This window comes from Dyadobacter frigoris, assembly GCF_005280585.1.
Lineage (GTDB): Bacteria > Bacteroidota > Bacteroidia > Cytophagales > Spirosomataceae > Dyadobacter > Dyadobacter frigoris.
This window is the reverse complement of the sequence record NZ_SZVO01000013.1, coordinates 1-115,343: the sequence shown is the minus strand read 5'-3', so window position 1 is coordinate 115,343 and position 115,343 is coordinate 1. Positions and strand designations below refer to the sequence as shown.

The 115,343-nt window shown below is 40.5% G+C and carries 80 protein-coding genes and 1 pseudogene (1 of these 81 running past the window's edge); 55 read left to right on the top strand and 26 right to left on the bottom strand.

The window, feature by feature from the left end; genetic code table 11:
- From FDK13_RS24955 to FDK13_RS24855, 21 genes are all read left to right on the top strand, one after another.
- Positions 1–1,522: the 3' portion of an arylsulfatase gene (locus FDK13_RS24955; protein ID WP_220417420.1), read on the top strand. The gene continues 122 nt to the left of window position 1, outside the view; only the last 1,522 of its 1,644 coding nucleotides appear in the window; the start codon falls outside the window, past its left edge; it ends in the stop codon at positions 1,520–1,522.
- Positions 1,523–2,133: 611 nt separating this feature from the next.
- Complete coding sequence (locus FDK13_RS24950) at positions 2,134–5,193, top strand: SusC/RagA family TonB-linked outer membrane protein (protein WP_137342742.1); 3,060 nt, start codon at positions 2,134–2,136, stop codon at positions 5,191–5,193.
- Between the two features lie 25 nt (positions 5,194–5,218).
- The gene (locus tag FDK13_RS24945; RefSeq protein WP_137342741.1) at positions 5,219–6,784 is read left to right on the top strand and encodes a RagB/SusD family nutrient uptake outer membrane protein; all 1,566 of its coding nucleotides are present in this window, start codon (positions 5,219–5,221) and stop codon (positions 6,782–6,784) included.
- A 108-nt stretch (positions 6,785–6,892) separates the two neighbouring features.
- Positions 6,893–8,467 carry an arylsulfatase gene (locus FDK13_RS24940; RefSeq protein ID WP_229216205.1) on the top strand — a complete coding sequence of 525 codons (1,575 nt, stop codon included), beginning with the start codon at positions 6,893–6,895 and terminating at the stop codon, positions 8,465–8,467.
- A 46-nt stretch (positions 8,468–8,513) separates the two neighbouring features.
- Positions 8,514–10,820, top strand: a complete 2,307-nt coding sequence (locus FDK13_RS24935) for an arylsulfatase (protein ID WP_137342739.1) — start codon at positions 8,514–8,516, stop codon at positions 10,818–10,820.
- 33 nt (positions 10,821–10,853) lie between these two features.
- On the top strand, positions 10,854–11,321 hold the full coding sequence (locus FDK13_RS24930; RefSeq protein WP_137342738.1) for a DUF6841 family protein: 468 nt from the start codon (positions 10,854–10,856) through the stop codon (positions 11,319–11,321).
- A 31-nt stretch (positions 11,322–11,352) separates the two neighbouring features.
- Entirely contained in the window at positions 11,353–12,975 is a 1,623-nt protein-coding gene (locus tag FDK13_RS24925; RefSeq protein ID WP_137342737.1) for an arylsulfatase, read from the top strand.
- 291 nt (positions 12,976–13,266) lie between these two features.
- Complete coding sequence (locus tag FDK13_RS24920) at positions 13,267–15,084, top strand: sulfatase-like hydrolase/transferase (protein WP_137342736.1); 1,818 nt, start codon at positions 13,267–13,269, stop codon at positions 15,082–15,084.
- Positions 15,085–15,524: 440 nt separating this feature from the next.
- Entirely contained in the window at positions 15,525–16,247 is a 723-nt protein-coding gene (locus FDK13_RS24915; RefSeq protein ID WP_137342735.1) for a thioredoxin domain-containing protein, read from the top strand.
- Between the two features lie 227 nt (positions 16,248–16,474).
- Positions 16,475–17,701 (top strand): mandelate racemase/muconate lactonizing enzyme family protein, encoded by a 1,227-nt coding sequence (locus FDK13_RS24910; RefSeq protein ID WP_137342734.1) that lies wholly within the window; start codon positions 16,475–16,477, stop codon positions 17,699–17,701.
- Between the two features lie 89 nt (positions 17,702–17,790).
- The gene (locus FDK13_RS24905; RefSeq protein ID WP_137342733.1) at positions 17,791–19,557 is read left to right on the top strand and encodes a sulfatase-like hydrolase/transferase; all 1,767 of its coding nucleotides are present in this window, start codon (positions 17,791–17,793) and stop codon (positions 19,555–19,557) included.
- Between the two features lie 1,130 nt (positions 19,558–20,687).
- On the top strand, positions 20,688–21,620 hold the full coding sequence (locus FDK13_RS24900; RefSeq protein WP_137342732.1) for a type 2 periplasmic-binding domain-containing protein: 933 nt from the start codon (positions 20,688–20,690) through the stop codon (positions 21,618–21,620).
- Between the two features lie 177 nt (positions 21,621–21,797).
- A complete protein-coding gene (locus FDK13_RS24895) occupies positions 21,798–23,456 on the top strand; it encodes an arylsulfatase (protein WP_137342731.1) in 1,659 nt (552 codons plus the stop codon).
- A gap of 110 nt (positions 23,457–23,566) precedes the next feature.
- Positions 23,567–24,946: a sulfatase family protein gene (locus tag FDK13_RS24890; protein WP_137342730.1), complete on the top strand. Its 1,380-nt coding sequence runs from the start codon at positions 23,567–23,569 to the stop codon at positions 24,944–24,946.
- A gap of 23 nt (positions 24,947–24,969) precedes the next feature.
- A complete protein-coding gene (locus FDK13_RS24885; protein WP_137342729.1) occupies positions 24,970–26,733 on the top strand; it encodes an arylsulfatase in 1,764 nt (587 codons plus the stop codon).
- Positions 26,734–26,840: 107 nt separating this feature from the next.
- Positions 26,841–28,268, top strand: coding sequence for a sulfatase family protein (locus FDK13_RS24880; RefSeq protein ID WP_137342728.1), 1,428 nt, complete (start codon positions 26,841–26,843; stop codon positions 28,266–28,268).
- 24 nt (positions 28,269–28,292) lie between these two features.
- Positions 28,293–29,750, top strand: a complete 1,458-nt coding sequence (locus tag FDK13_RS24875) for a sulfatase family protein (protein ID WP_170982912.1) — start codon at positions 28,293–28,295, stop codon at positions 29,748–29,750.
- A 51-nt stretch (positions 29,751–29,801) separates the two neighbouring features.
- The gene (locus tag FDK13_RS24870) at positions 29,802–30,812 is read left to right on the top strand and encodes a glycoside hydrolase family protein (RefSeq protein WP_220417419.1); all 1,011 of its coding nucleotides are present in this window, start codon (positions 29,802–29,804) and stop codon (positions 30,810–30,812) included.
- A gap of 6 nt (positions 30,813–30,818) precedes the next feature.
- A complete protein-coding gene (locus tag FDK13_RS24865) occupies positions 30,819–32,315 on the top strand; it encodes a sulfatase (RefSeq protein ID WP_137342726.1) in 1,497 nt (498 codons plus the stop codon).
- A complete protein-coding gene (locus FDK13_RS24860; protein ID WP_137342725.1) occupies positions 32,315–33,718 on the top strand; it encodes a sulfatase in 1,404 nt (467 codons plus the stop codon). Before FDK13_RS24865 ends, FDK13_RS24860 begins: the two co-directional genes overlap by 1 nt.
- 49 nt (positions 33,719–33,767) lie before the next feature.
- A complete protein-coding gene (locus tag FDK13_RS24855; protein WP_137342724.1) occupies positions 33,768–35,279 on the top strand; it encodes a sulfatase family protein in 1,512 nt (503 codons plus the stop codon).
- Positions 35,280–35,361: 82 nt separating this feature from the next.
- Here FDK13_RS24855 and FDK13_RS24850 read toward each other — a convergent pair whose 3' ends face one another.
- Positions 35,362–36,165: a helix-turn-helix domain-containing protein gene (locus FDK13_RS24850; protein ID WP_137342723.1), complete on the bottom strand. Its 804-nt coding sequence runs from the start codon at positions 36,163–36,165 to the stop codon at positions 35,362–35,364.
- An 81-nt stretch (positions 36,166–36,246) separates the two neighbouring features.
- Entirely contained in the window at positions 36,247–37,053 is an 807-nt protein-coding gene (locus FDK13_RS24845; protein WP_137342722.1) for an SDR family oxidoreductase, read from the bottom strand.
- Between the two features lie 157 nt (positions 37,054–37,210).
- Here FDK13_RS24845 and FDK13_RS24840 point away from each other — a divergent pair, with 157 nt between their 5' ends.
- Positions 37,211–37,600 carry a DUF1398 domain-containing protein gene (locus FDK13_RS24840; protein WP_137342721.1) on the top strand — a complete coding sequence of 130 codons (390 nt, stop codon included), beginning with the start codon at positions 37,211–37,213 and terminating at the stop codon, positions 37,598–37,600.
- Between the two features lie 53 nt (positions 37,601–37,653).
- Here FDK13_RS24840 and FDK13_RS24835 read toward each other — a convergent pair whose 3' ends face one another.
- The 3 genes from FDK13_RS24835 to FDK13_RS24825 all read right to left on the bottom strand — a co-directional run bounded on the left by FDK13_RS24835 (position 37,654) and on the right by FDK13_RS24825 (position 41,275).
- On the bottom strand, positions 37,654–38,766 hold the full coding sequence (locus tag FDK13_RS24835) for a mannonate dehydratase (protein WP_137342720.1): 1,113 nt from the start codon (positions 38,764–38,766) through the stop codon (positions 37,654–37,656).
- Between the two features lie 99 nt (positions 38,767–38,865).
- Positions 38,866–40,053, bottom strand: coding sequence for a PQQ-dependent sugar dehydrogenase (locus FDK13_RS24830; RefSeq protein ID WP_137342719.1), 1,188 nt, complete (start codon positions 40,051–40,053; stop codon positions 38,866–38,868).
- Positions 40,054–40,252: 199 nt separating this feature from the next.
- Positions 40,253–41,275, bottom strand: coding sequence for a LacI family DNA-binding transcriptional regulator (locus FDK13_RS24825; RefSeq protein ID WP_220417418.1), 1,023 nt, complete (start codon positions 41,273–41,275; stop codon positions 40,253–40,255).
- 143 nt (positions 41,276–41,418) lie between these two features.
- Here FDK13_RS24825 and FDK13_RS24820 point away from each other — a divergent pair, with 143 nt between their 5' ends.
- The gene (locus FDK13_RS24820; RefSeq protein ID WP_229216204.1) at positions 41,419–42,807 is read left to right on the top strand and encodes a DUF4932 domain-containing protein; all 1,389 of its coding nucleotides are present in this window, start codon (positions 41,419–41,421) and stop codon (positions 42,805–42,807) included.
- 92 nt (positions 42,808–42,899) lie between these two features.
- On the opposite strand, the gene FDK13_RS24815 is transcribed toward FDK13_RS24820, so the two are convergent.
- The 4 genes from FDK13_RS24815 to FDK13_RS35745 all read right to left on the bottom strand — a co-directional run bounded on the left by FDK13_RS24815 (position 42,900) and on the right by FDK13_RS35745 (position 46,580).
- On the bottom strand, positions 42,900–44,486 hold the full coding sequence (locus tag FDK13_RS24815; RefSeq protein WP_137342718.1) for a DUF4394 domain-containing protein: 1,587 nt from the start codon (positions 44,484–44,486) through the stop codon (positions 42,900–42,902).
- Between the two features lie 150 nt (positions 44,487–44,636).
- On the bottom strand, positions 44,637–45,281 hold the full coding sequence (locus FDK13_RS24810) for an START domain-containing protein (RefSeq protein ID WP_137342717.1): 645 nt from the start codon (positions 45,279–45,281) through the stop codon (positions 44,637–44,639).
- A 701-nt stretch (positions 45,282–45,982) separates the two neighbouring features.
- The gene (locus tag FDK13_RS24805; protein WP_137342716.1) at positions 45,983–46,183 is read right to left on the bottom strand and encodes a hypothetical protein; all 201 of its coding nucleotides are present in this window, start codon (positions 46,181–46,183) and stop codon (positions 45,983–45,985) included.
- Positions 46,184–46,400: 217 nt separating this feature from the next.
- Positions 46,401–46,580 (bottom strand): response regulator, encoded by a 180-nt coding sequence (locus FDK13_RS35745; protein WP_181956153.1) that lies wholly within the window; start codon positions 46,578–46,580, stop codon positions 46,401–46,403.
- 249 nt (positions 46,581–46,829) lie between these two features.
- Between FDK13_RS35745 and FDK13_RS24795 the strand changes: the two genes are divergently transcribed.
- The 21 genes and pseudogenes from FDK13_RS24795 (at position 46,830) to FDK13_RS35560 (ending at position 77,970) form a co-directional block, all read left to right on the top strand.
- Positions 46,830–47,429: an RNA polymerase sigma factor gene (locus FDK13_RS24795; protein ID WP_137342715.1), complete on the top strand. Its 600-nt coding sequence runs from the start codon at positions 46,830–46,832 to the stop codon at positions 47,427–47,429.
- Between the two features lie 154 nt (positions 47,430–47,583).
- The gene (locus FDK13_RS24790; RefSeq protein ID WP_137342714.1) at positions 47,584–48,627 is read left to right on the top strand and encodes a FecR family protein; all 1,044 of its coding nucleotides are present in this window, start codon (positions 47,584–47,586) and stop codon (positions 48,625–48,627) included.
- A 189-nt stretch (positions 48,628–48,816) separates the two neighbouring features.
- The gene (locus FDK13_RS24785) at positions 48,817–52,188 is read left to right on the top strand and encodes a TonB-dependent receptor (protein WP_170982911.1); all 3,372 of its coding nucleotides are present in this window, start codon (positions 48,817–48,819) and stop codon (positions 52,186–52,188) included.
- Positions 52,189–52,200: 12 nt separating this feature from the next.
- Positions 52,201–53,757 carry a RagB/SusD family nutrient uptake outer membrane protein gene (locus FDK13_RS24780; RefSeq protein ID WP_137342712.1) on the top strand — a complete coding sequence of 519 codons (1,557 nt, stop codon included), beginning with the start codon at positions 52,201–52,203 and terminating at the stop codon, positions 53,755–53,757.
- A gap of 110 nt (positions 53,758–53,867) precedes the next feature.
- Positions 53,868–54,047 (top strand): hypothetical protein, encoded by a 180-nt coding sequence (locus FDK13_RS24775; protein WP_137342711.1) that lies wholly within the window; start codon positions 53,868–53,870, stop codon positions 54,045–54,047.
- Between the two features lie 83 nt (positions 54,048–54,130).
- Positions 54,131–54,334, top strand: coding sequence for a hypothetical protein (locus FDK13_RS24770; RefSeq protein WP_137342710.1), 204 nt, complete (start codon positions 54,131–54,133; stop codon positions 54,332–54,334).
- 358 nt (positions 54,335–54,692) lie between these two features.
- Positions 54,693–54,911: pseudogene (locus FDK13_RS36695) on the top strand (LytTR family transcriptional regulator DNA-binding domain-containing protein); the annotation flags it as partial.
- 58 nt (positions 54,912–54,969) lie between these two features.
- A complete protein-coding gene (locus FDK13_RS24760) occupies positions 54,970–56,052 on the top strand; it encodes a 3-oxoacyl-ACP synthase III family protein (RefSeq protein WP_137342709.1) in 1,083 nt (360 codons plus the stop codon).
- Between the two features lie 945 nt (positions 56,053–56,997).
- Entirely contained in the window at positions 56,998–60,279 is a 3,282-nt protein-coding gene (locus FDK13_RS24755) for a SusC/RagA family TonB-linked outer membrane protein (protein ID WP_137342708.1), read from the top strand.
- A gap of 18 nt (positions 60,280–60,297) precedes the next feature.
- Positions 60,298–61,743 (top strand): SusD/RagB family nutrient-binding outer membrane lipoprotein, encoded by a 1,446-nt coding sequence (locus FDK13_RS24750; protein WP_137342707.1) that lies wholly within the window; start codon positions 60,298–60,300, stop codon positions 61,741–61,743.
- Between the two features lie 16 nt (positions 61,744–61,759).
- A complete protein-coding gene (locus FDK13_RS24745; RefSeq protein ID WP_137342706.1) occupies positions 61,760–63,208 on the top strand; it encodes an amidohydrolase in 1,449 nt (482 codons plus the stop codon).
- Between the two features lie 15 nt (positions 63,209–63,223).
- A complete protein-coding gene (locus FDK13_RS24740) occupies positions 63,224–64,519 on the top strand; it encodes a M20/M25/M40 family metallo-hydrolase (protein WP_137342705.1) in 1,296 nt (431 codons plus the stop codon).
- 40 nt (positions 64,520–64,559) lie between these two features.
- The gene (locus tag FDK13_RS24735; protein ID WP_137342704.1) at positions 64,560–65,855 is read left to right on the top strand and encodes a M20/M25/M40 family metallo-hydrolase; all 1,296 of its coding nucleotides are present in this window, start codon (positions 64,560–64,562) and stop codon (positions 65,853–65,855) included.
- Positions 65,856–66,066: 211 nt separating this feature from the next.
- Positions 66,067–68,253 (top strand): penicillin acylase family protein, encoded by a 2,187-nt coding sequence (locus FDK13_RS24730; RefSeq protein ID WP_137342703.1) that lies wholly within the window; start codon positions 66,067–66,069, stop codon positions 68,251–68,253.
- Positions 68,254–68,515: 262 nt separating this feature from the next.
- The gene (locus tag FDK13_RS24725; protein WP_137342702.1) at positions 68,516–70,153 is read left to right on the top strand and encodes a TldD/PmbA family protein; all 1,638 of its coding nucleotides are present in this window, start codon (positions 68,516–68,518) and stop codon (positions 70,151–70,153) included.
- A 108-nt stretch (positions 70,154–70,261) separates the two neighbouring features.
- Positions 70,262–71,578: a TldD/PmbA family protein gene (locus FDK13_RS24720; RefSeq protein WP_137342701.1), complete on the top strand. Its 1,317-nt coding sequence runs from the start codon at positions 70,262–70,264 to the stop codon at positions 71,576–71,578.
- 89 nt (positions 71,579–71,667) lie between these two features.
- On the top strand, positions 71,668–74,439 hold the full coding sequence (locus tag FDK13_RS24715) for a M14 family metallopeptidase (protein ID WP_374756112.1): 2,772 nt from the start codon (positions 71,668–71,670) through the stop codon (positions 74,437–74,439).
- A 1-nt stretch (position 74,440) separates the two neighbouring features.
- Positions 74,441–75,532: an alpha/beta hydrolase family protein gene (locus FDK13_RS24710; protein ID WP_229216203.1), complete on the top strand. Its 1,092-nt coding sequence runs from the start codon at positions 74,441–74,443 to the stop codon at positions 75,530–75,532.
- 27 nt (positions 75,533–75,559) lie between these two features.
- On the top strand, positions 75,560–76,738 hold the full coding sequence (locus FDK13_RS24705; protein ID WP_137342699.1) for a serine hydrolase domain-containing protein: 1,179 nt from the start codon (positions 75,560–75,562) through the stop codon (positions 76,736–76,738).
- Between the two features lie 350 nt (positions 76,739–77,088).
- On the top strand, positions 77,089–77,706 hold the full coding sequence (locus tag FDK13_RS24700) for an RNA polymerase sigma factor (protein ID WP_137342698.1): 618 nt from the start codon (positions 77,089–77,091) through the stop codon (positions 77,704–77,706).
- 93 nt (positions 77,707–77,799) lie between these two features.
- Positions 77,800–77,970: a hypothetical protein gene (locus tag FDK13_RS35560; protein ID WP_170982910.1), complete on the top strand. Its 171-nt coding sequence runs from the start codon at positions 77,800–77,802 to the stop codon at positions 77,968–77,970.
- Between the two features lie 17 nt (positions 77,971–77,987).
- Here FDK13_RS35560 and FDK13_RS24695 read toward each other — a convergent pair whose 3' ends face one another.
- Positions 77,988–78,431 carry a GNAT family N-acetyltransferase gene (locus FDK13_RS24695; protein ID WP_137342697.1) on the bottom strand — a complete coding sequence of 148 codons (444 nt, stop codon included), beginning with the start codon at positions 78,429–78,431 and terminating at the stop codon, positions 77,988–77,990.
- Between the two features lie 1,250 nt (positions 78,432–79,681).
- Between FDK13_RS24695 and FDK13_RS24690 the strand changes: the two genes are divergently transcribed.
- Positions 79,682–81,919 carry a bifunctional alpha,alpha-trehalose-phosphate synthase (UDP-forming)/trehalose-phosphatase gene (locus FDK13_RS24690; protein ID WP_137342696.1) on the top strand — a complete coding sequence of 746 codons (2,238 nt, stop codon included), beginning with the start codon at positions 79,682–79,684 and terminating at the stop codon, positions 81,917–81,919.
- Positions 81,920–81,997: 78 nt separating this feature from the next.
- Here FDK13_RS24690 and FDK13_RS24685 read toward each other — a convergent pair whose 3' ends face one another.
- The 5 genes from FDK13_RS24685 to FDK13_RS24665 all read right to left on the bottom strand — a co-directional run bounded on the left by FDK13_RS24685 (position 81,998) and on the right by FDK13_RS24665 (position 86,788).
- Positions 81,998–82,240, bottom strand: a complete 243-nt coding sequence (locus FDK13_RS24685; RefSeq protein ID WP_137342695.1) for a hypothetical protein — start codon at positions 82,238–82,240, stop codon at positions 81,998–82,000.
- 338 nt (positions 82,241–82,578) lie between these two features.
- Positions 82,579–83,649: a dipeptidase gene (locus FDK13_RS24680; RefSeq protein WP_137342694.1), complete on the bottom strand. Its 1,071-nt coding sequence runs from the start codon at positions 83,647–83,649 to the stop codon at positions 82,579–82,581.
- 75 nt (positions 83,650–83,724) lie between these two features.
- Complete coding sequence (locus FDK13_RS24675; RefSeq protein ID WP_137342693.1) at positions 83,725–84,834, bottom strand: D-TA family PLP-dependent enzyme; 1,110 nt, start codon at positions 84,832–84,834, stop codon at positions 83,725–83,727.
- Between the two features lie 108 nt (positions 84,835–84,942).
- The gene (locus FDK13_RS24670; RefSeq protein ID WP_137342692.1) at positions 84,943–85,413 is read right to left on the bottom strand and encodes a RidA family protein; all 471 of its coding nucleotides are present in this window, start codon (positions 85,411–85,413) and stop codon (positions 84,943–84,945) included.
- Positions 85,414–85,483: 70 nt separating this feature from the next.
- Complete coding sequence (locus FDK13_RS24665; protein WP_137342691.1) at positions 85,484–86,788, bottom strand: gluconate:H+ symporter; 1,305 nt, start codon at positions 86,786–86,788, stop codon at positions 85,484–85,486.
- A 406-nt stretch (positions 86,789–87,194) separates the two neighbouring features.
- Here FDK13_RS24665 and gyrA point away from each other — a divergent pair, with 406 nt between their 5' ends.
- A complete protein-coding gene (gene gyrA, locus FDK13_RS24660; RefSeq protein WP_137342690.1) occupies positions 87,195–89,837 on the top strand; it encodes a DNA gyrase subunit A in 2,643 nt (880 codons plus the stop codon).
- 70 nt (positions 89,838–89,907) lie between these two features.
- A complete protein-coding gene (locus FDK13_RS24655) occupies positions 89,908–91,341 on the top strand; it encodes a tetratricopeptide repeat protein (protein ID WP_137342689.1) in 1,434 nt (477 codons plus the stop codon).
- A 294-nt stretch (positions 91,342–91,635) separates the two neighbouring features.
- On the opposite strand, the gene FDK13_RS24650 is transcribed toward FDK13_RS24655, so the two are convergent.
- On the bottom strand, positions 91,636–91,914 hold the full coding sequence (locus FDK13_RS24650; RefSeq protein WP_137342688.1) for a type II toxin-antitoxin system RelE family toxin: 279 nt from the start codon (positions 91,912–91,914) through the stop codon (positions 91,636–91,638).
- Positions 91,905–92,195, bottom strand: a complete 291-nt coding sequence (locus FDK13_RS24645) for a hypothetical protein (RefSeq protein WP_137342687.1) — start codon at positions 92,193–92,195, stop codon at positions 91,905–91,907. The genes FDK13_RS24650 and FDK13_RS24645 overlap by 10 nt, the downstream gene beginning before the upstream one ends.
- Positions 92,196–92,366: 171 nt before the next feature.
- On the opposite strand from FDK13_RS24645, the gene FDK13_RS24640 reads away from it, so the two are divergent.
- From FDK13_RS24640 to FDK13_RS24605, 8 genes are all read left to right on the top strand, one after another.
- Entirely contained in the window at positions 92,367–93,053 is a 687-nt protein-coding gene (locus FDK13_RS24640) for a response regulator transcription factor (RefSeq protein WP_137342686.1), read from the top strand.
- 20 nt (positions 93,054–93,073) lie between these two features.
- A complete protein-coding gene (locus FDK13_RS24635; RefSeq protein ID WP_137342685.1) occupies positions 93,074–93,820 on the top strand; it encodes a carbon-nitrogen hydrolase family protein in 747 nt (248 codons plus the stop codon).
- Positions 93,817–95,184, top strand: a complete 1,368-nt coding sequence (locus tag FDK13_RS24630) for a sensor histidine kinase (RefSeq protein ID WP_137342684.1) — start codon at positions 93,817–93,819, stop codon at positions 95,182–95,184. Before FDK13_RS24635 ends, FDK13_RS24630 begins: the two co-directional genes overlap by 4 nt.
- Before the next feature lie 155 nt (positions 95,185–95,339).
- The gene (locus FDK13_RS24625) at positions 95,340–96,599 is read left to right on the top strand and encodes a TolC family protein (RefSeq protein WP_137342683.1); all 1,260 of its coding nucleotides are present in this window, start codon (positions 95,340–95,342) and stop codon (positions 96,597–96,599) included.
- A gap of 4 nt (positions 96,600–96,603) precedes the next feature.
- Entirely contained in the window at positions 96,604–97,614 is a 1,011-nt protein-coding gene (locus FDK13_RS24620) for an efflux RND transporter periplasmic adaptor subunit (RefSeq protein ID WP_137342682.1), read from the top strand.
- Between the two features lie 12 nt (positions 97,615–97,626).
- On the top strand, positions 97,627–99,006 hold the full coding sequence (gene mgtE / locus FDK13_RS24615) for a magnesium transporter (RefSeq protein ID WP_137342681.1): 1,380 nt from the start codon (positions 97,627–97,629) through the stop codon (positions 99,004–99,006).
- 18 nt (positions 99,007–99,024) lie between these two features.
- Positions 99,025–99,327, top strand: a complete 303-nt coding sequence (locus tag FDK13_RS24610; protein ID WP_137342680.1) for a DUF190 domain-containing protein — start codon at positions 99,025–99,027, stop codon at positions 99,325–99,327.
- Positions 99,328–102,480: an efflux RND transporter permease subunit gene (locus FDK13_RS24605; protein ID WP_137342679.1), complete on the top strand. Its 3,153-nt coding sequence runs from the start codon at positions 99,328–99,330 to the stop codon at positions 102,478–102,480.
- A 98-nt stretch (positions 102,481–102,578) separates the two neighbouring features.
- On the opposite strand, the gene FDK13_RS24600 is transcribed toward FDK13_RS24605, so the two are convergent.
- The 9 genes from FDK13_RS24600 to FDK13_RS24560 all read right to left on the bottom strand — a co-directional run.
- Complete coding sequence (locus FDK13_RS24600; protein WP_137342678.1) at positions 102,579–103,421, bottom strand: hydroxypyruvate isomerase family protein; 843 nt, start codon at positions 103,419–103,421, stop codon at positions 102,579–102,581.
- A gap of 18 nt (positions 103,422–103,439) precedes the next feature.
- On the bottom strand, positions 103,440–104,336 hold the full coding sequence (locus tag FDK13_RS24595) for a hydroxypyruvate isomerase family protein (RefSeq protein WP_137342677.1): 897 nt from the start codon (positions 104,334–104,336) through the stop codon (positions 103,440–103,442).
- Positions 104,337–104,374: 38 nt separating this feature from the next.
- Positions 104,375–105,283, bottom strand: a complete 909-nt coding sequence (locus tag FDK13_RS24590; protein ID WP_137342676.1) for a ThuA domain-containing protein — start codon at positions 105,281–105,283, stop codon at positions 104,375–104,377.
- 136 nt (positions 105,284–105,419) lie between these two features.
- Positions 105,420–108,113 carry a PQQ-dependent sugar dehydrogenase gene (locus FDK13_RS24585; RefSeq protein WP_137342675.1) on the bottom strand — a complete coding sequence of 898 codons (2,694 nt, stop codon included), beginning with the start codon at positions 108,111–108,113 and terminating at the stop codon, positions 105,420–105,422.
- Between the two features lie 449 nt (positions 108,114–108,562).
- Positions 108,563–110,071 (bottom strand): RagB/SusD family nutrient uptake outer membrane protein, encoded by a 1,509-nt coding sequence (locus FDK13_RS24580; RefSeq protein ID WP_137342674.1) that lies wholly within the window; start codon positions 110,069–110,071, stop codon positions 108,563–108,565.
- Between the two features lie 40 nt (positions 110,072–110,111).
- On the bottom strand, positions 110,112–113,285 hold the full coding sequence (locus FDK13_RS24575; protein ID WP_137342673.1) for a SusC/RagA family TonB-linked outer membrane protein: 3,174 nt from the start codon (positions 113,283–113,285) through the stop codon (positions 110,112–110,114).
- Positions 113,286–113,509: 224 nt separating this feature from the next.
- Positions 113,510–113,860 carry a hypothetical protein gene (locus FDK13_RS24570; RefSeq protein ID WP_137342672.1) on the bottom strand — a complete coding sequence of 117 codons (351 nt, stop codon included), beginning with the start codon at positions 113,858–113,860 and terminating at the stop codon, positions 113,510–113,512.
- 153 nt (positions 113,861–114,013) lie between these two features.
- Positions 114,014–114,595 carry an RNA polymerase sigma factor gene (locus FDK13_RS24565; protein WP_137342671.1) on the bottom strand — a complete coding sequence of 194 codons (582 nt, stop codon included), beginning with the start codon at positions 114,593–114,595 and terminating at the stop codon, positions 114,014–114,016.
- A 471-nt stretch (positions 114,596–115,066) separates the two neighbouring features.
- Positions 115,067–115,343, bottom strand: a 277-nt coding sequence (locus FDK13_RS24560) for a transposase (protein WP_170982892.1), incomplete at its 5' end; no start/stop codon positions are given.

Sequence of the window (115,343 nt, the reverse complement as noted above, 5' to 3'; positions counted from 1 at the left end):
CATGGCAGACGATCTTGGGTTTTCTGATATTGGAAGCTATGGGTCTGAGATCCAGACACCTAATCTGGATAAACTCGCAGCCGAAGGAATTCGGTTCCGGCAATTTTATAATAACGCCATTTGTGCCCCTACGAGAGCTTCCTTGCTCAGCGGACAATATCAGCATACGGCCGGTATGGGTTATTTCAATATCAACTTGGGTACACCGGCTTACCAGGGATTTTTGAGCAAACAAACCGTTTCTTTGGCGGAGGTGTTGAAAGATGCGGGTTACAGTACTTTATTGTCAGGCAAATGGCATGTGGGCGATGATAGTACCAGTCAGTGGCCAAGAAAACGCGGTTTTGATCATTTTTACGGAAATATTGGCGGGGCAAGCGATTATTATGTGATCAAAAATCTTCCAAAAAAACAACGCAGCTTTTTCGTAAAAGATGATAAAGTCGTTGATCCCGAGGATGAAGACAACTTTTATTATACCGATGAAATAGCCAAAAATGCAATTGGATTTTTGACAGATCAGCGTCGGGAACAAAAACCTTTCTTCTTATACCTTGCTTTTACCTCGCCGCATTGGCCTTTACAAGCCTTGCCGAAGGATATTAAAAAGTATGAAGGCAAGTATGATATTGGTTGGGATTCGCTCAGAATTCTTCGTTTCAAGCGTCAGCAGGAATTAAATATTTTGGGTAAAGGGCAGAAGATCAGTGTGAAGAACAGCGATCTTCCAGCCTGGAACAGTCTTACTTATGATGAACAAAAGTTGTGGGCAAAGAAAATGGAAGTTTATGCGGCTCAGGTAGATAACCTCGATCAGAATATTGGAAAAGTGATTGAGCATTTAAAAGAATCCGGTCAGCTGGATAATACCATTATATTTTTCATTTCTGATAATGGTGCTGCTGGTGAAGATGTAGGCCATGGATTTAGCGGAAGAACAGTGAGAAACTGGGGGCCTGTCGGTACAGCTGGTTCGTATGATTCTTACACAAGAACCTGGGCCTATGCGTCAAATACGCCGCTAAAATCTTTCAAAGGTTTCCAATATGAAGGTGGAATAAGTAGTCCTTTTATTGCGCGTTTTCCTTCAAAAATTCCTGCGGGAGGTTTAATCGACGGGACAGCCCATTTGATCGATATCGCTCCAACGTTGTACGAAATTGCAGGTGCAAAATACCCGCAGACTTATAAGGGAAACACAATCCATCCTTTGGCGGGCGAGAGTATTTTGCCTGCTATTTATGGCAAAGAATGGAGCCGTTCCAAACCTATTTTCTGGGAAAGAGCCGGTAACAAAGCAGTCAGAAAGGGAAAATGGAAACTTGTTTCTGTACGAAGCGACCAATGGGAATTGTATGATATAGAAACAGATAGGGGAGAAACCAGCAACGTGATCAAGGATCATTCCGATATAGTTGCTGAGCTTAAAGGACTATATGAAACCTGGGCCAAAAGCGTGAAGGTAGAAGATTGGAATATCATTGGCAAAGGAAAAGGATTTGAGCCAAGTTTTAATCCCTGATTTTGGTGAAATGGAAAAAGAGATCAGTCAATTTCAAAAGCAATATCCTAATGTTGACTGATTTCTCTTCTAAAAGCTACTTCTTTATTACAAACTTCATTATTAATGTAATATTTCCGGGTAAAGTAAAAATATTGTCAAACTTCTAAAGAATATTAAACCATTCATTTGGTAAAGCCAAAAATATAAATTTACTTTGTCTATATAATTACTAGACTTATAGTTTTACTTTGATTACCACCAGTCAAATTAGGACAAAACAATTGTTTACTTATGAAAACATATTCTTTACTACGTCCGCAGTACGAGACTGCACCCCGGGTGGTTTCAACCATTTCCCAGTCCCCTATGCATTGTTGTGGTCAGCCAGGCTGTTGACAACTGATTCATTTTTGAAATAAACATTTTATTGCGTTCCAAATTTAGGATAGTATATAAAATTACAGCTTTCAGAAATCCCCTAACGATTCAAAAACCAGATCAAATTTCCTAATAAGAAATTGTACATGCGTATATACCTGTAAGTCAGTTGTTGATTCAGCTGTTTCTTTCAGGACTATACATATGTCAGTCAGTCTCTACATGTTATTTTACTATTATTTACCACAGCAATGATTAAGAAAAACTTTTACCTGATTTGGTTATTAGGTGCTTTAATTTTCAGCACAACTGCGTTAAAAGCGCAGGATGTGATAACAGGGGTCGTGAAAGACGACACTGGACAAGGCCTTCCCGGCGCAACAATTGTCGAAAAAGGGACATCAAAAAATGCAATTTCAGATATTGATGGAAAATTCAGTATTCCCGCTGCAAAACAATTTCCATTTACCTTACAGATAAGCGTTACAGGCTTTCAAACACAAGAAATCGAACTATACGAACTTACCACAGAACCCGTGGAAGTGATTTTGAAAACTGCCAATTTATTAAATGAAGTGGTGGTAATCGGATACGGTGAGCAGAAAAGAAAAGATATCACCGGTTCAATTTCTTCGGTTCCTCAGGAAATCAAATCTCAGCCCGTGGTTTCGGTTGAGAGGCTTTTACAAGGGTCGATCGCGGGGGCAACGGTAACGCAAACTTCCGGTCAGCCGGGTGGTGGTGTGAGTGTACAGATACGCGGTAGCAATTCCATCACGGCGGGTAGCGATCCGTTATATGTAATTGACGGTTTCCCGATCAACAATGACTATGGTTTAAATGATGCCGGTGTAACGGTGGGGTCAAAAATCAACCCGCTTTCGTCTTTAAATACGGCTGATATTGAATCAATTGACGTGTTAAAAGATGCTTCGGCCACCGCGATTTACGGTTCAAGAGGTGCCAATGGTGTTTTTATCATCACAACAAAAGGTGGCTCTAAAAAGAAATCTTCAATTACCTACGAATCCTATTTTGGAAAACAAGAGGTAATCAGGACTTTACCGCTTCTTAATGCAGGTGAATGGTGGCAACTTCGAAAAGATGCGGCAATTAACTCAGGAAAAACACCCACTTTACCAAGTGTAACGGGTTATAAACTGGACACTGTCGGTGCGGGTACAGACTGGCAGAAAGCCGCTTTCAGAAAAGCCACGCAGCAAAGTCATAGCATTTCGATTTTGTCGGGCGGAGATAAAACCAGACTTGGAATATCTGCCAATTATCTGAAACAGGATGGTGTTTTGAGAAACACAGATTTCGAAAGAATGTCGGCAAGGTTCAACATTGACCACGATTACAGCTCAAAATTAAGGATTACTTCCAGCATCACAGGAAGTCATACCAAAGCCAACGTAGCTCCGGGCGGTGTAGTTTCTGCCCTTGTATTAACTCCTTCGGCTTTGCCAATTTATCAGGACAACGGAACCTTCGTTAAGTTTAGTCCTTTTGAAACGGTTTATGCCAACCCGATCAATTCGCTTTACAATCAGCTAAATCAAACGATCACGAACCGTTTTCTGGGAAATCTTTCGGCAGAATACACCATCATTGAAGGTTTGAAAGCGAAAGTTTTATTTGGTGCTGATGTCGTTGACAACAAACAAAACCGATATTTGCCAATTTCGACTTATGAAGGAACAGCATTAAACGGTGATGCTTTGGTTGGTTCAATTTTTACGACCAACTGGCTGAATGAAAATACGTTAAGTTATGATAAAGAACTTAATGATAAAAACAGAATTAACGCGGTTGTTGGTTTCACGGCGCAGCAATCCCAATCAAAAGGTGCGATAGCAGAAGCAGCCGGTTTTTCTTCGGATGCATTTTCATACAACAATTTAGGAACGGGTATCACCAACCGTACGCCTGCTTCATCGTCATCAGAATTCTCACTTGCTTCTTATTTAGGTCGTATCAATTACGTTTTTGACGATCGTTACCTGGTTACTTTCACGGTTCGCGCGGATGGTTCATCAAAATTTGGAGCAGGTAACAAATGGGGTTATTTCCCGTCAGCAGCTTTGGGTTGGAATATTGCCAATGAAAAATTCTTCAAAAATGTAAGAAACGTAAGTTTGCTTAAATTGAGATTGAGCGCAGGTTCAACGGGTAACCAGAGTATTCCTCCTTATCAATCACTTGCACAGCTGACTTATTATCCATACAATTTTTCAGGAACTACCGTTTCTGGTTATGCACCAAGCTCAGTAGCAAACAAAAATCTTGGATGGGAAAAAACTTTCCAGGTGGATGCAGGTTTGGATATTGGTTTGTTAAAAGACCGTATCAATATCACAGCTGATTATTATTACAAAAAAACAACGGATCTTTTGTTGACAAGAACAGTGCCTGGAAGCTCCGGACTATCTGATTTCTATGGCAACCAGGGATCAACCACCTACCAAAATGTTGGTGCCGTTTCAAATCAGGGTATTGAACTTGCCGTTAATTCTCAAAACCTGACTGGTGCTTTTAAGTGGAATACGTTGTTTATTTTTGCAAGAAATACGAATAAGATTCTTGATCTTGGAGACGGTGTTACGCAATACATCCCATCAAGTTCAGCACCTTCTATCGCAAAAGTGGGCCATCCGCTGGGATCGTTCATCGTTTATAAAACGGATGGTGTAATCAAGGAAGGACAAACGCCATTGACACCACAAGCAAATAAAGGCGCAGGTGGACAACAATACAAAGATCTGGATGGCGACGGACTGATCACACAGGCTGGCGACAGAGCTGTGATCGATAACCAGATCAAGTTCACGGCTGGATTGACCAACACTTTCAGCTACAAAGGATTCGATTTAGCAGTTTTCTTCCAAACTTCTGTGGGTGGTAAATTGTATAATGTAAACCGCGCGAACCTGGAATTGGGAACTGGTTATACCAATGCATCACGTGTTCTTCTGAACCGTTACACGCCTACAAATACCAATACAGATGTGAAAGAAGCATATCAGGATCCTGCGATCTATATTTCGGACCGCTTCATTGAGGATGCAACTTATTACCGCTTGAAAAATATTTCTTTCGGTTACTCTATTCCAAAAGTTTTTCTTTCCAAAATCAAAATTCAGTCGCTGAGAGTTTATGTATCTGCTCAAAACGCCATTACCTGGACCAAATACACAGGTTTCGATCCTGAGGTAAGTTCTAATGGTCAAAGCCTGATCAACAAAGGTGTGGACGACAGTGTGTATCCGAATAATAAATCTTACCAGGTTGGTTTGTCTCTGACATTCTGATTTTAAATTATAACTGAGCATTACAATGAAAAAGTATCAATATATTTTACTGGCAGTGAGCTCTTTGTTTATTGCTTCCTGCAACGATTTTCTTACCGAGAAACCTGAATCGATCATTTCGGAAGAGCAGTATTACAAAACTGAAACAGACGCTATTACTGCGATCAATGCTGTTTACTTTTTTCTGAATTCGGGTAAAATCCAGACGCCGTATAATACGCTTTTCAACACTGGAATGAATATGGCCAGCGATGATGAAGATCCGGGACCGGGAGCAACAAATCCTGATGTTCGCTCGCTGGCAGTGCAATCACATTCTTCAAGTAATCTTAGGGTTTATGAACTATGGCAGCAGCATTATGCCGCAATACGAAAAGCTAATGTGGTTCTGAATAAAATCCCTGGCATCACTTTTTCAATTCCTGCCAACAAAGACAGAATTTTGGCAGAAGCTAAGTTTTTAAGAGCCTTGTTCTATTTCAACCTGGTTCGCCTGTATGGTGATGTGCCGTTGATTACTGAATATCAGAATTTCGTTTCCGCCGCCGATTATGCGATTGCTAAAAGTCCTTCGGCAGATGTTTATGCACAAATTGAAAAAGATCTTACAGAAGCCGCAGCGGTTTTGCCGGTTTCTTATAGTTCACCGGATGTAGGAAGAGCTACGGCAGGTGCGGCAAAATCTCTGTTGGCGAAAGTGTACCTGATCAAAGCTTCACTTCCATTGAAATTGACCGAAAATTATCAGAAAGCAATTTCCAAAGCCGAGGAAGCACTTTCAGCGGCTGATGGCGGAACAGGAACTTATGGTTATGACTTGATTACTGATTATTCCCGTGTCTTTTTGCCAGCCTACAAAAACGGTGTGGAGCATATTTTCTCCGCTCAAATGAAAGGGAATTCGTATAGCCAGGGAAATAATGAAAATCCAAGGGCAATTTACTCAGCGATACCAGGTCTTACAGGAAACTACGCTCATATAGTGCGTTTTTATACCGAAGGAAACGACAAATCTTTTAGCATCTACAAACTTTTCAAGGCAACGGACAAGAGGAGAAATGTCACATTCGTAAGAAGTTTCACCAGTCCGGCCAACGGCAGAAAATATGCTTTGCCAATCGTAAACACAGCAGTTCCAAATGATTCAACACCTTTTTGGAATAAATGGTGGGATCCAAATAACCAGGCAGTTACGTCAAATTCAGAAGCCAACGTGCCTATTATTCGTTATGCTGAATTGCTGTTGATTCATGCCGAAGCGGAAAACGAAGTGAACGGTCCCACAACAAAAGCATATAAATCGATCAATCGGGTCAGAACAAGAGCGGGTCTGGCTGCCCTTACACAGGGCTTAACAAAGGATCAATTCCGTGATTCTGTATATTTTGAACGTCGGCTTGAACTTACATATGAGTATCAAAGATGGTTTGATTTGATTCGTGAAAAAGATGCCGGCGGAAATGGAATTCTAATTAAGAGTTTGCAAAAAGTCGGGAAAAATAATGCGGCTCTGAAACATTATCTATACCCTATCCCGCAAACGGAACTTGACAATAATCCGCTGTTGAAGCAAAATACGCTTTGGCAGTAAAAAATTGATAACAAATTTAAAATGCCCTTTTCCTTTACCGGATCTGGGCATTTGTTTGCTTAAAATAATTATAATCAGATGTTACAACCACCCATCAGATTTACATTCGTGAGAAGAATTTTTCAATACAGTTTTTTCGTGCTGGCTGTCACAACAAATCTAAATGCACAGCAAAAAAATGAAAAGCCGAACATTATCGTCATTCTGGCTGACGATCTGGGCTTTTCTGATCTGGGCAGTTTTGGTTCGGAAATTAATACACCTAATCTGGATAAGCTGGCAAATGAAGGCTTAAAATTTACTCAATTTTATAATAGCGGAAGGTGTTGCCCGTCCCGCGCTGCATTGCTTACAGGACTTTATCCGCACCAGGCTGGCGTTGGTGATATGGTTCAGGATAAGGGATCGCCGGCTTATCAGGGATTTTTAAGCGAACATAGCGTCACCATCGCCCAACTGTTGAAAACGGCTGGTTACAATACGATTGTTTCCGGGAAATGGCACGTTGGCCTGGTTCCGTCCGCTTTGGCGCACAATCGTGGCTTTGACAAATCATTTACAATGCAGAATAACGGTAGCAGTTATTTCAATTCAGAGCCGATTTACAACGATGGAAGAAAAGTAACTTTTCTTTTGAATGGAAAACCGGTTGTAAGGCAGGATACTTCAAAATACCTGACCCAGGCGATTACCGATTTTGCTATAAAATCTTTGGACGAAATTAAATCTGAGCCAAATCCTTTTTTTCTGTATCTGACCTATAACGCGCCGCACTGGCCTATTCAGGCATTACCCGAAGACATAACAAAATATAAAGGAAAATATCTCAAAGGCTGGGAAAAGCTAAGAGCCGAACGTTTTCTAAAACAGAAGCAACTTGGCATCATTAAAAAGGAATGGCAGCTTTCAGAAAAGTATGACCAGGTTCCGGATTGGGACAAACTTACGTCGTCGGAAAAAGATTTCTGGGACATGCGCATGGCAATTTATGCTGCCATGATTGACCGGATGGACCATGAGATCGGTAATATTCTTACAAAACTGAAAGAGCTTAAAAAGGATAAAAACACAATCATTCTTTTCGTTTCCGACAATGGCGGAAGTGGTGATACGGTTAAAGACTGGGATTATGTCACGCAGAAAAACGGACCGCAGGGTACAGTTAATTCTATCGATAGCTACTACCCGCCCTGGGGAAATGTTAGTAATACTCCCTTAAAATTATTCAAAAAAAATACACACGAAGGCGGAATCGCAACGCCGTTCATCGCATGGTACCCGAAGATGATCAAAGCCGGAACGGTGAGTGATCATATCGGCCACGTCATTGACATTATGCCGACTTGTCTGGATATCGCCGGTGTTGAATATCCCAAAGATTTCAGCTCAAAAAACCTGATGCCTCTGGAAGGCAATAGTCTTTTGAAGATTTTTAAAAATCAATCTGCGCCTGAACACCAGGCACTTTTCTGGGAACACGAAGGAAGCCGCGCTATACGAAAAGGGGACTGGAAACTGGTTGCCGAAATAAATCAGCCCTGGGAACTTTACAATTTAAAATCGGACCGTTCCGAGACAAAAAATATTGCATCTCAACAACCCGAAAAGGTGAAAGAATTGGAAAAGGAATTTCTTCAATGGGCTAATAAAGTCGGTGTTGTGGATTGGAATACGATTAAATAATTTTTTTGAAGATAATTGATTACCAGAAACTTAAAATAAAGTCAGTATGAAAAATTTATCTTTTCCCGTTAAAACGCTCGCGCTGGCAGCTATGGCCTGGATGGGATCCAGTCAACTCGTTAATGCGCAATATACTCCCGCTCAACCTTATAAAGGAAAAATTGGTAAGACGATAAAAGAAACGACGGAATCCTGGCCGGAACGTAAAAAAGCTGCAAAAGGAGCACCCAATGTTGTCTGGATTTTATTGGATGATGTTGGTTACGGAGCCATCAGTACTTTCGGTGGTTTGATCAATACGCCGAATCTGGATAGTCTGGCCAATAATGGTTTACGTTATACCAATTTTCATACAACCGCCATTTGTGCTCCAACCCGTGCGTCACTGCTAACGGGTAGAAATTCACATTCCGTACACATGGGGCTTTTCCCGGAAACAGCTATCGGCACACCGGGATATGATTCTCAAATGCCTTTTGAAAAAGCGACTGTTGCTGAAATCCTGAAAGAAAACGGTTACAATACTTTTGCATTGGGCAAATGGCACATTACACCGCTGGTTGATCTGACGCCGGCCGGTCCGTTTAACCGCTGGCCGACAGGCAGAGGCTTTGAACAATTTTATGGTTTTCCGTCACGTGGAAGTATCGACCAGTGGCATCCTGAACTATGGGAAGGAATCCACCGTATAAAAGATCAGCAAGACGGAAAACATTTTAATGAACTTATTGCTGATAAGGCGATTAGTTACGTTTCCGGACAAGGTTCCGGAGGTTCTGAAAAACCATTCTTTTTGTATATCGCCACGGGTGCCGGTCATGCGCCTCACCAGGTTGCAAAAGAGTGGTCGGATAAGTATAAGGGCAAATTTGACGACGGCTGGGACGCTTACCGTGAGAAAGTTTTGGCGAATCAGATCCGTTTGGGAGTTGTACCAAAAAATGCAAAAATACCGCCAAGAAACCCTGGGGTTAAAGACTGGAATACTTTATCAGCTGACGAGAAAAAACTATATGCCCGTTTCATGGAAAACTATGCAGGGTTTCTTGAATATACCGATCACGAAATTGGTCGCGTAATAAAGCATTTAAAAGAATCCGGTCAGCTTGAAAATACACTGGTTTTTGTGTCTGTGGGAGATAATGGTGCGAGCAAGGAAGGAACTTTTGTAGGAACGGTTAATAACTATGGAACGGGAATTACCGAAGACGAACGTCTCAAAAAGAATATTGAAAACATCGATCTGATCGGTTCGGAATTTTCAAAAGTAAATTATCCATTGGGATGGGCGGCTGCTACCAACGTACCTTTCCGTCATTGGAAATCGGATGCAAATTCAGAAGGTGGAACGCATAATCCGCTTATCGTTTTTTATCCAAAAGGTATCAAAGAAAAAGGCGGTATTCGTAATCAATATGGTCATGTGAGTGATATTTTACCTACGACTTTGGAACTGATCAATGCCAAAGTTCCTGAAACCATCAATGGCTACAAACAGGATGCTTTTGAAGGTACAAGTCTGGCTTACAGCTTGAACGATGCGTCAGCAAAAGATCGTCATTTGGTTCAGTATTATGAAATTAGAGGTTCCCGTTCAATTTACAAAGATGGCTGGAAGGCAGGTTCATTACATAAAAAAGGGACAGATTTTAATGAGGATACCTGGGAGATGTATAACGTTAAGGAAGATTTTAACGAAATAAACGACCTTGCAGCTCAGAATCCTGCAAAACTGAAAGAACTACGTACTTTGTTTGATACAGAAGCTACAAAATACAACGTTTTTCCACTGAAAGATGGTACAGAGCCATTTGTATTGCCAACGGCTTACAAAGACGCAGATCGCGTGATTTTATATCCGGGTCAATCTACAATTGTTGACGTTGGCGGACCTTTCGCGATCAAAAAATCATTTAGCATAATCGCAGATGTAGAATTGCGGGGCGTAGAAACCGAAGGTGTTTTGCTATCTCGTGGAGGCTTTGAAGGCGGGCTAAGTTTCTTCGTCCAAAACCGGAAACTGAACTTTGTTTACGCCGTGGGTGATGGTGAAAAATATGTAATCACCTCAGAAAGAGCAACTTTACCAACCGGGAAAGCTCAGCTTCGGGCGGATGTGAAATACGATCAGAATGGTTCCGGAGTTGTGAGTCTTTTTGCCAATAACGACAAAATAGGAGAGTCGAAAATTGAGAAAACCACAGGCGCAGTTTACCTGCACGAAGGTATCAATGTAGGAATTGATGATCTGACGCCTGTTGCTGATACTTATAAAGTTCCTTTCGCCTTTACCGGGAAAATCAATAAAGTAGTGATTGAATACAATCCCGGACAGGCGGCGAATTTGAAATAGTAATTATCATTTTCCCATTTCAATAAAATTCAAATGATCAAGAAAACATATTACGCGGTTATTTTTCTTTTTTTGCTGGCATTAAATGTTTTTGGGCAGAAAGACGGTACACATAAGTTACCCGAAAAAGAAAAAGCAGAAATTAACAAAGTGCTGGATGATTACATCAAAACTTTCAGCGCAAAAGATCTGAAAGGTTGGGAGGGTACTTATCAATTTCCACATTACCGGTTGGCAAGCGGAAAAATGAACGTGCTCGAAAAAGCAGGTCTGCGGGATTCCGCTGCTGTTTTTGGCCCGTTGATAAAGGCGGGCTGGGAGTATAGCAAATGGGATCACCGCAATATTGTACAGGCATCCGATACCAAGGTGCATGTTGACACGAAATTCACAAGATTCAGGAAAGACGGAAGTGCAATTGCCTCTTATGAATCACTTTACGTCCTGACAAAAGAGGACGGGCGCTGGGGTGTGAAACTGCGTTCAAGTTTTGCTGAATAGTTATTTATTTTTAAACCATAAACCCATAAACATGCAAAAAAACTTCAAATCAGTTTTTGCACTGATTCTTTTTCTTTCATTTCAAAACATAGCTTTTGCCCAGAAAAAGCCAAACATTATCGTCATCCTTGCGGATGATATGGGATACTCGGATCTGGGTTGTTATGGCGGTGAAATTCCTACACCAAATCTTGACAAACTGGCACAAAATGGCCTTCGTTTGACAAGCTTTTATAACGGTGCCCGCTGCTGTCCAACCCGTGCAGCGCTGCTTACTGGTATTTACAGCCATCAGGCAGGTATCGGCCACATGATGGAAGACAAAGGTGTGGATCATCCGGCTTACCGTGCGCAGATCAATAACACAAGCGTTACCATTGCCGAAGTTATGAAAGACGCCGGATATTTTACGGCTATGACTGGAAAATGGCACGTGGGACAAGCACAGGGAACTGTGCCATGGAAACGTGGATTTGACAGATCGCTGAATGCAGCGGCGGGTGGATTTTATTATGGTGCAGGAAAAGTTGCAAAACTTTTTCTTAACGGGGAAGAGCTTGCAAATGATTCCGATAAACTTCCGAAAGAATGGTATACAACAGATTTGTGGACAGATTTCGGTCTTCGTTTTATCGACGAAGGAATCGCTGCTAAAAAGCCATTTCTGTTATACCTTGCTCATAATGCTCCTCATTTTCCTTTACAGGCACCACAGGAAGATATTGATAAATTCAAAGGTAAATATTTGAAAGGTTACGAAAAGCTGCGTCAGGAAAGATATGAGAAACAGATTAAATTAGGCCTGATCGACCCATCGTGGAAACTTCCGCCCGCAAATCCAAACATTCCAAAATGGGAAACTTTGAGTGCAGCGGATAAAGAAAAATATGATCACATGATGGCGATTTACGCGGCTGTAATTTATCGTCTGGATAAAAGTGTGGGCGACCTGGTTGCCGGTTTGAAAAAAAGAGGTGTTTTTGATGATACCGTTATCATGTTCGTTTCGGACAATGGTGGAAACGCAGAGCCGGGTATTGAAGGGAAATTTGAAGGTGATAAACCGGGTTCGGCTGAGTCAGCGGTGTTCATCGGACAAGGCTGGGCGGAAGCTGCTTGTACGCCTTTTTGGGCTTACAAGCATCATACGCATGAAGGCGGAATCTCTTCTCCGGGTATTATTTCATGGCCAGCGGGAATTCCTGCAAGCCGTAACGGAAAATTTGAAAAACAACCTGCGCATATTACGGATATCATGGCAACGCTTGTGGATATCGGAGGAGCCAAGTATCCAACAACATATCACGGTAACACGATTCAGCCCTTGGAAGGTACCAGCCTGAAACCGTTATTATCCGGCAAATCGATCAACCGGAAAAACCCGATTTTCTGGGAACATGAAGGCAATCGTGCCATTCGTGACGGGAAATGGAAACTGGTAGCGGAGCGCCCGGAAGAATGGCAATTGTACGATATTGATAAAGATCGCACAGAGCTTGTTGACCTTGCAGCAAAATATCCTGATGTGGTAAAAGATCTATCGGCCAAATATGATGTCTGGTTCAAACGCGTTGGCGCTGAGCCATATGACCGGAATTTTAAATGGTTTTATGATTATGATAAAGCAAAAAAAGAAGCTGCTTCTTTGAAATAATCTGGTTTTGGGAATGCATTTGAAAATGGTCAGTTTACGGTAATTGGACTAAATCTGAGTATATAAAATCGCTGAATTCCAAAGAATGTGATCAGGCCTGAAATGTTTTAAACAGGTATACTTTGCAAACAGACTATTTCCGGCACAATCCACCCTAGTTGTGCCTGGTCCAAAGAATACTAACCCAGGGTTTCAACCCTGGGTTTAATATCTACAGACTTTCCGGCTTTAGCCACAGCAAAATTTACAATATATTTACCAACAGACGCTTACTGTTAAAAAAGCCTCGATATGAAAAAAATAATTTTATCGATCAGCCTCGTTTTTTGTGTTTTTTCAACCAGAGCACAAACTGCGCAGGATCGCCCGAATATTCTCTGGATTGTCAGCGAAGATAATATCCCGATGATCGGTGCTTATGGTGATCAATTTGCTACGACACCTAATCTGGATGCCTTTGCCAAGGAAAGCATTCTATACAAAAATTCCTTTTCAACAGCACCCGTTTGCGCACCTTCGCGGAACACGCTGATTACGGGAATGTATCCTCCATCGCTTGGAACTGAGCATATGCGCAGTGTTTATCCGGTTCCGTCCTATGTGAAATTCTTTCCAAGATATTTGAGAGAAGCCGGTTATTACACGACCAATAATTCCAAAAAAGATTATAACACCACAGATCAACTGGATGCCTGGGACGAATCCAGTGATAAAGCGACCTATAAAAACCGTAAAGACGGGCAGCCATTTTTTGCTGTTTTCAATTTAATGACCACCCACGAAAGTTCACTATTTGAGCCGCTTCCGAAATTGAAACATGATCCTGAAAAAGTAACGCTTCCGCCGTATCACCCAAACACACCGGAAATGAAACACGACTGGGCGCAGTATTATGACAAAATTGAAACCATGGACGGCCAGTTTGGTAAACTTTTAAATGAATTGAAAGAAGCCGGATTGGCAGAAAACACGATCGTTTTTTACTACGGAGATAACGGTGGCGTTCTGGCAAGAAGTAAAAGATTTATGTATGAATCGGGTTTGCATGTACCGCTTATTATTCATTTGCCAAAAAAATATGAAAAGCTTGCATCCGTTGGGCCGGGAACAAAAACGGATCGTCTGGTTACCTTCCTGGATTTTGCACCGACAATTTTAAGTCTGGTTGGTATAAAAATCCCGGATTATATGCAGGGAGAAGCATTTTTGGGTACGCAGCAAAAAGCTGAGCATCCATATGCTTATGGTTTTCGTGGGCGGATGGACGAGCGAATCGATCTTTCGCGGGCGGTGCGTGACAAAAAGTTCAGGTATATCCGCAATTACTTGCCGCACAAGATTTACGGACAATATCTCGAATATTTATGGCGCGCACCTTCTGTGAAATCCTGGGAGGATGAATACAAAGCCGGAAGGCTTAATGCCGTTCAGTCGAAATTCTGGCAGGAAAAACCAGCTGAGGAATTGTTTGATATTGAGGCCGATCCACATAATATCAAAAACCTGGCGGCCGATCCTAAATATGCCAAAGATCTGGCTCGCCTGAGAAAAGCAAACGAAGACTGGTTGCTGAAAACAGAAGATGTTGGTTTTATTCCAGAGGCTATTTTGTCGGATATTGCAGCGACGACCCCGTTGCGGGATTATGCCAAAAGCGGAAAATATAATTTTAAACACATTCTGGAAACAGCAGATTGGGCATCTTCCCGGAAACCTGCTTACACCAATGATCTGATCAAAAGATTGTCTGATCCCGATCCAACAGTACGTTACTGGGCAGCAACCGGGCTTATTGTTTTAAAAGCAAAAACAGGGAAAGATGCTTTAACGAAAGCGACGAACGATTCTGAAACGGCCGTGCGGATAGCCGCTGCGGAAGCTTTGTATTATATCGGTGAAAAAGCATTATCGATCAAAATATTAACCGAAGCTTTAACAGTGAAGAATGTACCGGCTCGTGTACAGGCCCTGAATGCGCTAAGTAATATAGGCCCTGACGCAGCACCTGCGCTTGAAAATTCAAAAATACTGATCAAGGAAACGCCGGGAATGTTTGATTACGATTCCAGGGCGGCAAAGGATTTTGTTACGAGATTTGGTAAAAAATAGATTTTTTTTTCGTTAGCCCAAACTTCTTTATTTATGTAGAAGTTTGGGTTGACGAAACTCCCCCGCATTAATTTAAAAATCAAGTATCATTAAAATCAATTTTTAATTCAAATAAATTCGATTATCATTTGGATTTCTATTGATTTAATATAACTTTGTCTATCAAATTTATAGACTATATTTAATTCTGTTACCACCAGCACAGATATAGCAAAATGCAACAAACCAAAAATGGTTTGTCGTGTCCTGATTCCAAAATTTTCTTCAAAAGTTGTGGTGGTATTATCGGTTTAAATATTTCAAGAACTGGATTCCTGCGTTAGGGAAACCTGGATTTCTGCATTCCGTTTTGCGCTTCACTTTTATCGAAAATCTTTCATTCGGGCAGGGGAAAACTAATTAAGTCTTATCAAATAACGCTAAACAAATAAATTCCTACGATGAAAATTTTACGATTATCCGCGCTGGTATTAACCGCCTTATTGTTACAAACCGTTGCTTTCGCGCAAGGACAACCAAGAAAAGATCTGCTGACTTTTGAGGAATTCGAGTCCAAATTAAAAGCAGCCGGAAAAGATGCCCAGATCTTGGATGCCCGGTTGCCTGAAGAGTATACCCAAAACCATCTGGAAGGCGCAGTAAGTTTTAATATTGCGAACAAAGCAGATTTTGAAAAGGAAAGTGCAAAACTGAATAAGAACAAACCAGTGTTTATTTATTCGATTGCAAACGGCCGCAGCGGTGTTTTGGCGAAAGATTTGAGAAATGAAGGTTTTAAAGATGTTACAGAAATTCCTGGTGGATTGAGCAAATGGATTGGCTTGGGAAAACCTGTTATCTCGACGGTTGGTAAAGGTTTGAACCGTGAAGAATATACGGCATCACTTAAAAGCGACAAACTGGTATTGGTAGACTTCGGATCCCGCTACTGTGGCTCTTGCAAAAAACTTGCGCCAACGATTGATTCTATTAAAAATGAGCAGGCGAGTACAGTTAAAGTAATAAAAATTGAAGCTTACGAAAACAAAAATCTGGTAAAAGAGTTAGGCGTAGTGTCGCTTCCTACTTTGGTTTTATACAAAAATAATGAGATAATATGGAAGAAAACAGGCGGCGCTTCCAAAAAAGAAATCGAAAAAGTACTGGCTGGCCAAACGCTGTAATTTTTAAACGCAGAGTTAAGAAGTTGAAAAGGAGTTGCACAGAGAGATAAAAAACTCTGTGTTCCTCCTTTTACTTCCGTGAAACTCTGTGTAACCTACCATCTCGACAAAAACCTTAAATTTTTAAACGCAGAGTTAAAGAGTTTTTAAAAAAATGAGGATCAGAGAGAGATAAAATTTCTGTGTTCCTCCTTTTACCTCCGTGAAACTCTGTGTAACCTATTCCCATGAAGAGGAGAGATTTTTTTAGAACATCAGGATTGCTTCCATTAGCTGTAATTCCGGAATTTACCAAGACAGATATAAAACTCATAATCACAGCGATTCAGGTCCATGTTGTTAAAGTGAATGCACGTGGAAACTGGTATTTTGTAGAAATAAAAACGAATAAAGGAATCAGCGGATTGGGTGAAGCTTCTCATGGTTTTACTTTAAAAGAGGGTGATGCCGAATTGCTCGCTGAGATTAAACTTCTTTTCGAGCTGGTGAAAGGTGAATCTCCATTTGCGGTGGAACAATTCAGGCAACGTGGATTACAGAAATCGATAGCAAAAGGAAAAACTGCTGTGACGGCTTTCAGTGCGATTGAACAGGCCTTATGGGATTTGAACGGAAAAGCGCTGGGTGTTCCTGTTTATAATTTGCTTGGAGGAAAACTGCGCGACAAGCTGAAAGTATATGCCAATATCAACCGCGCTACCAATGAGCGTGATGCAAATGGAAGGAGACTAATTCCCGCATTCCAGAAAAATGCTGAGGAGGCACTTAAAAGTGGTTTTAAGGCCGTCAAACTTGCACCGTTTGATGATATGAAACCTTTGGCTAATTCAAGTCAAAAACAAATTCAGGATGATATTGATTATGCCGTTTCCTGTATTGAGGCCGTTCGCAAAACCATTGGAAAAGAAATTGATTTGCTGATCGATGTGCATAGTCATTTAAACAAAGAGCTTGCTATTTCGACAGCGAAACGTTTGGAAAGTTCGAATTTGTACTGGTTTGAAGAAGCCATTGATCCTGAAAAATATCCTGAAGAAACAAAGGCCATAACCGACGCGATCAGTCAGGGTTCTGCCGGTGGTGAATCCATTATTGGCCGGGAAGGTTTTAACCGGATTATTACTGAAAAAACGTTGGATATTATCATGCCGGATGTAAAACACTGTGGTGGAATCCAGGAATTACGCTTTATTGCATCACATGCTGAGACGGCCGGTAACATTGCAATTGCGCCGCATAACCCGAGTGGCCCGGTTTCTACAGCGGCAAGTGTTCAGGTTTGTGCAACAATTCCCAATTTTTCAATTCTTGAATATGCCTTTGGAGAAGTTCCCTGGCGGGCAGATTTGCTGTCGCCGGCTGAGCGCTTTGAAAATGGCTATATTGCAGTGCCTGATACACCCGGATTAGGTCATAATCTGAATTATGATTTATTGAAAAAATATGCTGTTTGAGGTTTAATGAGAAATTAACGAAATGGATTTAATTCGTTGTTTATGAACTTTGTAATGAATTTGTTTTATTGACTTTTTTGAAATTAGATATGCGTTTTTATCAACTGTTTTTCTGTTTTACGTCAAGCTTTTTGATCGGCTTTGTTTCAACACAAGCACAGAAAAGGCCCAATATTGTCTTTATTCTTACAGATGATCAGGGTTGGGGAGATTTAAGTATTAATGGAAATTCAAATGTACAAACGCCTAATATTGATAAACTTGCCAGAGACGGTGCACGTTTTTCAAGATTTTATGTCGCCCCGCTTTGTGCGCCAACCAGAGCGGGACTTTTAACGGGACGTTATCATTACCGCGCAGGTGTATACGGCGTTTCCAATTCAAAAGAGTTTCTAAATCTTGATGAAGTTACCCTTGCCGATCTTTTTAAGAAATCCGGTTATGCAACAGGCTGTTTTGGAAAATGGCATAACGGAAGTCAGTATCCTTACCATCCAAATGGCCGGGGTTTTGACGAGTTTTATGGCTTTTTGAGTGGGCATTATGCCAATTACTTTAACACCATGCTTGATCATAACGGCGAAGCTGTGAGAAGCAAAGGTTTCATAACGGACGATTTGACGGATAAAGCCATTGGTTTTATCGAAAAAAATAAAAATAAACCTTTCGTATGTTATGTGCCCTTCAATGCGCCGCATTCGCCATTTCAGGTTCCTGACAAATATTATGACCGGGTAAAAGCAAGAGGTTTGAAACAATTCAGTCAAAATAAAAGTCAGGAGGACCCGGAAGTAACAATCTCTGCTCTGGCGATGTGTGAGAATATTGATGATAACGTTGGCCGGATTTTGAAAAAACTGGATGAACTAAAACTGGCAGAAAATACCATTGTTATTTACATGACTGATAACGGTCCCAATTCATGGCGTTGGAATGGTGATATGAAAGGCCGGAAAGGTGTGGCCGAAGAAGGAGGTGTCCGGGTACCGTTTTTTATCCGCTGGCCGGGTGTTATTCCGGCGGGGAAAGTTATTAATGATCAGGCAGCGTACATCGACATTCTGCCCACACTGACAGATTTTGCCGGAATATCGACTTCCGGCACCAAACCCCTAGATGGTGTAAGTTTAAAGTCTTTATTGAAAGGGGAGAGAAGTTCGCTTGACGAAAGATATCTTTTTTCTTCTATTAATAAATTTAACAGTGTTAGAAAATGGCCATATCTTGCCTCAGAAGGCGCTTTGTATGATTTGTCAAAAGATTCTACACAAAGTACTGACATAGCCGCTCAGTTTCCGGAAATCTATAAAGATCTTTCAGGGCGTTTAAATAAATGGTATAAAGAGGCGATGGCTGGCATTGATACCGTTCGTTGGATACCCGTGGGTTACACGAAATTTCCTAAAACGACCCTGCCTTCACAAGATGCAAAATTACATCGTTCCAAAACCGGAACTTTGTCTTATAGTGCATCTGCACCGAATTCTTCATGGATAACAAATTGGAATGATGACGAGTCTTACGTTACCTGGGATGTGGATGTGCATACCTCTGGCAAGTATAAACTGAATATTTTATACACCATTCCACTAGCTAATGTGGGAAGTGCTTTTGACATTATATTTAATTCAAAATCTATTTCCGGTAAAATTACAGAGCCTTACGATCCGGCACTTCTGCCAAGTCCTGACCGGGTCAAAAGAAACGGAGAATCTTATGAAAAGGAATTTAAAACCAAATTTGTAGGGAATTGGGATCTTGAAAAAGGAAAAGGGCAGATAAAAATTAAAGTAAATCAATTGAAAGGAAATCGTTTTGCAGATGTTCGTTCTATTGAATTGATATTGTTGAAATAGCTTTGGGAAAGGCGAAAACTGATTTGCAATAGTTATTTAATTCCAATATCTGATTAATGATTTTGAGAAAAATGCCAATGCTTTTTAAGTGTTTTGCGGATATTATTTTAAGACAGAAATCCCCTTTCACCTAAACCCGGCTCGTTTGGAGCCCCCTGTTTATAGAAAGATCCGGAACCCCCGATTAATCCTGGCTCCATCGGAGTCTCCTGCAATTATCTTGGAAACCGGTTAATATTTCAGGAAACTCCATCCGGAGTTTTGTCGCATTTAAGTGAATTGGTTGGCTATAAACAGGATGCTCCAATAGGAGCGTTTTGGCAAAACATATTATTTTGGATAGAATTTCTTTATATATAACTCGAAATTTTAGAATATTAATAAAGGCGAATTCTAGTTGGCCATAATTATTAAATGACAATGATCCGGTTAATTATTTTCGAGGAGACGGCTAACCCGTTTTCATTGATTTTGCTAATGTTATTTTGACCAGACATTGCCATTCTCCAAAATCCGGTTCCTTTGGAGCCTCCTGTAATTATCTTGAAAACCGGTTTATATTTTAAGAAACTCCATCCGGAGTTATACCGCTTCTTAGTGAGTTTGTTAGCTATAAACAAGATGATCCAATAGGGGCGTTTTGTTAGATCCAGTTATATGGATAATTAACAAATTTGAAAATCCATATTCTACCTAGCCATTTGATTGCATATAAACCAACTTGAATGCAAGACCTCAACTCGATATTAGCTCAAATTCACTCCTTATCAAATAATTATTCAAACATAAAATATTGTCTTTCATGGATTAATCCTGAAATTTTAAAAATGTTTTGGTAATCTATTTTTATTAAACTTACTTTGTCTATCAATATAGTAGGGTATTATTCTTTTTATTACCACCAGTAAAAAGAATACATCAAAAATAGTATAACTATGAGACCGATGGATTCTAATTCTTCGCGGCTTGGAGCTGCATTTCCGGTGGGAAATATTTTAAATTCTCTTGATATAAGCTGTTGTAATAAGGTGTAACAACTATTTACCAGCTCTTTCCATTTTTATTGTGATAAACCTTTCGTAAAGGCAGACCGCGGTAATATCAAATTAATTCATTTTTCTTTTAACATCATGAAAACGATCAAATCATTCCTATTTGTTGCCGGTCTGGCCGTATCTGCCAGTTCAAATTTATTTGCCCAGGAAGTTTCTCAAAATAAAGTAGTTATCACGGGTGTGCGTTTCGCTTATCCTTTGGTAGATAAATGGATCAAAGAATATACTGCTGAAAATCCAAAAGCGCAAATTACAATTGACGCCAGAACGATTACAGATCCTGAAAAATATGACTTGCTTATTGAGGCTTATGATCAGGACAAAGCGGTTAAAGAAACCAGAGAATATATTTCAATCGGGCGTTATGCGCTTTTGCCTGTTGCCAATTCAACTTCGGCTTTTGCGAAGGAATATGGAGACAAAGGTTTGATTGAAAAAACATACAAACAAATTTTCTTCCACGATATTTATGCGGAAAAGGATAATTCCATAACAGTTCCTTTCACGGTTTATACCCGTTTACAAAAAGCCGGTGCACCATTGACTTTCGCCAAATATTTTGGATATGAGCAGCAGCAGATCAAAGGAAAAAGTATTGCAGGTGCGGATGAGCATTTGATCAAGGCTTTGTTGAAAGACGACACGGGTATAACGTACACTGTTCCTGGTCTGGCTTATGATTTGACAACACGCAAACCCGCAGAAGGCCTGACCATTATTCCGGTTGATCTTGATGGAAACGGACGTGTTTCAAAAGAAGAAAAACAAACAGATAATCTGGATCAGGTTTTAGAAAAACTGGAAACTGAAAAAGTTAAAAATGTACCGGTTGAGTATGTACATTTTTCAATTGCAAAGAATAACAGCAACCAGGAAGCAAAGAAATTCCTTTTATGGGTAGCGTCTCATGCGGATGCGGATCTGCATCGGTACGGATATCTTAAACCTGAACCAAAACGCTTGCAGGTTGAAAAAGAAAAGCTGGAAAGATTTTCAGCAGTGAAATAAGCTTAGGTGAATTAATTTACACTTTAGGTGCCGGGCACCGCGTGCCGGGCACCGCGTGCCGGGCACCGCGTGCCGGGCATTATGTTCCTGGCACCTTAAAGTTTAATTCGGACCGAATTTCTCGTCTGGAGATAGTTAATATTTTCCAGACATTTTATCCAAAACTAACCCTGCCAGATGAAATTTAATTTTATGATTGGTCTGCTTTTGACGGGCAGTACGATCACAGCGTTCGCACAAAAAAATAAAAAGGCAGATACAAGGCCCAACATCATCCTGATTATGGTTGATGATATGGGCTATTCTGATATTGGTTCCTATGGTTCCGAAATCCAGACGCCTAATCTGGATAATCTTGCAAAAGAGGGAATCCGCTTCCGTGAGTTTTATAACAATTCCATCTGTGCACCAACGCGCGCTTCGCTTATTACCGGTCAATATCCGCACAAAGCAGGCATTGGTTATTTTGATGTGAATCTGGGTTTACCGGCTTATCAGGGATATCTTAACAAAGAATCACTCACGTTCGCTGAGGTACTTAAAAATTCTGGTTACAGCACTTTAATGAGCGGAAAATGGCATGTTGGAGGTGATAGTACAGCCTGGCCAAATCAACGTGGTTTTGATCATTTTTATGGTTTTATTAAGGGAGCGAGCAATTATTTTGATATTGGAGAATATGGTCAGGCACCTCCGGTTGAGCTGGTTAAGGATAATAAGAGAATTAATCTGAAATCCGGATTATATCTTACCAATGAAATCACGAATAACGCTTTGGAATTCCTGGATGAGCAAAATAAAACAGAAAAACCATTCTTTCTTTATGTAGCTTTTAACGCGCCGCACTGGCCATTACAGGCATTACCGGAAGATATTGCAAAATACAAAGGCAGGTATAGTATCGGTTGGGATTCTCTTCGGATTGAACGTATCAAAAAGCAAAAAGCACTGGGTATTTCAGATCCAAACCAGGCGATCGCCAAACGTGATCCGGAGGTTCCGCTTTGGGATAATCTGACTTACAGTGAAAAGCAGCTTTGGGAAAAGAAAATGGAAGTTTACGCTGCCATGGTTGATCAGGTTGACCAGAATGTCGGCCGTTTACGGGAAAAGCTAAAAGAATTGAAAAAAGATGAAAACACATTAATCATCTTTATTTCGGATAATGGTGCGCAGGGAGGTTATTCAGCAACGAACCGCAGAAAACCGCCCCGGAATACAGGACCAATCGGAACTGCCGGGTCGTATGATTATCAGGAACAAAGCTGGGCTTACGTTTCCAACACACCGCATACCAATTACAAAAACAACATGCACGAAGGTGGAATTAGCGCACCTTTTATCGCATGGTTTCCCAAGCAGATCAAAGGTGGAAATATTGTAAAAGGAACGGGGCATTTAATCGACCTTGCACCAACTTTTTATGAATTGGCCAATACAACATATCCTGTAAAGCTAAACGGTGTGACGACAAATCCGCTACCGGGAAAAAGTTTGTTGCCGGTATTAACGGGCAAATCCGAAACCGTAGACAGGGGAGAGCCGATTTTCTGGGAACGTGCCGGAAACCGGGCGGTGAGAAAAGGAAAGTGGAAAATTGTTTCAACATATCCGGCTTACAGATGGGAGCTGTACGACCTCGAAAAAGACCGTAGTGAAAATAATGATTTGTCTGCCGTGAATACGGAAATCGTCAACGAACTGTCTGCTGATTACTTCAAGTGGGCGGATAAAACGGGTGTTGTAGATTATGAAAAGATAAAACCTGCAAACCCAAATGGTGCTCCGGCGGCCGGTCCGGTAAAAGGAGCTGCGAGACGAGGTAATGTGGAATAAGGTAACAAATCAATCATCCCCAAACGTATAAACGGTAAAGTTATACGTTTGGGGACTTTTTATAACAGGCTGATTCAGTCTTGGTAAGAATTTAAGACAAGTCATATCAAATGAAAAAGATTTTACTCGGTGTAATAATGCTGGCCGCGCCGGTACTTTCACTGGCCCAACAAAAAAATGCGAAGCCCAATATCGTTGTAATAATGGCCGATGATCTTGGTTATGGAGATATTGGGGCGTTTGGCGCAACGGATATCCGGACGCCAAATATTGATAATCTGGCGGCAAAAGGGATTAAATTTACATCATTTTATTCCAGCTCACCGGTTTGCAGTCCATCCAGAGCGGCATTAATCACTGGCCGTTATCCAAAGCGGCTTGGTATCGATCACGTTTTCTTTCCTGAAAGTTTTACCGGAATTCCTGCGGAAGAAGTTACGATAGGGGAAGCTTTAAAGGGCAACGGTTATAAAACTGCTATCTTCGGAAAATGGCATCTGGGGCATCACAAATCGTTTTTACCTTTGCAAAATGGCTTTGACGAATATTATGGAATCCCATACAGCAATGATATGATGGGCGTTGTTTATCTGCGTGGCAACGATGTTGACAGTATTAAAGTCAATCAGAATTACATCACAAAAACATATACAAACGAAGCAGTAAAATTCATTGATAAGAATAAAGACAAGCCGTTTTTCCTGTACATTACCCACAACATGCCGCACGTTCCGTTGTATGCTTCGCCCGCATTTGAGGGGAAATCCAAAAGAGGTTTGTATGGTGATGTGATCGAAGAAATTGACTGGAGTGTGGGCGAGGTTGTAAAAGCTTTGAAGAAAAACAGATTGGAAGAAAATACCCTTGTAGTGTTCACGAGCGACAATGGTCCATGGCTTATTTTTGATGTGGAAGGTGGTTCCGCCGGTCCGTTACGACAAGGGAAAGGTACCACTTTTGAAGGCGGACAGCGTGTCCCGACGGTGGCATCCTGGCCTGGAAAAATTAAACCCGGAACGGTTTATGATGATCTGGCTTTGCAATTGGATTTGTATCCAACCATTATCAGCCTTACCGGAAGCCAGAAAACAGAAACGAAAAAGCCGCTTGACGGAGAAGATATCAGCCCTGTTTTGTTTGGAACAGGAAAACGTAAAGGGAAAGAATTTGCCTACTATTCATACGGTAAAATCGAAGCTTACAGAAATGGAGACTGGAAAATCCGTTTGCCGCAGCCGGATACAAAAATCAATGGAATAACAGTTGTAGCTGCAACGGACACACTTTTGTTCAATCTGAAAACGGACATTGGAGAGAAAAATAATCTGCTGAAAACCAACCCGGAAAAGGCGAAAGAATTGCTGGCTTCACTTGATCTGTTTACCAGGAAACTGGGTCAAACACCACCTGCACTGGTTCAGCAAATGCCGGCAGATAACAGTCATATCAAAAAACGTGCGGAAAGAGCAGCGGCGAAAGGAAGTAAATAATCTGACATTATGAATATGATTTCATGAAACGGTTTTTAAAGATATCTGCGGTCATTTTCTTTACGGGTTCTGTAAACCTGCAGGCACAAAAACAAGCAATAAAGAAACCCAATATAATCCTGATCATGACCGATGATCAGGGTTATGGCGATTTTGGATTTACGGGCAATCCCTATGTCAAAACGCCTAACATTGATAAACTTGCGGCACGTTCTGTGAGGTTAACCAATTTCCACAATTCTCCCGTCTGCGCGCCAACGCGTGCGAGCCTGCTGACCGGACGATATGCCCAACGTACGGGTGTGCATGATACCTACAATAATGGCGCCATTATGGCTACGGAAGAGATTACAATAGCTGAAATCCTGGGACAAAACGGATACAAAACCGGTATTGTTGGGAAATGGCATTTGGGTGATAATTATCCTTTTCGACCTTCTGAACAAGGTTTTCAATATAGTCTGGTGCATGGGGGAGGAGGAATTGGACAGCCGGGCGATTTAATTGAAAATTTTACAAGACCCGACAGCAGTTATTTCAACACCGTACTTTCAGAGAATAACAAACATGTTTTTCCAAAAGGTTATTGTACTGATATTTTCACGGATGCTGCGCTTGGCTTTTTAAAAGAAAATAAATCTAAACCTTTCTTTTTGTACGTTTCCTACAACGCTCCGCATGATCCTTTGCAGCTTCCCAAAAAATATGAAGATCAATACAAAGACCTGAAATTTGATTCCGCTTTGGATAAGGATTCTGGAAAATCCTGGTCAAAAATGACTGAAAAGGATAAGGAAAATGCACGTAAAGTCTATGGAATGGCGACCAATATCGATGATAATGTAGGCCGGATCCTTGAAGAAATTAAAAAACAAAACCTGGAAGAAAACACGATTGTGATTTTTCTGACGGATAATGGAAATCAACAGTTGCGGTTTAATACTGGTTTTCGTGGTTTGAAAGGTTTAGTTTATGAAGGAGGTACCCATGTTCCTTTTTTGATTTCGGGCAAAGGATTTATTCCTGAAAATAAAGATCTGGATGGTTTAACAGCACATGTTGATTTACTGCCTACTCTTTTGGAAGCGAGCGGGGTTCCAATTCCGAAAGTGATTAAAGCAGATGGGAGATCTGTATTCAAACAAATATTGGGAAAACAAAAACCAGAAGAACGCATTTTTTACAACGCCTGGAATCGAGGATGGCCTGAACCCTATCGCAACGCGGCAATTTATCAGGGCAACTATAAACTGGTGGCCTCGGAAGCTGACCCTGATAATCTCAATACCTTCGGACTTTTCAATTTGAAAACAGATCCTTTTGAAGAGAATAATCTGGTAAAAAGCGACAAAAATCTGGCGCTTAAATTGAAAAATAAACTGGACAGTACTTTTAAAGAAATTGCTGCAAGTCCGAATTTAAGTCCCAGAAGAATTGAAATCGGAACCATTCATGAAAATCCAGTTATCCTCACACGTCAGGATTTAAGCGGAACAGCTATGCGTAACTGGACTGGCGAAAATGCACTTGGAACCTGGACGGTGCGTGTCAAAGAGGAAGGAGTTTATGATTTTAAAGCAATTTCAATTAAAACAATTCCAAAAGGTACGCGAGCGCTTATCCGGCTTGGGCAAATCCAGCGAAGCAAATTTGTTAATGACGAAAACAAAACTGTTTCATTCACTAATATCTATCTGAAAAAAGGTGACTATGATATTGAATCCTGGTTTGAAACAATTGCCTCGGTGAACGGACCTTTTTATCTGGAAGTGTTAAAACATAAGTGACAACAAATCAGTAAACAGAAATCATAAGATTCTGTTTACTGATTTGTGCAATAAACGTGAAAATTTACTCTATTTAATCGATAGATTTTTATATCAAATTTTATCAAATGAAAACAAACAACGTCCTAATTTTATTATTATCGGGAACACTGCTGACTCTTGTCTTATCAGGGTCAGTGTTTGCTCAAAAAATAAAAAAGCAGCCGCCTAATATCGTATTCATCCTTTCTGACGATCACAGCGCGCCATTTTTGGGATGTTATGGCTATCCGGATATAAAAACACCGAATATAGACAAGCTTGCCCAGGAAGGTATTTTGTACCGGAAAGCATATACAACGGCACCTCAGTGTGTGCTTTCAAGGGCGGGACTGATGTCGGGCAGAAATACGCTGGCGATTCAAATGACCCGTTTTTCAGCTCCTCTGGATGCTGACGTTGTTTCGTATCCTGAATTGTTACGGAAAACAGGTTACTACACCGGAATTTTGGGCCGGAATTTCCATTTGGATGGAAACAGACGTGTGCCTGAAACCGTCGCGGTATTGGAAAAATACGATCTGGAAACTTTTAAAAACCGGGTAGATTATTTGAAAATAACGGCTAATCGTGATAGCATATTTAATCAGTATACTGAGTTTCTTGACCAGGTTCCCAAAGGAAAACCGTTTTTTGTGCAGGTTGGATACAGCGATCCGCACAGGATTTTTAATGCAAAATCTTTTGAGCCGGATCCTTCAAAAATAAAAATACCTTCCCTTTGGCCGGACACGAAACTTTTGCGTGAAGATTTTGCTGCCTATCTCGGAGAAATCCAGCGCCTGGATAGTGATGTAGGCAGAGTTTTGGACGATCTTAAAAAGCGTGGACTGGACAAAAATACACTCGTTGTTTTTATGGGTGATAATGGCGGTGCGCTATTAAGGGGAAAGGGCACGTTATACAATCAGGGATTGAATGTGCCGCTGATCATGCGCCATCCTGACCTTATTAAAGCCGGACAGACCAGTGATGCGCTGATCACAGGAGAAGATATTGCCCCGACGTTGCTGTCTGTTTCGGGAACCCAAATTCCGAAAAATATGACTGGAATCGCTTTGACCCCATCCTTTCAACAGCCATCCTTTGAAGGACATGATCATATTTTTGCTGTTCGCGGAGCACACGGTCAAAATCTTCCGCATAATACGGCCGATTTTGATTTAGGGAGAACCGTTTTTAGCAAAAAATACAAACTGATTTACAATGCCATGTGGCAGTTGCCCTACCATCCGGTCGATTTTGACGCGCAGCCTTTCTGGCTTGAACTGAGGCAGAAACATATAGAAGGGAAACTGGATGAAAAGTTTGATAAACTTCTCTTCGCGGATCGTCGTAAAATGTTTGAATTGTATGACGAAGAAAATGATCCTGAGGAATTTAAAAACCTGTCCGGCGACCCGAAATTTGAGGAACTTGAACATCAGCTTAAAACACAATTACAGGAATGGATGATTTTGAACAGAGATTATTTACCCCTGCCGATCGCACCTTGACACCTTAACTTTGTAATGATGAAAATGAAATATTTAATTCTCTCAAACCTTATTCTTTTGGGAATTTGCGGAGCGAAGGCTCAAACCGGTCGTCCCAACATTATTTTTATATATACGGACGACCAGCGTTTTGATGCATTAAGCGTGGTTCAAAAAGAACAGGGAGATAAAGCCCGGTTTCCTTGGTTTAAAACCCCAAATCTGGATCGGATTGCCGCAGAAGGTGTGCGTTTCAGAAATGCTTTTGTGATCAATTCTTTGTGTTCCCCTAGTCGCTCAACGATGTTGAACAGCAGGTATAATCACCTGAACGGTATTGCAAATAATCATACAGGATTGAAAGATACAACGGTCACTTATGCCACCGAAATCCGTAAAGCAGGGTACCAGACAGCATTTTTCGGGAAATGGCATATGGGAAATGAAACAGGAAAACGGCCGGGTTTTGATTATTCGGCCAGTTTTGTGGGACAGGGAAAATATCTTGATTGTCCGATTGAAATAAATGGTGTAGCCCAGCCGAGCAAAGGCTGGATCGATGACGTTTCTACAACGAATGCTGTAAATTATATCAAAGAAAATAAGGATAAAACTTTTCTTGTAACACTGGCTTTTAAATCAGGACACGGGCCTTTTCAGCCACCTGTAAGGCATAAGGACACATTTTCAGATGCAACTTTGACAAAGCCAGTTTCGGAAAGTCTGGATTCTCCTTACCAGGGTCAGATTGATACAGGAAAGAAAGGCCCCGGAGCGGCGCCGCAACAGAAAAAGGGAGGCTCGTGGACGGAAAATAATGACGAGAAAATCAGAAATTATTTCCGGACGCTGGCAGCTATCGATGAAAATGTAGGTCGTGTTTTGGCTACGTTGGATTCGCTTCATCTTGATCAGAATACAGTTGTTATTTTTTCAAGTGACAATGGATTTTTCTTTGGCGAGCACGGCTTGGGAGATAAACGTGCCGCATATGACGAATCCATGCGTATCCCTTTGCTGGTAAGATATCCTGCTAAATTTCCAAAGGGTAAACTGATCGACAAAATTGTATTAAACCTGGATGATGCTCCTTCGATTCTGGATTTGGCTGGTATCAAATCTCCTGCGTCTTTTCAGGGAAAAAGCTGGGTACCTTTAATTGAGGATAAGGTAAAAGACTGGCGGACGTCGTTTCTCTATGAATATTTCTACGAAAACGGCTATGGCGTTCCTACGATCAAAGCGGTAAGAACGGAGACCGGAAAACTGGTACAATATCCTGGTGAAACGGGCTGGTCGGAATTGTATGATTTGTCAAAAGATCCTAACGAGACGAATAATCTCTACAATACTTCCGAAGGTAACAAGCTGAAAACGCAACTCGGAAAAGAGCTGGAAAAACAGGAAAAATCAGTAGGATATATTAATCCGGAATTTGCTGATCCTAAACCACTGGATGAAAACGGAAGGTACAAACGGCCACAAAAGGAGTTGATTCCCTGATGTTTATAATTAAAAATGTGGTTTCGGACTTATTAAAAACAAGAATTGAAAATGAAATTTTATAATAAAATATTTGTCCTTTTTTTGCTGGGAGGGATCAGTTCAAATTTTGCTAATGCCCAACAATTTACATTTCAGCGATTTGAAAAAAATCCGATTATTTCGCCGGAATTACTTCCTGGTAAAGACGGGCAGAATATTAATGGTCCGTCTCTGATCAAAGTACCGGATTGGCTGCCAGGAAAATTGGGCAAATACTATCTTTATTTTGCCGATCATAACGGGACGTACATTCGTCTTGCGTATGCCAATGATTTGAAAGGTCCATGGAAAGTCTATGAGGCGGGTACTTTGAAAATGAACGATTGTGCATGCAAAGGGGAGGACGACGAATTGAAGGCGGGAAGGCATATTGCCTCACCGGATATACATCTTGATGAGGTCAATAAACAGATTATTATGTACTTCCATTGTCCTTTGTTTGTCAGTGGCGACAAAAAAGATAAGAGTAATTACAAACAATTATCCCTGCGGGCTACTTCAAAAGACGGAATTAACTTTCAACCGGAAATCACACAACTGGGGGAATCTTATTTTAAAGTTTTTAAATGGAAGAACGAATTCTATGCATTTTCCCGTCTGGGGATTTTGTGGAAATCAAAAAATGGGATTTCAGCCTTTGAAAAAGGACCGAATCCGTTTGACAAAATCCAGTCTCCCGCATCAACATTAAGACACGCAGCGGTTGCGCTGAAAGGTAATACGTTATGGGTTTTCTATTCCCGGATCGGTGACAGTCCGGAACGGATTTATTTCTCGAAAATTGAACTTACGGACGACTGGAATAACTGGAAACCTTCGGAACCGGTTGTGGTTGCACTTCCTGAAAAGACCTACGAAGGAGCGGATTTACCCTTGACAGTTTCAACTGAAGGCGCTGCAAAACAACGTTTTCGTGAGTTGCGGGATCCTGCGGTTTTTGAGGAAAATGGTAAATTATATTTGTTGTATACCGTTGCAGCCGAAAGTGGAATTGCCATGGGTGAGCTGAAAATCAAATAAAAAGGTATGAAGAATAATTTTTTTAGGGGCATAATTCTGCTCTTTTCGGTCGTTTTGGTTAATCAGGTTTATGGTCAGAAAGCTGTTCCCGCAAAGCAAAAAGACAAACCTAATATCCTTTTTATTCTGGTGGATGACTGGGGATGGACTGATCTCAGTTCTGCCGGAAGCAAATATTACGAAACGCCAAATATTGATAAACTGGCTAAGGAAGGACTCAGTTTTACACAGGCTTATTCCGCGGGGCCCAATTGCGCACCGAGCCGTTCTTCGTTAATGACAGGAAAATATCCGCCCCGCCATGGAATTTTTACGGTTGGTAATTCTGATCGGGGACAATCTGTCGATCGGAAATTAATTCCGATCAAAAATGAAACGGTATTAAATCCTTCTTTTGTAACAATAGCTGAGGAACTGAAACATGCAGGATATAACACAGGACTGATCGGGAAATGGCAATTGGGAGAAAAGAAGGAAAATGCGGATGCTCATGCCCAAGGTTTTGATGATGTAATTGGCGGCACAGAAGGTACGCCCTCTTACTTTTATCCTTATGCCGCCAAAAAAGCAGAACAAAAGTCTCCGCTTGAAGGAATTGATTCTGGTGAAAAAGGAGAATATCTGACAGACAGGTTAACGGACGAAGCTGTAAAATTCCTTGACAAGAATAAGGAAAAGCCATTTTTTCTTTACTTGTCGTACTTCTCAGTTCACACACCGATTCAGGCGAAAGAAGACATTATTCAAAAATATAAAAACAAAAAAGGTGACGAATTTCATAACAATCCGGTTTATGCGGCTATGATTGAAAGTACGGATCAAGGCATTGGAAAAGTGCTGAAATCACTTGAATCGCTGAATCTTGACAAAAATACACTTGTTATTTTTTATTCAGATAATGGTGGAATGGGAGAGGTTACAGCGCAACATCCATTACGCGGGTCAAAAGGTATGTTGTATGAAGGCGGGATTCGTGTTCCGCTAATTGTAAAATGGCCGGGAAAAACAACTGCCAACTCGAAAACAGATGTGCCGGTAATCGGAATTGATTTTTATCCTACACTTCTTGAAGTTACAAATGTTACCAAACCGGTTAATTCAGAATTTGACGGACAAACTTTTGCTCCTTTACTGGTTGGAAAAACGATTCCATCCAGAGATCTTTTCTGGCATTTTCCGGGATATCTGGAAGCTTACAAAGGTGACAAAAGAAACAAAGACGCTTTCCGTACCAGGCCCACGAGCGTGATCCGTTCGGGCGATTTCAAGCTTCACGAATTTTACGAAGACGGCCGGGTCGAACTGTATAATATCAGGGAAGATATAGGCGAATCAGTGAATTTGGCAAAGAAAAATCCGGCACAGACAAAACTGCTTAAAGCAAAACTGGAAGCCTGGAAGAAAAAAGTCAATGCCAAAATTCCAACAAAACTCAATCCCGAATACGCTCCCGAAACCTCTGAAAATAAACCTGCCGAATCTAAACACATTAATCTTAACTAATGAAACCGATAGTATATTTTCTAACACTGTTAGTTGTAAATAGTCAAGTGCTTCACGCACAGCAAAAAGAACCCGCCAAGAAGAAATATAACGTTCTCTTTATAGCAGCGGATGATCTGAACAATGATCTGGGCTGTTATGGAAATAATTTTGTAAAATCACCCAATATTGACCGGCTTGCAAAAAGAGGAGTTTTATTTGATAAAGCTTACACGCAATTTCCTTTGTGCAGCCCGAGCCGTTCTTCGCTACTAACGGGTCAGCGGCCTGATGTGACCGGAATTTATGAGTTGCAGACGCATTTTAGGAAAAATCTTCCGGAGATCGTAACCTTGCCGCAATTATTTAAAAACAATGACTATTACAGTGCCAGAGTTGGTAAAATATATCATTATGGCGTTCCCGGACAAATTGGGACGGATGGCTTGGATGATCCGATTTCATGGGATTATAAGGTAAATCCAAAAGGAAGAGATAAAGCCGAAGAAGGAAATGTTAAAAACCTGACTCCAAATCGCCCGCTTGGAAGTGCGCTTGCATATCTGGCCACAGAAGGAACAGATGATGAGCAAACGGATGGGTTGTCGGCGAATGAAGCGATTAAGATTTTGGAAGAAAAGAAAGACAAGCCATTCTTTCTGGCTGTCGGGTTTTTCAGGCCGCATTCTCCTTATGTAGCCCCCAAGAAATATTTTGATCAGTATGACCTTGACAAAATTCCGTTGCCGAAGGAAATAGCCAATGACCTGGATGATGTTCCTGAGGCTGCATTATTTACAAAACCTGCACACTGGGGACTTAAAGAAGCGGAGCGCAGAGAAGCACAACGTGCTTATTATGCAACGATTTCTTTCATGGACGCTCAGGTTGGGAAATTGCTGGATGCGCTGGACCGGCTGAAATTGTCTGATAATACCATTATCGTTTTCTGGTCGGATCATGGGTATAATGTGGGGCAGCACGGACAATGGATGAAACAAAGTTTGTTTGAAAATTCTGCCCATGTCCCGCTGATTATTTCGGTTCCGGGTGGTAATAAGGGAAAAGTTTCTCCCCGTACGGTTGAGTTACTGGATATTTACCCAACACTAGCAGAATTATGCGGACTGGATCCAAAGCAAAATTTACAGGGAAAAAGTTTGACTTCCTTGCTGAAAAATCCATCTGCCAAATGGGACAGAGCGGCTTATACGCAAGTAAAACGAGATAAAATTATGGGCCGAAGTGTGCGAACTGAACGTTACCGCTATACTGAATGGGACGAGGGAAAAGCAGGTATAGAGCTTTATGATCACTTGAAAGATCCTGATGAATTTCACAATCTTGCCAAATCAAATGAGCAGGCAAAAACGGTAAAAGACCTGGCCATTTTATTGAAAAAAGGTTTTTCTTCACAACCCTAATTGTTTTTCAAATTATTAGTTTGAAATTTGTGATTATGGTTAGTTTATTATGAGAATCAGGAAGTTTTTTAGTAAAGGAGTATTCATTGTTTTGCTTGTTTTATCGTCTCTTGCTGGTTTCAGTCAGCGAATGGAAATCAGAAAACTTCAGGGTCCCAATTTAATTTTTCAGCTTGGTAACAGGCACCTTTGGGATGCATTGACTAGCAGGACGCAAAACAAACAGAATAAAAATAACAGAGAAAAAAGTAAGCCCACCAGACCGAATATTATTTTTGTCCTAACGGACGATCACCGCTGGGACGCACTTGGCGCGATGGGGAATAAAATTATTCGCACGCCAAATCTGGATGCACTTGCCGACAGGGGAATTTTATTTAAGAATGCCTATGTGACAACCTCCATTTGTTGTGTGAGCCGGGCGAGCCTTTTGAGCGGTCAGTATATGTCCCGTCACAAGATTAATGATTTTTCTACCTGTTTTTCAAAAAAAGCGTTGGATAAAACCTATCCGGCTTTGTTAAAAAAGGCAGGATACAAAATCGGTTTTATTGGTAAGTTTGGAATTGACAGCAACCGTCAGCCGGATTCCTTGTTCGATTACTGGGCCTGTGCAAGGGTAGAACAGCCTCCGTATTTGGTTGTAAATAAGAGCGGACAAACAATTCACAATACCGATAGTGTAGGAAAAGATATCAAACAATTTCTATATCAGTTTGCCGGACAGCAAGAGCCGTTTTGTCTTTCTGTGAGTTTCAAAGCTCCGCATGAATCAGAAAGTGATCCTCCTACTTTTCCGTACCAGGAACGATTTGCCAGTTTATATCAAAATACAAATATTCCGAAACCGGTGACTACTGACCCGAAATATTGGAATAGTTTTCCTGAATTTTTCAGGTCTGATAAAAATATCGGCAGACAGCGCTGGAAGACATTTTTTTCAACAGAAGAAAAACGGCAGGAAACTGTGAAGAATTATTATCGCCTCATTACCGGAGTTGACGAAGCCGTGGGGGACATGGTAGCGCTGTTGAAGCAATTACAAATCGACCGTAATACCATCATCATTTTTATGGGTGATAATGGTTTCTCTTTGGGAGAACACGGACTGGAAGGTAAATGGTTTGGTTTTGAGGAATCAATCCGTGTCCCGATGATCATTTCCGGAGCACCTATTCCAAGAAAACTGGTTGGCAGGAAAACAGACAATATTGCCCTGAATATTGATGTTGCTCCAACGATTTTATCATTTGCCGGAGTAGCGACTCCGGCAACAATCCAGGGGAAAGATTTAATGGCGTCTTTTAAAAGCGGCGCTGCCGAGCGTCAGGATTTTTTCTACGAACACACCTTTTGGGGCAGTCCGGGTTTGCCAAAAGTTGAAGGGGTTGTTTCCAAAAAATTCAAGTATATGAAATACATAGAGCACAACTATGAAGAATTTTATAATACCAAAAGAGATCCTAATGAAACAAGTAATCTGATCGATCAAAAATCAGGTAGCACTGAGTTGGATAAGTTTAGGAAACGGTATGCTGTGTTGAAGAGAGCCGCGAGGTGATAAATATTTTAGGGTTTTTGTTATTCTCAGCCTGATGATCTTAAAATCGTCAGGCTGATTTTATATTATCAATAATATGGATTTATCTCATTGATGGACTTTGCCCAAATAGATGTTTGTAGGCAACAGAAAAATGGGAATAATCTTTAAAACCAACTTCGATATAAACATCAGTAGCCTTCCAGTTTTTTTCCTGAATCAGATAGCGGGCATCTTCCAGGCGTTTGTTCAGAAGCCATTTATTGGGAGTAGTATTAAAGACCTGAGAAAAATCCCGCTTAAAAGTAGACAGGCTCCGTCCGGTCAAATAAGCGAACTGGCTTAAACTTCCATTGAAATTGTAATGCGCCCGCATATAAGCTTCCAGATCTATTTTGCCTGGTTCACTGAAATCAAACAGGACATTTTTAAGTTTCGGATTTGCTTCCAGGAAAATAAGAACGGCTTCTTTGATTTTTATTTTAACAAGATTGTCGCTGATATCAAGATTGTTTTCAAGATAGGGTAAAAGGGAATCAATGTAATTGTTAAAAAATCTGTTTGGTTTTATAAGGAAAACGTTGTCGTAAGAATCGTGAATTGGGGTTTCGATCTGATATTGATCCTTCATTTCCAGTAATGTATCCTGATCAATGCAGATTGAGATGGAGCGATATTCTCCTCCGGCTGGTGGTAATTTGACAAATTTAGAGAGACGGTTTTTTACCGCCAAACGAAAATCGCCAGCCTGGTAAAGTTGTGATTTTCCATCAAAGTAAGTCTCGGAGGTGCCTGAAATAATATAGTCGAACACGTGTTGTTTGATGAAGATTTCACCTTCAATAACACGTTTTGAAGTTGCCGAATAGACAATCTGCGGGACATTAGGACTGGTAGTATTTGACATTACGATTGTATCGAAACAGGCAGGGCTAATGTACAAAATACATCAGTCCTGCTTGTATTTTTTCGAATTTATTAGCTGCTACTATCCTAAAAATATAACCGACATTTCTTTACGGCACACCTCCGGGCCAACTTCCAAACGTCTTGCGTACATGTCCTTAGAATCTGTTCCTGCCATGTAATGTACCTGATCTTTTCCATCGGTTGCGGCTTCATATACAACTTCGGCAACTTCTTCGGCTGTGGAACCGCTTGTGGCCGGATCCATCATACTGGCAACAACACTCATGTTTTTATCCACATATTTTTGATAAGGTTCGGTTGACGTGATTTCCGTATTTGAACCAAATTCAGTTCTGATAAATCCGGGTGCAACCGTTTTTATACCAATCCCGAATCGTGAAAGTTCGTAGCTCATTCCTTCGCTCCAACCCTGCATTCCATATTTTACAGCATTGTAAATGCTGGCAAATGGGAATGTTACCAAACCCGCAATTGACGTAATATTAATAAATAATCCGCTTTCTCTTACTCTGAAATGTGGGACAAATGCCTGAGTAACACGAATTGCTCCCAGCAAATTTGTGTCAATCTGTTTTACCAATTGCTCATCTGTCATACTTTCCAATGGACCAATAGCGCCATAAGCAGCGTTGTTTAATACAACATCGACATCGCCCAAAGCTAATGCTGAGGCAACAGTTGTTTTGATCTGTTCGGGATTTGTGATATCAAGGGCCAAAACTTCTACGCCTTCAAGATCACTGAAAATATTTCCTTTTTCAGTATTACGCATGGTGGCAATTACCTTCCAACCTTTACTGTGAAATAACCGTACTGCTGCACTTCCAAGTCCGCTTGATGTGCCTGTGATGAATATCGTCTTCATGATTTTTAATTTTATTTATGTTGACAAATGTAGCGGTACACGAAATCTTGCAGATTGTTATAAGGTTCAAGTTTGATTGTTTTAAAGGTCATGCAGTTTAGGGAAGAGAATATAGAAAAAAGTGTTATTATCGCCCTCCATATCAAACCAATAAAACATGTTCACACTAACTCAGATCAAAGAAGCTCATTCAAAAGTAAAAAGCGGCAAGGATTTTCCAGGTTATATACAAGAGATCAAGCAGCTGGGAGTTGTCGCTTATGACCAATATGTATCCGATGGACGAACGAGATATATGGGGAAAGATAGTTTTGGGATAATCTCTGATGCAAAGTATGCTTCTTTGGAAATTGCAAAAACCGGTGATGTAGAAAAGCTAAAACATGCGCTCAAAATTCATCAGAACGGTGAAACTGATTACCTGACTTTCTGCAAACAATCCGCGGAATCTGGTGTAGAAAAATGGATGGTGGACACCCAAGCAATGCTTTGTACGTATTATGACGAAAGTGGAAATGAAATGGTTGTTGAAGTAATCCCGTCCTGAAAATAAAACATACTTGAAAAGGCTGCATCTTAAAAAAAAGATGTAGCCTTTTTTTATGCCTTACCCGATTGTTTCACAATCGATTCAATCAATCCTCTCATATAACCAATGGCAAAAAGTGCTCCGATATTACTATACCCCGGATGTTCATTACTATCGCCGGACATGGTCGGGACGTGATCAGGCCGCATCGGGCCACGGAATCCAATGTCGTAATACGTTTTCATAGCTTTGTACATATCCGTTTTTCCATCGTCATGAAATGTTTCCTCAAAATGATTTCTGTCGCCGCGGACATCACGGAAATGTACAAAATGTATTTTTTCTTTTTTACCAAAATAATTAATTACCGAAGGAATATCTTCTCCCATTGTAGCAAAGGTTCCCTGGCACAACGTGATGCCGTTACTGGGACTTGGAACAATATCAATGAGTCGCTTGAAAGCGTCTGCCGAAGTCATGATTCTGGAAATTCCTCTGATTTCGTCAACAGGTGGATCGTCCGGATGTAATGCCAGTTTCATACCCACTTTTTCTGCTTCAGGAATCACAGCTTTCAGAAAATATTCAAGATTTTTCCACATCGTTTCCTTTGAAAATTTACCATATTGCGTGATGGATTCATCCTTTATTTTGTCAATATCAAAAGCACTTACCAAAGCACCGCCACGGCTAGGTCTGTCCAATGACGTACGCGCCCAGCTGATGACTGGCATCCAGTTATAACAAATCGTATCAATCCCGGCTTTTGATAAATTTTTCATCAGACTGATAAAGTTTTCAATCTCCTCATCACGGCCTTCCAGAGCCAGTTTAGTTTTTTCGGAAAGTGCGGGCGGCCCTTCAACCACACGAAGTTTCAGCCCTTCTTTTGCCCAGGCTTCTTTCACCGCAACGATGGCCTCATAATCCCAGGGTTTTACATCTTTCAATCCAACACTTCCGGGATTTATTCCACCCACAGCACCTAAAACCCGCATTTGTTTTGATAACTCGATCCTTTGTTTGTTCATGCCATAGAAATGCGCAAGACAGAATTGCAAACCGCCATCCTGGATATATTCTTTTTTCGGTTGTGGAATTAGTTGATCAGGTGATTTTCCAAGCAGCGACAATGACGCCAGCGAAGCACTGTTTTTGATAAAACTGCGACGAGTGTTTTTCATAAATTGTTAATTTATTACGCTAAAAAAAGCAAATGACCCCAGTCATTTACTCTTTGAAGAGATCATAACTGAGGTTTCAGAGGAAGGTAAACTTATCTGTTAAGGCACAATCTTGTAAAGCGAGCCCTTCGTATTTTCAAGAATCACCGTCAGCACGTACAGTTCCCCGGAAAGATCTTCCCCGAAACTGTAAACGTGCCAATAACCGGCGTCTCTGCCAATAGATAACTTATTTCTAGTCCATTTATCGTCTTTTCCAGGCGATAATGACCAGATCGGGCCCATCATATCCCCAAAAATATATTTGCCTGTTAAAGAAGGAATTGCCTTGCCGCGGTAAACAAATCCGCCCGTAATACTCAATCCTTCCGGATGAGGATATTCTGCAATAGGAGCAATCGGGTTTTTCGGTTGCGGGTCTTTCTCATTGAAAGGATGTAATCCCTCAATCGGCCTCCAGCCATAATTGCCGCCTTTGGTGATGATATCAACTTCTTCATATTTGTTTTGTCCTACTTCACCGGCAAAAAGCTGATGCGTTTTTTTGTCAAAACTGATACGCCATGGATTGCGTAATCCGTAAGCATAAATTTCGGGTTTTGCATTAGCATCACCAACAAAAGGATTATCCGCAGGAATTGTGTAGGGTAATTTGTTTACATCAATCCGCAGAATTTTGCCCAGCAGATTTGTCATGTTTTGAGCATTTCCAAATTCTCCGTGCTGGTCATTCGCACCGCCTCCGTCACCCACAGAAATGTATAAAAACCCGTCAGATCCAAATTTAAGATCACCACCATTATGATTGGATTGTGGCTGGTCAATCACCAAAACTTTGCTCATTTTGGCAGGATCCGCTACCAGAGGATTTGAAGAAACCGTGTATTCCCGGATTTCACTTTGGTGATCCAGTTGATTTTTAACAGGATTGGCAACCGGCACACTGCAATAAACATAAAACTTACCATTGCTGGCATAGTCAGGATGAAATGCAAGTCCAAGCAATCCGCGTTCATCATAACCTTCTTTTTTTAGAACTTCCTTCCTGATGTCCAGAAAAGGAGCTTCCAACAGTTTTCCCTTTTGAATGATCCGGATACGGCCTTCCTGTTCCGTAACAAACAGCAGGTCCGGATTCTTTTTTGTAACGGCAAATGCAGTAGGATGTGAAAGCTGGTCCGTTATCAGCGCTAGCTTTACTTTTACCGGCGAATCCGGTACCTGCGCAAATGCAGATACCGACATCATTAAGGTGGAAAGGATAGGAATAGTGATTTTTTTAAGCATCGTTTTTAATTTTTGTTGTAATTTCTTTTTGTTAGGGGGAGTAATTTTTTCTGTCAAAAATTAGGCGTTTTAAGACTTGCAAATTTTCCTTCTGCAAATTAACGTAATCGTTTACGGAAAATGATTAAAAATTTGAAACTTAATTGATATTTAATAAAGTTTGGTTGGGAAATAACTTCTTGAAAGTGCCTTAGCAGGATTAATGCACTTTTTTCAGAGAGGATTCTCTGATAACCGGAAGTGGTTTTACGACGATTTTACTGGAATTGTCTTCATTGCCGTTTTCAATAATCTGGTTTAAAAGTTTGAAGGCTTCCTGGCCCATAAGCACCGTTTGCTGGTCCATGGTCGATAAGGAAGGCGTGGTATGTTCACTAAACATATCATTACAAAATCCAAAAACGCCAAATTGTTCAGGGACATGAATTTTACTGATTTTTAACTGTTTCAGTATGCCGAGCGCTGTAAAATCTTCTGCTGCAAAAATAGCATCGGGTGGTTCAGGAAGTGAAAGTAAATGACGTGTGCCTTCCATACCGGATTCAATGGAAATATTTCCGCTAAAAACCAGATTTTCATCAAAGGAAATATCATTGGCTTTCAAAGCTGCTTCATAACCTTTGAAACGGTCGTTAAAGGTATTGATATACAAGGGGCCCGAAATGTGTGCAATCCGTTTGTAACCCTGATCGATCAAATGTTGCGTGGCCCAGAAGGATCCGTTAAATCCGTCAATTACAACGGAAGGAATGTCCAGATCAGGTACGCGGTCAAAAAAAACGAGTGGGATATTTCTTCGTTTTACGTCAAGAAAATGATCATAATCCAGCGTATTTCTGGAAAGCGAAGCAATGATACCGTCAACACGGGCGCCAATAAAAGTCTGGATTCCCTTTACTTCCAGTTCATACAATTCATCACATTCATGAATGAGCACCGAATAGCCATGTTTACTTGCCAGGTTAGTAATTCCATGAATAACGGAGCCGAAAAAAGCGTTTTCTGCCGTTGGAATGAGTACCCCGATGACATGGGTTTTTCCTGAACGCAGCGAGGAAGCAATGCGATTGGCTTTATAATCAAGCCTTTGTGCGGCTTCTTTTACAATTGCTTTTGTTTTGGCACTTATTTCAGGATGATCACTTAAAGCACGCGAAACCGTGGCGGCCGTCATATGCAGTTCCCTGGCAATATCGCTTAAAGTGACGCTGTTTTTTTTCAATTTGGTGCTTTTTGGTAAATGTAAGAAGATTTGCCAAGTGGCAAAAGTAATCGTTTTCCATGAACTGCACAGGATTAGCAGGCAGAGCCAGGTTGATACTCAATTTGTTTTTGCTTAAACTTGAATTTACTAATCGCTATGCCATGAAAATTTTTTCTACATTTTTATTAATTCTTTCGCTTTCGACTGTTGTTTATCCGCAATCAAAAATCCCGTTTGTTCGTACCAAAACGAACAGTATCATTATGAACATTGAGAAGGAGAAAGGCAATTTCAATGGTGTGAACGATATACCCAAAACGTTTTCTTACGACTTGGGCACAGAGCACGACATGTCAATACTGTCTTTGATCTCTGAACAGGATTCAATTGCTTTGTTATTAAAATACGGCGAAAAAGCAGTATTTCAAATAATTAGAGAAGCAAAGGGAGATACCGCGACCTGCATTTTTACTTCCCACAAAACCATAAAGGCAGCAACTTTTAGCCATGACTATAAAACCGCAAATACCGGGAAAACCATCATCGAAGCCCCGGAAGTTTACGAACTGATCAATATCATTTTCTCATTAACCGATTATGGTAAAACAGGAGCAATTAATAAGGGAACGACTTATTATCAGGAAGTAAAAAAACATTTTACACCGTACGCTTCTCTGTCTGCGGTTCGTACAGTGGATTCACTTTTAAAGAATCCCGATAACTATTATTCTCCATTGAAGATGGATAGTTATGCCTTTCAATTCAAAGGTGATAAAATTGAAAAATTTGGTGTATATGACCGTGTGAGCTGGGGAAGCCTCAATGAGCTCGAACCTTATCTGTCTTTGTTGGAATCCTTTGCGAAAAAGTCAGGTTTTCGAGAATTCTATAAAAAACATAAAAGCTACTATGAGGATTTGGAAAATGATTTTCGGAAAAATATTGATGTTGCTGATATGAAGGTCTGGCTTGAACGGCAGTTTCCCCGGACAAAATATTCCGCAATAAAAGTAATTTTTTCGCCACTTGTGGGATGGAACCAGTCGGCCAATAGTTTTTCTGATAACGGCTTTTCAGAGGCGCAGGCGCATGTCGATTTTCCATTTATTACCGAGCGACAGAAAACACAGAATCCGGCAATGACGAGAGGACAAAGGTCAAAAATTGTTTTTACAGAAATCAATCACAGCTATCTAAATCCGGAAGCGGAAGAATATGTAAAGGAAATTGCCAAAGCGTTCAGTGATCTTTCGGTATGGATAACAAAAGGTAAACCGGCTTCAACTTATAATAATACACTTCCCTGTTTTGAAGAATACATGAATTACGGGTTGGTTACACTTTACTATTCTGATATTTTCGATAAAACAATTTCTGAAAAACTAAGAGTGGATTTGGAAGAAAATATGGTTAGTTTTCGCGGTTTTCAAAGATTTAAAGAGTTTGATCAGGAAGTTCTTAGGCTTTATAAAACCAGGAAATCGGGGCAGACAGTTGCAGATTTGTATCCGGAAATAATAGATTGGGCTGGAAATGCAGGTTTGAAATAAGTTTGAAGATCAGGATATAGCCGAAACTTATTTATACAAAAAAACGGATGCCCCGAATTATTCAGAGCATCCGTTTTTTTGTATTGAAATTTCTATAATCCGAAACCTAAGGCCAGCCCTTTTACAGGCGTGCTGAATGGAAATTTATGTTGAACAGCACCGGAGGTAAGATCAACAGAGTAGAAACTTGTGTTGCCCGCAACTGTGAAAATAGCGTAACCTGTGCCTGAAACATTTCCGATGTCAAATCCAATTGTTGCATCAACATCAATACCCAGTGATTTTGGGTCAATTAAGATACCGTCATTAGGAGGCATTTGTTTGTAAAGCAAATTGGATTGGCTGTCAATGTCAAAAAGGGTTGTTGCAGTTACGCCAGGATAACTGTTGGTGTACGCAGCAGCTGTAACAAAAGGAGTTGGCCCGCCAACACCAATTTTTAGAGAACCGTCAACAATGGTGACACCGTCTGTTACATTAATCCGGAGACTTTGTCCTGTGTTACTTACAACTCTTAATCTGTCAGCAACAGGATTGAAGTCAACACCAAATACAGTACCGCTAATGGTCACCGGCGTATTATCTGCAAGTTTCAAGCTTGCCAATTCTGTGGCAGCACCAGATCCCAGATCGATTCCGTAAATTTTGCTGTTGCTTCCCAACGCGTATAAACGACCATTTACCGGTCTGATATCAATTCCTTGTAACATCACACCGGATGGAATGCCACTAACTACTTTCATACCGAAGTCGTATCCATTTGTAGGATTAAATATTTTAATATTGTTTGAGCCGTCCAACGCATATGCCACAGGAAGGGAAGGAATTGCTATACCGATAATATTGACACCTGTTGGTAATTTGCCAAGTTTTTGCAGTTTCCCGGATGTCAGGTTAACGTAATCAAGTTCCCATTCACCGGCAATTTTAACAGAAGCAATCGGGTAAACATCAGCTGAATTCATATCAGGAGAAATGTCAAATCCGCCAATATCCTGAATATCAAGCCCCAGCCCGCCAACTGCTACCAAAGCACCTGGATTTGGAGGATTTTGAATATATAGCATATCAGCAACAGGATCAATGTCGTAAAGCGTCGTACCTGCGCCCGGTGCAGGAGTAACACCCGCGCGGCTATTTGTGTAAGCAACGGCACCAATGGTAGTTGAAGGCCCATTCAACGGAGAATCACCCGGAACCACAGCGCCGGTTTCAGGATGCAGGCGAAGATTTTGTGCTGTGTTTGTAACAACACGAATTCTGTCTACTGTAGGATTGAAGTCAAAACCGATATTGGATCCGGATAAGGCAGTAGCAATTGGCGCTGTTCCGATTCTGGTCGCTTTTCCCTGCTGATCGCCTGATTTAACATTGATTTGATAAAGATTACTTTGTGCGCTGATTGCATAAAGCTGACCTGTCGCAGGACGAAAATCAATACCGGCGAGGACATCACCGCTTTCCAGACCTGTGATAGAAAATGATCTTAATGGTGTTGTAGTGTTCTTTACATTGAGTTCGTGAAGTTGGTTGTTGTCTGAAAGCGCGTAGAAAATCCGATCAGGCAGTGCCTGCTCTGTTGGAGCAAGACGGTGATCTTCGCATGAATACATCGCCAGGGATGCTGCAAGGCCCAGAGCAAACGTTGCCGTTTTTAAATGTTGCTTAAAAATTTTCATGAATTAATCGAATAAGATGAGTGATACTTTCTACTCACATACGTTCAAAAAATTCGTATCGATTAAAATGTTTATAAAATTTTTAATTTAATTTTAATTCTATTTTAATTTAAAAAATAATTACAACTTAATAGTTAATTTAAGGTATTGTTAATCAATGATATACGGAAGATGCATGTTCTTGTATTCTTCTTTTTGAAGCTGAGATCTAAGCATTTTAAATGTTTCCAGCGGACCTTGTGACGCCACCAGATTAACAAGCCATGCGGGAATGGTGCCGGCCGGATCCACAGCCAGCGTATATTCAATTTTAACCTGATTTTTTGAATGCGGGGTAATAACCCATTTTCCCAACGATTTTTGTATTCTGACAATATTTGCTTTTTCCGGGACATAGCCTGAAACGCAGGGTGCATCCACCGTAATTATTTTACTGGATGGATTTTGGCTAACCATAATATGTGCAATGAAGTCCCTGTTTTGCGCAGGCCAGGGAAGTATTATTTCTGAATAATAATAAAGTTCGGAAGGAGAAATCTGTTTAAGTAAAACGCAGGATTTGGTGCTATAAACCCAATCCTTACCTTTTTCGACATCCATTATTATCGCAACGAGCTGTGAGGCCGAAGCATTTAAGACGCATTCGATTTTTAAAGCCTTGACTTTTGAAGTCAATATTGATTTTGTAAAAACCTTAACTCCGTCTTTTTCAGTACTAAGTTTCCAGGAATCCTGGGCGTAACTTGTTGAAAAAGCGGTTAATAATATTGAAAAAATTATAAGTCTTCTGACCATTTGAAATAAAACTATTCCAACAGTAAATTAAGTATACTGTTTAGCTCCATACGTAACAGCGTTCCTGCCAAAATAATTACTCACCCAGACTTTTCCCGTTATAAAAAACGCAGTTTCACAACTTTTAGGCCCTTTATTGTCAGGGAAACAAATTATTCAACCATTGTAAAATGGCGGAGATCGGGTTGGCTGTTTGCAAAATTGAACAAAATAAAAAGCCCTGGAATTCCGGGGCTTTTTATTAAATATCGTAACCTTTAATTGATATAGATGATATATCTACGCCAACTTTCTTTGAGTGTAAATATAACTACTTGGTGTTGAGTTATATAACTAATTTAATTTCGTTTGTATATCTTGATTTGACAGTAAATCTGACAGTATTGATAATATATCAGAATAATAACAAATTGAATTTTCAACTAATTTAAGCAAAAAAAAGAGACTGATGTACAATAATGCGCTGAATATTTTGTTGAGTGAATATTTCTAATATTTGGATGAAATAAATCATAAATCTGCAACTCAAATTCGTCAGGCAAAGCCCTAGACTACAATTTTGCATATGTTCTATATCTAAAAGATGTAATGCGACAACATTGTAAGATGGTCGTTGCTGTTGAAAGTTTTGGATTTAGTTTAAATAGGTATTTACCATAAGAGAATCGGTCGACAATAATGCAGACCGATTGTTCATTTAATTAACGGAAGCCCTGTTCCAAGCCGTTCTCCTCAAAACCTGAGAAATGGTCAGCATTATTTTCAAAAGTCTGTTCTAACCGGTTAGGAAGATTGAAATCTGTATTCTCAATTTTACTTACTTTATTATTAAACGCAGAGTATTTAATAATAAGCAGGAAAACAAAGAGTAAAAGCAGTAGAATTAAAGAAGTTTTTTTCATAATTAAGAATTGAGGGTAACTAGTAAACCGCTAGTTACCAAAATTCTTGTGGCCTGCATAGCCACAAAATAAGTTCTGGTTGATATGTTACATTTTTATCAAAAAAACGGTTAGTTTAGAAAATCAACTTTTAGAGAAAATTATTAAAATAACGACAATACTAATATTGGTAATATCGCTGGGAATCGTGAATTGCAACCATTATTTACCAGATTATCTACACGGATTCTGGTGCTTTTGCTTGCAAAGATTTTTCGCTGTAATATGCGTATTTTTCCCATTCAAAAAGTTTTTTAATGTAATCCACAGCACCAAGATCAAGGCCTTCCACAATTTGAGAAGTTCCGCTCAGCGCGCTTACGATAATAACGGGACTGGGAATTAACAGAAATGGCAAACGGCCTCATCACAGCAATTATTGGTTTATGGGAGGTTAAATTCCCAAAGTTGCCATAATTCGTTATGATTTGGTTAAAATCGTACTAGTCTTCTAAAAAAAATATTATTCCTTTGTATTGTTTAATTTAAGCTTTTTAATGAGCTGGTTTTATCGTTATTTCAAAGGCTTGGTCCGGCACTGATAGCGATTAATGACTATAATTTTTAACCATAAAATGTGATTAATAATTTTCAACAAGATTGACATATGCAGACGATCTCCATGCTTAGTGATGAAGAATTGGTGATAAAGCTGGAGACAGGAGAGGAGTGGGCCTTTTCTGAAATATATGGACGTTATTGGAAAAAAATGTTCAGACATGCTTTTTCCAAAACAGGGTCCGACGATTCAGCAAAGGAAATTGTTCAGGATATATTTCTGGACTTATGGCAGCGTAGAGGAAGTACACACATCCAGGAATTGGAAAGATATCTTTTCAGGGCCGTCAAATATCAGGTACTTGATTCCTACAACAAGCAGATTATCAGGAAACGTCATTTTGAAACGGTTTGGGCAAAATCCTATGAAGAAGTTACAGAATCGGTTGAAGACCAGATGGCATTCGAGGAATTAAAAGAGAAGATTTTAGAATGTATCAGTAGTTTTCCTGAGAAAACCAGGCAAATTTTTACACTTAACAGAATGGAAGGGAAGTCGGTCATGGAGATATCCAGTCTTCTGCATGTACCTGAAAGAACTGTGGAGTATCACATTACAATAGGTCTGCGGCACCTGCGCGGACATCTTAAAGACTATATCATTTCGTTCTCAGTGCTTGTTATTTCTCTGCTGATGCATAAAGGATAATTCAATGAAATTTATAATTGTATTATTGAAAGAAATTTTAGTTATTAATTAAACATTTATATAAACTTTCGAATATTTAATTAAATCATTTGCGGTTCAGTGGTGGTTTTTCTACTGGTAATATAACAATATATATACCAAGACCTTGCTCGCCATGAAAACCAGTTGGAAAAAGTTTTTAAGTCTTTTGGGAAGGTACAAAAAGGGGCAAACCAATCCTGAACAAACCAGGATGATGGATATTTGGTATGACTCGATCCATCATGATGATAAGCACAGTGCTGTGAATACCGACCAGAACCTGGAACTTGAAATTTGGCAGGGTATTGAGCGGGGTTTGCAAAGTCCTTCCGAAGCTACCGGTCATCGTTTAAAGTGGTGGAATAATAATTTTCTTCGGTTGGCTGTCGCGGCAGTCCTGGTATTGGGCGGTGTCTTTTTAACAAACAGGTACTTCGCTGACGAAACTCAGATAATCTCCGGTGTTCCGGCTGTTGCTATGGAACATTTAAATATAGTCACAAACCGTCAGGATTCTTCTTTGACAGTTGATCTTTCGGATGGGAGCAAGTGCTGGCTGGCAGCAGGATCCTCGCTTTTTTACCCGTCTGTTTTTGAAGAAAGCAACAGGATTGTATACTTGAAAGGTGAAGGGTATTTTGAGGTCGAGAAAGATGCGGGAAGACCGTTTCTGGTTTATGCTGACAATATTGTTACCAAGGTAGTGGGAACAAGTTTTACGGTCAAAAAACTTAAAGGAACCAGTAATATTGAAGTTGCGGTGTATTCCGGGAAAGTGATCGTAGAAAAAATCAAAGGGCAGCCGGGAAATTCATTGAGAAAATCTGTTGTGCTGACACCAAACAAAAAAGTAACCTATCTGCTGGATGATGACGCTTTCCTGCCAGGTCTGATAGACAAGCCGGCTTTATTGAACGGGTATAGCAACACTGATCAAACTGAAATTTTTGCATTTAAAGAAATGGCTGTTTCTGAAATACTTACAAGATTTGAAAAGGCTTATGACGTTAAGTTTATCGTAAGTTCTGATCAAATTAAAAATTGTATAGTCACGGCCGATATGTCACTGGATCCCAGTTTGTTTTCGAAACTGGAAATTCTTTGTGCCGCTATCAACGCAAATTTTGAAGTCAGGGGCGGCGATATTTTTATAACCGGGCAAGGCTGTGAAAAGTAGGAAATCATTTTTAACCTAAACTGAAAATATGAGAGAAAAATTACAGAAATAATTCCTCCGCAAAAAAGGCCGGAAAATGTTGTAGCATTCACCGGCCCCAAATCCAGGTGGCTGTATCCATGATTGACAGTCATGTTGCACGCCTGGCACTGTTGTCAAACCTTCGTGAGTTTTAACAAGTACAAAAAAATGAAAAAAATCCCTGGAATCATAGACCCATTGTGGACTATTATGAAATTTTCGTCTTTACAATTCTTTTTGGCAGTTTTAGTCAGCGTATCCAGTTTTGCCCACGAGAGCAAAGCTCAGGAGCTTCTGCTTAAAAAAGTGACTATACAGGCTGACCGAAAGCCGATTAAGGAAGTATTGGCAATCCTTGAATCCAAGGCAAATGTGAGTTTCGTATATAGCTTGCAGTTTCTTCCTGTCAGCCGTAGAATTTCGATCAACATCGAGAATAAAACGCTTGCTGAAACTTTGGAGAAGATGTTTCTTCCCGACAATATTTCTTACAAAATCATCAATAAGAAAATCGTTCTCCAGCTGATGCCTGTGAGCACATCGCTGACTACGGATCAGCAGGGCGGAACTGCTTCCATCTCTATTGAGCAGGCCGATGAGAAGTTGGTCACTGGCCAGGTGGTTGATGAAACTAAAAATGTATTGCCAGGTGTGAATATTGCAGTTAAGGGTACTGCAACGGGTACTACAACGGATGTAAACGGACAATTTTCGCTGAAAGTACCTGACGGAAATGCTGTACTTGTTTTTTCTTTTGTGGGATATGTTGCGCAGGAAATAAATGTTGGCAACAAGTCATCGGTAGATGTGACGCTGGCAATTGATAATAAAAATCTGGAAGAAGTTGTCGTGGTGGGTTACGGAACTCAGAAAAAAGTGAATTTAACAGGAGCTGTCGGCAGTGTTCAGATGAGCGATATGAAAAGCCGCCCGCTTACCAATACCGGTCAGGCGCTTCAGGGCACGATTGCAGGTGTGTATGCGCTGCAAAGTTCCGGACAGCCGGGAGCGGATGGTGCCGTGATCAGTATCCGCGGTGTTGGAACCTTTGGTGATAATTCCCCGCTCGTGCTGATCGATGGATTTCCGGGTAGTATGACGGATGTCAATCCCAATGATATCAAATCGATTTCCGTTTTGAAAGATGCCGCCTCTTCGTCCATTTATGGGAACAGAGCCGCCAATGGCGTAATTTTGATTACAACAAACAGAGGTGCATCTGGCAAGCTGAGTATCAGTTATAATGCTTTTTTTGGTTCGCAAAAGGCAACAGCTTTACCAGGTGTTTTGAACTCGGTTGATTATGCCACCCTTAAAAATGAGGCCGCAGCCAATACGGGTAACAATCTGCCCTATACGGATTCGGACATTCAAAAATTTGCGGCCCACAACGATCCGTTGTACCCGGATATTAATTATTTTGATGTTTATTATGGAAAGGCCAACATACAGAATCACCGGTTGAATCTGAGCGGAGGTAACGAGAAAGTGCAATTTGCTTTTATGCTCGGGCAACTGAATCAGAAGGGTATTCTGGTGGGGACTAACTATAAAAAAACAGATTTCAGAGCAAATATTGATGCACACTTTCTGAAAAATAATAAACTTCGGTTTGCCAGTAGTTTTTCTGGTAATCTGGGTGTGAAAAATGAACCGACGGACCTTTGGTCTGCGGAATGGTATGCTTCACTTGCGCCGGTGCACCCGTTGCAAGATGCAAATGGCCATTGGATGGCTGTCAATGGTGAACGTAATTTTTATGGTGAAATAAAAGAAGGAAGCACTGCTAAAACGAACCGTTATAACCTGAACGCACAGCTGGATGCCGAATATACTATTGTGGATGGTTTGAGTGCCCAGGTTACTTATGGATATAAGGTGATCACTTCCAAACGTAACGCTTTTCATGCCAACGTAGCCTTGTACAACAGAGACGCCAGTTTCCAAAATCTCACTTCGGATTTGACGGTTACCAACGAAACCGATGTCCAAACCATGTTTACCTCCTTGTTAAAATATAACAAGACGTTTGGTAAACATGCGCTGAATTTGTTGGCAGGATATTCGGAGGAAGAATTTCTATACGATTGGGAAAGCGGCTTCCGCTCAAAATTTGTCAATAATACCCAACGGATATTAAGTCTGGGTGATGCCTCCACGCAAACCAACAACGCAGGAAGTTATGACCTGGGGCTGCGTTCGTATTTCGGGCGTTTGAACTATGTATTTAATGGTAAATATTTGCTGGAAGCCAACATCAGAAGGGATGGTTCTTCCCGGTTTGGACAAGGGCACAAATGGGGTGTTTTTCCCTCTTTTTCTGCGGGCTGGGTAATCACTGAAGAGCGTTTTATGCAGAGTGCGAACTGGTTGAGTCAACTTAAAATACGTGCGTCCTGGGGCCGTTTGGGTAACCAGAATATTAACAACTATTACAACGGAAGCGATATTTTATCATCAGGTCTGAATTATTCACTTGGAGGTACCTTGTATTCCGGTGTTGCGGTAACGACGATGACCAATAAAGATATCACCTGGGAGACGGCAGAACAGAAAAATATTGGTGTTGATCTGACTTTGAAAAATGGATTTGGCCTGACCGTCGATTATTTTGATAAGAGAACCAAGGATCTTTTGAAAACTATGCCCATTCCGCTCACATTGGCGCTCGGCAATCCTTATGTCAATGCCGGAGAAGTGCAGAACAAGGGTATCGAAGCTGCGCTAAGCTATAAAAAGACTTTTTCGAATGGACTTAAATTCAGCTCCACGGTTGTGATGACACATATTGTGAACAGAATAACAAAGTTGGATGTGCCTGAGGAACTTACTTCACCAAAAGCCATCAAGGTAGGATCTGCCATCAATTCGTTCTATGGGTATCAAATGGACGGAATATATCAATTGTCTGATTTTGATCAGGTGGATGGTAAATATACTTTAAAACCAGGTGTTGTATCGGTAGCCAATTTCACGGCACAGCCCGGCGATACCAAATACAAAGACCTGAACGGAGATGGTGTTGTGGATATGAACAACGACAGAAAAGTGATCGGAAAACAATTTCCTGATTTAGGATATTCTTTGAAACTTAATTTTGAGTGGAAAGGCTTCGACCTTGGAATCTTCCTGCAGGGTGTTCAAGGTATTCAGGGGTATACCTATTACGAGATCGCCACACCATTCAGTGGTTTTGCCAATGTTGGAAACTGGTGGAAAGACCGGTGGACTCCAGAAAATCCTTCCAATAAATATCCAAGGCTTACACTGGACGGCGTGCGCAGCAATATCCATTCATCTTTTTACATGGAGAATGCCGCTTATCTGCGTTTGAAAAATGTGGAAGTTGGTTACAGTTTAAACCCAAAGCTCCTTTCGAGAGCCGGCCTAGGCTCGGTACGGGTTTATGGAAATATTCAAAATGCCTTTACGCTAACGAAGTTTAAAGGTTTTGATCCTGAGCAAACAACAGATCAGACCCGCGCCCAGGCTTTCCCGCAGGTTCGAGTGCTGACAATGGGTATTAGTGTTAATTTTTAAAAGATCAGAAGTATGAAAAATATAAATACGATCATCGCTTCCCTTTGTTTTTTCTTTTTTCTGCAAGGTTGTTCAGACGACCTGCTTGATAAAACACCGAAAGACAGATTGTCGCCATCGACTTTTTACCAGAATGAAGCTCAGGTCAAAATGGGGCTGATTGGTATATACAATGCAATTCAGCCATCGGCAACCCCAAACCATTTTTATCAGTTCGATTATATGTCCGATAATGGCTACTGCCAGGACGCATGGCAAGGCTCGAAGGAAGTAGGGGAATGGCTGACAAACACTTCCAGCTGGGCGCCCGGTGCAAAATGGTCCCAGAATTATACAATCATCAGCAGAGCTAATGAATTCCTGGCTTCGGTGGAAACTGCACCTGTTAGTGATGCTGTTAAGGCGATAATGAAAGGAGAAGCCAAGTTTTTAAGAGCTTACGCATATTCAGATCTGATTACTTTTTACGGTGATGTTCCACTAATTCTTAAAGTTCAGACTTTGGCGGAGGCCTACGTTTCCAGAACACCTAAAAGCGAAGTACTCACAGCTATTGTTGCGGATTTGGATGAGGCTGCTGCGGTTTTACCCACTTCACAGACCAGTGCAGATAGAGGGCGTGCGACAAAAGGCGCGGCGTTGGCATATAAAACCAGAATATTGCTTTACAACGAGAAATGGGCAGAAGCTGCAAGTGCGGCCAAGGCGGTTATGGATTTAGGTAAATACGACTTATTTGCCAATTATGAGGGAATCTTCCAAGAGGCAAATGAGAATAATGCTGAGGTTATTTTTGATATCCAGTATATCAAATCAACCCAGTCTCAGCCCTGGCCTTCTTCTGCTTTATCACTCAGCAGCTGGCCGACAGGAAATGTTACCGCAGATTTGATCAATGCCTATTATATGACCAACGGATTGCCTATTACTGCGGCCAGTTCAGGTTATAATGCGCAGGATCCTTTTAAAAACAGAGATTCCAGACTTGCAGCTTCGGTGGTTGTACCCGGATCTGTTATGGGATCTTCTACATTTATTCCTGCCAATGATCAGGTACCCTGTGGCGCAAGGCCGCGTAAGTACGCAGATCTTGGAACTTCCGACATCAATAATACCTCTTTAAATACCATCCTGATGCGGTATGCAGATATTTATCTGATGCGCGCAGAAGCGCTGATTGAATCAGGAAGTACCGATCAGGCGGTTTATGATCTGATCAATACGGTGCGATTAAGAGCGAAGATGCCAAAAGTTGATGCTGTTGAAGGTGCAGGGCTTAATAAGACTCAGCTTCGTGCTGTTTTGCGCCACGAAAGAAGGGTTGAGTTTTATAATGAAGGAACGCGCTATCCGGATATGCTCCGATGGAAAGATCAATCTTTGGTGCATGATGTTTATGGTTATGACAAATCGAAACTGTCAGATCCTGCGGTCTCTGCCAACTGGGTGTTTTCACAAATACGGATCGAGACAAGAACTTTTGATACAGCAAAAGGGTGGCTCTGGCCCGTTCCCCAGGCAGATATCCAAATTAATAAAAAATTACTTCCAAATAATCCGGGATACTAATTGACCTTCAATAATACCCTCCTAACCCTGGTGTTATAGGCTAGGCTAAGGAGGGTATATTATGAAGGCAAATGAAAAAAATACTTTTCTACATTTTATCTTCAATACAAATGAAAACCGATATTGAAAACCTATCAAAAATTCAGGACTTGTTATTGAAGTACAAAATGGAAATAGAGCTATCGTCCATGACACCGCTGACTAAAAAAATATATACCGACCACGCTCATAATTTCGTGAGGTGGGTATCGAACGATTTTGCACCCGGTTCCAGGCTCAAAAAGGCTTAGTTGAGGTAGATCGGGGTAGTCATTATACAAAAAAAAACAGAAATCGAAAGCAGAAAAGCCGTTAATCCTCACATTTTTACCCAATGAATGCAGGTGATGTTTTCTTCGTCTTGACTTTGCTGAAAGTGCCTTTGATTTTGTACTTCTTTTTTAGTGAAAAGGTACTGTATATTCCAATTCTGTCTAAGATCCACATGAGGGCTGTTGCCTGGCAATACCTGACTGCCGAAGTTCACTATGTTGGGCAGTGGTGCCCACGTGAGCTATTTGGAAATAATCATCTGTAATATCCCTCCTGCTGCCGCCTCGTTTAACTGCACATCGGTGAGTTCCTTGTTAAAATTATAATTGGTCGTATCAAGACTGGTGATTCGTTGTACTTTGGCCCTAAACTGGTTCAAAGTTCAATATAGTATCGTTGGCGGGTCAACCTTGGGCATTAATGAAAAAGTGAATACAAAAACTTTTCGAAGAGTAGCTTTCAGCAATGCCAAATTCTTCCGGATCTACGCTTACAAATTTGAGCGGTGAAAGAATGTTCATCGGAATCAAGGCGTCTCCGACTTTTGAACTGGTCGTCAATATCTGTTATGAAGCAGCGATGAACATTATGTTGTGGACCAAACCCTGTAAGAGCTTGAACAGGAACTGAATCCATCCCGGTTTTTACGGATCAGCCGTCAGTTTATTGTTTCAGTCAAATCCATTGCCCCAATACACCAGTCTTTCAACGATAAACTTAAAGTTGACCTGAATCCGGCGACCGAAGATGGTATCCTGACGAGCCGGGAAAAATCCGCTGGACTGAACAATTGGCTGAATAATTCCTTCCGACGAAAAAATTTTATCAACGTTACTATTTAAATTCAGGATATTGCGAAAATATTTACCCGGAAACAATAGTACTTTTAAACAAAAACCAATGGAGCAGGGAGTGTATTCTGTGATTACGGGCAGTGGGAGCTACATCCCGACACGCAGAATTTTAAATGAGGATTTTCTCTCAAACGTTTTTTATGAACGTGGCGGAGCCAGGATTGAAAAAAATAATGAAGACATCATTCGGCAGTTTGGAAATATTACCGGCATAGAACAACGCCGTTATGTCACAGACGAACTGATGGCGTCAGATATTGCCTTTTTTGCAGCACGCAATGCTTTGCAATCTTCGGGAATTGATCCTGAAACAATCGATTACATTATTGTAGCACATAATTTTGGCGATATTCCCTCTGATAACCGCCGCAGCGAGATGGTTCCGTCACTTGCGTCAAAAGTTAAAAACCATTTGCAAATTCGCAATCCCTATACGGTCGGCTTTGACCTGATTTTTGGCTGTGCTGGCTGGCTGCAAGGTGTTATTCAAGCCGATATTTTCATTCGTTCGGGACTTGCCAGGAGAGTCATGGTGATTGGCGCTGAAACGCTGTCGCGTGTTTGTGATCCGCATGACAGAGATGGTATGATTTACGCAGACGGGGCAGGAGCAGTTATCATCGAAGGTGTAAAAAGCGATTTACCTGTCGGTGTTGTGGCGCATACCTCCAAATCCTATACAGATGAACTGGCTTATGTGCTGCAAATGGGTGCTTCATTTAATCCTGAATATATTGGCCATGATACGTTTTTAAAAATGAATGGGAGGAAACTTTATGAAGCTGCATTAAAAACAGTTCCTGTTATTATAAAAGAGTGTATTGATAAGTTAGGTCTTACCGCCAGAGATATTTCAAAAATATTGATTCATCAGGCCAATGAAAAGATGGACGAAGCGATCCTGTCGCGTTTGTTCGCGCTTTATGGCCTTGAAAATCCTCCAAAAGAGATTATGCCGATGACTATTTCATGGCTTGGCAACAGTTCGGTAGCGACGCTGCCAACGCTGTATGATCTGATTTCTAAAGGAGATTTTGAAAATCAGGCATTCGGAAAAGGCAGTCATATCGTTTTTGTTTCCCTTGGAGCCGGTATCAATATGAACGTGGTCGTCTACAAAATACCTTAAAATTCAAGTATATAAAATGAGTTTTTAAAGCTGGGACAATTTATGAAATCGGAAAATATATTTTCTGCGTATGTATACCCGTAGGTAGAATATATGCTTTCTGGTCTATTTTTTAACCAATATCGGTTTCGTTATTTTTTCATTTGAAATTGCCGTGTAAATCAGGGGTGCAATTATTGTACTGTTTTCGCGAATCCCTGTTGTGAAAATGACTACTGGGCTTTCCGGGTTTTTGAATATCCCAGGCTGCAAAAACTTTTTCTAAATCTTGTAGTAATCATACTTTATTGCTCTTTATTTGCCGTCGCTTTACCTTTTGACTTCTTCTTTTATCACTGCTGATCCTGACTTCTGCTTATCAGTTGTATCCTTTTACTGTTTTTGCTAAAAAATAATCCTGAAAGCGGATCATACAAAGTCCCGTAATCAGGTTAAAATTGTTTCTTCCAAATGTATTTCAGGATAATAAAAATACAGCTGGATGTCTGAAAATATTTTACAGAAATGATCCGGACATCATTTTGCTTTTGGAGTTTTGGTATGAACAAACAATGTACCTAAAGACAAATAATGCGTTTTGCTTTATTTGCACAGGTATTTTTTCGGCCTGGTATGTTATCTTCTTTTTTTATTTCGAATTTTTCAAAACTGTTTCTCAACTGCTCTGATCACTGCAAAATAGTAACTGTTTTGACGAGGTTTTGTATGCTTTTTATTCTAATAAAAGGAAAGAATTTAAACTTTTAAAGAATATCATAAAAAAGGGTACCCTTACAATTTTGACAATTGTCATATAATAAATATTCAAAATTTAATATTGTTTAAAATAAAAAATGCAGAATTATAAGTAGGGATATTGAAATTGTTAAAAAATAATATTTTAATTTCTTTTTCTTGAAATGTAGCCCGAAGGAATTAAGTTTAACCCAATAATGATAGATAATTATGAATAAATCCTTACCCAAAAAAGCCCTCGCGCTTTGGATTGTTTTGCTTGCCGGAAGCCTGAGTCATCCGGCCTGGTCTGGCGGTAACGGAAAGATCAGAGATGAACGTCATTCATCTGTTGCAATTACAGTAAAAGGTAAAGTTACTTCTGAAGAGGACGGATCAGGAATCCCTGGTGTGAATGTTGTGATCAAAGGAAGCATGACGGGTACTTCCACGGATGCGGAGGGCAATTACACAATAGATGTTCCGGGACAAAGCGATATCCTAGTATTCTCTTTTCTTGGTTTTATTTCAAAGGAAGTTCCTGTTGGTAGCCTTTCAACAATTAACGTTTCATTACTCACCGATTCAAAACAATTAAGCGAAGTCGTTGTTACAGCGCTCGGTTTCAGAGAAAATAAAGACCGCATGGGTTCTACTTCTTCTACAATCAAGGCAGATGATATCCGTCGTTCTGGTGAAACAGGTGTAATCAACGGTTTGGCTGGTAAGGCAGCCGGTGTTCAGATTTCCCGTTCAAGCGGTGATCCTGGTGCTGGCTCGAATATTCAAATCCGTGGCCAGAATACGATTACGGGTTCAAACCAACCTCTGGTTATTATTGATGGTATTCCGATGAGTAACACGACCGAGGGAGATGCCCGCGGCGGTGTGGCTCAGCAATCCCGTCTGAATGATATCAACCCGGAAGACATTGCAAGTATGCAGGTTTTGAAGGGTGCTTCGGCAGCAGGTTTGTGGGGTTCACGTGCAGCAAATGGTGTAATTGTGATTACCACAAAACGCGGTGCGGATGATAAAAAAATGAATATTAGTTATACGTCCACTGCATCTTTTGATAAAGTAAATGTATTGCATCCTTTGCAGTCTGCTTACGGTCAGGGTTCAGGCGGCGTTTACAGTCCGACAACACAATATTCGTGGGGAGACAAAATCTCAACCCGCTCAGGTGGTGAGGACGATGTAAATAAAAACGGTGCGCGTTTTGAATCGTATAAGGGCCCGACTTTTTATCCAATCATCAAAAAGAATTCTCAGGAAGTTTATAATCAGGCGCGTGAAGATGCTGTTTTCCGTACCGGTACTTATTTTGACAATAACCTTGCGATCAGTGGTGGAAATGAAAAAGGTAACTTTTATTTAAGTCTAGGTAATCTTGCCCAAAAAGGTATTTTCGCCGGACAAAGTGATTACAAAAGGAGTTCAGTTCGTTTTAATAGCACACGCCAGTTCAACGATATTCTTAGAATTTCGACCAACGCGACGTATGTGAGAACAACGTCAAATCGTATTCAGAAAGGTGATAATACCGCCGGTCTTTATTTGGGTATGCTTCGTTCTTCCCCTGATTTTGACAGCCGATACTGGAAAGGTTCTTACTTTTCTTCGCCAACAGCTTCGCCTATTTTAAACCGTCAACGTTCGTACAGGAATTATTTGGGTGCATCTGCCAACCCAAGTTACAATGACCCGTTATGGACCATTCATGAGCTGACTAACCTTTCGGAGGTTGATCGTTTTATCATGAGTACGGAAGCAGTTATCAGCCCGACGAACTGGTTCAATATTACGGCAAGAGGAGGTTTGGATACGTATACCGACAGACGTGTAACGAACAACCCGGTTAACTCCGTAACGAATTCTGGTGCTGGTCAGTACGAGCAACAGATGATCAAGGAAACGGAATTGAACATGGACGTTATCGGTCGTGCTACGCACAACATCACGAAAGATATCACAGGAACGTTGATAGTAGGTTTCAACGTAAATGACAGAAAATACAACAGTTTGGGTGGTTTGATGAACAATTTCATTTTGGAAGATGCTCCTGCAAACTTTACCAACTCAACTTTCGCGAACAACTATCCTTATAACAGTGAGAGACATCGTCGTATGGCTCGCCTTTATTCGACTTTGAACTTAGGATTTTATGATCAATTGTATCTGAATGTTTCGGCAGCAGGTGAAGCGGGCTCCACGTTCGGTAGTGCATCAAAATCGACTTTTTATTATCCTTCATCGGATATCGCCTGGCAGTTTACGCAACTTCCTGCTTTTGCTAACAATGACATCCTTTCTTTTGGTAAAATTCGTGGCTCTTTCGGTGTAGTAGGTATTCAGCCTGACGCTTACAAAAATACTACGTCTTTTGTAAATGCATCATTTGGTAGCTGGGCAACGAATTTAGATGGTGGTGGATATGGCGGCGCATACGTACAGAGTTATACACAAGGCGATCCAAATTTGAGACCGGAACGTAAAACAGAATTTGAATTAGGAACTGATCTTCGTTTCTTCAAAAACAAGCTTTCTGCCGGTTTTACATATTATCAAAATGAAATTAAAGATCTTCTTTTGCAGGTTTCAGCTGCCGGTTCAACTGGTTTTACTCAGAGATATACGAACGCTGGAACAATGCAGAACAAAGGCCTGGAAGTGGATCTGAACATGAATGTCTTTCAGAAAAAAGACTGGAATGTGAATGTGTTTGCCAACTGGAGTAAAAACAATAACGAAGTTACCGATTTAGGAGGAACACAGTTAGTAACATTTACAAGTGGTGCCTTAAGTACAGTGGCTATGGTGGGTCACGCTTTATCGTCATTCTACGGTGGAACTTATCGTAGGACCGAAACAGGAGCCATGGATTTGACTGCTAACGGTTTCCCACAATTAAGTACAACTTCAAGTGTGATTGGAAACCCAAATCCGAAATGGAGAGGTGGTTTTGGTACAAATGTATCTTACAAAAATGTTTCTCTTAACGTATTATTTGAAACTTCTCAGGGCGGTAGTTTCTACGAAGGAACGAAGGGGGTGCTTGTTAACTTTGGTACCTATGCAGATGTTGGACATGAGGTTACGCTGACTCAGGATACGTACAAATACGACGGCAAAATAGCACCTGCGGGAACAACTGTAAGAGGTAACATTGCTGATTTTGGTAAAGGACCTGTTTTGTTGGAACAGTCTTTCTATACTTCTATCGGTGGTCACTCGGGACAGTTGGCTGAGCAGTTTGTGAAGGATGGCAGCTGGACGCGTATCCGTGAGATTTCTCTTGGATATAGTTTAAAATCTGCTGGTTTCAAGAAGAAAACAAAACTTCAATCGGTTGATTTTACAGTAACGGCGAGAAACCCGATTTTATGGACGAAAATTGTTGGTGTAGATCCGGAAACAAACGTGTCCGGTGTTGGTAACGCGCGTGGGGTAGATTACTTCAACAACCCGAACACAAAATCATTGGTGTTCAGTCTTAAAGTCAATTATTAATTTCAAAATTGGTAACTCATGAAAAGAATATATAAATCAGTTTTTGCACTGCTGGTTAGCCTCGGATTTATTTCCTGCGAAGGAATAGTGGACGACCTTAACAAAGATCCAAACAACGCTACTGACGCACCGGCAAGATATGTCTTTGCTGGTACGGAAATCGCAAACATGGCTGCTCAGGAAGGACTTGCAAGTCGTTTGGCAATTGTTTGGACAGGTTATGGAAAAGGCACCTTTCAGCAATTGGGGACCTGGTATTTGTACCAGATCACAGCAAGTAACTTTGATGACGACTGGAACTTGTTTTTCGCCGGTGTCAACAAAAATGCGCTGATCGCTATTGAAAAAGCAGAAGCTATTGGTAACCGTAAAATGGCCGGAATTACCAAAATTATTCAGGTGAATGGTATGGCTACGGCAACGGAATTGTGGGGAGATATTCCCTACACAGAAGCTGGAAAAACGGCTGAGTTTCCAAATCCTAAATTTGAAACACAGGCTGAATTATATCCAAAATTACTTGCCCGTCTGGATGAAGCGATTGCTGATCTTGAATCAGGAATTGGGATTGTTACGACAGAAGATATTTACCTTGGTGGTGATGCAACAAAATGGAAACAGGTTGCCTATACATTGAAAGCACGTCTACTGACTGATACAAAACAGTACGATGCTGCGTTGACGGCTTCGACAACGGGTGTAAGTGCTTTTGCCAATTCACTATATTCCATCCACGGAACCACGGCGAGTGTTAATGAAAACGCCAATTACAGCTTTTTGACAAACATTCGTGCAGGAAGTATCACGGGTGAAGATTCTTATCTTGCCTTCATTCTTAATCCAACGAATGCAAAATATCGCGGAAATGCGAAAACGATCGAAACAGCGAGATTTAAGTTTTACTATCTTGAAAACGGTGTAAATGCTCCGGGTGTCATCGAGCCAAATACATCTACGACAACAACTGCACGTGGCTTTTTTGCAAGAGATGCCAGTTTTCCTTTGGTCACCTATCAGGAAAATGTGCTGACGATGGCAGAAGCTGCTTTACGTTCAGGTAAAGGTTTCGATGTTGCTTTGGGTTATCTTAACAATTACCGCGCCTTCTTAAATGGTGGTGGTTATTTGCACGCAACCTATAAAGTGGCTGGAAATTATAAATACGAAGCTTATGTAGCAGCGGATTTTGCGTCCGGTGGAATGGAAAATAAAGATGGTATTACGGCAGATCAGGCTTTGCTTCGTGAAATCCTTGAAGAACGTTATGTGACTTTCTACGGTCAGCATATCGGATGGGATGATGAGCGCCGTACGCGTTCGGAAGCCGTGGGAATCAAAATTACGCCAAGTAACGGGACTAAACTTCCAGGCCGCTTTATTTATTCTCAAAACGAATTAAACTCAAATACAAGCAGTCCTGCCGTGGCGCCTGGTTTGTTTGAATTAACGCCAATTTACAAATAACCGATTCAGAATAACGATGAAAAAACGAATCATTCTGATGGGTTTGCTATGCTACTTATCTGTGGATGTTATCGGTCAGAAAAATTCAGAGAAAGAGGCGATTGTCTCTTCTCTGGATAAACTGACGCCTGCCTACGCAGAAGCTGCAAAAAAAATATGGGGCTATGCTGAACCGGGTTATCAGGAAACAAAAAGCTCTGCTCTATTACAACATAAACTAAAAGAAGCTGGCTTCAAAGTGACAGCAGGCGTTGCCGGAATTCCGACTGCTTTTGTGGCTGCTTATGGAACGGAAGGTCCGAAAGTTGGAATTCTTGCAGAATTTGATGCTTTACCCGGTTTATCTCAAACAGATGATCCTGAAAAAAAAGAAGTGATTGCGGGTGCAGCAGGACATGGTTGCGGCCACAATCTTTTTGGTGTAGGATCGGTTGCCGCAGGAATTGCGGTAAAAGATTGGCTTAAAAGCAGTGGAACAAAAGGCTCGGTTACCGTTTTTGGAACACCGGCCGAGGAAGGCGGATCAGGAAAAGTGTATATGGTAAGAGCCGGTTTGTTTGATGATATCGACGCAGTTCTGCACTGGCATCCGAGTGATAGAAATCTCGCTAACGCAACTTCTTCTCTTGCCAACATGTCTGCCAAATTTCGCTTTCATGGCATTTCTGCTCACGCCGCTGCTGCTCCTGATCGTGGTCGTTCGGCATTGGATGGCGTAGAGGCGATGGATGATATGGTCAATATGATGCGTGAGCACATGCCATCCGAGGCCAGAATTCATTATGTCATTACAAAAGGTGGGGAAGCTCCCAATGTTGTTCCGGATTTCGCTGAGGTTTACTATTATGTAAGACATCCTGAAATGCAAATGGTTAAGGATCTTTTTGCAAGGGTTGTTAAAGCTGCGCAAGGCGCTGCTATGGGTACTGAAACCACTGTGGATTATGAAGTAACCGGCGGAGCGTTTAATTTGCTTCCAAATGAAACGCTTGCAAAAATCATGTACGAAAATCTTTCTGAGGTCGGCGGTGTGAAATACAGCGAAGAAGAAAAGGCCTATGCTGATAAAATCCGGACTTCGTTTACAGGAAAACTTCCATCGTTGGATGCAGCCGTTTTAATCCAACCCTACAAAGTAGAAAAAATTCGTGAAGGCGGAGGTGGTTCTACGGATGTGGGTGATGTGAGCTGGGCGGTTCCAACGGCAGGTGTGCGCATCGCCACTTTTGTTCCCGGAACTCCCGGGCACAGCTGGCAAGCAGTTGCCTGTGGCGGAACGTCTATCGGCACAAAAGGTATGATGGTCGCTGCTAAATCAATGGCTTTATCTGCTTACGATATTTTTAAAAATCCGTCGGTTTTGAAAATTGCTAAAGATGAACTTGAAGAAAAACGAGGCGCCGGTTTTAAATACGAAGCGATGGTTGGAGACAGAAAACCTGCCCTGGATTATCGGAATAAGTAATTTAATTTTTAACTCATGAATTCAAAAATAGTTTTTCTTCTCATTGCTTCCGCCTTGGGTTTGCCGGAAATTAGTTCTGCGCAAAAGCTAACCAGGCAGGAAATTGCAATCGTAAAGAATGTGGAAAAAAATCATGAGGATGCAGTAAAATTTCTTGAAAAAACCGTAAACATTAACAGCGGTACAAACAATACCGAAGGCGTGAAAACGGTCGGAGCGATCTACCGGAAAATGCTTGATGATATGGGTTTCACCACGACCTGGGTTGAAATGCCCGCCTCCATGAAAAGGGGCGGGCATTTGGTTGCTGAGATCAAGGGAACCAAGGGCAAGAAATTATTACTGAATTCTCATATGGATACGGTTTTTGATCTGAACAGTCCGTTTCAGAAATGGTCGGTGAAAGATTCCATTGCATCCGGTCCTGGTGCCAATGATACGAAAGGCGGGATTATGATCATGTTGTACGCGCTGAAAGCAATGCACGAAACCGGCCAGTTAAAAGACAGACAAATTGTAATTGTAATTCATGGTGACGAAGAAAGCGCTGGTTCTCCAATTGAAATAAGCAGAAAAGATCTTGTTGACGCTGCCAGGCGAAGCGATTATGCACTGTGTTTTGAATCGGGAAAAGAATTCAATTCTGCTTCCATTGCAAGACGCGGCGGTAGCGGCTGGACGTTAAAAGTTACTGCAAAACAATCCCACTCCGGACAAATATTTTCTGAAAAAGCCGGTCCCGGAGCGATCTACGAAACCGCCAGAATCCTGAGTCGTTTCAAAGAGGAGTTGCAGGAAAAGTTTCTTACGTTCAGTCCGGGTATTATGGTAGCTGGTGCAGAAGCGAATATTGATTCAACCGGACTTCGCGGAACCGCATTTGGGAAATCAAATATCGTAGCAACGACCAGTATTGTGAAAGGCGATCTTCGTTATATTTCTATTGAACAAATGGAAAAAGCGCGAACCAAAATGCTGGCTATCGTGAAAGAAGGTTTCCCGCATACCGAAGCTCAAATTACTTTCTCAGGAGGTTCGGGAGCAATGCCTCCGACGCCAGGTAATGAAAAATTGCTGGGAATTCTTAGTCAGGCCAGCCAGGATCTGGGTCAGGGAAAAGTTACCGCTTTTGATCCTGCGCTACGTGGCGGAGGTGATATGACACAGATCGCTCAATACATTGACGTGGTTGACGGACTGGGAACGGTAGGTGGAAACGCGCACGCGCCTGATGAATATGTTAATTTGAATTATATAGAGGGGATTATTAAGCGAATGGCGGTTTTTATGCACCGCCTTTCAACGAATTGATTAAATTCCGGAATTATTTATTTGCCTAAATCACTCCATTATGAATTATAAGATTTATACAGCTTGCTTCCTGGGCTTCATGGGTTTGCTTCAATCCGCCTCTTTCGCCCAAAAAATATCAAAAGAAGAAACTCTGATTACAAAAAACGTTGAAAAAAATCATAAAGAATCCGTTAAATTTTTAGAAGAAACAGTCAATATCAACAGTGGCTCGCAGAATCCGGCTGGTGTTAAAAAAGTAGGTGTTCTTTATAAAAAACTGTTGGAAGATATCGGATTCACAACGACCTGGGTCGATATGCCCGAATCAATGAATCGAGGCGGACATTTAATCGCTGAAATTAAAGGAACAAAAGGAAAGAAATTGTTGCTGATCGGGCATATGGATACGGTTTTTGAAGCAGACAGTCCATTTCAAAAATGGGAACAGAAAGACACAATCGCTGTCGGCCCCGGATCTTGCGATATGAAAGGCGGAAACATGGTGATTATTTATGCATTAAAAGCTATGAAAGAAGCTAATTTGTTAAAAGACAGACAAATTGTGGTGATCATTCACGGTGATGAAGAAAGTGCAGGCTCGCCAATTGAGATCAGTCGCAAAGACATTATTGACATTGCAAAAAGAAGTGATATCGCTTTGGGTTTTGAAAATGGTACTGGTTTCAATTATGCTACCGTTGCCCGTCGTGGTGCGAGTGGATGGTCGCTGAAAGTTTCAGGGAAACAATCACATTCCTCGGGAATTTTTTCTGCGAATGCGGGTGCAGGAGCTATATATGAAACGGCCAGAATTTTGAATTCTTTCTACGAAGAATTGCAGGAACCAAATCTTACATATAGCCCGGGCTTGATCATGGGCGGAACTGCAACGGATATGACGGCAACTTCAATCGAAGGAAAAGCGTCAGGAAAAACCAATTTGATCGCTAATACAACTGTTGTCAACGGTGATCTTCGTTTTCTAACCAATGAACAATTGCAAAATGCACGTACCAAAATGAAAGCGATTGTTGGCAAAAACCTGCCGTTGACAAAAGCAGAAATTACATTCAAAGACGGTTATCCCGCGATGCCTCCAACAGAAGGAAATATGAGTGTATTGAGTGTTTTGAATAAAGTAAGTCTGGATTTGGGACAAGGAGAAGTGAAAGCTTTTGATCCGGGAAAAAGAGGAGCGGGGGATATTTCTTTCGTAGCGGAATATGTTGACGGACTAGATGGTTTGGGCGTTCAAGGCGGCGGCGCGCATGCTCCGGGAGAATATGTTAATCTTAATTCAATTGAAGCGATTGTAAAACGTACGGCGATTTTAATGCTTAGGTTGACAAAATAGAGACTGGTAAAATCCAAAGATCTCGAATTTTACAATGGTGCAGAGCACCACAATAATTGTAGAACCAGAAAATTCTAAATGTGTGGTAAAGGTGCGGAGCACCGTAATACTTGTAGCAAACGAAAAATTTCCAATATGTCATAAAGGTGCCGCGCACCGTAATAATTTCCGTCATAATTTTAAAACACCGGAAAATAACCCACTTTTTAAAATGAAAAAAATAACCATTTTTGCCTTTCTCGCTTTGTCTTTCAATGTTTCAGCCCAGACATTTTCCCCCAAGGAAATCAAGGCGCTGAAAAAAGAAGCAGCGCAGATTACCATCGTCAAAGACAAATACGGAGTTCCCCACGTGTACACAAAAACGGATGAGCAGGCGGTCTTCGGAATGAGTTATGTTCAATGCGAAGAATTCTTCGATAAGCTGGAATCGTCACTGATCAGCCGCCTGGGTCGCCAGGCAGAAGTCGATGGAGAATCGGCGATCTATAAAGATCTTTGGACAAGAATGTACACCGATTCCACGCGAGCCAAAGCACTTTACAAAGAATCACCAAAATGGCTTCAAAAGCTGTGTGACGGATTTGCAGGCGGTGTGAATCTTTACCTGATCACGCATCCTGACAAAAAAACGAAGTTGATCAAGCGAATGGAACCCTGGATGTCGCTGATGAATAATGTGCCTGCACTTGGCGGAAGCAATATTGACGAAGCTGGTTTTGCTGCATTATATTCTAAAAAAGCGCAAAGATTTACCTCTTATGTGCCAAGTTTTGAGTCAGATAATTTCCGTGAGCCGGCTGGTTCAAACGGTTGGGCAATAGCTCCCTCGCGTACGAAAAACAAAAATGCGATGATTCTTATCAATCCGCATTCAGAATTTTACGGTCGTATTGAAATTCAGGTTACGAGCGAAGAAGGATTGAATTCCTATGGTGCACCTTTTATTGGTCAGTTTAGTTTGTTCCAGGGTTTTAACGAATATCTTGGCTGGATGCACCCGGTATCTTTATCGGACGGGAAAGATTTGTATGCCGAAACGGTTGAGCAAAAAGATGGGAAGTACTATTACAAATACAACGGCGAAATGAAAGCGGTTGATAGTACTGAAATCACGGTTCCTTATAAAAAAGGAAATGAAATATTGACGAAGAAATTTACGGTTTATCGCACGCATCACGGACCGGTAGTTTCTATTTTGAACAAAAAATGGGTGTCGCTAAAAACCATTGACGGAAGCATTGACTTGCTGGCGATGCATTGGGAAAAGATGAAAGCGAAAAACTTTGATCAGTTCAAAGCATCTATGGATAAACGCGTGATGACTGGAAGTAACGTAATGTACGCCGACAGAGACGGAAATATCGCTTACTGGCATGGGAACTTCGTGCCCAAAAAAGATCCTTCGCTAAACTGGAAACGTCCGGTGGATGGAAGCACGGATGCTACGGAATGGAAAGGAACGTATTCATTAGATGAAATTCCAAACTATAAGAACCCGGCAAACGGATGGTTGCAAAACTGTAATTCAACGGTTTTATACGCCACTGGTCCTTACGATTCAACGATGGCAAAAAAGCCGGAATTCATGTTCCCGGATGGGCATACGCCTCGCGCGATGAATGCAATTCGTGTTTTGGATAAAATCCAGAATGCAACGATGGACGATATCATTGCCGCAGCACATGATACTTATTTGCCAAATGCAGCCCGTTTTATTCCAAATCTGGTTTATGCTTATACCAGTTCAGAAAAGCCAATGCCAGAATTGGCGGGGCCAATTGAAGTGCTGAAAAAATGGGATTTCACAACTGATACGAGTTCGATTGCTACAACACTAGCAGTGATGTGGATTGAAAAAGTAATTGAAATGGACGTCGCTAAATTGGAAAAGCCTTACACAAATGAAGAAAGATATTCGGTAACGAATGGTGCAGCAGTTTCGACGGATAATCTTACTGCACGTCAGATGACGGATTCTTTCAAAGATGTAGTAGCTGAGCTTACAAAGGATTTTGGTACCTGGAAAGTGGCGTGGGGAACTGTTAATCGCTATCAGAGAAATCCGGAAGGAGAATTAGGTACGGATGGTAAAAAGAGCTGGCCTTTACCGGCAACGCCCGGATATCTAGGTTCCCTAAATGCTTATGTGAGCAAGAAAAGTCCTGATTCTAAAAACCGTTATGGTATCACCGGAAACACATTTGTGGCGGTAGTGGAATTTGGTAAAGAACTTAAAGCCAAAACCATTTTAACCGGCGGTTCAAGTTCTAATCCAAAATCACCACACTTTACGGATCAGGTCCATGGCTATATCAATCATCAATACAAGGACATCTTTTTCTATAAAAAAGACGTCCTGAAAAACGCAGAGAAAACATATCATCCCGGAGAATAACAAACAAAATCCGTCTGTCACAAGCAGACGGATTTTCTGGTTTAAAAACGGTAGATTTTTGGTGAAGCACGAGTTGGTTAGTTAAAAAAAACTTTTAATATCCGTCGGACGGAACGAGCCACCGGTCGGACGGCTTTTTTCGGCCGTCCGACCGGTAATAAAAAGCTGGAATAAAAGCCAAAACCTCGCTATTCGAAAACAAAACAAAAAAATCCAATAAACTCTTAACGGTCAAGTAACTCATTTAGTAAAAAGATTTCTTATGAACAGAAGAAAGTTTGTTCAATTATCCGGAATGGGAGCCGCGTTATTTTCCTCCGGAATGGTACAAGGTAAAATCATTTCGGCAGAAGATTTGATGATGCCGGGCATTGACGCCACCGCAAAAAAACGACTTGCAGACGTAGCGCTTAACGCTGCAAAAAGCAAAGGCGCGACTTATGCTGACGTCCGCATTGGAAGGTATTTAAGACAGTATTTTTTTACCAAAGAAATGCGGGTTGAAAATATCGTCAATTCCGAATCTTACGGTTTGGGAGTTCGTGTGATTGCAAACGGAACCTGGGGTTTCTGTGCGACGAACGATTTGTCGGTTGATAGCATTGCAAAATGTGCAGCAACAGCAGTAGCAATTGCAAAAGCGAATTCAGAAATGCAGGAAGAGCCGGTTATTTTGGCGGCTCAAAAAGGTGTGGGAATTCAAACCTGGAAAACGCCTATCACGAAAAATGCTTTCACGATTCCTGTTAAGGAAAAGATCGATTTGCTGATGAAGGTTAACGGCGAAGCGATCAAAAACGGCGCGACGTTCGTGAATTCAAATTTATTTTTTATTAACGAACAGAAATATTTCGCTTCAACCGACGGTTCCTACATTGATCAGGATGTACATAGAATGTGGCCAACTTTCACCGTTACGGCCGTTGATAAAAAGGCGGGGAAATTCAAAACCCGTGACGCATTAAGTGCTCCGATTGGTATGGGTTATGAATACCTGGACGGACTGGCTTCAGAGAAAACGTCAATATTAGGCAAGCCTACGGTTTATCGTTTTTCTTACGATATGGTAGAAGATGCGATTCTTGCGGCACATCAGGCGCAGGAAAAACTGACGGCTAAAACGGTTGTTGCTGGAAAATATGATATGATTCTCGACCCGTCAAATCTGGGTTTAACAATTCACGAATCCGTCGGTCACCCGTTGGAATTGGATCGTGTACTGGGGTACGAAGCTAACCTTGCCGGAACCAGTTTCGCTACGATGGAAAAATGGGAATCGAAAACATTCGAATACGGTAGCAAGATCGTCAATTTTGTTGCCGATAAAACCCAGCCTAATAGTATGGCTGCTGTGGGCTACGATGACGAAGGTGTACCTTGTAAAAACTGGAATCTGATCAAAGACGGAATTCTGGTAAACTATCAGGCAACGCGCGATCAGGTGCATTTGCTTGGCGAGAAAGAATCACAGGGTTGCAGTTTTGCGGACAGCTGGGATTCTATTCAGTTTCAACGTATGCCTAATGTTTCGTTGCAGCCTGGCAAGGAAAAGTACGGTGTGGCGGATATGATTAAGGACACTGAAAAAGGTATTTATATTTTGGGAAGAGGCTCTTCTTCGATTGATCAGCAGAGGTATAATTTCCAGTTTAGTGGACAATTATTTTACGAGGTTAAGAACGGTGAAATTGTTGGTATGCTGGACAATGCTGCTTATCAGTCTAATTCTCAGGAATTTTGGAATTCTTGTGCGAAGATCTGTGATAAGGACGATTACCGTTTATTCGGGACTTTGTTTGACGGGAAAGGACAACCTGGTCAGTCAAGCGCGGTGTCTCATGGATGTTCGACTTCGCGGTTCAATGGCGTGAATGTGATTAATACAGGGCGGAAAATATGATCTTGATTTTCTGGATTTGATGATTAAACAGGATTTTAATTGGTTTGTTTGTGGCTGATTAATGGTTTGAGATGAGCTTTTTGTAAAATATAAAATGGATTATCTGACATGGAGATTTTAACAAAAGAAGAAGCAAAAAAAATAATAGATAAGGTTTTGGCTTATTCCAAGGCCGATGAAATGAGCGTTGAGTTAACAGGGAAACGTACGGGAAATATTCGATTTGCCCGTAATTCTGTTTCTACGAGTGGAGAAACGTATAATCTTTCTTTATCGATTACTTCGGTTTTTGGTAAAAAACAGGGTACGTCAACGGTAAATGAATTTGATGATGCCTCGCTTGAAAAAGCAGTAAGAAGATCGGAAGAGGTAGCGAAACTGGCACCGGAAAATGTCGAGTATTTACCAATGCCAGGTCCGCAGAAATATCTGGAAAGTAAGGGGTTTCTTGATTCTACCGCTAGGGTCGATCCGGCTCAGCGGGCCAAATTTGCGAAAGACAGTATCATTCCTGTTCGTGAGAATAAATTGACAGGAGCCGGATATCTTGAAGATTCTGCCGGTTTTGAGGCACTTGGAAATAGCAAAGGTTTGTTTGCTTACAACAAAAGTACTTCGGTCGATTTTTCGATAACGGTTCGTACCGCTGATGGCCTGGGATCCGGATATGGTTCGGGGGATTTTAACGACAGTGCTTTGATGGATACGAAAGTTGCTACCAAAGTTGCTATTCAAAAAGCAATTTCTTCGAGAGGGGCAAAAGCGTTTGAACCGGGAAAATATACGGTAATTCTTGAACCAACGGCAGCCGGTGAGTTGATCTCCTTTATGATCCGTGCTATGGATGCCAGAACTGCGGATGAGGGAAGGAGTTTCCTTAGCAAAAAAGGTGGAGGGACCAGAATAGGAGAGAAGCTGCTTGACGAACGGGTTACAATTTATTCTGATCCCACGGACAAAGATATTCCTGCAAAACCGTTTTCTTCGGAAGGACTTCCTTTGGAGAAAGTTGTTTGGTTTGATAAGGGTGTGGTTAAAAATATGTCTTATTCCCGCTACTGGGCACAAAGCAAAGGTGTTGCGCCTATTTTAGCGCCGGATGGATTTATCATGGAAGGTGGCACGGCATCTCTGGAAGATTTGATTAAGGATACTGAAAAAGGAATTCTTGTCACTCGGTTCTGGTACACGCGCTGGCTGGATCCGCAGACTTTGCTTTACACGGGACTTACCAGGGATGGCACTTTTTACATCGAAAACGGACAGATCAAACATCCGGTAAAAAACTTCCGTTTCAACGAAAGTCCGATCATTATGCTGAACAACCTGGAAGCGATGGGCAAAGCCGTAAGAACGAGAGGCAATATGGTGCCGCCATTGAAAATTCGTGACTTTACTTTTTCAAGTCTTTCAGACGCAGTATAACAGGGGCATTTGGCTCTCGGCATTCGGCTTTCAGATTTTGGCAAAAATTTTGTGTAAGCCAGGCCTGACCGCCGATTGCCGAAAGCCGAATGCCAAAATATGAACTTAACTTTTATAAATTCGCTATGTTAAGAAAACCTTTTCTCCTATTCCTATTAATAATTTTAGCAGGTAAATTGTCTTTTGCCCAGTCAGTTCCTTCACCAAAGGATCATTTTGGCTTTGAAATTGGAGATGATTACCAGCTTGCCAATTTTACTCAGACAGAAGCATATTTCAAGAAACTTGCTGACGCTTCGGATCGTGTCGAACTGACCAGTATCGGTTTGACTGAGGAAGGGCGTAATCAGTATATGCTGATTATTTCTTCGCCACAAAACTTGAAAAATCTGGCTAAATACAAAGATATTTCTCAGAAACTGGCTCGCGCAGAAGGCCTTACACCAGAGCAGGCCAAAACATTAGCTGCTGACGGAAAAGCGGTGGTCTGGATTGACGGCGGTTTACATGCAACAGAAGTTGTTGGGATTCATCAGTTAATTGAGACGGCTTATCAGCTTGCAAGTCGCAAAGATGCTGAAACGAATCGTATTCTTGACAATGTGATTGTTTTGATGACTCATGCAAATCCGGATGGCCAGGAACTCGTTAGTAACTGGTACATGCGCGAGAAAGATCCCAAAAAACGTACGCTGGAATTTCTACCAAGATTGTATCAAAAATATATCGGTCACGACAACAACCGCGATTTTTATATGATGCAAATGAAGGAATCCCAAAATATGGGTCGACAGCTTTTTGTTGAATGGCTGCCTCAGGTTATGTACAACCATCATCAGCGTGGACCGGCAGGTTCTGTATTAGCAGGACCTCCTTACCGCGATCCCTTCAATTATGTGTTTGATCCTTTGATGATCACTGGAATTGATGCATTAGGCGCGGCCATGTACAATCGTCTGAATGTTGAAAATAAACCTGGTTATACCAGATTGACTGGCTCAACTTTTTCAACCTGGTACAATGGAGGTTTACGAACTACGACCCAGTTTCATAACATGGTAGGTTTGTTAACAGAAATTATCGGCGGACCGACACCGGAAGAAATTCCCTTGGTACCAAACCGGTTGATTCCAAATGGTTCTACGCCAAATCCGGTAACACCGCAAACCTGGCATTTCAAACAGTCCATTGATTATTCACTTTCACTGAATTTCTCGGTACTGGATTATGCAGCGCGTAACTATGACGATTTGCTTTTCAATATTTATCACATGGGAAAAAATTCTATTGACCGTGGAAATATGGATTACTGGACGCCGTATCCGAAAAGAATTGACGCGATTAATGAGGCGATGAAAGCCGGCAAGCCTGCCTTAACCGCAAGTACCGCTGCACCCGTTGGCAAGATTAATTATTACGATCTCATCCTGAAAGATTCCACACTTCGTGATGCAAGAGGTTATATAATTCCTGCCAATCAGACCGATTTCCCAACGGCTGTTAATTTCCTGAATGCGTTGATTAAAGCTGGAATTCAGGTTCAAAAAGCGTCCGCTGATTTTACGGTTTCAGGTAAAAAATACCCGGTTGGTTCTTACGTCGTAAAATCTAGCCAGGCTTTCCGTCCACATATTCTGGATATGTTTGAGCCACAAGATCACCCGAATGATTTTCAATACGCCGGTGGTCCTCCGATCCGTCCGTATGATGGTGCGGGCTGGACCTTGGCTTACCAGATGGGCGTAAGTTTCGACAGAATTCTAAGTGATTTTTCTGGTCCTTTTGTTACGTTACCTTATGGAGAATTACAAACTGTGAAAACGGTTGTTCCGTCCGGTTCGGTGGCAGGTTATGAGCTTAGTCCGGCGGTTAACAATTCCTTTATTTATGTCAATGATTTATTAGCGGCTGGCCTGGAAGTTTTCAGAATTTCCAATGGAAAAGATCAGGGGACGTTTTTCGTTCCGGCTTCGGCCAAAGCAAAATCGGCTTTGGAGAAATCTTCTGCCCAGTTAGGAACATCAGTAAAAACGGTTGGAAAACGACCTGCCAATCTGACGAAGGTAACACCTGCTCGTGTCGCTTTGTGGGATAATTATGGCGGGTCAATGCCGTCGGGTTGGGTTCGCTGGATCATGGAGCAATATCATTTTCCGATTCAGCTCGTCTATGCCAAGGACATTGATGCAGGCGATCTTCGCAAAAAATACGATCTGATTTTGTTCGTAACTCGGGCGATTCCTGGTATTGGAAATGCAAGACCAGGGGCTGAGGAATATGTACGTAGAGAAGCAAAAGAGGAGGAAGTTCCTGCTGAATTTCATAGCCAAATGGGTAGTCTTACTGTTTCAAAGTCTATCCCGGCTTTGAAAAAATTCATGGAAGAAGGTGGTTCAGTTTTTACCGTTGGAACCAGTACAAGTCTGGCCTATCACATTGGACTTCCTGTTCGTAATGCGCTAATGGAAATGACCGCGGCAGGGGTTGAAAGACCTTTGCCAAACGATAAATATTTTATTCCGGGAAGTGTTTTGGAGGTTGCCGTTGATTCAACACAAAAAACAACCTGGGGTATGGGTTCCAAAAGCGACATTTATTTTGATGCAAGTCCTGTTTTCAATCTATCATCCGAAGCAGTTTCCAAAGGTATGATCAAACCGTTGATGTGGTTTGACAGCAACAAACCTTTGCGCAGTGGCTGGGCGTGGGGACAAGCCTATTTAGAGGATGGAGTTGCAGCGTTCGAAGCCAGTGTTGGCAAAGGGAAACTGATTGCTTTCGGGCCGGAAATTACTTTTCGTGCACAATCTTACGGTACCTTCAAAGTTTTATTTAACCAACTTTACTCTTCTCCTAATTAACATGATGAAAAAACATATTCTAATCCTGCTTAGCCTTTTGATAGGCCAGTCAGGTTTCGCTCAGGAAAAATCCAAAGCTTCTCTTGAAGACCAGGTCAGTAAAATGGCAAAGCAGATTGAAGCGATGCAGCATGATTTCGATCAGGTTACCAAGGGTATTGACGATCTGGATTGGTATAATAAACTTTCTGATGTTGCCTTTGTTGACAAAGTAATTATCACCGGTCCGCCGCCGGCGGTTATCAAAAACCCGACAGGACAAGGTGCGAAAAACCCGGTTCGTTTTTCGGCTTATGTTTTCATTCCTTCTAAAATCGATATTAATAAAAAGTATCCGCTTCTTGTGCTTCCTCACGGTGGCGTACATAGTAATTTTACGAGTACTTATGCCCATATTATCCGTGAGTTGATCGCACAGGAATATGTTGTTGTAGCGGCAGACTATCGTGGAAGCACTGGCTACGGCGCAGGTTTTTACCGTCAGATTGATTACGGCGGGTTGGAAGTAGAAGACGTTAAAAGCAGTCGTGATTACATGATTCAAAACTATGATTTTCTTGACAAAAATCGTGTGGGAATCCTGGGGTGGAGCCATGGCGGTATGATTACACTTCTAAACATTTTCGATCACCCGGAGGATTATGCCGTAGCCTATGCAGGTGTGCCGGTCAGTGATCTGGTAGCACGCATGGGTTACAAATCCCAAAGTTATCGTGATGCTTATTCGGCTGATTATCACATTGGTAAATCTGCGGATGAAAATGTAGCAGAGTACCGCAAACGTTCTCCGGCCTGGAATGCGGAAAAACTGAAGACGCCACTTTTGATTCATACCAATACAAATGATGAAGATGTTAACTCGCTGGAAGTGGAACATTTGATCAAATCGTTGAAAGCAGAAGGAAAGAAGTTTGAGTATGAAATTTATAAAGACATTCCCGGCGGACACACTTTTGATCGTATAGACAACTACGGTGCCAAAGAAATCCGCTTTAAGGTTTACAATTTTCTGGCCGGATACCTTAAACCAAACAAGAAATTTAAGGACGTGAAAGAGCTTATCCAATCCAGTTATTTTCCGAAAAAAGGTTGAGTTATTTTAAATGTACCTGGGTAATTTATGATTGATTTAAAGAAAATATTGTTTGGTGCCACCGTTGCGGCTTTTGTAATGACAGCAACGATTTCTGCAAATGCACAACCACGAAGATTTGCTCATGAGAATTCAGACGATAAATATGTTCTGAATTATTTGCAGCGCGTGGCAGATGAAAGTGGCGCACCAGGTGTTTCAGCGGCTGTTGCGATTAATGGAAAAATGGTTTTTTCTGGTGGCGTAGGATATGCAGATCTTGACAATAAGGTTGTGCAAAACGGGAAAACCGTCCATAATATCGGTTCGGTTTCTAAGGCTGTGGCCGTCATTGCGATCATGCAGCTGGAAGAAAAAGGATTGCTAAGTCTGGATGATGAAATCCAGAAATACCTTCCTTATTTTCCAAAAAAACAGAAGCCGATTACCGTCAAACACATTCTGACGCATACGTCCGGCATCAGACATTACGCAGCAAAAGACAATGATAATTATGGTTTCAAACATATGCGCCATTACGATGATTTTCAGGAAGCCACCACAATTTTCCGTGACGATTCTCTGCTGTTTAACCCCGGTGCCTATTTTTCGTATTCTTCTTATGCAAGCAACCTTATGCACGGAATCGTTGAAAAAGTAACCGGAATTAGCTTTGAAGAATATATGAAACGGAATATCTGGCAACCTGCCGGAATGCTCACAACCTGGTTTGACGTGCCGTCACGTATTATTCCAAATAGGGGAAAGGGATATGTCAGAGATAAAAGCGGAATTCTTGTCAATCCGGATTATGAGGACACCAGCTACAAATATGCGGGTGGCGGAATTATCGCTTCTTCCGAAGATATGGTAAAGCTGGCGATTGCACTCAATGATGGTGTTTTGCTAAAACCGGCAACCATCGCAAAAATGTACACGCCTTATTTTGAGAAGAATGAAAAGTCGTTACATCCATCCAAAGCAGCTGGTATTATCCCTTCCTGGCAAGGTTTGATCTGGTTTGTTGGAAAGGATCAGGCCGGAAGGAACTGGTATGGCCATAGCGGAACGGTAAAAGGAACGCGCTGTTTCATTATGAATTATCCGAATGAAGGTTTAGTTGTTGCTATTCAGGCAAATATCGGAACTATTAAAATTGACGAGTACGCACTTTTACTGGCTCAGATGTACTTGAAAGAAGACATAAAAGCGGAGAAAAAGAAATAGGTTAGTCTGAAAAATGAATTACAAAGAAGCCAACCTTTCATAAGGTTGACTTCTTTACTGAATAGTCTTCAAACTTCATATTTTAGTTATTTACGAGCACTTTATGTCACCGATCCGGGGGCTTTTCCTTCATTTAACAGACTTCAAAAATGGCTTCCATAAACAAATCAATATAATACTGTACCTTTTATATAATATTTGTAATTACTACGCAAAAATGGTAAAATTGTTTTGTGTAATAATTATTATATGAAATAATAGTTGGTATTTTAATTATATACAGTTGCAAAGTATTGCCTGATAAGAAAGTCTTAAAGTTTGTTACGTAACCCACTAAGCCGTCTTAAATAATGTATTTCCTAAACGAATCTTTGATATTAAAACAAATTTCGGAAGGTGATGAAAAAGCTTTTTCTGAAATTTATGCAAACTACAAACCGGACCTTTACCGCCTGGTTTATAAAATTCTTAAATCTTCTGATGTAACCAATGATACTTGTCAGGAAGTATTTATTAAAATCTGGGAAGACCGGCAAAAACTCACAGAAGTGCATTCTTTTAAAAGTTATCTTCTTGTGGCTGGTAAAAACCATAGCCTGAACGTACTTAAAAAAGTTTTGTCGGAAGAGAAAAGATTGTCAGGATTTGTGCAGAATTATAGTGATGCACACAATGGAATTGAAGATAAAGTGCAGTCAGATGAGTACCAGAGTTTTCTTCAATCGATTCTTGCGACACTTACTCCCCAGAGCAAAAAGGTTTTTCAGCTTTGCCGTCAGCAGGGAATGTCATATGACGAAGCCGCAGAAAATATGGGTGTTTCAAGAAGCCTGATAAAAAAACATATGGTTAGGTCAATGAAAATAATGCGCCTGGCCGTAGAAAGAGATTTGGGCATTGCATTTGGCTTTGTTCTGTCTACGTTTTTTGACTTTGCCGAAATGGATCTTTTAATGATTTTTGCCTAGAATCTGTCTTTTTTCGTTCTTTATTTTTTTGTATTTAATTTATTTCCGGGGTACCCTGGTGCCGTCGGTTGTTGTCTTACAAAAAAGATAAATATGGAAGAACAAATTTTCCTGGACAGACTGGTAACCCGTTATTTAAACAACAATGCCACAACGGCAGAGTTAAATGTATTTTTACATTTGTTAAAACAAGGAAAACTTGACGAAACTATAAACCGGATCGTAGATGCACAAATAGCATCAGAGTCAGATGAATCGGAGTGAAGCAGTAGTACTTTCTTTTATTCGAGATAATAGTAAAAATGACCTTCATCTTTTTTGAACCCGAATTTTTCATAAAGTGCCTGCGCTTTTAAATTTTCAGTACCTGTTTTCAGCGTGATCCATTGCGCATCCGTTTCTGCACCAAATTCTTTTACCTTTTCCAATAATTTGCTGGCTATACCAAATTTTCTGAATTTTTCGGAGATAAACATATCATTTAATGTCCAGGTTGATTTTGTTTTTAGCGATGAAAACATCGGATAAAGCAATGTGAAACCCATGTATTCCTCACTTTCTTCATCGATAGCAACAAAAATGACTGCCTGGTTTTTCATTAACCTTTCTTCAAGAAAGGCAGTCGACCCAATTAAATCCGATTCCTGTTTGAAATGTATCCGGTAATCATTGAAGATTTCAGCCAGCCGGGAAAGATGATGATTTGTGCACTGTTGGATAAGCATGGATGCAAAAGTCAATTAATTGATTTGCTAAAATATTCCTAAAAAGCTGAAAAGCCTTGTTTTTACAGAAAATTCATAAAAAAACCTGCCGAAATGGGCAGGTTTTTAACTACTCGCAACCGGGATTTATAAAAAAATAATTCTTTTTTAGTCTTAACCTGTCTGGTTAAGAAGATGCTCTTCAAAGTATTATTAATTAGTGACTTTGAAATTCTTATAAATAACGGCTGCGCTTAAATTTATATATTCGGGCGGTAACGATTTAATCATATTTTAACGTAATAGATGAGATTGTGAGAATTAGATGCCAGGCACAATAAAAAGGCCTCGGTATGACCAAGGCCCTTTTGCTAATTATTTAACCCAGCACTCTACATTATTAGGTAACTGCTTTAAAAGTAGAATAAATATTTTATAAAACAAAATTCTTGTAGAATATATTCCAAATTTGATTCGTAATTATATTACATATGTAATTTGAATTGTAGAAAAAGTTCAAATTTTCAATATGGTTTAAAGAAGAAAAAATCCCCGCAGACGCAAGGATCTTTTACTAAATATTTCTCACCTCAAAGTGGTAAACCACCTTGATTGTGAGACACTCTGTAAAAATCATGCTAGAAAGCGCTGAGGAATTTTTTAATATAAATTAACTGTTTCATATACAGTTATTTGCATAAATTGTTAATTTAAAAATCCTATAAGTAATTATTATTTTAATATTTTGTTTTTCGGTTATTATTGGGTAAAACTGAGGAAGGCTACAATATGTGACGATGTGTCTGCAATATGCCGGAGTTACTGACAGTTTGTAAGCTTTGGAATAATTTGAAATCACGGAATTCTTATAATATTTATTTCAGGTAAAGAATAGCCGGAAGCTTGCTAATAATTTACCGATAGGGCACAAAACAAAAAAATCCCGGCATATGCCAAGATCATTTGTGCACTACAACACACACTATACACCACCGAAGTGATGCAGGTACAAAATTATAGAATTGTTGCTACAAATGAAACAGATTATTTCTATAATTTTTCAAGAATATATGTAAACCTTCTTTTAAAGTGGGTGTACTGGAACAGTAATTGCGGTAGAAAGTAATATCAGATTGATTTATTCAGTAAAGTTTAACAATTGCATCTATTCCGGATACCATCTTGGTTAAGGAATTTACCTTTCTCATTATTATAAGATTGCATACCTTATATTTAGTCAGGTGCATTTGACAACTAAATGCAACGAACGTATGAATGATTTAAAAAAGAAGGAAAAAACAGGAAGATTAATTATTGTTGCCTACCGATTACCATTTAAAATAATTAACGAAAACGATCAGGTTCAACTTTTCCAGAATTCTGGTGGACTGGTATCCGCGGTGCTTTCTCTGGTACATGAGCAGGAGGGATCTCCTTTTAACTCTGCTGAGAAAATCCAGTGGGTGGGGTTTTCAGAAAACACGCCCGAAGAGCTTGAAGGCCAGTCGCTTGCCAATGACAGTTTTCAGGCCCATCCGGTATTTATTCCAACAGATGTAAACGAGAATTATTATGAAGGATTTTGCAATAATCTGATCTGGCCATTATGTCATTATTTTCCGTCTCTTGCCAAATTCGAAGATGAATATTTTGAAAGTTACCAGATAGCGAACCGCTTGTTTTTTGATAAAGTAGCAGAGATTATTCAGCCGGACGATGTTGTCTGGGTGCAGGATTATCAGCTTATGCTGCTGCCGGAAATGATTCGCCAGCGGTTTCCTGACAACAAGATCGGTTTCTTTTTTCATATACCTTTTCCGTCTTTCGAACTGTTCAGAATGCTGCCGGTAAAGTGGCGCAAAGCAATTGTTGACGGGATCCTGGGTGCCGATGTAGTGGGGTTTCACACGAACGATTATGTGGAATATTTCCTCAAAGCCGCCCGTATGGTCGCAGGTTATGGAAACAAGCTTCATTATATCAATTTAAGTAACCGAATTGTCAAGGTAGATTCCTTTCCGATCAGTATAGATTATAAAAAGTTTAACGCAGCCTACGACGAGCCCGAAGTAGCCCGCGAGAGATTACTTGCCAGAGAATCACTTAAAGAAAAAATTATTTTTTCCGTAGACCGCCTGGATTATTCCAAAGGGATATTACACAGACTTCATGGTTTCCAAAGGTTTCTGGAACAGAATCCGGACTGGCATGAAAAGGTTTCCTATGTTATGGTGGTGGTGCCTTCAAGAGATAAAATTGACCAGTATCAGCAAATGAAATCCGATATCGATCAGACCGTAGGGCGGATCAATGCCAATTATGGGAATATTAACTGGCAACCGATTATTTATCAATACCGGTCTATGTCGTATGACGAGTTGCTTGGCATGTATACGGCCAGTGATGTGGCGTTAATTACACCTGTCCGTGATGGTATGAATTTGGTTTGTAAAGAATATGTTGCAAGCCGGAAAGACAGAAAAGGCGTTCTTATTCTCAGCGAAATGGCTGGGGCCGCTGCCGAATTGGGCGAGGCACTTATTATAAATCCGCTTGATAACCAGGATATTGCGGATGCCATTGAGCGGGCCTTTGAAATGCCGGAAGCAGAGCAAACAAAACGAATGGACGCCATGCAAACCCGGATTCGGGAATACGACATATTTGCATGGACTAATGATTTTTTTACACAAATGATTATGCTTGAACAAGAACACGAGCGCCTGAGACAGGTGTTTCTTACAAATAAAGGAATTGACGCAATAAGAAAGGCGTATGATTCTTCGTCAAACCGGATTTTGTTTTTTGATTATGATGGTACGCTTGCTCCAATTGTTCCGGATCCGGCAAAAGCCATTGTGTCTGCCGATACCAAAAAAATAATAATGGATCTTGCTAAACGTGATACAGTAATTATCATTAGCGGCAGGGACAGATATTTCCTTAACGACCTTTTTCACGATTTGCCAGTCCATATTATTGCCGAACATGGCGCGCTGGTAAAAACGAAAGACAGTGCTGAATGGGTTTTGAATGAAGGATATGAAGAAAACTGGAAAGAAAGTATCCGCCCGATCCTGGATATATATGCACGGCGCTGTCCGGGTGTTTTCGTTGAAGAGAAAGAAACCTCACTGGCCTGGCATTACAGAACTGCTGAAGATAAGGAATATGCATTACGACGGGCTCAGGAATTGACCTGGCAGCTGCAAAGCTTTATCCAGCCAGAACTAAATCTGCAAATTATTGAGGGTAATAAGGTTGTTGAAGTAAAAAAGACAGCCTTTAATAAAGGGACAGCCGCAAGGGCATTCGTGGAAAACGGAGATTATGATTTTATTCTGGCCATTGGAGATGATACTACGGACGAAGATATGTTTGAGGCTTTACCGGAAACGGCCTATACGATAAAAATCGGTGATGATTTGTCGGCTGCAAGAAATCATATTAAAAATCAGCAGGAAGTATTTCACTTTCTGAAATTTATGGTATCTTCATCCGAAGAATAACAACCTAACTAATTTAATAATAGAATGTTCAACAAGCCACCATTTGCGTGGCTTGTTGTTTTTAGGGCTTTTGGTATGTTATCCTGTTACCAGATTATCTACATTTTCCATTTTTACAAAATCACATCTGAAACCCGCAGAGCGCAGTGCAGACTGAATGCTGCGAAAATCCGGAAGATCAGATTGCAGACTTAGCAGCAGATTCTGAAAATCATAGGCCCAGTGTTTTACATTTAATTTTTTCAGACAGTCATGCAATCGCTGTAATGAAAGTCCATCCTTTAATTTTGCACGAAAAGAGATTTTATATATTGTGCTCATTGGCTATTAATCAGTATTTGAAATCTAAATGTGTTAAAGATTATAGCAGTTTGCTATCGCCCAACAGCATCAAAGATCATTATTATTTATAATCAATCCAAATAAAAATAGATTAATTATATTATAAACAAATGTACTTTTCTTAATAGTAATAATCAAGGATGGTTTATGATGAAATCGTTAACTTATCGACAATTTAAGTATTGAAGAAAGTCCTTAAATAGAAAAGCGACACATCTCAGTAATTGAGAAATGTCGCTTCTAAAAAACTCGGCGTAACTCTTTTAATCCGCGCGTCCGCTCTGTGTAACCTAAAATATACTGGTTAAATATATTTTTTATGCCCAGGATCTCTCTAAAAAATCAACCCAGTTTTTCCACATGATCTGTTCAATATCCTGATTAGAATAACCTCTGTTTTTAAGAATTCCTGTTATAGTCTGAAGATCAGCAATAGAATCCAGATCTCCCGGAGATTGTTCTTTTCCATAAGCACCGTCCAAATCAGAACCAATACCAACGTGTAATGCATTTCCTGCAAGCTGACAAATATGATCTATGTGCTGAGCGATGTGTTCAATTTTTAAACCCATACTTTGCGGTGTAGATTTTCCGCGTTCCCAACCCGGAATCATCATCCAGGCATCAAAAGCCATTCCAATTACTGCTTTTCTATTCAGTAATTCCTTGATCATATCATCCGAAAACTGGCGGTTGTGCGGAACAATTTCGCGAACCAGATTATGGCTTGCCCAAACAGGTCCCTGATAAATTTCCATTGCATCCCAAAATGCGCTGTCGCACAAATGTGTAGCATCCAGGATCATTTTTAGCCTGTCCATTTCTGCCAGCAGATCTTTACCTTTTTGTGATAACGGCTGATCAGAATCAGTTCCGTATGCATAAACGCCCGGTCCATAATGAGCAGGTCCAACAGCACGAAGACCATATCCGTAAGCGATTTCCAGATTTTTTAATGTGATAAAGGAATCCGCTCCTTCAAGACTTAGAATATATCCTATCGGTAAATTTTCTGTTGATTCGGCGTTTTCCCAAAGCGCCAGATGTTTTCTTAAACCCGGCAAGTCCGTAATCTGAACCATTTCACCGGCATCTTCCATAGCTTTGTACCAGGAAATTTGCGCCTGTGTCATTGCCCAGGCTTGCGCCTGAGAATTCCATCCTGGTATTTTACTATCAGGTTTTACATAACGTGCGATCTGGGTAGCAACGCACATGCCAATATTTCCTTTGCGCATTTCCGGAAAACTGACAACACCCAAACCACGGTCAGGTTTGTCTGTCAGGTTTTTTTCACGATCGCGGATTGCGTTTAAATCCTGGGTTAAGTCCCGGTTCCATTCCACGGCATTCATGGACAGATCCAGGTGGGCATCAAATAGGAACATACCTTTTACAATGATTGAATGATTGAATTTTGAATGAGTGAATTATGGCTCATTCGTGGTTTAGGATTTCACTTTTTAGATAGTAATACGACGATTTCTGGCGACAATTTTCCATTCGTCTATTACGTCACCATTTTCTATAACGGAAGCATAATCGTGTAGAGCGACAGACGGGCAAATGTGATAGGGAAGAGCGTAATAAACATCTCCGATTTGAATGGTTTCCCATGCTTCTTCTCCAATTTCCAGTACGCCGTGCTCTTCACTTTGTCCGGTAACGGTATATCCGTTAAGATTCAAAAGACGGAAACGTTTGTCAATCGGGTTTTCGGCTGCAACAGCTTTATGTCCCAGATCAATTGTAATAATGCCAACAGAGGGTTTGGAAACAACTCTTGTTAAAATCAGCGCCGCGTGTAAAAATGGCTGGTCGTCAAACAGATCGCCGTACCCCCAATCCCATAAAACATTGGTACCCGGACTTAAAAAGACGTCCGGACGCAGCGTATGAACTGTAAAAGACGGAGAGCCGCCGACAATGATCATAGGTTCTTTTTCAGTCGCTTCTTTGATCAGATCAAATAATGGATAGACTAATTCAAAAGCTTCGTCACTTGCGGCTTTACGTTCCGAAAATTCGGCATTTCGGATATGTCCGTCGTAAACATGAACGCCTGAAACTTCGATATTTGGCAGCGTACTTAAAAAGCGGTATAAGGAAAGGATTGTACCGTCGGTGGTATGTCCGGAACGGTTCATTCCATTGTTGACATCAATAAAAATGGTTGAAATGAAATCCTGTGTTTCAGAGAAATCATTTAATATTTGCGCGGTTTGTTCATTATCAATTAAAGAAGAAAATGTAACATCCGCGTATTTCTTTCTCAATGCAAATAATCTGGAAATATTCGGACCTACCATTTGATAGGCCAGCAAAATCCATTTAGCGCCTGAATCTGCCAGCATTTCAGCTTCGGCAATCGTAGCACATTTGAATTTTGTGATACCGGCGTTCAGCTGCAATTTTACAATTTCGGCTGTTTTATGTGTTTTAACATGTGGTACAAGCCTGTTGACATCTCCGGCAATGTGTACCATGCTGCGGATGTTGTTTTCAATTCTGTCTTTATAAAAAAGAAGAGAGGGAGAAATTACTTCTTCCGGTTTGTTGAGTAGATACCACATTTTGGATAGTTATTTTGTTTAAGAAAGAGGCGATTGCTGATCAGGAATGGCCGTAGTATTAATTCAGAGTAACACGATGCAATGATTTAATCAGCAATCGCAGATATTCTAATTTTCTTCCAGTTCAAACATTGCTTCGATTTCAACCGGGATATTGTCCGGCAAGGTACCCATTCCTACGGCACTTCTTACACCGATTCCGTTTTCTTCGCCCCAAACTTTTGCAAATAACTCACTGCATCCGTTGATTACATAAGGGTGTCGTTCAAAATCAGTAGTTGCATTCACCATTCCTAAAACCTTGATCACACGCTTGATGCGGTTAAGGCTTCCAAGATTTGTTTTTAATGTTGACAAAATAGCGAGTCCAACCTGACGTGCTGCCAGTTTTCCTTCTTCCACATCAAGATCTTTTCCGATTCTGCCAATGATCAGGCTGCCATCGTCTTGAACAGTTCCGTGTCCGGAAACATATACCCAGCGATTATCAACGATAAGATATGGTTTATAAACGCCTAGTGGTTTTGGAGCAGGTGGTAAATTAAGTCCTAAGGCTTCGAAATTGGATTCAGGATTCATTCAATTATAAGATAAGATTGATAAATAGGTATTGTTTTTGAAAAGATGCAAAAGTGTCCGACGTTTACTCTTACATAAACAAATTTAATACTAAAACCCCCAACAACCCCATTATTGACACAATTGTTTCCATAACAGACCAGGTCAAAAGGGTATCTTTTATACTTAAATTGAAGTATTCTTTGAATAGCCAGAAGCCGCCGTCGTTTAAATGTGAGAACATTAAACTTCCGGATCCGATGGATAACACGATCAATTCAGGAGGTACCGGCGAATGAATCAGCAAAGGAGAAAGTATTCCAACGGTAGTTAATCCGGCAACGGTCGCAGATCCCACGCAAACCCGGATTACCGCTGCAATTCCCCAGCTCAAAACAATTGGAGAGATGTCGATTCCTACCAAACCTTCTGCTATATAGGTACTTACGCCACTGGCCGTCATGATTTCTTTGAAAACACCGGCACCTGCAATGATCAGCAGAATTACTGAAACACCTTTGAACGCTTCTTCCATCGATTTGCTAATGCCTTTCATGTTCAAACCGCGTTGGATACCAAGTGTATAAGCAGCGAAAAGCACTGAAATCAACATACCGAAATATGGCTCCGCAAGTAAAGCAATGGCTTGGTTATCAGGGTAAATTCTTTTTATTCCTGACATCGTTGTTAATAAAAAAACAGGCAGTAACGCAGTGACAATACTAATTCCCAATCCAGGAAGTTCCGATGTAGGCCTTGGTTTTACATTGAAAAGATCTGCATCCGGTTTTGGTGTAAATCTTTTCAACGTACTTCCAAATATAGGACCAGCAACAGCGATGGCCGGAATGGATACCATCAAACCATAAAGTAAAGTTTTACCAAGATCTGCATTAAGCTGACTGGCGATGGCTGCTGGTGATGGGTGAGGAGGTAAGTAACCATGAGCAACAGATAATGCGGAAAGCATCGGAATTCCTACATATAATAAAGGGAGTCGGGCCGTGGCACTGATCATAAAAATCAGCGGAACTACGATTACAAAACCGGCATTATAAAAAAGAGGAATACCGATTACAAATCCTGCCAGCGCCATTCCCCACTGAATATATTTTTGTCCGAAAACGCCGATTAGTGCATCTGTGATCCTTTGCGCTGCTCCACTATCTGCAACCAGCTTTCCAAGCATGGCACCAAAGCCTACGATTAATACAAGGTCGCCGAGCGTACCGCCAACTCCTTTTTGAATTGCCCTACTAACTGTCACAACATCAAGTCCGCTTGCAAGCCCCAAACCAATTGATACGAGAAGAAAAGAAATGAATGTATCAATTTTGAGCCAGGCGATGAGCAGGATCAGAAATAAAATGGAAAGAAATGTCAGTAATAAAGGCATAGAAAGGAATTTAGGGAAATGAGCATTTTAGATAATAAGGACGCATACTAGCAAATTTAACGATTGAACTGCATTTACTTTCCAATTAATTATCACAAAACGCCAAAATAAACCCATTTTCTACAAGAAAAAGAGCCTGAAAGGCTCACTATCTTAGTCCGTGCGGTACGCGTGGGAGGCGGGAGCCCATGGAATTTGCAACAATTTACGGCCCCAAATTCAACCTAAATTCCCCAGGATCACAGCGATATAAAACGAATGCAGAATATGCATTAAAGAAGTTTGTTAGAATGCCTAAAAATAGCGAAATTTGTCTTTTTGGAAGTTACGATATTGTAATAATCCAGTGAGTATTTGTATAAAATCAATCTCTCATTTTAAATTTTTGATTCTTTTCTAATTCTTTATGGCAGAATCTTCAGGTGAAAACATTATCCCCATTAATATTGAGGATGAAATGCGAGGAGCATACATCGATTACTCGATGTCAGTTATTATTTCCCGCGCTTTACCCGACGTTCGCGATGGTTTGAAACCGGTGCATAGACGTGTGTTGTATGGTATGTCTGATTTGGGTGTTGGATATAACAAATCCCACAAAAAATCAGCTCGTATAGTAGGGGAGGTTTTAGGTAAGTATCACCCGCATGGTGACGCTTCGGTGTACAATACAATGGTGCGTATGGCCCAGCCGTGGTCATTGCGGTATATGCTGGTTGACGGACAAGGTAACTTTGGTTCCGTTGATGGTGACTCTCCGGCAGCGATGCGTTACACAGAAGCGAGATTGAAACGGCTTGCTGACGAATTATTAAATGACTTAGGTAAAGATACAGTTGATTTCCAGCCAAATTTTGATGATTCGCTTCAGGAGCCGACGGTTCTTCCGGCAAAATTTCCAAATTTGCTTGTAAATGGTTCTTCGGGTATTGCGGTAGGTATGGCTACAAACATGGCACCGCATAATTTGTCGGAGGTTGTGGATGGTGTACTTGCTTATATCGACAATACGGAAATTACTATTCCTGAGTTGATGCAGCATGTTAAAGCACCGGATTTTCCGACAGGTGGGACCATCTACGGATATCAGGGTGTGCGTGCAGCGATGGAAACAGGCAGAGGCCGGATCATTGTTCGCGCTAAGGCATCTTTTGATGTTACCAAAACCGGACGGGAACAGATTATAGTTACCGAAATTCCGTACATGACCAACAAGGCTACCATGATTGAAGGTATTGCCGGCTTGATCAATAACAAAAAACTGGATGGTATTTCTGATATCCGTGATGAATCGGACAGAGACGGGATGCGTATCGTTTTCGATTTAAAGAAAGATGCCATTCCAAATATCGTTTTAAATCACCTTTATAAGTATACTCCGCTTCAATCATCTTTCAGTGTTAATAACGTAGCGCTCGTAAAAGGTCGCCCGGTGATGCTCAATCTGAAAGATCTGATCAAACATTTCGTAGAACACCGTATCATCGTGATCACACGCCGTACGGAATACGAATTGCGCGAAGCAGAAAAAAGAGCACATATTTTACAAGGTTTGATTATTGCGCTTGATAATCTTGATGCAGTAATCGCTTTAATACGTAGTGCACGTGATCCTGAAATCGCTAAAAACGGTTTGATGGAGCAATTTGCTTTAAGCGAAATCCAGGCCAAAGCGATTCTTGAACTTCGTCTGCAAAGACTGACGGGTCTTGAAAGAGATAAAATTGTTAAGGAATATGATGAGATCATGCTTATCATCAATGACTTAAAAGATATTCTTGCCAATGAATTCAGGAAATACGATATTATCAAAGCGGAACTTGGTGAGATTAAAGAACGCTACGGTGATGCTCGTCGTACCCAGATAGAATTTGCAGCTGAGGAATTCAGTGACGAAGATATGATTCCGGATGATGAAATGCTTATTACCATTTCTCATGAAGGTTATATCAAACGTACACCTTTAGCGGAGTACAGGACACAAACCAGGGGTGGGGTAGGTTCTCGTGGTGTGAAAACCAAGGATACCGATTTTACCGAACATTTGTTCTCGGCCACGATGCTTAATTATCTGCTCATCTTCACCGAATATGGTAAGTTGTTCTGGATGAAAGTATATGAAGTGCCGGAAGGAAGTAAAACTTCAAAAGGCCGTCCGATTCAAAATCTGATCAGCCTTGAAAACGGAGATTCAATTCGTTCGGTGATCAATGTACGTACTTTGACAAATGAGGATTATATCAACAATAATTACCTCATTATGTGTACGGAGCAGGGAACAATCAAGAAAACATTGCTTGAAGCATATTCCCGTCCACGTACAAATGGTATTATCGCAATCTCTATTAATGAAGGCGACCGTCTTTTAAATGTTGCTCTGACTAATGGGGATAACGATATCGTTATCGCATCAAGTGCAGGTCGTGCGGTTCGCTTCAACGAAAAAGGAGTGAGACCAATGGGAAGAACAGCCGCCGGTGTTCGCGGAATAAATCTGAATGATCCTGCAAACAAGGTCATCGGTATGGTTTGTATTAACCGTGAAGATGCCCAGTTGTTGGTAGTTTCTGAAAATGGATTTGGAAAGCGCTCATTGATTGATAGTTACCGTGTGACAAACAGGGGTGGGAAAGGAGTTTCTACCATGAATGCCACCGATAAAGTAGGTAAGCTGGTTGCCATTCGTGAAGTTACAGAGCAGGATGATTTGATGATCATTACCCGTAATGGTATCGCTATTCGTATGAGCGTTCTTGACATTCGTCAGGCGGGCCGTAATACGCAGGGTGTTAAACTGATCAGACTTAATAACTCAGATGAAATAACTTCTGTAACCAGAATTCTAAAAGATCCTGACGAAAAAGCAGCAGAAGAACTGGACGAAGATGGCAATGTAATCGTGAAAGAAATTAGCGAAGCAACTGATTCACTGATCATTAGAGCAGACGATGCAGATGCTGTTGAGGATGAAATCGTGGATAGTGTAGAGGATGAGGATGTTGCGGACGATGACGCTGAAAACGACGATTCTGAGACTCCAGAGGTATGATTTTTGTAATATTTAGGTTAATTATTAATATTTGTATTTAGAAGTATCATTCACAACCAATCCGAGATCTATGAAAAAAATGTTTTTTGTTTCTGCACTTGGCCTGATTAGCTTTTCTGCGTTTTCGCAGACTGCTGTTGATAAGGCCGTTGTAGATCAGCTCCGCAAGGACAAAGAAAAAAGCGATAAAGGGGTATCTGATCCAAAAGCAAGTGCAAAAGCGGCATTCTGGATGGATCGTGCAACGACTTATTCTTCGATAGCTAATCAAAGTTCGGAGTTGGATTCAAGCGCTGCAAAGACTGCTCTTGAAGCATATAAAAAAGTTGTAGAGCTGGATCCAAAAAAAGCAAAGGATGCTCAGAAATTTATTACTGGTGAAGATCCTTCGTTATTTAATGCTTTTGTGAGACAAGGTGCTGAAAAGTATCAAAATAAAAATCTTGTTGGTGCCTTGGAAATGTTTCAGTTGGCACAAACTGTAAATACAAAAGATACACTTGCAAGTTTGTACGGTGGTATTGCTGCACAGCAAATTGATAAAAAAGAGGAGGCAAAAGTTCAGTTTGAGAAATATGTAGAAAACGGTGGTAAAGATCCAAGCGTATTTTACGGTTTGGCTCAGTTGTACCGTGCCGAAAATAATTTCGACAAAGCTGTTGCTACTTTGAAAAAAGGTCTTGAACGTTCGCCAGGAAATAAAGATCTTAAATCTGAGGTAGTAAATATTCTTCTGGCGTCTGGTAAAGAAGATCAGGCTATTGCAGAATTGACTGCTTTGACGAAATCAGATCCTACAAATGTTCAGAACATCGTGAATCTTGCGATTCTTTATGATAATATGAACAGCAAGCTTGGTACCAAGATCAAAGATCTTCAAGGCAAAATGGGTTCAGGAAAAAGCAAAACTGCTGACCTTACCAAGAAACTTGACGGTGAAAAAGAAAAACTGGGCATTTATGACGGTGAGGTGAAAAGAGTAAGCGGATTACTAAAAAAGACGCCTGCCAAACCTGATCTTAAACGTCAGTTGACTGATCTTGCTGCTAAGAAAAAAGAATCTACTGACGCAATTGCTTCATTAGAAGCTGAAATCAAAACAGCACAGGAAGCTGCAAAAGGAAACGACAATTCTGCGATGGAAACAGAGCTTACCAAGTTGAAAGCAGAGAAAAAGACGGCTAACGACGAAGCTATTGCTTCTTACAAAAAAGTATTGACTATTGACGCTGCTAACTATGATGCATTGTATAACCTTGGCGTTTTCTATTTCAACGAAGCTGTTCAATTGAAAAGCGAAGTGGATAACATGAACATGACCGAATATCAGCAACGTGGTAAAGAAGTTGAAGGACGTGTTTGCGGTCGCTTCAAAAAAGCAAAACCATATTTCGAAAAAGCTATTCAGGTGAAAGACGAAGCTGAGGCAAAGGACAACTTAGCAACAGTTAATAACGTTCTTGAACAATTTGCAGGCAAAGGAGTTGCTTGTACAGAAGAATAAGAACTAATTATAAGGAAATGAATAAGACACCTATAAATAGGTGTCTTATTTTTTGTGAGATATTCTATTTAACATAATATAAATTATAAAACAATTTAATGTCAAATTATTAGCTTTGAGAATTTGATATAGCGCGCTGTGGGTCGGCTGATTTAATTCGTTTAAATCTAAGGAGCTGTAATTAGATAAATTGATGGAGTAAGAAACTGTAAATCAATTTATTAATATGTTTATTGAAGATAAATTTTTGCTGAATTCATTTTTGAATTCAGCGATATTTGTGCGATTTTTAAATTATTTAGGTGGAAAATGTTTGTAAACATCGCCGCGAGTCATAATCGTTATCAATATTATATCTGGTTTTAAATATTCTAAGCCTAATCTGTATTGTCCTATCCGAATTCTACAATAATTACTTTCTCTTTTGCCTGCCATTTTCTTGCAGTCAACGTTGGCGTCCTCTAATGTTTCTGACTCTTCGAGTATTTGTATTATATCAAATACAGATTCCTGAATATTTTTAGGAACAGATAATAAAGCCTTCTTAAATCTTGATTTATACCTTACTTCCATCCCATTTCCGATTTCAATTTGGAAATCGGATAACTTGGTTCATCTTTTTCAGCTTCCATTAACTCACCTAAATAATAATCTTCTAATTCTTCGTTTTCAATAAGAACCAATATCTTTTCCATTTCATCATCACTCCAATTACCTCTTTGCTTTTTTACAGAAAATAAGGTTGGCTGCATCCCTATCTTTTCAGCCAGGAAAGAGTTTTTGTATCCCGACTTATTGATCAAATTACCCATGTTTTTTTTGAGCTCCTTGTAGTTTTGAATTACCTCTATCATATCGTTGTTTTGTATAACAAATAACATAATATAAATATACATAAAAGTATACATAACTATACATTTATGTATATTAAATCTTACTCATTCCGGACTTTGAGAAAAGACGGGAATGGAACATTTTATTCTCTCAAAATCATAGTATGTTTGTGCCAGTTACAAACTGAGTATATGAATATCCTGGTTATTGAAGATGAAGAAAGATTAGCCGTTCTTGTAAAGCAGGGATTGGAAGAAAATAGTTATACAGCAACTTTGGCTTTTGACGGGCTCACGGGGAAACATCTTGCCTTGCAAAATGACTATGATCTCATTATCATGGACATAGTCCTACCCTACATTAATGGTATTGATCTGTGTAAGGAGGTGCGGGCTGTAAAACCGGATATTCCGATTTTGATGCTTACAGCTCTTGGAACAACGAATGATAAAGTTGAAGCCTTCGATGCCGGTGCAGATGATTATCTTGTTAAGCCATTTGATTTCAGGGAATTACATGTAAGGATTCGGGCTTTAACAAAACGCAGCGGTGTTACAGCAAGACGTCACAACTACATTTTGAAATATGCAGATCTTGAACTGAATGATCAAACAAAGATTGTTAAACGCTCCGGAACTGAAATTGTTCTGACTCCAAAAGAATTCAAGTTATTAGAATATATGATGCAAAATAATGAACGCGTTTTGTCAAGAGCCGAAATTGCGGATAAAGTCTGGAATACACATTTTGATACCGGAACCAATTTTATTGATGTGTATATAAATTATCTCAGAAAGAAAATTGACAAGAATTTTGATCAAAAACTGATTCATACAAAATCCGGAATGGGCTTTATTTTAAGAAACGGAGAATTATAGAATTTTCAAAATATACAAAAATGATTATTGCAGCAGCCCAGACAATTCCCAAGCGAGGTAATATTAGTGAAAATCTGGAAGATCATTACAGACTGATCAATCTGGCTGCGGATAATAGTGCTCAACTTATTCTTTTTCCTGAACTTTCGATTTCAGGTTATGAAAGGGAATTAGCTGAAAGCCTGGAATTTACCCCTGGCGATTCCAGGCTGGATGGTTTGAGGAATTTGGCGGTAAAAAAAAATATTATAATTGTGGCTGGCGCTCCTATTCGTCAGGAATCTCAATTGTTTATCGGTGCGTTCATTTTCCATTCCAATGGAAGTGAGATAATTTATACCAAACAATACCTTCATGATGGTGAAGAAGTTTATTATTCTTCTGGCGTTAATGATTGTCTTCAAATAAAATTGGATAATGAAGCTTTTTCCGTGGCTATTTGTGCGGATATTACAAATCCGGCGCATCCTTTAAAAGCTGCTTCATTGAACAGTACAATTTATCTGGCAAGTATTTTCTATACACCAAATGGTATTTCTACGGGTTATAAAGATCTGCAAGGATACTCCATGGATTTATCAATGAATGTATTAATGTCTAATTTTGGAGGACCTTCATACGGAATGGAAGCGGCGGGGAGAAGTGCATTCTGGAATAAAGAAGGTGATTTGTCAGGAAGTTTGGAGCGTAACGGAGAAGGATTGTTGATTGTCAGAAAAAAACAGAATATATGGAAATCTGAGATTTTAATGACAGCCAGCTTATGAAAATCCGTACTAAATTAAGCATACTTTTTACCGTACTCACGGCCGCTATTTTGCTTGTATTTGCCTCATTGGTTTATTATTCTGCTTATCAAAACCGGGAAAATGAATTTTTTAAAAGGCTTCATCAGGAAACGATAACCAAAGCAAATCTTTTTTTCGCGGCTAAGGTAGATGCACATACATTGCAGACCATTTATAAAAACAACATGGAAACCATCAATGAAGTCCAGGTTGCCATTTACGATACAAATTCACATTTGCTATACCACGATGCCGCTGATATTGATGCAGTAAAAGAAACCGGACAAATGATGAAAACCATCATGAACAGGAAATATATCAGGTTTTATCAGGGTGACTGGCAGGCAGTAGGATTACTTTTTTCATTTGAGAACAAAAAATATATTATCACAGCATCGGCTTATGATAAATACGGATATAGCAAGCTTAGGTATTTGAGAGAAACCATTTGGCTGATGTTCGTTTGTTCGATTTTGGTAATCTACGCAGCAGGGAGATTTTTCTCCAAAAGAGCGTTAAAACCGGTTACTGAAATTGTAAATAAAGTAAAAAATATAACAGCCTCGAATCTGGATTTAAGACTGGATAATGCGGATGGAAAAGACGAGTTGGCCGAGTTGGCATCTACTTTTAATGGCGTTCTGGACCGGATTGAAAATTCTTTTGAGGCTCAAAAACAGTTTGTTTCCAATATATCCCACGAGGTGCGGACGCCCTTGGCGGTGCTGACAGCAGAGCTGGAACTGTCGACGTATAAAGAGCGTAGTGTAGCGGAATATAAAAAAGTAATAAGTAATACTTTGATTGATGCAAGAAGATTATCCAAACTTTCAGACAGTCTCCTTGATTTTGCCAAGGCAAGTTATGATCCGTCCGAGATCGGTTTCAAAGAGGTTAGGATAGATGAGGTATTACTTGATGCAAGACAAAAAGTACAGAAGGAGAATCCTAAGTATCTGATTGATATTCATTATGAAAAAGAATTTGAGACGGATAGTGAAATATCAGTCGTAGGGAATGAGTACTTGCTGAATGTAGCGTTTGCAAATTTGTTGGAGAACGGAGGGAAGTTTTCAAACAATCCGGAGACAATAGTTGAAATTAATTTTAAAGAAGAAAAAGTTATTTTAATGTTTTCTGATAATGGAATTGGTATATCTGAAGAAGATTTAAAATTAATTTTTACTCCTTTTTTTAGAGGAAACAATAAAAAATTTGCCGAAGGAAACGGCGTTGGCCTCTCCCTCACCCAGAAGATTATTGCCTTGCATAAAGGAACTATCTCCGTTTCTTCTGAAATTGGCAAAGGGACAATTTTTACGATAGTACTCCCCCATTTGTAACGATACAATTCTGTCGTATCCTCTCTTCTACCCTATTTTTCGCTTGTAATATTTGTCTCTAATGTTTTTCTAATTTTTTTCTATAAGTTCTCTAACGGTTGTTGTCGTCAGGAAAATGCAATTTTGTTATCATATTAGCAATTAATAAGAAGGTAATGCATTTCAAAGGAGTATTAATCACCGCCATCGTTACATCGTTTTGGATTTTTGGACCGGCATCTGCCCAGACAAAATACAGTTTGCAGCAAGCTTTGCAAACCGCCAAAATAAACAATCCTAATTTGAAAAGGGAACAATTTAACGTAAATATTGCTGAAACAGATATTGTTACAGCAAATTTACGGCCAAACCCTATTCTAAATAATCAGTCATTGCAACTGATAAAACAGTCAAAATTTCCTGATAATACCGGCTGGGCCAATCACCTGAACCGCCAGGTTTGGTGGCAGGTTACAAAACCATTCCAGATGCCGGAATTGCGGAGAAATAAAATCGAATATGCAAATCAGAATGTGATCCTGAACCAAAAAGCATATACCGAAACTGAACGTAATTTGTTTCAGGATGTGGCTAACAAATGGCTGGATGTGTGGTCGGCGCGGAAACAACTGGATATTTTGAATATTGCAAAAAGTAATATTGACTCTTTGGTCACCACAAACAGAATCCGTTTGAAAAACCAGGTGATTACGACAACGGATCTTGCGCGGACAGAGCTTTTGGCAAATCAATACAATGTCCAGATGAGAACTGCTGATCAGAACTATAAGAACGAAATTGTTAACCTGAAATTTCTGATGGGACTTGCTGAGGATATCAGCGTGGATACAACGGATAATTTCCTTTTTGCTTTTCCGTCCAATATTGACGATTTGTTGCAGGATGCGTTGCAATCCAGAAGTGACATTCAGACATTGAAGTCGACGATTAATGTTGCCAACTCCAATATCAAATTACAAAAGTCGATGGCCCTGCCTGTTCCGGAATTGGGTGCGATTTTTAACCCGCAAAACGGTGCGCCCTATGCCGGTATTTACGGTACGATTGCAATTCCGTTGTTTTCAAGAAATCAGGGTGAAATAAAAAAATCTCATGTATTGAAACAACAGGCAGAACAAGATCTGGTCGCGACGCAATCATTGATTCAAAGTGAAATCACAACAGCATACAGCAGTTATCAGACGCAAAAAGTGAATCTGCAAAATTTCACCAGTTTATTAGGACAGTCTCAAACAATTTTGAATAATGTAAAATATTCTTATTTGCGTGGAGGAACGACCATCATAGATTTCCTGGAAGCACAAAGAAGCTGGCTGGATACGCAGCAACAATACTACGAAACCTTACAATTATACCGTCAGAGCTATATCAAACTCTTGTACGCATCTGGCATAATCAATCAAATCGCGCAATAATATCATGAAGAATTTTTTTAAATACGGCTGGCTTTTTGGTGTAATGCTTATTGCCTGTGAAAAGAAGGAAAATAAATCAGCCCCTGTCGAAAACATTGAGCCTAAGATATCCGAGAACGGTGCAATAATAGAATTTCCAAAAGCAGAAAGCGCTAAGTTTTTTCAAACGGAAACCATTGGAAGCAGCTTGCTTACTGCTGATATTACTGCGCCTGCAACAGTTTCAGCCACTGTTGTAAAGTCCAACGAAGGCGCGTCTCAAAATATCGTTTTGTTTCAAAACCCAGAACTGGCCGGAAGTTATACCCAGCTTATTCAGCATTTGATTACGATTAATCAGATTCAAAACGTCAATATCAAACAACGAAAAATTGAGCTTGGTAGAATTCAGGATTTACAGGCACATGGCGCTGCAACTGGTAAAGATTTACTTGATTCACAAACGGCTATGGCTATGGAGGAAACGAATCTGAATAACGAAAGAGCTGCTTTGATCGAACATGAAACGAAATTGAAAGAAGGTGGTTTCCAGGCTGAAATATTGCGCAGGGCAAAAGCCGGAACCGCTTATATCACCTGCGATATACCTGAAAATGACGTTAGTAAAATCAAAAACGGAAGTCAGTGTGTGCTTCAATTTACTGCCTTTCCTAACGAAAAATTTAATGGAAAAATTGACAACGTAGCTGATATGGTAGATCCTGCAACCCGGATGATCAAACTTCGTGTATCTCTGAATAATTCGGATAATAAGTTGAAAGCCGGGATGTTTGGTACGTTGATGTTTGGTGTTAGTGAAGGGAAAAATATCAGTGTCAGCAAAGATGCGATCATTACTATTCAAGGTAAGAATTATGTATTTGTGAAGGACGGGACTTCTACTTTCAAACGTAAGGAAGTAAATATAGGCGACCAGGTTGGTGACAGAATAATTGTTTTTTCGGGCCTGAACAATGATGATTCTATTGCGATAAAAGGCGTGATGCAGTTGAAGGGACTTTCTTTCGGATATTAAGAAACCAGTATAATGACTATAAAAGGGATCAGAGCGAAAATTCTGAATAATGACTTCACGGCCTTATTTGGTTTGGGTGCGCACAAAAATTTTGTTCATCCTAATGATGTAGCTGTATTAATTAGCTCTCTTCCAGTGGATTCTGGCCTGAGAGCCTTTGTATCACTTCCCGAACAATCGCAGATCATTGCTTTTGCCTATTTATCCTTTGACTGGCAAAAGGAAATCGTTTTTGGGATCAAAAAAGAAAAGGCAGCCGGAATATTAAATGGATTGCCTTCTGATGACAGGTTTGATTTTTTCTCACGGCTGAGAGCCAACGAGCAATCTATTTTTCTGGGATATCTCACTAATGAAAATCGCAGCGAGACGCAGGACTTCATAGGTTATCCCAAAACAAGTATTGCCCGATTGGTAAATACTGATTTTGCGACCATTAAGAGAGAAATGACTATAGAAGAAACAACTGTTTATTTAAGGCAGACTCTGAAAGATACAGAAGCAGCCAATGTGATCTACGTTGTGGATGAAAAAGGTAGACTCATTGATGACGTACCGATCAGGAGATTAATATTAAACTCTCCACTGAGGACAATTGAAAGTATTCTGGATGGCTTTTGCGTTAGCCTAAACATCAATGAGACCGAAGAAAGTGCGATCCACAAATTCAAGGAATATGATCGCGAAGTACTGCCTATTGTAAATGATGATAATATTTTACTAGGTGTACTCACAGTTGACGATGTATTGGATATGGCTGAGCAACAAAATACTGAAGATATTGAAAAATTCGGAGGTCTGGAGGCACTGGATTATCCTTATGTTAAAACACCGTTTTTTTCACTGATCAAAAAGCGGGCCGGTTGGTTGATCATTCTTTTCTTAGGTGAAATGCTTACAGCAACGGCTATGGGATATTTTGATACCGAGATCTCCAAAGCAGTTGTATTGGCACTATTTATTCCATTGATTATTTCCAGTGGTGGTAATAGCGGTTCGCAGGCAGCCACCCTGATTATTCGGGCGATGGCTCTGAAAGAACTGAATATTAAAGATTGGTGGTACGTCATGCGAAGAGAATTTCTTTCCGGGCTTACACTGGGTATTTTGTTAGGATCGATTGGCTTTTTGAGAATTGTTCTTTGGCAGAATTTACATTGGTACAATTACACAGAACATTATTTACTGGTAGCTGCAACAATATTTTTCTCTCTTATTGGGATTGTTATGTGGGGAACACTGAGCGGCTCGATGATACCAATTGTTTTGAAGAAAGTTGGATTTGATCCCGCTGCTTCATCTGCACCTTTTGTAGCAACTTTGGTAGATGTAACGGGGTTGATCATTTATTTCAGTATTGCGAATATCCTTTTAAAAGAAACATTACTTTAAACATAAACTCATTGGTACATGCTACAAGCACAGATATTTATCGGAAAAGATCAGTTTTTCCGTGAGCAGCCGCTATATGAATATATTATGCAGTTGCTGCTAAAACAGAAAATCCGGGGTGCCACCGTTTTTGTCGGCCGACTGGGATATGACGAAAGCAAGCATCTTAACCGGCCTTTTGATCTTTTCAGTTTCGATGAGACGCCGATTTTGATCACCTTCATTGATGAAGAAGAAAATGTAAAATCAGCTTTGACCGCACTGCGCCAAGAAGTGAAAAGCGGATTTATTATTACCAATCACGTAGATAAGTGGAATTAGATGATTAAGAACTTGCTTTTTTTTAGTTTGCGAAACAGATGGGTGGTTATTTCCATCAGTTTTGTACTTATGGGCATCGGTTACTGGTGCTTTACCCAGCTCAAGATAGAAGCCTACCCTGATATTGCAGATACAAACGTAATTGTTATCGCACAATATCCTGGCCGGGCAGCGGAAGAAGTGGAACAACAGGTTACTGTTCCTATCGAGCGCGCTTTACAAAATACACCCAACGTGTTGGACCGCAGAAGTCGTACAATTTTCGGACTTTCTGTTGTTCAGCTTACTTTCAAAGACGGAACGGACGATTATTTCGCAAGACAGCAGGTTTTGGAAAGAGTTGCGGCAGCTGAATTACCTGCCGGTGTAGCTCCGGAGCTGGCTCCCCTATCTACGGCGGTTGGTGAAATTTTACGTTACGTTGTTGAGGCTCCGCCGACTTTTAGTCCTACACAATTGAGAGATTTGCAGGATTGGGTTATTAAACCTGCGTTACTTCAAGTGCCTGGTATTGCGGATGTTACAACATTTGGCGGGCCCTTGAAACAATTCCATATTTTAACTTCGCCTCAAAAACTGGTTAAATATGGCCTTTCCCTACAAAATGTAATGGACGCCGTGGACGCTAATAACCAGAATACGGGTGGAAATATTATTTCGCGCGGAGGACAAGGTTTTGCCGTTCGGGGACTGGGAGCGATTAAGACTGAGGAAGATATAAAAAATATCGTGCTGAAATCTGCAAACGGTGTTCCGGTATTTCTTCGTGATGTGGCAACGGTTGAAATAACACCGCCACCGCCAAGCGGGGTTATGGGTTACACTATCACAAAAGACAGCGTTGATGTGAGCGGAGGCGTTGAAGGTATTATTCTTTTGCGTCGTTACGAAAACCCAAGTGAGGTTTTGAAGGTTTTGAAACAAAGAATGGCTGATCTTACGGAAACAGAACTTCCGGAAGGCGTCACCTTACGTCCTTTGTATGACAGAAGTTTCCTTATCGATCATTCGCTTGAAACGGTAGCGCATACACTTTTTGAAGGGATTTCAATCGTAATTATTCTATTGATTTTCTTCCTTGGAAGTATTAGAAGTGCCTTGGTTGTTGCGCTTACGATTCCGTTCTCGTTATTGTTTGCTTTTATATTAATGCGTCTGACAGGAATTCCTGCCAATTTGCTTTCTTTGGGAGCGATTGATTTTGGTATCATTGTGGATGGTGCCTGCGTAATGGCTGAGCATTTGATAAGGAAATATAGAACAGCAACGGTTGAGGAAAAACAGCAGGGTATTGTAAAGATCACTTTGCTTGCTGCTCAGGAAGTTGGTCGTGAAATTTTCTTCTCCGTTACCATCATCATTCTGGCTTATATGCCAATTTTGTTGATGACACGCGTAGAGGGCAAGTTATTTTCTCCAATGGCTTTAACACTTGCTTTTGCTGTTATTGGGTCAATGATAGCAGCGTTAACTTTTATACCAGTGTTAATTTCCTTCGCCTACAAGAAACAATTGGCTAATCCGGAGAAACCGATGAAAGAGCACAAGAATTTTGTTCTGGACGGTTTGACAAATATTTACGCCAGAACCATAGCGAAGTTTTTGACTTATTACAAAACAACGGTTCTGATTGGCTTTGCTGTTGTAATGGTTCTGGTACTATTTGGAGCAAAACTTGGGTCTGAATTTCTGCCGACTTTGGATGAAGGTTCTATCTTTTTGAGAGGAAATTTCGCGGCCGGTATTACCATTCAGGAAAACGCAAGTTATGCGCCAAAGATCAGAAGTATCATTGCAAAATATCCGCAGATATCTTTTGTAATCACACAATCAGGTCGTAATGACGATGGTACAGATCCGTTCCCGGCCAACAGAAATGAAATTCTGATCGGTTTGAAAGATTACGATTTGTGGAGTAAAACAATCACGAAAAAAGAACTGGTTCAGAAAATTAAGGCGGATTTGCAGTCGCAATTACCATCCGTTGCTTTTTCTTCCGGCCAACCTATTATTGACCAGGTGATGGAAATCGTGACAGGTAGTGCAGCCGATCTTGCTATCTCCATCGTGGGCGATGATCTTGGTATGATGCGGATGAAAGCAGATAGTATTACAAAAATTGTAAAGGAAACCGCTGGTGCTGAAAACGTTAACATCGAGCAGGAAGGTCCGCAGGAACAATTGGCTATCAATATTAATCGTCAGAATGCTGCACGTTTTGGAATAAATGTAGCTGACATCCAGAATATGATTGAAGCCGCTATTGGAGGTAAGACAATCTCGACTTTGTATGACGGAACAAAACGTTATGATATCGTTGTACGTTTTTTACCTGAATACAGAAACTCAATTGATGTTATCAAAAATCTTCAGATTCCATCACTAACCGGTGCTTTGATACCTATGGATCAGTTGGCTGATATTCATTTTATTGAAGGCCAGACTAACATTTACCGTTATGGCAGTAAAAGAATGGTGACGGTTCGTACCAATATCAGAGGCCGTGACCAGGGAGGTTTTGTTGCTGAGTTGCAGAAAAAACTGGATGCTAAAATCAAGGTTCCAAAGGGTTATAGTATCGTTTATGGTGGTCAGTATGAAAACCTTGAACGTGCAGGAAAACAGTTGGCCTTTACTATTCCGCTTACCATTGTGATGGTATTTTTGTTCTTGTTCATGTTGTTTAAAAATCTTTCGCACACCATGGTTACAATGAGTTGTATTTTATTCGCATTAGGCGGAGGAATTGTTGCTTTATTGATGCGCGGGTATTATTTCAACGTATCGGCCGGGGTTGGCTTTGTAAGTATTTTCGGTATATCGGTAATGGCTGGGGTTTTACTCGTTTCCGCCTTAAACAGATCCGTTTTGAATACTGAAAATGATATCAGAAGTAATGTTTTACTTGCTTCTACCGAACAGCTTCGCGCACTTCTTTCGATTCTTGTTGTTGCCATTATCGGTCTCGTTCCTGCCGCAATTTCGTCAGGTATTGGTTCAGATGTACAGAGACCACTTTCTACCGTAATCATTGGCGGATTAACAAGTACGCTTATTTTCGCTCCGATTTTATTACCACCACTTTACTTATGGGCAGAAAGAAAGAGAAAAGTAAAGGTTGTAAAAGAAGGAGATGAACTGGAATTAGAATAATCAGTGGATGTTATAAGTTGATGTAATAAGGTAAAAACCCCGTTGGACTGAAAAGCCAAACGGGGTTTTTACTTTTAAACCAAAAATGTTAATTCAGATCAGGCAATATCACAAATTGTAACACCCTGTTTTAGCGAAGCAATATCGTCTTTCCGGCTTGGTATAAATTCCTGAGCCACAAATCCTTTGAATCCTGTATCTACGATTGCTTTCATGATCGCCGGATAATACAGCTCCTGCGTTTCATCAATTTCATTCCTTCCTGGTACACCACCTGTGTGATAGTGACCGATGTACTTGTGATATTTTTTAATGGTCGCGATTACGTCACCTTCCATGATCTGCATGTGGTAAATATCATAAAGCAGTTTGAACTTTTCAGAACCGATCATTTCGCAAAGTCCTGCTCCCCATGTCGTATGGTCGCACATGTAATCTCTGTGATTCACTTTGCTGTTCAGCAATTCCATGATCAAGGTTACATTGTATTTTTCAGCGGAGGGAATCAGGCGTTTTAAACCTTCTGCACAATTTCTCATGCCGTCAATATCCGACATCCCATTACGGTTACCAGAAAAACAAATAACACTTGTATATCCTGCCGCCTGAATTTTCGGGAAAATCTCTTCGTAACTTTTCACAAGGGCATCATGATTTTTGGGATCGTTAAATCCTTTTTCAATACCCATTCCTGCTCCGTTGGGTAACGCGCATGTCAGGCCATATTTTTTCAAAACCGGCCATTCTTCCGGACCTAAAAGTTCGATAGATTTTAAACCAATTTTCTGGCATTCCTGAGCGAAAGTTTCCAAAGGAATTTTGGAATAACACCATTTACAAACGGAATGATTTATTTTTCCTTTTAATTCTGCTCCAAGTGCTTTGTCAGATGCTGCAAAGACTTCTGTAACCGATAATGGTAAATTCGTATTTGATTTCATGTTGGGTATAATCACAATTTAAGCAATATCACAAATGGTCACGCCTTGTTTCAAAGAAGCAATATCATCTTTACGGCTCGGCACAAATTCCTGGCCTACGAATCCTTTATAGCCTGTTTCTGTAATAGCCTTCATGATCGCAGGATAATATAATTCCTGTGTTTCATCAATTTCATTTCTCCCCGGAACACCACCTGTGTGGTAATGGGCAATGTATTTATGATATTTTCTAATTGTTGCTATCACGTCACCTTCCATAATCTGCATATGGTAAATGTCATACAGCAATTTGAATTTTTCCGACCCAACCATTTCACACAATCCTGCGCCCCAGGCTGTGTTATCACACATATAATCTTTGTGGTTTACCTTACTATTCAGCAGCTCCATCACCAGGGTTACATTATGTTTTTCAGCTATTGGCATCAATTTTCTTAGGCCGATAGCGCAATTCATCATACCATCCACGTCACTCATGCCCCTGCGATTTCCTGAAAAACAGATAATCTGATTGTAACCGGCAGCCTGCACTTTCGGAATAATATCTTCAAAACCTTTGATCAGTTCCGCATGGTTTTTAGGATCATTAAATCCTTGATCCAGACTTTTTGTTAATCCTTCGCCCCAAGGAAGCGCACAGGTTAATCCGTACTTTTTAAGAACCGGCCATTCTTCCGGGCCACATAATTCGATGGATGTAAGGCCAATCTTTTTAGCTTCCTGAGCCAAAGTCTCCAAAGGAATTTTACTGTAACACCAACGGCAAACCGAGTGATTTATTTTACCGTTCATTTTTGGGCCAAGCGCCTTTTCTGAGGCGGCCATAACCTTTGTCATAGATAACGGTAAACTCAAAACGCCTGCTCCGGCGATAATATTTTTAAGTGCGTTACGTCTTGTAGATGTATTTTTCATCAGACTGTTATATTATTTTTTTAAATTTATGCGAGGTATTATGGTCGGGCACTTCCTTTTGTTGCCGTTGGGAAATCCTTTGGAATTGCTTGTGTAACTTTTCCCGTAGCCACCCATTCCGTTCCTCTTTGTAAGGTTGTAATAAATCCAACACATTTCTGAGAATAGTTTTCATGACCCAGTGTGGTATGAAATATTCTTCCTTTTCCATATTTTAGAGTCATCAACATGGGTTCGTTTCTTCCTGACCCTTTTTGTTCAACAGGACTATAAGCTGTTGCTAACACGTCAACGTTTTCTGCCGGCCCTCTCAAACGGTCATAAAGTTCATCTTTCTGATGAAGCCATTCAGCCGGCAAACCTTTCATAATCGGGTGATTGGTATCTCTTGTTTTGACGATAAATTCATGCTGATTACCATGACTTCCGCCAACTCCTTTTATAGTATCTTTTACCATTTTTTCTTTTGTTTCATCAAAATACAAATACGGACCAGACTTTTCATTCCGTCCCTCCCATCCGCCTATTCCTATCATTTGATTATAGGCCAGCCAATTAGGGAAAGAATTGTCAGCGGCGTGTACTGTTACAAGCCCACCGCCATTTCTAATAAATTTTTCAAAGGCGCTATTCGTAGCTTCCGGCCAGGAGTCTCCGTTATAATTGGATAAAACCACGTCGTATTTTGAAAAATCAGGTTTGAAACTATCCATATTTTCTCCCTTTTTTGGAGTCGTAGCAATATCAACGGTAAAAAGACCGGTTTCTTCAAGATATTTTTTCATCATCACGGTTCCGTCAGCCATATTTCTATGGTTATTTTGTCCGTCAATGATCAGGACTTTATACAGTTTTTTGGGAAAAGCCTGCGCGTTGTATGACAAAACGGACAAACTTAAAAAGAATGCCCATAGTAAATGAGAAATTTGAAATTTAATAATCTTCATGAAATTTTAAAGAATAAGCCTGAATTGAAGTAAAATTCGTGAGATGGACAATTCTACTATCCAATCCCGATTTTTAATTCAATTCAGGCTTTACTTTTATTACTTTTTAATTTAATAATACATTTTAAATGTATTATTATTTTCCTCCTTTTTGAACACTGCCCTCTTTATAAATCGGACTACTTTTGCTTCCGCCAGATTCCAGATAAGCAATTAGATCTCTCAATTCCTTCGGGTTCAGTCCATTGATAAGCCCAGGGAGCATGATGGATACCGGTGAAATTTTAGTTGAGCTAACTTCTTTTTTGGAAACTTTACGGATTGTTTTCTGGTCAAATGGATTTTGTGCGATGTAATAAAAATTCGCATCTTCATTCATTTGTCTTCCCAAAACCGATTCGCCGTTTTTAAGAGTGTATATGGTAGAGGCATACTGGTCGGATATCGCTTTATCTGGAGTGATTATCGCTTCAAGAACATCACGGGTCGTAAACCTGTTTCCCAGCTGCGTCAAATCAGGGCCAATGTCATTTCCTTCTCCCTGTATGGCGTGACATCTGCTGCAAAGCACGGCGGAGAATATCATTTTTCCGGTTTCAAAATTGGCTCCCGCAAGACTGTCCTGAACAAGTCTAACTGCGTCATCCACTTTCCAGCCGCGTCCAGGCCCTTTCGGGTTGTATTCTATCGCCAGATCATTACCGTTCATGGTAAGTTTTTCAGCACCGGATAATTTGTTGTAATAAGCAACTTTATCTTTCGGTACATTTGCAAGGGCTAACTGGCGTGCTTTTTCAATAAAGCCGATATAACTTCTTCCGCCTTTGTAACTGAATGCTTTGTCGTACCATTTAAAATATGTATCACGTAATTGTGGAGTCCAGCCCATTTTAGCAGTACTTAATACAAATGCATAAAAAGTCTGCTGTTTCGCTGGCATCTTTTCAAGCATTCCTGCAATATCAAGTCCATATTGCGGATTACGAAGAATCAGATCCGAAGAAGCCGTTGCTGTTTCGTTGTCCTTGTCATCGAAAAACTCATTTTTTGTAAGTAACGTTAATGTTCTTTCAACAGCTCCGGGAGCTTCAAGGAACACAAGAAGTTTGGCATACAAACGATTGCTCAGTGCAGAGGTCGAAGGATAATGCGGACTCAGATAATTTGTAACCTGAGTTTTTATAGCTCCTTCCAAAACGCCATAACGGAAAAATGTAACCTCAAAAGTACGTAACAGATCGCGTTGTTTCGATTCTGAAAGCTTTTTGAAGTCGATTGATGTAAGTGCTTTAAGTAAAGGTTCTTTTACGCTTTTGTCACCCTGACGCGCCAGTGCTAGAAGTGCATAGATTTTTGTATCCGGATTTGTTTCGTTCAACGCCTTGTCTTTCCATTCAGCAACTGGCTGATGTTCTACTGCTAATCTTGCAGCATAACGTACGGATCTGTCAGCGTGAGCCAAATTTGGCCATGAAGCACTTACTGCCTTTGGATTTACACCAAGGTGGTATTTTTCCAGTTCGGTACGAAGTTTATGTTCCGGCGTCAATGTAACGGCTGCAACATTGGATCCCGCTTTCAGGCTTTTGTAATCTTTATAATAAACACGGTAAAGATCTGATTCCAGACGGCGGCCACCTGTTAAAAAATAAAGAGCTCCATCCGGTCCTATCACACCGTCGGTCAAAGGAAGTGGAGAACCTGAAAGAAATTCTTCATGCTCGGCTGTATAAGTTCCTCCCGATGGTTTCAGGTGAAGTCCGTGCATAATACCAAAACTCCAGTCAAAAGCTAAAAGCGTATTTTTATATTTTTCAGGAAATAACGCATCTTTCAGATAAATTAGATTCGTTGGCGATCCTTGTCCGATGTTCATAACCGGTCCAACGTTGTCGGGGAATGAAGGAGCCCATTTTGCATCACCTGTTCTCCATCCAAATTCACTAGCACTGGTAGCATGGCATACACGTGTAGGTCTGTACCATGGTGTTCCGAAATCCCATTCCATATCAGAATCATACGTGAACATATCACCTGCTTCATTGAAAGCAATATCAAATGGATTTCTGAAACCAGCACTTACCAATTCCCAGGTTTTGCCTTCCGGATCCGTATGAGCAATCCACCCACCCGGAGCCATTCTGTCATTGGCATGACCTCTTGGATCTTTGATAAAAGGAAACAAGTTATCGTTCGTCCAGTTGTTTGGCAAGCGATATGAATCCATAGTCGGAAGATCGGTATGATTTCCTGCCACGACGTATAGAGATTTTTTATCAGGCGAAAGCTGGACGCTGTGCGGACCGTGCTCTCCTTCTCCTTTCATTGCTTTCAACAGCGTGATTTTATCATACTGATCGTTGTTATTTGTATCCTGTAACCGGTATAGTCCACTGCCTAATGGGAATTTGGCACTTTCACGATTGTTGATCACAACGTACAAGCTGTTGAATGCATAGAGCAAACCATGAGCAAAACCCATAGCGATTTTGGCTGTATCGCCTTCGATTTTAAGGGTTTCAATTTTTGGCTTTTCGGTTGACCCGATTGGCGCAATTACGACTCTGAACAGACTGCCGTATTGATCGGAAGTGATCAATCTTCCTTTGTCATCGAAGGTCATCGATACCCAAGAGCCGTCTTGTTCTTCGGATGGACTAAATAAATGCTCTGCAACAAATCCATCTGCAAGTTTCAGTTTGTCTACTTTGGAGCCAGGCGGCCGGTGTTTGGCGGACCGGTTGCTTAACAAAACCCCGCAAAAAACGCCTACGGCAATAAGCACCGCAAGTGTAATTGGAAGTCTAAACCATTGTTTTTTTGTGTACATTTTACAGCTCAGAGTTTAAGTAATATAAATTTTAAAGTATGATGAATTCTGTATTTTAATTGTCTCCGACTTGAATAAAACTAAATTAATCTTCAAAAAATCGGATTTTGCAAGTATAAAAGGATTGATTGATCCCACCATCCTGTTCTGTCGGGTTTCATTATAAATTAAGCAAATTCTAACGAATTATATTTAATAAGTTTTATACTTTTTAAAAGTATTTAATTAATTAAAAGTATAAATAGATTTTTATTTTTAGTACTTGTTTATTTTTTTATAAGTATTAAAAAATTAATAAGTACTAAATGTCTTTTAAGTGTAAAATGTTTAATTAATATCTTACTTAACACGTATAAATTTAGGTATGTCTTAAAAATAAAAAGTGCAGTAAGATCATACTTACTACACTTTTTACAATATTAAAGACTATTCAACTTCCTGAACCAATATTAAAAATTAGGAGACAAAGCCGATTCCACAGCTGGTAATCCATAATATTGACCAAGAACGGTGAATGCATTGCCCGGAGGAACGGAGCCTGCCGGGAAGTAATATGCTGATGGATTAGCTTTTACTCTCGCGCCATAAGGAACAATAATTTCCTGAATTCTACCTGTTCTTACGATATCAAACCATCTTTTGTTTTCAAAAGCAAGTTCAACTCTTCTTTCCTTGAAGATCGCTTCGCGAAGGTCAGTTTGTGAAGAAGCGGTCGTTGCAGCAAGTCCTGCTCTTGTACGTACCTGATTCAGGTAAGGAATAGCATCAGAGGATTTACCAGACTCATTCAAACTTTCAGCAAGGAAAAGAAGCACTTCAGCATAACGATAAACCGGGAAATTCTGGCCTGTGTTGCCTTGCTGCGTATGCTTGCGGGCAAACTTTTTAATATATGGATATTTTTTATCCACTCTTGCACTTTGGCTAAGCGTCACGTACCCGATATTAATATCCTTTCTCTTGTCACCTGTTTCAAAGGCAGCAATGATATCCGGAGTTGGAATGTCGCTACTTTCCTGCGAAGTACCCTGCGTATTGTTAGTTCCTGTAATCGGGAATAATTCTGCCGCAGTAATCGGGGAAGGCATGATCTGATAAATCAAGTTGCCATTATATCCGGCTGCACCTTCCATATACTGCACTTCGAAAACTGACTCCGCATTGTTTTTGTTGTCAGACGTTCCGGAAAATGCGTCGTCATAATTAGGCATCAAAGAATAACTACCGCTTTTTACGATATCGGCGAGTAAGGTTGCAGCATCAGCCCATTTTTTTTGAACGACATAAAGATTAGCTAGCAACATTTTAGCGGTACCAGATGTCACTCGTCCTGCTTCTTGTGTTGATTTTGGTAACAGGGAAGTTGAGGCTTCTTTGGCATCTTTTTCAATTTGTGCATACACGTCTTCCACTTTTGACAAAGGCAGCGCAGCTTCCTGGCGAGTTGTTACCGGTACAAGGTGAATAGGAACAGATCCGAAATATCTTGCCAGTTCAAAGTAAGCAAAAGCTCTTAAAAACAACGCCTGTCCCTTCAGGTTAGCCTTAATAGCAGCGTCGAAATCTACACCATCGATCAGTGCCAATATTTGGTTTGCCCTCGCAATGATCAGGTAATCCTGACGCCACTGCTGCAATACATTGTCATTAGCCGTAACACCATTCGCCGTTGGAATCGCGAAATCTGCTATGTTTTCTGTTGCATCCACCGCACCATAAAGTGGATTCCGGGCATAATAAGCATTGTCGGAATGCAATTCGCCCAATTTCCAGGCGCGGTCATTGAAAATAGTTCTCAATGGAGTGTACGTGGCATTGACAGCCGCCTGGAAATCGGCCTGGGTTTTGAAGTAAACGCCGGCACTCAACGTTGTCTCCGGAATAACGGTAAGGAATTTATCCTGGCAGCTTGTAAATGCCAGTGTGGCCAAACAAGCAATGATTAGTTTTTTTCTCATTATCAATATCGATAAAATGTTAATAGCTGGCTACGGTATTTTAGAAGTTCAGGTTAATCCCAACCGTCCATGTACGTGGTACCGGATAGTTAGAAAAATCACGGCCTAAGCTCAGGTTATCACCAGGACCATTACCATCAGGTTGTCCGCTGGTTTCAGGATTAGGGCCGCCCCAGTATTTCGTGAATACATACAACTGCTGCACCGAAGCATAAAGACGTGCAGATTTAAAAATTTTATTTTTAATACCGATGTTGTAACCCAGTGTAACGTTCTTAATAGTAAAGTAAGAAGCGTTTGCAAGGAATTGCGTACTAGCCCAGTCTCTTTCAAGTCCTGTGTAGTTTCCTCCGTTGTTGGTTGCTCCAAACTGTCCTTTTCCCTGCGTAATGATAGTCGTAGCAACGCCAGCAGCGTTGTTCTGAACACGGAAACGATCTTTCACACCAGCCACCATGTTAAATACCCCGTCAAGGTTGGCTGTGCTATATAAGTGGGTTACATAAAGCTGATTGCCCTGCGATCCTGATCCTGTGATAGAAAAGTCGAAGTTTTTATAAGACACACTGTTAGTAATACCATAGGTGAATTTCGGGAATGGATTACCGATGACCGTTCTGTCATCCTTATCTCCACCGTTAGTAATAACACCGTCACCATTTAGATCCTTGTATCTGATAACACCAATTGCGGAGCGGCCCGGAACAACGGGTGTGCTTGTCAGTTGCTCCTGAGTTGTGTAATATCCGTCTTTAACAAGTCCGTAGAATTGGCCAAAAGGCTTGCCAACCTGAGTAATATTAACTGAGCCGTAAACACGGTCAATCCCATCTGCAAGCGACATCACCTTATTTCTGTTAAAAGAAATGTTGGCGTTGGTTGTCCACTTAACCTGACCCACTGTATTGCGTGTTGTTAAAGAAAATTCATGTCCCCAGAATTTGATTTCACCAATGTTGTCATTGTAGTTACCAAAACCGGCTTCTTGCGCGATCTGAACACTGTAAAGTAGATTTGTTGTTCTTTTAGTGTAATAATCATATACGAAAGTGATACGGTCATTAAACAAGCCAAGATCAAGACCAAGGTCAAATTGTTTTGTTTTTTCCCAGCCAAGGTTACGGTTTTGCAGAGAAGTTACTGCTGCACCTGGTGCTACCGTGCTTCCGAATACAGAGTTAATCGTGTTATCAACCGTAGCGTACTGGGTGTAGTTACCAATGTTGTTGTTCCCAATTACACCGTAGCTGGACCGTATTTTTGCGAAAGATACTTGTTTGATATTTTTCACGAAAGCTTCATCCGACAATACCCAACCCACAGAAGCGGATGGGAAAACCCCCCAACGGTTGTCAGCACCGAAACGGGAAGATCCATCGGCACGTACGGCTGCGGTGAAAAGATATTTCCCTTTAAAGTTGTAGGTCAAACGTGACAGGTAAGATGATAATGTATATTGATTTACTCCACTGTAAGTTGCATTACCGCGTGCGATGTTTATTGCACTTTGTGGAGTTGAAATACGGTCATCCGGGTACACATTTGCAGAAACCTGCAATATTTCCTCGCGAACTTTTTGTTTCGTAAATCCTGCAAGTAATTCAAAATTGTGATCACCAAGCGTTTTATTGTAAGTAACCGTGTTTTCGTTCAGCCAGCTGAAATTTTGTGTATTCGAGCGAATCGATGCTGCGGTTGTAGGTATCGGTACGTTGATCTGGTAAGTCGCAGTAGACGGGTTGAAATAATAGAATTTCGTTGCCAAAAATTCTGTGTTAAAAGAACTTTTGAAAGTCAATCCTTTGATCGGAGTATACGCGGCATAGGCATTACCAAGGAAACCTGTTTTTTTAGTCTCGTTAACCAACTGTTGCGCAGCTCGTACCCAGTTTGGATATTTGAAGATATTTCCTGTGTTACCCGGGAATTCGTTATAGGTTGTCAGGTTCCCGTTTGCATCATAAATTGGCATAACCGGCCAGGTATGCAAGGCGTTAAAAAGAATACCAGTACCACGGTCACCATCAGATTTTGGTGTGTTGTCATAAATGTAAGACGGAGCAATATTAAAACCCAGTTTTACTTTATTGCTTACACGGTATTCGTTGTTGATACGCAAAGAATATCTTTTATACTGGTTATTCAAAACAACTCCTTGCTGGTTGAAAACCCCGGCAACAACGGAAGTACTTGATTTTTCTGTGTTTGTACTTACTGTCAGGTTATAGCTTTGAAGCGGAGCGCGACGTAGCAGTGCGCGATACCAATCATTGTTTTTCCCTCTGTATTGAGAAGGATCCTGGAATACTGTTGGAACCGGCTGGTTCTGATCTTCGTAATATTCCTTTTTGAACTGCGCGAATTCTTCCGCATTCAACATTTTGATTAAACCACGATCAGGTACATTCTGAGTACCTGCGTACACATTAAGTCCAATGTTGGTTTTACCGTTTGTTGATTTTTTAGTAGTAATCAACACAACACCATTGGCCGCACGTGAACCGTAAAGAGACGTTGAGGCAGCATCTTTAAGAATGGTGATATCCTCAATTTCGTCAGGATTCATGTTGCCGATGCTTCCTGTAATTGGGAAACCGTCAATAACGTAAAGAGGATCGCTACCAGCAGAAACTGACAACTGGCCACGGATACGAATCTGCATTCCTTGTCCCGGCTTACCTGTTGTTTGATTGATCTGCACACCGGCAAGTTTTCCCTGTAATTTCTGTGTTACCTGAGAAACCGGCATGTCTTTAATTTCATCAGCTTTGATGGTCTGAACGGAGCCGGTGATTTCCTTTTTCAATTGGCTACCGTAACCCACTACGACAACTTCAGAAAGAGATTTTGAATCAACCTCCAATTTTATATCAACATTGGTACGCGTACCCGTTTCAATTTCCTGAGATAGGTATCCCATAAATGAAAAGATAAGCTTACCTCCTTTATCAGGTGTATTGATTGTATATTCACCCGTTTCATTTGAAACAGTTCCGGATGTTGTTCCTTTTAAAACTACACTCACGCCGGGAAGTCCCTGGCCTGTTTCATCTGTGATTTTTCCTTTTACAGGGTGGTCGACGATAGCTTTAAGTGACGGACTGTAGGCAAAAGATGCTGTACAAAGTAAAAGTCCGATAAGAAGCTGTGACAGAGAAATCCTGGTAATCTTGTACAGTAAAGCGTACAATTGTAATTGTCGCGGTTGATTCATAAATTTGATGGTTTTATTGGATGTAAAAAATAAAACATAACGCTTCCTTCCACACCCGGTAACGGGTGTACTATACGATGGATTAAGCCTTACTCTCAGCCGGAAGTGGTGGCTCACTTTCGGCTGTTATTTAAAAAAAAGTTTGGTTATTTTAAAATCATATGAATTGGGTTAAATGAATAAAACGGTTTAGTTATTAATTTTTAATGAGATCCTTGTGTGGATTATCCTGCTTCACGAATAATAAAACTCATTTTTGTGGATTGATTTAAGTCAAAGGGACTTTCATTTTTAATAAGACCTCCCGTTGATTTATATTTTTTGATTAAAAAACCTGCCATAACCAACGATGCTGCAATACCCGCGTAAATAATGAAACCGGTAAAAAGATTTTTGCCCAATACCGAACGCTCATTTGCCTCTATTTTACTATCAATTTCCAATAGCATTTTTACTTCTAGCAAAGACTTTTCTCTCGCTGTCAGCATAAAATGCCGCTTTATTTTTATTCTCTTAAACCATGCCCGAATTGCTAAATTCTCTTCTTTTGTACATTCATCTTTTGAAAAGCGCAAAAGCAAATCTTCAAATTCGGACTTCGTCATGGCAGAGCAGTTATGAATTATATAACAAAGTCGTTTAACTAATCACGTCCCCTAGACACATTATATTAAATCAACTAAAATTCATATTTTTTCATATGTTATGTCTAAACATTCATTGAATATTTATATAATAAAATATATAAATAGAATGGCCACGAAATCTTTTAAATAGATCCGAAGGGTTTTGAGAGACTTTGTGATATGATATTCAACGCCTTTTTCGGACAATTGAAGGTGAGTAGCAATTTTTATTACAGGCCAGTTTTCCATTCGGCTAAGTCTGAAAACTTCCTGAGATTTCTCAGGTAAACTTTTCAGGCCTTTTTCCATAAAAATGGTCATGTCATTGACATCGACCAGATTTTCTGTTTGCGATTCTTCCTGATCCAGGAAGGTTTTGTAATAACTGATATAATTGTCTTTAACTATTTGAGAGCGTATGTGGTCAATAACTGCATATTTTATTGACCGGACAAGATAATTTTCCAGGCTTTGAATTTGTAAGATCCCACGTTTTTCCCAGAGTTGTACAAATATTTCCTGGACGATTTCCTCGGAAATATCCTTGTCATTGAGCCGGCGGTTTGCTATTAGGAAAAGTTTATACCAATATTTTTTATAGATTATTGTAAACGAACTTCTGTCTCCTTGAATTAAATTTTCAATGAGTTGCATTTCAGACACAGTAATATCAGATGAGCTCATAGATAAATAATTTCCCAATAGTAGTTGACATCAAAGTACCATTACATCTATTATTAATTCGAGTAAATAGTTATACTAAATGAATAATATGTACAATAATAGTGTTTGCGTGTAGGTCAACTATCCTGCTCTGTCTGGTAAAGTTCAAATTTTTATCTGTCTTGTCATACTGGAATACTTTCGCATCTAAATGTCAATCGGAGTAACCAAAGGTGAAATGTTAGGATCATTTAATTGGGCGGACATTTCCTATTTATGCAAAAATGGGAAATGTACTTTTTTTTAATATTTATAATATAGTTAGTTTATTAGATATTATACATTAATAAAGTTGTTAATGTATAATAAGAATTAATTGATTTTATAAGTATTGTACTTTTAAAAAGTAATTATAAATTAAATACTTTAAAACTAAAAGTATTTAATTTACTTATAAAAAATACAATACTTTTTAGAGTATGTTTTGGGATCTTATTTTGTTATTCTATTCAAAAAAATGGATAAGTAGGCAATTTCAAGCATTGCCTCAGCAGATTCTACGGTTTTCTCAACATCTCTAAATAGTCGACGTTTAAAATTTAGCCATCCAAACGATCTTTCTACTTGCCAGCGATTTTTCTGAGGGATAAATCCTTGTGCTGATTCTGGTTTTTGTGCAATTTCCACCTCCCATTTATACTCTTTGATTACATAATCTATGAATGTTATTTTATAACCGTTGTCGGCAGTAATTTTTTGTAAATCAGGC

Excerpts from the sequence above, each read along its gene's own strand:
- FDK13_RS24655 (WP_137342689.1), top strand. The coding sequence starts at position 89,908 with ATGAAAAAAATGTTTTTTGTTTCTGCACTTGGCCTGATTAGCTTTTCT.
- FDK13_RS24740 (WP_137342705.1), top strand. The coding sequence starts at position 63,224 with ATGAATTCAAAAATAGTTTTTCTTCTCATTGCTTCCGCCTTGGGTTTG.
- FDK13_RS24650 (WP_137342688.1), bottom strand. The coding sequence starts at position 91,914 with ATGGAAGTAAGGTATAAATCAAGATTTAAGAAGGCTTTATTATCTGTT.
- FDK13_RS24750 (WP_137342707.1), top strand. The coding sequence starts at position 60,298 with ATGAAAAGAATATATAAATCAGTTTTTGCACTGCTGGTTAGCCTCGGA.
- FDK13_RS24905 (WP_137342733.1), top strand. The coding sequence starts at position 17,791 with ATGCGTTTTTATCAACTGTTTTTCTGTTTTACGTCAAGCTTTTTGATC.
- FDK13_RS24805 (WP_137342716.1), bottom strand. The coding sequence starts at position 46,183 with ATGAAAAAAACTTCTTTAATTCTACTGCTTTTACTCTTTGTTTTCCTG.
- FDK13_RS24695 (WP_137342697.1), bottom strand. The coding sequence starts at position 78,431 with ATGCTTATCCAACAGTGCACAAATCATCATCTTTCCCGGCTGGCTGAA.
- FDK13_RS24580 (WP_137342674.1), bottom strand. The coding sequence starts at position 110,071 with ATGAGAAAAAAACTAATCATTGCTTGTTTGGCCACACTGGCATTTACA.
- FDK13_RS24635 (WP_137342685.1), top strand. The coding sequence starts at position 93,074 with ATGATTATTGCAGCAGCCCAGACAATTCCCAAGCGAGGTAATATTAGT.
- mgtE (WP_137342681.1), top strand. The coding sequence starts at position 97,627 with ATGACTATAAAAGGGATCAGAGCGAAAATTCTGAATAATGACTTCACG.
- FDK13_RS24745 (WP_137342706.1), top strand. The coding sequence starts at position 61,760 with ATGAAAAAACGAATCATTCTGATGGGTTTGCTATGCTACTTATCTGTG.
- FDK13_RS24680 (WP_137342694.1), bottom strand. The coding sequence starts at position 83,649 with ATGTTCCTATTTGATGCCCACCTGGATCTGTCCATGAATGCCGTGGAA.
- FDK13_RS24780 (WP_137342712.1), top strand. The coding sequence starts at position 52,201 with ATGAAAAATATAAATACGATCATCGCTTCCCTTTGTTTTTTCTTTTTT.
- FDK13_RS24845 (WP_137342722.1), bottom strand. The coding sequence starts at position 37,053 with ATGAAGACGATATTCATCACAGGCACATCAAGCGGACTTGGAAGTGCA.
- FDK13_RS24595 (WP_137342677.1), bottom strand. The coding sequence starts at position 104,336 with ATGAAAAATACATCTACAAGACGTAACGCACTTAAAAATATTATCGCC.
- FDK13_RS24790 (WP_137342714.1), top strand. The coding sequence starts at position 47,584 with ATGAAAACCAGTTGGAAAAAGTTTTTAAGTCTTTTGGGAAGGTACAAA.
- FDK13_RS24830 (WP_137342719.1), bottom strand. The coding sequence starts at position 40,053 with ATGCTTAAAAAAATCACTATTCCTATCCTTTCCACCTTAATGATGTCG.
- FDK13_RS24785 (WP_170982911.1), top strand. The coding sequence starts at position 48,817 with ATGAAAAAAATCCCTGGAATCATAGACCCATTGTGGACTATTATGAAA.
- FDK13_RS24565 (WP_137342671.1), bottom strand. The coding sequence starts at position 114,595 with ATGAGCTCATCTGATATTACTGTGTCTGAAATGCAACTCATTGAAAAT.
- FDK13_RS24725 (WP_137342702.1), top strand. The coding sequence starts at position 68,516 with ATGAACAGAAGAAAGTTTGTTCAATTATCCGGAATGGGAGCCGCGTTA.
- FDK13_RS24720 (WP_137342701.1), top strand. The coding sequence starts at position 70,262 with ATGGAGATTTTAACAAAAGAAGAAGCAAAAAAAATAATAGATAAGGTT.
- FDK13_RS24875 (WP_170982912.1), top strand. The coding sequence starts at position 28,293 with ATGAAATATTTAATTCTCTCAAACCTTATTCTTTTGGGAATTTGCGGA.
- FDK13_RS24885 (WP_137342729.1), top strand. The coding sequence starts at position 24,970 with ATGAAACGGTTTTTAAAGATATCTGCGGTCATTTTCTTTACGGGTTCT.
- FDK13_RS24930 (WP_137342738.1), top strand. The coding sequence starts at position 10,854 with ATGATCAAGAAAACATATTACGCGGTTATTTTTCTTTTTTTGCTGGCA.
- FDK13_RS24600 (WP_137342678.1), bottom strand. The coding sequence starts at position 103,421 with ATGAAATCAAATACGAATTTACCATTATCGGTTACAGAAGTCTTTGCA.
- FDK13_RS24640 (WP_137342686.1), top strand. The coding sequence starts at position 92,367 with ATGAATATCCTGGTTATTGAAGATGAAGAAAGATTAGCCGTTCTTGTA.
- FDK13_RS24630 (WP_137342684.1), top strand. The coding sequence starts at position 93,817 with ATGAAAATCCGTACTAAATTAAGCATACTTTTTACCGTACTCACGGCC.
- FDK13_RS24820 (WP_229216204.1), top strand. The coding sequence starts at position 41,419 with ATGAAAATTTTTTCTACATTTTTATTAATTCTTTCGCTTTCGACTGTT.
- FDK13_RS24715 (WP_374756112.1), top strand. The coding sequence starts at position 71,668 with ATGCCAAAATATGAACTTAACTTTTATAAATTCGCTATGTTAAGAAAA.
- FDK13_RS24910 (WP_137342734.1), top strand. The coding sequence starts at position 16,475 with ATGAAGAGGAGAGATTTTTTTAGAACATCAGGATTGCTTCCATTAGCT.
- FDK13_RS24700 (WP_137342698.1), top strand. The coding sequence starts at position 77,089 with ATGTATTTCCTAAACGAATCTTTGATATTAAAACAAATTTCGGAAGGT.
- FDK13_RS24585 (WP_137342675.1), bottom strand. The coding sequence starts at position 108,113 with ATGTACACAAAAAAACAATGGTTTAGACTTCCAATTACACTTGCGGTG.
- FDK13_RS24705 (WP_137342699.1), top strand. The coding sequence starts at position 75,560 with ATGATTGATTTAAAGAAAATATTGTTTGGTGCCACCGTTGCGGCTTTT.
- FDK13_RS24945 (WP_137342741.1), top strand. The coding sequence starts at position 5,219 with ATGAAAAAGTATCAATATATTTTACTGGCAGTGAGCTCTTTGTTTATT.
- FDK13_RS24625 (WP_137342683.1), top strand. The coding sequence starts at position 95,340 with ATGCATTTCAAAGGAGTATTAATCACCGCCATCGTTACATCGTTTTGG.
- FDK13_RS24855 (WP_137342724.1), top strand. The coding sequence starts at position 33,768 with ATGAGAATCAGGAAGTTTTTTAGTAAAGGAGTATTCATTGTTTTGCTT.
- FDK13_RS24895 (WP_137342731.1), top strand. The coding sequence starts at position 21,798 with ATGAAATTTAATTTTATGATTGGTCTGCTTTTGACGGGCAGTACGATC.
- FDK13_RS24865 (WP_137342726.1), top strand. The coding sequence starts at position 30,819 with ATGAAGAATAATTTTTTTAGGGGCATAATTCTGCTCTTTTCGGTCGTT.
- FDK13_RS24915 (WP_137342735.1), top strand. The coding sequence starts at position 15,525 with ATGAAAATTTTACGATTATCCGCGCTGGTATTAACCGCCTTATTGTTA.
- FDK13_RS24690 (WP_137342696.1), top strand. The coding sequence starts at position 79,682 with ATGAATGATTTAAAAAAGAAGGAAAAAACAGGAAGATTAATTATTGTT.
- FDK13_RS24590 (WP_137342676.1), bottom strand. The coding sequence starts at position 105,283 with ATGAAGATTATTAAATTTCAAATTTCTCATTTACTATGGGCATTCTTT.
- FDK13_RS24675 (WP_137342693.1), bottom strand. The coding sequence starts at position 84,834 with ATGTGGTATCTACTCAACAAACCGGAAGAAGTAATTTCTCCCTCTCTT.
- FDK13_RS24900 (WP_137342732.1), top strand. The coding sequence starts at position 20,688 with ATGAAAACGATCAAATCATTCCTATTTGTTGCCGGTCTGGCCGTATCT.
- FDK13_RS24685 (WP_137342695.1), bottom strand. The coding sequence starts at position 82,240 with ATGAGCACAATATATAAAATCTCTTTTCGTGCAAAATTAAAGGATGGA.
- FDK13_RS24860 (WP_137342725.1), top strand. The coding sequence starts at position 32,315 with ATGAAACCGATAGTATATTTTCTAACACTGTTAGTTGTAAATAGTCAA.
- gyrA (WP_137342690.1), top strand. The coding sequence starts at position 87,195 with ATGGCAGAATCTTCAGGTGAAAACATTATCCCCATTAATATTGAGGAT.
- FDK13_RS24920 (WP_137342736.1), top strand. The coding sequence starts at position 13,267 with ATGAAAAAAATAATTTTATCGATCAGCCTCGTTTTTTGTGTTTTTTCA.
- FDK13_RS24770 (WP_137342710.1), top strand. The coding sequence starts at position 54,131 with ATGAATGCAGGTGATGTTTTCTTCGTCTTGACTTTGCTGAAAGTGCCT.
- FDK13_RS24760 (WP_137342709.1), top strand. The coding sequence starts at position 54,970 with ATGGAGCAGGGAGTGTATTCTGTGATTACGGGCAGTGGGAGCTACATC.
- FDK13_RS24835 (WP_137342720.1), bottom strand. The coding sequence starts at position 38,766 with ATGAAAAACACTCGTCGCAGTTTTATCAAAAACAGTGCTTCGCTGGCG.
- FDK13_RS24620 (WP_137342682.1), top strand. The coding sequence starts at position 96,604 with ATGAAGAATTTTTTTAAATACGGCTGGCTTTTTGGTGTAATGCTTATT.
- FDK13_RS24575 (WP_137342673.1), bottom strand. The coding sequence starts at position 113,285 with ATGAATCAACCGCGACAATTACAATTGTACGCTTTACTGTACAAGATT.
- FDK13_RS24665 (WP_137342691.1), bottom strand. The coding sequence starts at position 86,788 with ATGCCTTTATTACTGACATTTCTTTCCATTTTATTTCTGATCCTGCTC.
- FDK13_RS24645 (WP_137342687.1), bottom strand. The coding sequence starts at position 92,195 with ATGATAGAGGTAATTCAAAACTACAAGGAGCTCAAAAAAAACATGGGT.
- FDK13_RS24925 (WP_137342737.1), top strand. The coding sequence starts at position 11,353 with ATGCAAAAAAACTTCAAATCAGTTTTTGCACTGATTCTTTTTCTTTCA.
- FDK13_RS24610 (WP_137342680.1), top strand. The coding sequence starts at position 99,025 with ATGCTACAAGCACAGATATTTATCGGAAAAGATCAGTTTTTCCGTGAG.
- FDK13_RS24795 (WP_137342715.1), top strand. The coding sequence starts at position 46,830 with ATGCAGACGATCTCCATGCTTAGTGATGAAGAATTGGTGATAAAGCTG.
- FDK13_RS24890 (WP_137342730.1), top strand. The coding sequence starts at position 23,567 with ATGAAAAAGATTTTACTCGGTGTAATAATGCTGGCCGCGCCGGTACTT.
- FDK13_RS24670 (WP_137342692.1), bottom strand. The coding sequence starts at position 85,413 with ATGAATCCTGAATCCAATTTCGAAGCCTTAGGACTTAATTTACCACCT.
- FDK13_RS24880 (WP_137342728.1), top strand. The coding sequence starts at position 26,841 with ATGAAAACAAACAACGTCCTAATTTTATTATTATCGGGAACACTGCTG.
- FDK13_RS24850 (WP_137342723.1), bottom strand. The coding sequence starts at position 36,165 with ATGTCAAATACTACCAGTCCTAATGTCCCGCAGATTGTCTATTCGGCA.
- FDK13_RS24605 (WP_137342679.1), top strand. The coding sequence starts at position 99,328 with ATGATTAAGAACTTGCTTTTTTTTAGTTTGCGAAACAGATGGGTGGTT.
- FDK13_RS24710 (WP_229216203.1), top strand. The coding sequence starts at position 74,441 with ATGATGAAAAAACATATTCTAATCCTGCTTAGCCTTTTGATAGGCCAG.
- FDK13_RS24870 (WP_220417419.1), top strand. The coding sequence starts at position 29,802 with ATGAAATTTTATAATAAAATATTTGTCCTTTTTTTGCTGGGAGGGATC.
- FDK13_RS24810 (WP_137342717.1), bottom strand. The coding sequence starts at position 45,281 with ATGGTCAGAAGACTTATAATTTTTTCAATATTATTAACCGCTTTTTCA.
- FDK13_RS24775 (WP_137342711.1), top strand. The coding sequence starts at position 53,868 with ATGAAAACCGATATTGAAAACCTATCAAAAATTCAGGACTTGTTATTG.
- FDK13_RS24730 (WP_137342703.1), top strand. The coding sequence starts at position 66,067 with ATGAAAAAAATAACCATTTTTGCCTTTCTCGCTTTGTCTTTCAATGTT.
- FDK13_RS24755 (WP_137342708.1), top strand. The coding sequence starts at position 56,998 with ATGAATAAATCCTTACCCAAAAAAGCCCTCGCGCTTTGGATTGTTTTG.
- FDK13_RS24815 (WP_137342718.1), bottom strand. The coding sequence starts at position 44,486 with ATGAAAATTTTTAAGCAACATTTAAAAACGGCAACGTTTGCTCTGGGC.
- FDK13_RS35560 (WP_170982910.1), top strand. The coding sequence starts at position 77,800 with ATGGAAGAACAAATTTTCCTGGACAGACTGGTAACCCGTTATTTAAAC.
- FDK13_RS24735 (WP_137342704.1), top strand. The coding sequence starts at position 64,560 with ATGAATTATAAGATTTATACAGCTTGCTTCCTGGGCTTCATGGGTTTG.
- FDK13_RS24950 (WP_137342742.1), top strand. The coding sequence starts at position 2,134 with ATGATTAAGAAAAACTTTTACCTGATTTGGTTATTAGGTGCTTTAATT.
- FDK13_RS24935 (WP_137342739.1), top strand. The coding sequence starts at position 8,514 with ATGAAAAATTTATCTTTTCCCGTTAAAACGCTCGCGCTGGCAGCTATG.
- FDK13_RS24840 (WP_137342721.1), top strand. The coding sequence starts at position 37,211 with ATGTTCACACTAACTCAGATCAAAGAAGCTCATTCAAAAGTAAAAAGC.